Genomic DNA, 109,011 nt, shown 5'->3' with positions numbered 1-109,011 from the left:
CATCGACCTGCAATTCGGCGCCGTCGAGCGGCACACCGGCCGGCACCGGAAAGTAGTACTCGCGGCTCGCCCGCGGCGCATCGAGCACGGCGACGTCACGCACGCCGAGATCGCGCAGTGCGACGGTTCGCGTCGTCACGCTGTTGCCTGCACTGGTCAGCGCCTCGGCAAAACCATCGGCGGATGCGGCGGCGGCTGGAACCGGCGCGAAGCCGCCGGTGGCCGCGAGCGCGCAGCCCAGCAACAAACCGGCGATATGCAGGCAGCGGGAAGCCCCGCTACGGCGAATGCGTGCGAAGCGCTCGGCACGCGAAGCAGAGGTTGAATTCACGATCGTCTGTCAGGAAAGAAGCGGCGGGAGCGGACGTGCTGGATGCGGGCGCTACGCCTCGCCGGCAAATTCGAAGGAAGAGGCGTGCCGGCGCGCGGGCGGATCGGCTGCATCGGTGAGCGTTGCGGGGAAGTCCGCGAAGGGTTTGCCTGTCAGCGCCGCTACGATGCGTTGCGATGCCAAGCCGTCGCCATATGGATTGCACGGAATCGGCCCGGGTGCATCGTCGAGCCGTTCGAGGCAGGCTAGCACGGCATCGCAGATACCCTCACGGCTCGTGCCGACGAGCTGCACCGTACCGGCCTCGACCGCCTCGGGGCGCTCCGTGACGTCACGCATCACGAGCACCGGTTTGCCGAGCGCAGGGGCCTCTTCCTGAATGCCACCCGAGTCGGTCAGGATGATCGACGCGCGCTGCATAAGCCTCACGAAGCTCAGATAGTCGAGCGGCTCGATCAAATGAACGTGCGGCACCTCGCCAAGCGTCGCCTGCACCGGTCCGCGCACGTTGGGATTCAAATGCACCGGATAGACGATCTGCACCTTCCCGCTGCGCGCCAGATGGTTGAGCGCCTCGCAGATACGCGCGAAACCGTCGCCGAAGCTCTCGCGGCGATGTCCGGTAACGAGCAGCACCGGCAAAGCGTCGTCGAGCGGCGGCACGCGCGCGTCGAGTTCGGCACGCAGCGCGGCGTCGCCGTCCAGGCGAGCGGCAATGGCCAGCAGCGCATCGATCACCGTGTTGCCGGTCACCACAATCCGGCCATGCAGGTGTTCGGCTTCGAGATTCGACTTCGAACGCGGGGTCGGCGCGAACATCAGGTCGCTCATGACGTCGACCACGCGACGGTTCATTTCTTCTGGCCACGGCTGCATCAGGTTGCCGGTACGCAGCCCAGCTTCGACGTGCCCGACTGGTATGCGGCGATGGAAGGCGGCCAGCGCCGCCACCGAGGCGGTCGTGGTGTCGCCGTGCACGAGCACGCGGTCCGGCCCCGTGGCGGCAAGCACCTCGTCGAGTGACGTCAGGAGCCGCGCACTCAGGCCATTGAGTGTCTGATTGGCCGTCATCACCGCCAGATCGTAATGCGGCTTGATGCCGAAAAGATCAAGCACCTGACCGAGCATCGATCCGTGCTGGCCAGTCACGCAAACAACTGATTCAACTTCCGCCTCGCGTTCGAGTCGCATGACGAGCGGCGCCATCTTGATGGCTTCCGGTCGCGTGCCAAATATCGACAGAATTCTGGACCCCATAGCGTTGTTGTTACCGTCGTTTTTGTTTTGGTGTCACTAAAAATTAATCGAGCCGGATGCTATATCGACTCCCCCGAAGGGAAAGAATTCTAAGCGGCCTTATCCTAAAAAAGCCAGTGTTTATCGAGCCAAACTGCAAATTATTGATAAATTAATATAAGGAAAATTTAAATTCGCAAAACGCAAACGTTTGGCGATTTTCTGTCCATAGGTGAAACCTGGAAATTCGTGAAAATAGCGGCTTATACAGCGCAAATAATTGCCGCCGGGACGTGCCCGGCGAATAGCGCTATCAGCCGGCAAAAAGACGGCAAGTCGTGCCCCTATTGAGCAGGAAAACTTGACGGGAGAAAGATCAGCAAGAGCACGGGTGTCGACAATAACCGGTTTTATCCCGGCGCCGAACCGCCAACGAAAATGAACGCGCTCCAAAACGGAAACGACACGAATATGACCTCAATCCGGTCGTGTATTGGCGGGAGAGATGAAAAGTTTGTGCCGCATGCGGCATAGATTGCGCGAGCGATTTACAACGGTTCCGAACCCCGCACCGGTCACTCGTCGTCACGCCTCGAATCGGCGAGTCCGAGCACATCGAGGTAGGTCGTCAACGAACGCAGCACGGAGTGGGCGACCAGCACGAAAATGCTGTCATAGTTGCCGCTCACGCAGGCTTCGTCCAGGGCATCGTAGTAGGCGAGCCGGTCCTCTTTCCGGATGATCGCCGGCGGATAACCGGCCTTCATCAACTCGAAGTTCAGAAGCAGCCGACCGGTTCGGCCATTGCCATCCACGAACGGATGAATCCTGACGAACCGCGTATGCAGTTTCGCGGCCCGCTCGACCGGATGCATCGCTCCCGCGCCGTCATACCACGCGATCAACTGCTTCATTTCCGCCGGCAGATGCAGAAAATCGGGCGGCGTCGTGCTGGCGCCCGCGATCACCACGTTCTCCTGGCGATAACGGCCTGCCTCCTTGTCGTCGATCGCCTTGAGCACCAGTGCGTGAATATTCCGGATCTGCCACTCCGAGAGCGTTTCGCTTTTCGCGACGATCTCTTCGACATACAGGATCGCGTCGCGATGATTCATCGCCTCGAAGTGCTCGCGCAACGACTTTCCGCCTACGGTAATACCCTCGAGCACGACCTTGGTTTCGCGCAGTGTGAGCGTATTTCCCTCTATCGCATTCGAGTGATAGGTCCACTCGAGCAGAAGCTTTTCGCGCAGCGACGCGAGCGTGTGGGGCGGCAGCGGGCGTGCCGCATCGAGTTGCGTTTTGCTGGCATCGACCGTTTGCAGCAGCGCCTGTAGTTGGAGAGTCATCACGTTTCCGTGTCGCAAGGAATCGGCACATCGAGGGCAAGCACCCGGGCCTGTGGAAGAGTCGCGTTATTTCTCATTCTCGAGTTGGCGCTCGAGCGCCTCGATGGCCCAGCCAGGACAAGGCCGTGCGCTCGGCGTCCCGGGCTTCGCGAGCCAGGTCCGTACCGTGCGCGGCGAACAGGGCCGTTGCGTCTGCCGGGCAATCAAGGCGGCACTCTCGACCTGCGTGACGCCGGCTTGCTGCAACAGTACGAGATATTTTTCCCGATTGGTCATCGACGTACCGGCATAACAGACGGGCGCGTCGTGCATGATAGGCACATGTGCCTATCATAGCATCGGCTCATCCTCCCTCGGAATCGCACGCGGTTGCCCGCATCACTCCCCCGCCCCAGCCTCTCACCCCACCCGCGCGTAATAAAGATTCTGCGGATGCTTCGCCTCCGCGAAGAAAAACCAGCGCTCGGCAACGAGCCCCGCATACTGCACGAGCGAGGCCGCGGCCAGCAGCCCGAACGACACGTCAATCGAATGCAGGCTCGCGCCGAGCGCGATCAACAGCACTGGCGCAACGAACGCAGCCGCGAGAAAAGCCCATTTAACGCCACGCAACGTCCCCGCCGACTTGCCGTGGAAAAACTCGCGCAGATTGAACGCGCCCGCCGTGAAGCCGCGCGTCACCTGCACGAGCTTCGGGTTGCGAATGCCGGTGGCGCTCTGCACGGTCGACTTCGGCCGCAAGCGCGCATTGCGCACGAGCGAGGCCGAACGGCTCGCGCATCCCGCCAGCGTCAGCAGACACGCGCAGATCGCGAGCCCGGCCGTCAACGCAGGCGCGAGCCATGCGCTGAGCGCCGTCGCGAGCGTGAAGCCCGATGCGCAGCCGAGCAACACGAAGTTGACGAGCGTAAGCGGCGTCGCCCATTCCTGCAGAAAGCGCAGGCAGGCATAGATCATCGCGGTGCAGACGAATAGCGCCACGCTCGCGAGCACGCCGAGCCAGCCGAGCGCAAGCGACCACGGCCAACCAAATGCGTGCGCGACGCCATACAGGCACGCGCACGCGAGAAACGCGGGCAGGCACAGGCATTCGCGCGACAGCCACGAGGTGCGCCACATCGCAATCGCACGCCATGCGCGTTCGGGATGGCCGAGATGGAAGAACGACGCGATCAGTCCGAGGCCGCCCAGCACCACGGCCAATGCCGCGCCGGCGACGTAAAACGCGGTCGCGGCGACCGGTTGCGCAACGAGACCCCACCACGCCGCACTCTCCACGCCGACGAGCGCAATCAGCAAGCCCTGCGCCGCGCCGCTCAAAGTCGTCAGGAATACGACGGAAAATGCCGGATTCATCGTGAGGTCTCGCCGTTGTTCATGCTGTTGTTCAGATGCGCTTCGCCATCGACGCGAGATGCAGTTCGCCGCGTCCGAGCTGCGCTTCGAGTTCCGATGCGAGTTCCGCTTCGGGCGAGGCCGGCACGGGCGTCGAACCGTCGGCCGCCGAGCCGGACGATTTGCACGCGCATGCGTCGCCACCGCAACCGGCGGACGTGGTCGGCACGCGCGGCAAATAATGATTCGCGGGACGCGTGCCCCACTCCGGCATCAACTGATAGCCGCCGCGCTCCCTGATCGCTTGCGACACGACGGACTGCGGATCGTGAATGTCGCCGAAGAGCCGCGCCGAAGTCGGGCACGCGAGCACGCAAGCGGGCTGGCGATCGCGCTCGGAGAGCTTGTCATCGTGAATGCGATCGACGCACAGCGTGCACTTGGTCATCTCCTTGCGCCCTTCGTCGAGCTCGCGCGCGCCGTACGGACACGCCCACGCGCAATACTTGCAGCCGATGCAGCGATCGAAATCGACCAGCACGAGACCATCTTCCTTGCGCTTGTAGCTCGCGCCGGTCGGACACACGGGCACGCACGGCGGGTCCTCGCAATGCAGGCAGGACTTCGGAAAATGGATCATCTCCGTGTCGGGGAAACTGCCCGCCTCGAAACTCTGCACGCGGTTGAAGAACGTACCGGACGGGTCCGCGTCGTAGGGGTTGAAGTCCGCGAGACTGCCCGACTCGCCCGACGTGTTCCACTCCTTGCAGCTCGTCACGCATGCCTGGCAACCCACGCACACGTTCAGGTCGATCACCAGCGCCATCTGGGTCATCGCATGCTCCTTGCCGTTGCTTCCGCCATCGTCATCGTTACTTGCGGCGGGCCGCGCCGCGCAGACGCGCCGCGAATTCGCCACGGCCCGCGAAATAGGTCTGCACGATGCGCGACACGACACCACCGCCGCCCACCGAGCCGGGCAATTCAGGCATCGCGGCGAATTGCGGCAACGTATGCCGCGCGTCGGCTTCGGCGGGATAGATCCGCACACGCACGTCGTACCACGCAGCCTGCCCCGTCACCGGATCGGAGTTCGACAGACGCGCGGCCTGCCCATCGCCGCCGGGCAGTTCGTCGGTAATCAGGTGATTGAGCAGGAAGCCGCGCTGCGATTCGTTCGCGCCGGGGCCGAGATTCCACGCGCCGGCCGCCTTGCCGATCGCGTTCCAGGTCCATACGGTTCCCGGCTCGACGGTTTCGCTGAAGCGCGCCATGCAGCGCACGCGGCCCCATTGCGATTCGACGTAGATCCAGCCGCCATCGGCAATGCCTTGTGCCGACGCCGTTTGCGGATTCACATAAAGATAGTTCTCCCCATGAATCTGCCGTAGCCACGCGTTCTGCGAATCCCACGAGTGATACATCGCCATGGGCCGCTGCGTGAGCGCCGTCAGCGGAAACCGCGCGAGATCGGTCGCGGCGCTTTCGAGCGGCGCATACCAGAACGGCAGCGGATCGAAATAGGTTTCGAGGCGCGCACGCAGATGCTCGGGCGGTTGTCGGCCGCTCGTGCGCCCTTGCGCCGCGAGCCTGAATTTCTGCATCACGTCCGAGTAAAGCTGGATCAGGATCGGCTCGCCGAATTTGCGGAAGCCGTTTTTGACCGCCCAGTCGAGATACGGTCCGTTGCAGTTGCGCATGTACTGCAAGGTCTCGGGCAAGCGGTAATGGAACACGCAGTTGTTCTTCGCGTACTGCTCCCATTGGCGCGGATTCGGCTCGCCCACGAGCGCCTTGTCGCCGTCCTTGCCGCGCCAGCCGATCAGAAAGCCGACGCCGGAATCGGGCGACGTGGTGTGATTGACGATGAAGTCGGGATAGTCGCGAAAGCGCCGCGCGCCGTCCGCCGTGGTGAAAGCCGGAAACTTCAGGCGCGCCGCAAGTTCGATCAGCACTTCCTGAAACGGCTTGCACTCGCCGGTCGGCGGCACGACCGGCACACGCACCGAATCGACGGGACCGTCGAACTCGGAGATCGGCCGGTCGAGCATCGACATCGCGTCATGGCGTTCGAGATAGGTCGTGTCGGGCAGGATCAGATCGGCGAACGCGGTCATCTCCGACTGGAACGCATCGCACACGACGAGAAACGGAATCTTGTACTCGCCGTTCGCGTGCCTGTCGACCAGCATCTCGCGCACCTTCATCGTATTCATCGACGAATTCCACGCCATATTGGCCATGAAGATCATCAGCGTATCGATCGGGTACGGATCGCCGCGCCAGGCGTTGGTGATGACGCTATGCATGACGCCATGCACCGCGAGCGGATACTCCCACGAGAACGCCTTGTCGATGCGCACGGGGCCGCCGTGTTCGTCGACGAACAGATCCTCGGGCGCGGCGGGCCAGCCGAGCGGGCCGGTCGCGAGCGGCGTATTCGGCTTGACCGCGTCGGGACTGTTCGGCGGTTTCGCCGACGGCGGCACCGCGCGCGGAAACGGCGACTTGTGACGAAAGCCGCCGGGCCGGTCGATCGTGCCGAGCAGCGACATCAGCACCGCCAGCGCGCGAATCGACTGGAAGCCGTTCGAATGCGCGGCCAGCCCGCGCATCGCATGAAAGGCAACCGGATTGCCACTGACCGTTTCGTGCGTTTCGCCCCAGGCATCGGTCCAGCGGATCGGCAGCGTGATGCGATGCCGGCGGCTCGTTTCGATCATTTCGCCGGCGAGACGGCGGATCGTTGCCGCCGCGATGCCGGTGATTTCTGCGGCCCACTCCGGCGTGCAAGCGGCGACGCGCTCGCGCAGCAACGCGAACGACGGCGTGACCGGTTTGCCGTCCTCGAGCGTATAGCGGCCGTCGAGCGCGGGCGTGACGCCCGGCGTGTGATGCGGCACCGCGCGCTGCGCGGCCGGGTCCCACCAGAGATGGTTCTGCGGAAACAGCGGATTGCCCACGGGCCGCCGCGGATCGCGCACGAAGAGGCCGAAGTTCTCGCTACCCTCGTCGAGATCGATCAGCTCGGCCGCATTCGTGTAGCGGCGCACGAACTCGTGATCCCACGCGTCGGCGGCGATCAGTTCGTGCAGGAACGCCATGAAGAGCGCGCCGTCGGTGCCGGGCTTGATCGGCACCCACTCGTCGGCAATCGCCGCATAGCCGGTGCGGACCGGATTGATCGCGATGAAGCGGCCGCCCGCGCGCTTGAACTTCGAGAGCGCGATCTTGAGCGGATTCGAATGATGATCCTCGGCCGTGCCGATCATGAAGAACAGCTTCGCGCTGTCGAGATCGGGCCCGCCGAACTCCCAGAACGAGCCGCCTATCGTATAGATCATGCCGGCCGCCATGTTCGCCGAGCAGAAGCCGCCATGCGCCGCATAGTTAGGCGTACCGAACTGCTTGGCGAAGAGACCGGTCAGCGCCTGCATCTGATCGCGGCCTGTGAACAATGCGAACTTCTTCGGATCGGTCGCGCGAATCGCGGCGAGGCGCTTTTCGAGCAGGTCGAACGCGACCTCCCACGAGACCGGCTCGAACTGCGCGCTGCCGCGCTCGGCGCCGGTCTTGCGCAGCAACGGCTGCGTAAGGCGCGCGGGCGAGTACTGCTTCATGATGCCCGAGGCGCCCTTCGCACAGATCACGCCCTGGTTGAGCGGATGCTCGGGATTGCCGTCGATGTAGCGCACCTCGCCATCGCGCAGATGCACGCGAATGCCGCAGCGGCACGCACACATGTAGCAGGTGGTGGTCTTGATGTCGAGCCGTTCGTTCTGCGTGCGGGCGCGATGCTCCATGGGCGATCTCCGGCGCGGTTGCGGATGAGCCGAAGCAGCGGGTCATCCGTGCTGCTCATACTACTCAGGCGGCTCATACGATAGCGACCATCGTATGCGCGTCGCCGTCACAAGGGAAATCGCGATTCGCGACGGAAACTATCCGGCTCGCCGATAGTTTCCGTTTGGCTTTCAGCGTTGCCGCCCCGCCGCGCCGTTCGGATTCAGATCGGCGTCAGCACTGGCTCGCCCGCGAAATGCCGCCGCGCGTTGGCGAGAAAGTTGTCGACCGACGCGGTGATCGCTTCCGGCGAGCGGCCGCCGACATGCGGCGTCAGCACCACGTTGCGCAGCCCGAGCAGCGCCTGCGGCGGTTCGGGCTCGCCCTCGTAGACGTCGAGCGCCGCGCCCGCCAGGGTTCCCGCTGCCAGCGCCCGGGCCAGGGCCGCCGTATCGACGACACTGCCGCGCGACACGTTGACCACGAAGCCGCGCGAACCGAGCGCCGCCAGCACGGTCTCGCCGATCAGATGCCGCGTGCCCGCGCCGCCCGGCGTCGCCACGACGAGAAAGTCGCTCCATTGCGCGAGTGCCGCGACGTTGTCGAAATAGCGCAGCGGCGAATCTTCGCGCGGCTTGCGGTTGTGGTAGCCGACCTCCATGTCGAACCCGGCGGCGCGGCGCGCGATCTTCGCGCCGATATGGCCGAGCCCGACGATCCCCAAACGTTTGTTCGACACATTCGGATGCAAGGGCAGATGATCGCGCCATACCCCTTCGCGCGTCGCCCGGTCGAGCTGCGGAATGTCGCGCACGACGGCCAGCAGCAACGCGAACGCGTGATCGGCGACGCAGTGATCGTTGGTGCCCGCGCCGTTGACGAGCACGACGCCGCGCGAGCGCGCGTGATCGACGGCGAGGTTTTCGTAGCCGGCGCCAAGCGCGCTCAGCAGTTCGAGTCGCGGCATGCGGTCGATTTCCGCGGCAGCAAGACCCGTCGTGCCGTTCGTCAGCACCGCGCGGATCGCCGCGCCGTGCGTGGCGAGCGCGGCTTCGCGCTGCGCCGGTTCGGGGGCGTAGACGACGTCGAACGCGGCCTCGACACTCGCGCGGCTCGCGTCGCTCAGAGGGATCAGAACCAGCAGGGATGGCTTCATGACGATAGTGTCCCGACGGGGTGAATGGACAAAGTTCGGACGGGGTTTGGACAGGGTTCAAGCCGAACCCATGATGCCCGAGTGTAGCAAGGTCGCGCGTGCGTGGCCGTCCCTTCGCCGCTTTGGCCGCTTTCGCCCCCCGGCGCCTGCGAAAAAAACGACGTCTCGCCAGTCTTTCGTTTCGGCGCGCGCGAAGCCGTCATAAAATAGCCGCACTTTCGATCCCGAGAACCTCATGCTGGATACCCTCACGAGCGGCTCTGCGCCTGTCAACGACGATTCCGGGATGTTCGAGCTCGCCCCCGTCTCGCTCTGGCTCGAAGACTTCAGCGGCGTGCAGACGCTGTTCGATGCATGGCGCGCCGCGGGCGTGACCGATCTGCGCGCCCATTTCGCGGAAGACCCGCACCGGGTTGCCGAATGCGCGCACCGCATCCGCGTCATCAAGGTCAATCGGCAGACACTCGCGCAGTTCGAGGCCGCCGACTTCGACACGCTCACGCATAACCTCGCGTCGGTGTTCCGCGACGACATGCTGAAGACGCACCTCGAAGAGCTGTGCCAGTTATGGGCCGGGCAATTGCACTTCACGAGCCACACGGTCAACTACACGCTCGGCGGACGGCGGCTCGACGTGCTGCTCAAGGGCGCCGTGCTGCCCGGTCACGAGGAACGCTGGGACCGCGTGCTCGTGTCGACCGAAGACATCACCGAACTCGAAGGCGCGCGGCGCCGCGTCTCGCTGGCCGAGCAGTACGCGCGCGGTCTCTTCGAGCATTCGCCGGTGTCGCTATGGGTCGAGGATTTCAGCGCGGTCAAGCGCCTGATCGACGGCGCGCGCGCGGCGGGCATCAGCGATTTCCGCGTGTTTACCGACGTGCATCCCGAGTTCGTCGAACGCTGCATGGCGGAGATTCACCTGCTCGACGTGAACCAGCACACGCTCGGCATGTTCGCCGCGAAGGACAAGAAGACGCTGCTCGCGCGTCTCGCCGACGTGTTCCGCGACGACATGCGCCCGCATTTCCGCGAGCAGCTGATCGACCTGTGGGACAACAAGCTGTTCCAGCAGCGCGAAGTGCTCAACTACTCGCTCGACGGCAACGAGGTGCACGTGCATCTGCAATTCTCGGTGCTGCCCGGCCACGAGGATAGCTGGGACCTCGTGCTCGTCGCGCTCACGGACATCACCGCGCGCAAGAAGGCCGAGGCCTACCTCGAATTCCTCGGCAAGCACGACGTGCTGACGAAGCTGCGCAACCGCTCGTTCTACGTCGACGAACTGAACCGGCTCGAACGCAAGGGGCCGTGGCCCGTGACGATCATCATGGCCGACCTGAACGGCCTGAAGCGCGTGAACGATCAGCTCGGCCATGCGGCCGGCGACGCGCTGCTGCGGCGCGCCGGCGAAGTGCTCGCGAAGGCGATGGAGCTGCCGTTCCACGCGGCGCGTATCGGCGGCGACGAATTCGCGATCCTGATGCCCGATACCGACGAGCGCGGCGGCGCCGCGATGATCGATTCGATCCATCAGCTCGTCGAGATGAACAACCAGTTCTATCCGGGCGCACCGCTGAGCTTCTCGATGGGCGCGGCGACCTGCCAGCGCGGCGACCGGCTCGAAGCGGGCGTACAGCGCGCCGATCTGCTGATGTACGAGAAAAAGCGCGCGCACTATGAGAACCAGCCGGCAACGGATGCTGGCGAGTAAGGGACGCTACCGGACGCTGCCGGCCGGTCGATCCGATCGCGTGCCGGCACGGCTTCGCAACTCGCCCGCTCAGGCGCCCGGAAACCTCAGCTCGAAGCGCACCACGCCCGGCATCGGGCACACCGCGCGCGCGGTGCCGCCATGCAGATGCATGATCGCCTTGACGATCGCGAGCCCGAGTCCGTTCGATTCGGTGAAGGCGCTGCGCGCCGCGTCGCCGCGATAGAAGCGGTCGAACAGACGGTCCAGTTGCGCGTCCGGAATCGGCGCGCCCTCGTTTTCGACCGTCACGGTCGCGCCCTGCTCGTCCTGCGCGCCGCTCAGGCGCACGACCGTATCGCCCGCGCCGTAACGCACCGCGTTGACGACCAGATTGTTGATCGCACGGCGGCATAGCATCGGGTTCGCCGACACCACGCCGGCCGCATCGACTTCGAAGCGCATGCCGCGTTCGTCGGCAAGACCTTCGAAATAATCTGCGATCCTGAGCAGTTCGCCTTGCAGGTCGACCGGCTGCCGCTCGATCGGCAAGCCCGCATGATCCGCGTGCGCGAGAAAGAGAATGTTCTCGGCGATATGACTGAGGCGATTCAGCTCTTCCAGATTCGATTCGAGCAGTTGCTGATATTCGTCGGCCTCGCGTGGTTGCGCGAGCGCGACCTGGGTCTGACCGATCAGCACGCCAACCGGCGTGCGGATCTCGTGCGCGAGGTCGGCGGAAAACTGCTGCAAGCGTTGATAGCCGTCCGCGAGACGATCGAGCATGGCGTTGAACGCGCGCGTGAGCTGACGCAGTTCGAGCGGCGCGGCCTCGCTGTCGAGACGCACCGCGAGATTCGCCGGGCTGATCTGCGCGGCGCGCGTCGCGATCTCGCGCACCGGCCGCAGCGCGCGGCGCAATACGCAGTAGGCGAGCAGCGTCGCGGCCAGCATGCCGATCAGCGTCGCGAGCACGATGCGGTTGCGGTACGCGGCCAGCATGCGCATTTCGTGGGTCATCGGGTGCCCCGCGATCACTTCGACTTCGGTACCGTCCTCGCGCGCTCTCGCCGTGGCGACCGCCCAATGCACGGGCACGCCGTCGGGCAGCAACGTCTGACGGATATCGGCGACGCCGGGCAGATTGCCCGCCGGACGCGCCGGCAAATCAGGCACCGCGAGATTGCCCGGATTCACGTCGACGAACGGCGCTTCGCCCGGGCGGCGAAACAGCAGCACGTCCTCCTCCGCGCCGAGCATCGTCTCGAACAGCAGCGGCCGCTTCTTCAATTCGCTAACCGAATAAAGATCGTGCACGATGCGGCTGAAATGCTCGACGCGGCCGGTCAGCACGACGTCGGCGCGGCGCTGCAGCGATACTTCGGCTGACTGATAGAAATACGCGCCGAGCGAGCCGATCACGACGCACGCGATCAGCGCGAACAGTATCGTCGTGCGTGCGATCAGCGAGCGTTCGGTCCACAGTTTCATGCGCCGTCGCCGAACGTGTAGCCGATGCTGCGCACCGTGTGAATCAGCTTCTTCTCGAACGGATGATCGATCTTCGCGCGCAACCGCTTGATCGCCACGTCGACCACGTTGGTGTCGCTGTCGAAGTTCATGTCCCACACTTCCGAGGCGATCTGCGAGCGCGACAGTGCCTCGCCCTCGCGCCGCACGAGCAGATGCAGCAGCATGAATTCCTTGTTCGTGAGCGGAATCTCGACGCCCTCGCGCGTGACCCGGCGGCGCAACACGTCGAGCTTCAGGTCGGCCACCTCGAACACGTCGCTCTCGCGAATCACGCCGCGGCGCAGCAGCGTGCGAATGCGCAGCACCAGTTCGGTAAACGAAAACGGCTTGACGAGATAGTCGTCGGCGCCGAGTTCGAGGCCGCGAATCCGGTCGCTAACCTGATCGCGCGCGGTCAGGAAAATCACCGGCAGATCGCGCCGCGCGCGCAACGCGCGCATGATTTCCCATCCGTCGATGCCGGGCAGCATCACATCGAGCACCACGAGTTCGTATGCGTGTTCCAGCGCCATGTGCAGGCCGTCCGTGCCGGTACGCGCGAGGTCGACCGCATAGCCGCTCTCGCGCAAGCCCTTCTTCAGATAATCGCCGGTCTTCGGATCGTCTTCGATGACGAGAATGCTCATGATGCGCGCGGCTCCTGCCCACGGTTCGACATAATGGCCCGCGGCATATCCGATCGGCACGCTCCACACGCTTCGATATGCCCGAATATGCCCGATACGCCGCAATGGCCCTGGCGGCCATTCTACGTGGCCGTCACCCTGCGTTCATGACGTTTTTGTCATCCGCCTGTCACCGCGACGAGCCGGGGCGCGAGCTAGGCTGTGCGCACCATTCCCTGTTTCACCCTTCCTGGAGCAGCCTCATGAAGATCGTTTCCGCGCGAATGCTGCGCGCCCTCACCGCCCCCGCGCTCGCCGCCGCCCTGTTCGCCACGATGCCCGCGGCCCAGGCCCAGACCGCCGCGCCGACCGGCCTGCGCGGCACGATAACGTCGCTGTCGGGCGACGTGCTCAAAGTGCACACGCGCGACGGCAAGGACGTCGACGTGAAGCTGCCCGCCGACACGCCGATTCGCGGCGTCCTGCTCGCCAACGTCAACGACATCAAGCCGGACAGCTATGTCGGCACCGCCGCGATTCCGCAAGCCGACGGCACGCTGAAGGCACTCGAAGTGCACGTGTTCCCGGCCAGCATGCGCGGCTCGGGCGAAGGCCATCGCCCGTGGGATCTCGGCGCGAACAGCACGATGACGAACGGCACGGTCGGCTCGCTCGTGGTCAGCAACGGCCGCACGATCACGGTCAAGTACAAGGACGGCGAAAAGAAGATCGTGATTCCGCAGGACGTGCCCATCGTCAGCCTCGAACCGGGCACCCGCGCGCTGCTCACGTCGGGCACGAAGGTCGTGCTGTTCGCGCATAAGGAAGCGGACGGCTCGATGACCGCGAACTTCATCTCGGCCGGCGAGCATGGCGTAACGCCGCCGATGTAAGGCGCCACCCTTCCCTGTATTTCATTCGAATGGCCGCGCCCGCACCGGGCGCGGCTTGCCGCTTCTCTTCGCTGAGCGCTTTCCGCCGATGTCCGAACCGCAGGCAAAACCGCAAGCCATCCTGATCGTTCACCCGCTCGTCGTACGCGTGACGCACTGGATCAACGCGTTCGCGATGGTCTGCATGCTGATGAGCGGCTGGGCGATCTACAACGCCTCGCCGATCTTTCCGTTCACGTTCCCGGTGTGGGCAACGGTCGGCGGCTGGCTCGGCGGCTCGATCGCCTGGCATTTCGCGGCGATGTGGCTGCTGTGCGCGAACGGCCTGCTGTATCTCGCGTACGGCCTCGCAAGCGGGCATTTGCGGCGCAAGCTGCTGCCGGTTCATCCGCGCGAGGTGGCGCGCGATGCGGCGCTCGCCTTGCGCTTCAGACTGCCGCACGATACCGGCCGATACAACGCGGTGCAGCGCGCGCTCTATCTGCTCGTGCTCATGCTCGGCGTGTTGCTCGTCGCTTCGGGACTGTCGATCTGGAAGCCCGTGCAATTCTCGTGGCTGACCGCGCTGTTCGGCGGCTTCGACTTCGCCCGGCGCGTGCACTTCGTCGCGATGGCCGGCGTGGCCGGCTTCGTCGTCGTGCATCTGGCGCTCGTGCTGCTGGTGCCGCGCACGTTGCCGCCAATGTTCACGGGCCGCGCGCGCCGCGTCTCGCATGCCCCGCGCGAAGCGCAGGAAAGGACTCGCGCATGAACACGCTCAAACGAAACGACGGAACCGATAGCGCCGGGAGTGCCGAAAGTGCCGCTGCCGCGCAGGATACGCGCCGCTCGCGCATCCTTCTCGCCGACCACCAGCCGCAGATCGAGCAGTTGCAGCGGCGTCTGTTCCTGCGCTCGTCGCTGTCGATCGGCGCGCTCGCGATGCTGTCGGGCTGCAACATGCAGGACGGCGATTCCGTCGACAAGGTGCTGTGGGCCATGTCGCGCTGGAACGATCGCGTGCAGGCGTGGCTGTTCAACCGCAACAAACTCGCGCCGACCTATTCGGAACGCGAGATCACCGACCCGTTTCCGTTCAACGCGTTCTATCCCGAGTTCGACGCGCCCGATATCGACGGCTCGACCTACCGGCTCGAAGTGTCGGGGCTCATCGCCGACAAGCGCAGCTGGACGCTCGAACAGCTGCGCGCGCTGCCGCAGGTTTCACAGATCACGCGTCACGTCTGCATCGAAGGATGGAGCGCGATCGGACAATGGCGCGGGGTACCGTTCCGCACGTTCCTCGAACGGATCGGCGCCGATCTGAGCGCGCGCTACGTGGGCTTCAAATGCGCGGACCGCTATTACTCGAGCCTCGACATGGCGACCGCGCTGCATCCGCAAACGCAATTGACGCTCGATTTCCGCAACGAGCCGCTGCCGGCCAAATACGGTTATCCGCTAAAGCTGCGTGTGCCGACCAAGCTCGGCTTCAAGAACCCGAAGCATATCGCGGCCATTTTCGTGACCAACACGAACCCTGGCGGCTACTGGGAAGACCAGGGCTACAACTGGTTCAGCGGCCTGTAGCCGCCTGTCGCCATCAGACCGCGGTGACATAGCGCGGCGCCGGCTTGGGCGGCTGCCGCGGCGGCGAGTCGTACACGGCACGCATGCGTTTGACTTCGTCGCCGGGGCTGAGGCCGAACAGGCGCTTGAACTCGCGGCTGAATTGCGACGCGCTTTCATAGCCAACCCGCACCGCGGCCGCGCCTACATTCAAACCGTCCTGCACCATCAGAAGACGCGCGTGATGCAGGCGCGTGGTCTTCACGTACTGCATCGGCGAGGTAGCCGTCACCGCCTTGAATTGCGCATGAAACACCGCGAGGCTCATGCCCGCTTCGGCCGCGAGCGTATCGACGTCGAGCGAACCGTGATAGTCCGCATGAATGCGCCGCAACGCCTTCGCAATGCGGCCGAAGTGATTCTGATGCGTGAGCGCCGCGCGAATCGCATCGCCCTGCTCGCCGGTCAACACGCGATAACAGATTTCGCGCACGATGGCGGGTGCGAGAATGCGCGCGTCGAGCGGCGCGGCCAACGCTTCCATCAAGCGCTGCACCGCGTTGCTGAGTGCCGGATCGAGCGGTGTGGAATAGATGCCGACCGGCTCGTTCTGCGCGACGCCCTGCGTTTCGTTGAGGGCCATCAGCAACTCGGCGACCATCGTCAGATCGACGCGTACCGAGATGCCGAGAAACGGCTCCTCTACACTCGCCTCGGTCTCGCATTCGAACGGCAGCGGCACCGACAGCACGAGATACTGCTGCGCGTCGTACTGGAACACCTGATCGCCGAGATAACCGCGCTTGCGTCCCTGGCAGACAATCACGATGCTCGGCTCGTACATCACCGGCATGCGCGGCATCGGCTGATTCGCGCGCAGCAGGTTGACGCCTTCGAGACTCGTGCGCGTGAAGCCGACATTGGGTGCGAGAACCTCGAACAGTTCGAGCACGCGCTGCTGCGCGAGGTCTTGCGTGGCTGGGCGGACAACCTGGGCTGACATGACGGTATGGTGACAGGCAAGAGAATAATGCTTGAAATCTAGCATCAAACAGCCTGCCGTGCCGCTACCCAGGAGTTTTAGGCAAACCTTCAAGACGATCAGGTATTCCGCGAGCGGTGTCTGGCTCCTATGATGGGAACCCTGCCGGATCGTCCTTTTCGTTGCGCAAAGCGCGCCCGTCCATTCGTTGCCCTACCTCGCATCGAGTGGAGAATCGGGTCCGCTTCGCGCTTGCCGTCGTTCGCATCACGATCCTGTTTCATGCTGGGGTTCGCCACATCCGCAACGCAGGTTGCGTATCGCTGGCGCGCCGCCTTTTGCGCCATCATCTTTTTGCTGGAGCTACCCATGAGCACGACTTATGCCTATGCAGCAACCGACGCCAGCGCGCCGCTGGTCCCGTTCGACCTCGAACGCCGCGCGCCTCGCGCCCATGACGTGCAGATGGACGTGCTGTTCTGCGGCGTGTGCCATTCCGACCTGCACCAGGCACGCAATGAATGGAAGAACACGATCTACCCGCTGGTGCCGGGCCACGAGATCGTGGGCCGCGTGAGCGCGGTGGGCCCGAACGTGACGAAGCACAAGGTCGGCGATCTCGTCGCGGTGGGCTGCATGGTCGATTCGTGCCGCACCTGCGCGAATTGCGCGGAAGGTCTCGAACAGTATTGCGAGAGCGGTTTTGTCGGCACGTACAACGCCATGGATCGCGTCGACGGCCGGGTGACATACGGCGGCTACTCGACGCAACTCGTCGTCGACGAAGCCTTCACGCTACACGTGCCGGCCAGCCTCGACCCGGCCGGCGTCGCGCCGCTGCTGTGCGCGGGCATCACGACGTATTCGCCGCTACGCACGTGGGGTGCGGGTCCAGGCAAGAAGGTCGGCATTGTCGGCCTCGGCGGTCTCGGCCATATGGGCGTGAAGCTTGCGCATGCGATGGGTGCGCATGTCGTGCTGTTCACGACGTCGCCGTCGAAGATCGAGGATGCGAAACGGCTGGGTGCCGATGAGGTGGTGATTTTGAAGAACCCGGAAGAGATGGAAGCGCATGCGAACAGCTTCGATCTCTTCATCAATACGGTGGCGGCGCAGCACGACCTGAATCCGTTTTTGAGTCTGTTGAAGCGGGATGGCACGCTGACGCTCGTTGGCGTACCGGAGCACGATCATCCGTCGCCACAGGTGTTCAATCTGATTCTCAAGCGGCGGCGCCTGGCCGGGTCGTTGATTGGGGGAGTTGCGGAGACGCAGGAGATGCTGGACTTTTGTGGGCGGTATGGCATTACTTCCGATATTGAAGTTATTCCGATGCAGAAGATCAATGAGGCGTATGAGCGGATGCTGAAGAGTGATGTTAAGTATCGGTTTGTGGTGGATATGGATTCTTTGAGGAAGTAGTGGGTGGTTTTGCCCGCGCAGCGGATGGTTTTTTTGCCTGCGGCGCGGGGGTATGTTTTGTTGTTTTTATTTTTTTTGCCTGCGGTGGTTTTGTCGTTGTTCTGACTTTGTGGGCCTTTCCTTGTGTTCGTGTCGGTCTGTTGGTGTTGCCCCTGTGTGGGGCGGTGCTTCTTTGTCGTTGTTCCTGGGTTTGTTGGCCTTTCCTTGTGTTCGTGTCGGTCTATTGGCGTTGCCCCTGTGCGGGGCGGCACCTACTTTCTTTGCGGCTGCAAAGAAAGTAGGCAAAGAAAGCAGCTTCACACCGCCAGCTCTTAAGCGGGTCCCCTGGCCTGGAGGGGATCGTGGTGCATCTGGAGTCTGTCTCCTCGCGCACTCCGCGTAAGTGACAAGGCAGTCATTCTTCCGGCGGCGCTGCGCGCGCCGAACCCCAGCTCAAAAACCATCGGTTGTTTCGGCGTGTCGCCGAGGCGTAGTCGATGGCCCTCGCTTGCGAACGAACCCGCTGGTTCTCCTGGCAGCCCCGTCCGCGACGCACGCAGTGCGGAGTGGGAACGGATGATGGCTTTGTCACCTGCATTGAATGTGCGAGGGCACCGATTCCAGATGCACCACTGCCCCCTCCAAGCCAGGGGACCCGCTTAAGAACTGGCGGTGTGAAGCTGCTTTCTTTGCCCACTTTCTTTGCAGCCGCAAAGAAAGTAGGTGCCGCCCCGCACAGGGGCAACGCCAATAGACCACCAAGAAATCAAGGAAAGGCCAACAAAGTCAGAACAACGACAAAAAACCGCCGCAGGCAAAACCCTTTACCAGGAGCACACTCCATGATTGACCGAATAACCGCCATGCGCACATTCATCCGAATCGTGGACACCAACAGCTTCACCCGCGCAGCGGAGTCATTAAACATCCCCAGAGCAACAGCAACAACGATCGTCCAGAACCTGGAAGCCCTGCTGGGCACCGCGCTATTGATCCGCACGACACGGCGTCTAAGCGTCACGCCGGAAGGCGCCGCCTACTACGAACGCTGCGCGCAAATCCTCGCCGATATCGACGAGATGGAAGCCAGCATCCGTAATTCGACCGACAATCTGACCGGCCGTCTGCGTATCGAAATGCCGAACTCCGTTGCAACCGCAATCGTGTTGCCCGCTCTCGACGAGTTTCACGCGCTCTACCCGAATCTCGATCTCGCGATCGGCGTGAGCATCCGCACCGTCGATCTGGTATCCGAAGCAATCGATTGCAGCATCCAGCTCGGCGAATTGCCCGATTCGAGCCTCGTCGCGCGGCAACTCGGCACGCTCGAACACGTGACCTGCGCGAGTCCGGCTTATCTCGCCCGCCACGGCACGCCCGTCGATCTCGACGATCTGCATGCGCACGTCGCCGTCAATTGCGTGTCGCCGCATAACGGCCGCGAGTGTGATTTCGATTTCGAAGTGGACGGCGAAGCGCTCACGGTCAAGCTCGATGGCTTCGTCAGAGTCACCGACGAGCAGGCTTACCTGACCTGCGGCCTGCAGGGGCTCGGTCTCATTCAGCCCGCGCGCGTCGCCGCGCAGCCCTACCTCGATGCGGAATTGCTGCGCGAAGTGCTGCCGCAATGGAAACCGGTGCCGATGCCGGTTTCGATCGCGTATGTGAAAAACCGTCGCGTGTCGCCGCGCGTGCGCGCGTTCGTCGATTGGCTCGCCGAGCTGTTCGAGAAGAACGGCCACGTCGAGCAGGATCTGTCGCGCGTACGCCAGTTGCTGCGCGGGCTGCATCCCGCATGAAGCGCGAACCTGCTACGCGGCAATGCGCACGCACGCGGGGATGCGGCTCGTCACGAACTCGCGGTCCGTCAAGTCGAGCGGAATCACTTCTGTCTGATCGGCAAACGCAGCGCCGTTTGCGCCGCTTCAGGATCGAACCACCCGTTGAATCCGGCGGTTGCGGTGATAGGGCCGGGCACGTCGATCGCGCCACCACACCACGGCGGCGCCCATCGGCAACGCTTACTGCGATTCTTCAGCCCACACCGCGTTCTCGCGCGCCATCAACGCAGTCGACGCGGCCGGCCCGAACGTGCCCGCCGTATACGAGCGCGGCCGCTCGCCCGACTTCGCCCAGCCGTCGAGAATCGGCTCGGCCCATGCCCATGCCGCTTCGAGTTCGTCGCGGCGCATGAAGTGCGTGAGACGCCCGCGCACCACGTCGATCAGCAGTCGCTCGTACGCTTCGGCACGACGCTCGGTGAAAGCCTGCTGCAGGTCCAGATTCAGGCTCACCGGCAGCATATGCATGCCGCTGCCCGGTTCCTTCGCGAGCATCTGCAACTGGATCGACTCTTCCGGCTGCAACTGGATCACGAGCCGGTTGCCATAGTTGCGGCCACCGCTCGGAAAAATCGAGAACGGCAGATCGGAAAACTCGATGACGATTTCCGAGAGCTTCTTCTGCATGCGCTTGCCGGTGCGCAGGAAAAACGGCACGTTGGCCCAGCGCCAGTTGTTGATATGCGCGCGCAACGCAACGAAGGTTTCGGCGCGGCTGCCGGCCGGTACGTTGTCTTCCTCGAGGTAGCCCTTGACCGCCTCGCCGTCGACCGCGCCGGCGGTGTACTGGCCGCGCACCGTGTCGCGCGCGATGTCCTCGGGCGTCATCGGGCGCAGCGAGCGCAATACCTTGAGCTTTTCGTCGCGCACCGCATCGGGATCGAGCGACACGGGCGGCTCCATCGCGACGATGCACAGCAGTTGCAGCAGGTGGTTCTGCACCATGTCGCGCAGCGCGCCGGTCTTGTCGTAGAACCCCGCGCGGCTGCCCACGCCGACCGTTTCGGCCACGGTGATCTGCACGCTCTTGATGTACGGCGCCTGCCACAGCGGCCCGAAGATCGGATTGCCGAAGCGCAGCACCATCAGGTTCTGCACGGTTTCCTTGCCGAGGTAGTGGTCGATCCGGTAGATCTGCGCTTCGCTAAAGTGCTTGCCGACCGCGATGTTGATCTCCTGCGCGGAAGCGAGATCGTGGCCGAGCGGCTTTTCGAGCACGACGCGCGAATTGCCGTCGACGAGCGCCGCCGCGGAAAGGTTGTCGCAGATGTGCATGAACAGGTCCGGCGAGGTCGCGAGATAGAACACGCGGCGCACGTCTTCGCGCGAGGCTTCCTTCAGGCGCAGGTAATCGTCGGGCGAATCGACGTCCATGCGCACGTATTCGAAGATCGCGAGAAATTTGTCCCACGCCGCTGCGTCGAACGCCTTCTTCTCGATGAAGGGCTTCGCCTTCTGCTCCATGAATTCGCCGATGTACTGCTCGCGCGACCACGGCTTGCGGCCGATCGTGAGGATGCGGGTATCGGATGGCAGATTGCCGTGCAGATGCGCCATGTAAAGCGCGGGCAGCAGCTTGCGGAACGACAGGTCGCCGGTCCCGCCGAAGATGATCATGTCGAGCGGCAGTTCGGGTGTGGCAGAGGCTTGTTGGGTCGTCATGGCACGGTCGCAGCGTCGTAAGAGAAAAGGCGTCGATCAGAAATCAGCAGCCCGCGGGTCCGGCAGCGGAAATCCGCGGGCGTTTTTTTCCGGCAAACGTCTATGGTGCAACGTTTTGCAATAGTTTGCACGGCAACATCTGCCCCAGGTTGGGGCAAGATGCCAAGCGGGCGCGAAAGCGCCCTGTTTTCAGGGTGTTTTCGACGACAACGCCGCGCGCGCGACCCGGCACGCGGCGAGGTCCCAGGCCGCGCAGCCCACGCTCTTGAACATCACGGGGCCGCCCGGCCGCGGCCCGGCATCGCCGAGCACCGTGGCAAGGCCGGCGACGCGCGCCCAGTCCACGCGCGCCTGGATGAAATCGCCGGCTTCGTGCTTCGCGCCGGCGGGATCGTCAACGAACAGGGCGCTGCCCGCGAGCGTGTTCGCGCCGATCTCGACCATCTCCGGCGTAAACGCGCCCACGCCGATCACGAGCCGTCCGGCACGCGCCGCTTCGTCATAGACCGGCTGGCGGCTCGTGGTCAGCGCGATCACGACGTCGATCGAGGCGGGAATGGAAGCGGAGGCCGCGGCGGCGCCTCGCGCGGGTTGGGCCGGCTGCGTCAGCATCCGCAGTTCGCGCGCCTTGCCGCGCTGCGCGGCGCAGAACGCCACGGCACGCTCGGGCGCGCTGCCCTGCACCCATACGCGCGCCTCGGGGTAAAGCTCGCCGATCGCTTCGAGATGATGGAGCGCCTGCGTGCCAGTGCCGATCAGCAGGAACTCGCGCGGCGCGGCGGGCATGAACGTCGCGACGCCGAGCATCGACATCGCCGCGGTACGGCGGCCCGTCACGGTCGGGCCGTCGAGCACGAACAGCGTCTCGCCGGTATCGGCGTCGAAGGCCATGACCTGGCCATGGATCGTCGGCAGATCGCGCGCGCGGTTGCTCGCGCACACGTTGACGAGCTTGTGGATCGCGAGATCGGGCGCGGTCGCGGGCATCGACAGCATGATGCCGCCCGCGTTGAGCGGCACCACGAGCCGTTCGGGGCTCGCGATGCGCTGCTGCGCATAGTCGAGGCTCGCGTGTTCGAGCGCCTCGACGAGCGCGGCGTATGGCATCAGCCGCGCGGTCGCGGCGGCGTCGAAGATCGGCGTGGGCGGACGGATCATGGGCGGGGCGTTCCAATCCTGGTGAGGGGTGGTGTTCGGTGGGCAGGACCGCGCGGGCCGGATGCGCCGGTGAGGCCTGATGGTGGCTCCGTGGCTTGCGAGCGGGCGGGGCTACCGCACAGGCACAGACATGGGCATGGGCATGGGCATGGGCATGGGCATGGGCATGGGCATGGGCATGGGCATCACCGTAACCGAGCGCGGCGAAAATGACCAGCCGCGCGGATCATGCCCGCGTTCGTGCTTGCGCGCCCAGGTGCCGCCCCGCTTTACCGGTCACCTGGCGCGTCGCCAGCCTCGTATCGCCAGCCCCGCATTGCCAACCGCTTACTACCACGCGCCCTTGTCGCCGCCCTGCCACACTGCCGTCCTGCCGTTGCCGAACACCGCACGCCGCCGCTACCGTGCGCCGAACGTCAGCGTCATCCCGCGTCCGGCATAGAACCGCGCCATCGTCGCGAACGGCAGATACACGTCGGCCTGATGCGGCGCGACGCCCGATGGATTGTGAAACCACGCGCCCTCGCGATCGCGGCCGTGCAGCAGGATCAGATGACCGCCCTGCCGCTGGTTCGGCCGTTCGGGATAGCGGATTTCGGGGCTCACCGAAACGATCGCGAGCGTGTCGGCCGCGAGGCGCGCGGCGATCTCTTCGAGCGACACCTGCGGCAGCACGTCGACCTCGATGCCGAACGCAGCGCCCGCCCACTCGGCAAACGGCCGGTAGATCAGGCCGTCGACGCCGCCGTCGTCGCGCAGCCGGTACACGCCATGCCGCAGCGCTGCGTCGAGCAACGCCGCGCGCGGCGGATGGCCGATGCGCCAGTAGTCGAGTGCCGATTCGAGGCAGGTGAGTCCGCAGAGCCGTTTGGCCCAGAAGCGGTAGCGCTCGGGATCGGCGAAACCACTGCGGCGCCAATGCGGGTCGTCGCACGGATCGCATTGCCGCTCGACGATGTCGCGCACCCATGCGGGGCTGCCCCATTGCGTGTAGTACGGAACGCCGGTATGGCGCAGTGCGGGTTCGGTCATCGGTCGTAGCGGTGATTCGCGATTATTCACGGTCATTCACAGGCGTATCGGCGGGTCTCGTGGAAAACGAAAAGCTTTACAGCATGCTGCGCGGCCGCTGCATCGTGCCGTCGAAGAAACGCCCCAGACGGAACGCGGACAGATCGAGCGACGGGCGGCCGCCATCGTTGAGTTCCGCGAGCAGCTTGCCGACGATCGGCCCCATCGCGAAACCGTGGCCGCAAAAGCCGGTGGCGATCGTAAGGCCCGGCACCTGCGACGGCGCGTCGATCACCGGAATGCCGTCGGGCAGCACGTCGATCAGACCGGCCCACGCTTCGACCACCTGCGCGTCCTTGAGCGCCGGAAACAGCGCGCGCAGTTTGGCAAGCGCGCGCGGCGCGTGGCCCGCGTTCGGCTGCGGCTGCGGATCGCGCGGATACAGCACGCGCGCTTCGTCGGGCGCGCCGCCCGGCAGACGCTCGCGCAAGTCGCGCAGACACGCGCCGTTCAGGTGGAAGCTGAACTTCTCGCGCTGCTTCCACAGCTCGGGCAGGAACCACTTGAGCGCGCGGAAATGGCCGAGCGTCATGTCGACATCGACCTGCATGTCGTCGGCGAGATTGATCGCGCCGTTCGCGCGCTGGCGGATGCCGAGGCCGTGCCCCCAGAACGTCGACGCGGTGATGGCCGGCAGCGGATTGGTGCGCATGCAGGTGCCGCGCACTGCCTGCTGCGGCAATTCGAGGCCGAGCGTGCCGAGCAGTTTCCAGCTGCTCGCGCCGGCCGCGCAGACGAAGCGCGAGGTGCGCAGCATCCCGCGCTCGGTGACGACGCCGGCGATCGCGCCGCCCGCGCGCTCGACGCCCAGCACGCCGCAGCCTTCGAAAAACAGCGCGCCGGCTTCGGCCGCGCGTGCCGCGAACGCCGCCGCAGCTCGGCGCGGTTCGGCCTGGCCGTCGCTCGGCGTGTAGAGGCCGCCGAGCGCCGGACCTTGCATGCCGCTCACGACCGTATCGATCTGGCGGCGCTCGAGCGTGCGCGTGTCGAGCCCGTGCTGGCGCGCGACGTCCATCCATTGCTGGAACGCCACCCAGTCTTCTTCATCGGTCGCGACGTAGAGGCAGCCGCCCTAGCGCCATTCCAGATCGAAATTCAGCTCGCGCTCGAGTTCTTTCCACAACGGGATGCTCGCCATCATCAGCGGCACCTCGGCGGCTTCGCGGCCCTGCTGGCGCACGAAACCCCATGCGCGCGACGACTGCTGCCCGGCAATGCGCGACTTGTCGAGCACCACGACCGAGAGGCCGCGGCGCGCGAGGTAGTAGGCGGCCGCGCAGCCCATGATGCCGGCCCCGGCGATCACGACGTCGGCATGGGTGGGAAACGCTTGATCGGCGCGGGTGAAGTGCGAATGCAGCGGGTAAGTCGTGGTCATTGAATCGCGGTTATCGGGTCGGGGGGCATGGCGTGATGTTCATCGAGCCGCAACCAGCGGGCGAACGGTCCTGAACGTGGACGTCATCTTCGCAGGCACGCGAGTTGTCCGCAATGCGCGGACCGGCGATCCGGGCGGGAAGCCCGCCAGGACTGGCGCTCAGCGAATTTCCCGGGCATTCGCACATTATTCGCCACACGCATATTTGACAAATATTCGTTTGGCGAATATATTGCAAATATTCGTCTCGCAGATATTTTGCCATGCTTCATCTCATCGCTCAGGCAGACCAGATGGCCCAACTGCTCGCCGCCAGCCGGCGGCAGGCCGGCCTCACGCAAACCGAGGCGGCCGCGCGCATCGGCGTCAGCCAGAGCCGCGTTTCGTCGCTCGAAACCGACGCGAGCGCGCTTACGCTCGCCCAGTTGCTCGCGCTGTGCGGCGCCTACGGCCTGCAGTTGCAGATGCTCGACAAAAACCAGCCGGTTGCCGAACCGGCGCCGATCATCGAGTGGTGAGATGGGGCGCGCGACTCACGCACGGGCATTGTCGGTCTGGGCCAACGGTGAGCGCGTCGGCATCTGGCGCCTGCCCTCGCGCGGCCCGATGGAATTCTCCTACGATCTCCCGTGGATCGCCTCGGCCGCGGGCCGGCCGCTGTCGCTATCGCTGCCGTTCACGCCCGGCAACTGGCCGCACAAAGGGCCGCGCGTGCTCAACTACTTCGACAACCTGCTGCCCGATAGCGACGTCATCAGAAAACGCATCGCGCAACGCTACCAGACCGAAACGCTCGACGCATTCGATCTGCTGCGGGCGATCGGCCGCGACTGCGTCGGCGCGGTCCAACTGCTCGGCGAAGACGACAGGCCCGACGGCGTCGGCCGCATCGAGGGCACCCCGCTCACGGACGACGAGATCGAGGCGCTGCTCGCGCAAACGGTCGGCGGTCCGGCACTCGGCGCACCCGACGAAACCGACGACTTCCGCATCTCGCTCGCGGGCGCCCAGGAGAAAACCGCATTGCTCTGGCACGACGGCAAATGGCAGCGGCCGCACGGCGCCACGCCCACCACGCATATTTTCAAGCTGCCGCTCGGGCTCGTCGGCAACCGGCTCGCCGATCTCAGCACGTCGGTCGAAAACGAATGGTTGTGTCTGCAGATTCTGCGCGAGTACGGCCTGCCGGCCGCGAACGCCGAGGTGCTGAGATTCGGCAAGCAGCGCGTGCTCGCCGTCGAGCGCTTCGACCGGCAGATGCATTCGAGCGGCCAATGGCTGCTGCGTCTGCCGCAGGAAGACTTCTGCCAGGTGTACGGCGTGCCGTCGCATCGCAAGTACGAAAACGAAGGCGGCCCGGGCCTGCGCGATCTTGCGCGGATTCTCCAGCAATCGGTCGACGCGCGGCAGGACCTCGAAACGCTGCTCGCCAGCCAGATCCTGTTCTGGATGCTCGCGGCGCCGGACGGCCACGCGAAGAATTTCAGCATCCGCCTGCTCGCGGGCGGCTACTTCCGGCTCACGCCGCTCTACGACGTGATGTCGATCTGGCCGGTGGAGGGCAACGGCCCGAACCAGTGGTCGTGGTACAAGGCACGGCTCGCGATGGGCCTGTGGTCGCGCAGCAAGCACGATGCGTTTCGCGACGTGCAGCGGCGCCACTTCAACGCGATGGCGCTGAAGTGCTCCTACGGCGCCGACGCCGAGCCGCTGATCGCGCGCCTCATCGAACAGACGCCCGCGGTGATCGAGCGGGTCGCGGCACGGCTGCCCGAGCGGTTTCCGGGCAAGGTCGCGGAGCGGATTTTCAAAGGCCTGAAAAGCTCGGCGGCGAGGCTCGAAAAGATGCCGGCAAGCTAGGCTCGCACGGAACTCATGCGCGGCATACCCTACAGATACGTCATCGTTTCATCGGTAAAATTCGTTTTGATGCGAAATACATCAAAAATGGCGGGCATGCCCGTTGCGTCCTTCGCAGGGCCGGCGTCGGCTGATGGCCCGACAAAATCATAAATTGTGATTTTTTTACGGTACATTTGCTGTCCCCCGCGCCGGCGCGGTATGTGTATTGACTGCGCGCGGCTGCGCAGTGTCTCTCGCACCGCGCTTTTCCTGTACCTTTTCTGTACCTTTTAAGACGGCGGATTCTTACGCAGTATGGCCAACGAAACAAACTCACCCGACTCCATCGCGGTTGCCGAGCGCGTGCGCGAGTTGATGAGCCGGCATGGAATCGGCAAACGCCAGCAAACCACGGAACTATGCCGCATCCTCGATCTGAGTTTTTCCCAGGGACACCGCAAGCTGCGCGGCAATAGCCCCTGGACCCTCTCGCAGATCAAGAAAGTCGCCGAAGTGTTCGACGAACCGGCGGCGCAGCTGTTCGGCGCGCAATCGCTCGATCCGGGCGTGGTCGGCGCGGTCGCCCAGGAAGCGGTGTTCTGCATCGGCTCGACCGAGCTTGCCTGCACCGCCTGGGTCGGCGCCGCGCTCGAAGCGGGCAGCCGCCCCGAGTTCGTCGCGTATGCGCGGCTCGGCCAATGGCGCGTCGCGCGCCATGACGGCACGCTGTACCAGAGCGCCTACGAAGTCCACAAGATCGAGATCTATCCGCGCCGCGCCGAGACCGACAAGCCGACCATCGCCGTCGTCGACGACGATCAGGCGAGCGCCGACAACCTGCGCGACTACCTCGAACGCAGCGGTTTCGCGGCGGTGGCGATCTACGGACTCGCGGCCTTCACCGAGCAGTTGCAGACCCAGGTGTTCGACGGCGTGATCATCGACTGGCTGTTCGGCGCGCAGACGTCGGCCGCCGCGATCGGCGCGGTGCGCGGCTCGGAGAATCCGGACGCGCCGATCTTCGTGCTGACGGGCGAGCTGCTCACCGGCAAGGCGAGCGAGTCGGAGATCAGCCAGGTGATCCGCAACTACGACGTCGCGTGTTACGAGAAGCCCGCGCGCATGGCGATTCTCGTCGCGGATCTGTCGAAGCGCCTGAACCGGCCGTGACGCGGCGGCGCTGAAGCGCCGCGCGCCTCACAGCGCATGCCGCGCCGCTAACGCCCGCTGCAGCGCATTGCGCAAATCACCGTAATGTACCGGCTTTAATAACGCCTCGAAGAATTCCGGCGAGCCGCCTTCTCCTTCCCGCACGACCTCCGGCGCATAGGCGCTGACCACGATTACCGGCACGCCCGCCGACGGCCCGCCGCGCGTCGCGAACTCCGCGAGAAACGTATAGCCGTCGCGCTCCGGCATATGCAGATCGAGCAGCACCACGTCGCAGCGGTGCGTGTCGAGCCACGCGAGCGCGTCGTCGGCATTGCCGAGCGCATGCGCGTCATAGCCCATGTGCGCGACCATTTCGCTGAACGACTCGCGGATCAGCCGGTTGTCGTCGACGATCAGCACGCACGGCCGCGCGCCGCCCGGCTCGGCCTGCGCCGCGACACCGGTCGGCTCGACCGTCGAGACCGGCACGACCGGAATCGTCACCGTGAAGGTCGTGCCTTCGCCGAGCGTGCTCGCGACGTCGACCGTGCCGCCGAACAGCTTCACGAGCCCCTGCACGATCGTGAGTCCCATCCCCGCGCCTTCGTAGCGGCGCGTGCGCGAGGCGTCGAGTTGCGTGAACTCCTGGAAGATCAGCGGAATCTGCGCGTTCGGCACGCCCGGCCCCGTATCGCTGACGACGAAGCTCAGCAGCGCCGGCCGCTGCAGCAACCGTACGCGCACGGTGCCGGTTTCGGTATAGCGGATCGCATTCGTGACGAGGTTGCTGACGATCTGGCGGATGCGGTGCGGGTCCGACTCGACGAGCCCGCTCACGCCGCTCGCCTCGCTGTCGAGCTTGAGCCCGCGCGCTTCGGCCGACATCGTGTGTTCGTCGACGATCGACGCGAGCAGCTCGCGCGGCTCGAAATGCTCGTGCCGCAATTCGAGCTTGCCGGCACCGAGGCGTGCGTAGTCGGTCAGGTCCTTCATCTGCGCTTCGAGATGGCGCGCCGCGGTTTCGAGCCGCTGGATCACCTTGCGGTCGGCCTCCGAGTGATAGTTGAAGCCGAGCAGTTCGACCGACGACACGATCGCATGCAAGGGCGTGCGCAACTCATGGCTGATCATGCCGAGAAACGCGTCCTTCGCGAGACTCGCCTCGCGCGCCGCGCGGCTTGCCTGATGCTCGGCGTCGAGCGCCGCGCGCTGCTGATGCATGAGCCGCGCGCGGCGCCGGCCGTTCAGCACGAGCAGCAGCGTCGCCGCCGCCGACAGCAACAGCAGCAACAGCCCGCCCGCGAACAGCATGCGGCGCTTGTCGATGAAATCGCGGTTCATCGCCTCGCGGTCGGCGACGTCGGCGAAACGGCGCGAGAGCGCGAGATCGTTGACCTCGTTCCAGTGCTGGCGCAGTTTGGAGACGATCTGCGCGGCGCCGCCGCGGTCTCGCGGCAGCGCGTCGACCTCGGGCTGGATATCGTCGAGCACCTGTTCGAGCGCCCCGATCTCGTCGAGCTGACGCTGCAGCAGCGCGAGCTGCGCGGCGAGCCGGTGCGTCGAGCCGTCGATTACGCGCAGCTTCGATTGCAGCAGCTGGAAACGCAGTTGCAGCCGCTGATAGTCGTCGTCGACACCGGACTGATACAGCAGCAGTTGGCTCTCGAAGCGCCCGTACGCGATCTGCAACTGCGCGGCGTCCCAATAGAAACCGTCATAGGTGCCGGTCAGTTGCTCGGTCACGCGCGGGTTCAGCAGATTCGCATAGAGCAGATAGCCGATCGCGCCGGCCGGTGCCGCCAGCGCGGTAAGCCAGATCAGCACGTGGAACACGCGGCGCCACGGACTGCGCACTATTTGACGATGAGGGCCTTGATCTGCCATACGAATTTCGAGTCGCCGAGCGCGCCCGTCAGTTCATCGGGAAACTCGTCGCGCGGGTAGATGAGGAACAGCGGCCCGAAGTCGCTGATTTTCAGGCGCTGGCCGTTCATGCTGTACGCGACGATCACGCCGTAGCGCTCGGCGTCCGAGACCGGCACGGTGTAGGTGTAGTCGTCGAAGGTGCGGAATTCGATCTCGCGGCCGGTTGCGTCGACCGTCTTCAGAACGTCGGCGAGCAGCGGACCCGTGAAGGTCGAGCGCGGCGTCCAGGTGGTCCCGGTCGTGATCGAATGAACGGGCAGCGCAAGCAGCTGGGCTTCGCTGAAATGATAGACGCGATGCGCCGCGTCGTTCGTGTTGCTGATCTTGCCCCACACGTCGAGCGTGAGCGGCGGCGCCTGCGCTGGCTCCTGCGCTTGCGCGCAGCAGGCGGTCAGCGCGAAGGCGAGCGCCATCATCCAGCGCACCGGTCCGAGCGCGCCGCTTGCGCTGATTGCGCCGCGCAGTGTTGCAATGACTTTGGCCATCGACTTTCTTATCCGTTTTTCGTTGATCCGCGGGATCGGCCCGCGGCGCGACTCCGCCGGGATGGCGCGCGACGCTTTCCCCACTCCCCTTGCTCCCTTGCCCCGCCCTCGTGGGTCGCCGCCCCTGCGTCAACAGGGTGGAGACGGCGCTCGCGCTACCCGCCGCGACCGCCGCGATCTCATGCGATACGTCGTGCCGCGCCGCCGAACGCGTGTCACCCCCGACACGCTATCTTTGACCCGCATGCATAATATCGCCAAAATCCAGTGTCGCAAAAACGGGGACCGCCGCGCCACGCCGGCGAGCTTCCCGTGCCTGCCGAGACACTCGCCCGCCACGCGCCACGCGGCGCTTCGACAGCCATGAACAAGCCGGTCCTGCCCCTCACCTACGAACAGCTCGATCACTGGATCGAATCGCTGCAACCCGCCTTGCTCGCCGAGCGCTTCACGATGGCGCTCGGCATTCTACGCGGCGGCGCGCCGCTCGCGCTGATGGTGTCGCACGCGGTCGGCACGCCGGTCGCGTTCCTGCGCTACGACCGCGGCGCGCGCGAGGTCGCGTGGGATTCGACGCTGCCGGTTCCGCCTCGCGGCTCGAAGGTGCTGCTGTGCGAGGACATCGCCGGGCGCGGCTTCACGCTCGTCGATTGCATCGCGTTCCTGCAGGCGGAAGGGCTCGAAGTGAAGACGCTGACCGGCGCCGTCGACGATCTGAGCCGCACGCAGCCCGACTACGCGATCGACGCGCGCGGCTATTTCGCACTGTTTCCGTGGGAGCGCCAGGCGTACACCGAGCGTTATCGCGACGACTGGGCGCGCGTCGAGGCCGGCGCCGCGTCCGCCATGGCCGACGACCACGAGTACGCGGCCTACGCGATCGACCTCGACGGCATCCTGCTGCCCGACGTGCCGCTCGCGCGCTACGACGAAGACCTCGCCGCCGCGCTCGCCGAACGCGACGCGCTGCCGCCGTTCGAGGTGCTGCCCGGCATCGATCTGCGGCGCGTTCGCGCGATCATCACCGGCCGCCCGGAGATGGATCGCGCGCGCACCGAGGCATGGCTCGCGCGGCACGGCTTCGCGCATCTGCAACTGGTGATGCGCGCGCCCGGCCGGCACGACGAGAGCCCCGCCGGCGCGGCCGCGCACAAGGCGGGCGCGGCGCTGCGCGCGGGCGTCACGCATTTTGTCGAAAGCGATCCGGTGCAGGCGCTGCTGATCGCGCAGCAGGCGCCGCTTTTGCGCGTGATCTGGTGGGATGCGCTGACGCGCACGGGGATGCTGGTCGGCGCGCGGGCGTGGAGCTGAGCGGGCTGCGCTGAATTTCGCCGAGTTTCGCTGAATCTCGCGAACCGTCGCGCTACGTCTCCTTCCCCTCGCGCGGCTGCAAATGCCGCGTGGCCCGCTGCGACGCTACGACGATCAGCTTCATGGTCGCACGCGTCGCGCCGACGAACAGCTTGCGCGCGCTGCGCTCGTCGAATGCGTCGAAGTCGATCTCGGTGAAAATCACACACGGCGCGGCCTGGCCCTTGAAGCGATAAATCGACTCGAACAGCACATCCCCTTCGCGATACTCGGGGTTGCCGAACAGATCGTATTTGCCGGTGAAACTGCGCAGCCGATGCGGCCCGAGCTGATCGAGAGCGCTCATCGCCGAACCCTCGCGGCCGCGAAACGACAGCACGGCGATGTCCTGCTTGCGAAAACCGAGCGACAACGCCTGCGTGATCGCGCGCTTGGTCGCGTCAATGACGCCGTCGGCGCCCTGCGCCTCGTCGTAGACCGACAGCGAAACCTCGGAGCCGTCGAACGGACTGCCCGAGGCGAGCGTCGCGGCGAGCGGCACCGACGCGCCGAGCACCTCGCGCAGATAGTCCAGAATGTCGCGCGGGCTCCGGTAGTTGGTGGTTTCCTTCAACGTGGTCCAGCCCGGCAGCGTGACCGGCTCGCGCATATAGAGGTTCTGCAGCGGGTCTTCGAGCCACCACCACGCGCCGCCCGGGCGCAGCAGCCGCTCGAGGGCGGCCACCCACGGCTGCTGGAAGTCCTGCCCTTCGTCGACGATCAACACGTCGAATTGCCAGCGCGGTTCGATCGGCGTATCGGCGAACACCGCTTCCAGCCGATCGAACACCTGAGCCGACTGGAAATCGGGCGTGCGGCCCGCATCGCGCGCGACCCAGTCGCACAACTGGTGATAGTTCGCGACCTTCGCCTCGGGCGGCGCGACCCGTACGATGTGATCGGCGAGCGGCCGATTGAAGCACACATAGAGCGGACGCTGGCCGCGCGCGACCGCATCCTTCATCACCTGCACGGCGAGCTGGGTCTTGCCCGAGCCCGCCGTGCCGATCACGCGCAGCCGGAACGGCGCGAATTCGAGCCGCCGCGCCCACGTCGCGAGCCCGCCCGCGAGACGCGTGACGAGCGTGCCTGCCTGCCCGACGAGCGCGCTCGTGTCGGGCGTGAGCGCGAGTTCGTCGGCGAGAAAGTGGTGGATTTTCGAGGCGCAGGCAAGGCGCGGCTCGTCGGCCGGCAGCGCTTCGCGAATCACGGCCGCGAGCCGGTCGCGCCGGTTCGCGTCGACGATGCGCGCCGGGTTCACGCCGGCAATCGCCGCATCCTTGACGATGTGATCGGGACAGTACAGCAGCTCCTCGATGAAATACGTGCCGGCGCCGAACGCCGCGGTGAAGCGCCGATGCAGCCCCTCGATCGTATGCGCGAGCGCGATCGCGACATTGCGCTCGGTCTGCAGATAGACCTTGACGAGCCCTTTCGGCGTTTCGCGCAGAAAACCCGTTTTCTGTTCGACGATCATCACGCGCCCCGCCGGGCTCACGATCACGAAATCGGCCTCGCCGAACACCGAGAAGTTCTGGTTCAGGCGCGTCCAGTGCACGCCGTGGTAGACCGTGTAGTCGGCCGGCAGCGCCTTTTCGAGCAGCGCCAGCGTTTCGCGTTCGCGCGCGGCCGCGCCGGTCGCTTCGAGGCTCTTCCAGTCGTCGGGAACAATACGGGCCATGCAGTGCCTCAATGGGAGAAGCGTGTGGATGAAGTGCGTGGTTCAGATGCGCAGATGCGTGCGCCAGGACGCGCGATCCGGTGTGCGGCCATTGTACGCAACGCCGTCGCACGCAGCAGAGCCACGCCCGCACTCGCGCGCGCATCGTGTATCGTTACCGGCGAACGCCGCGCGCGAGGTGCGGCTTACCCACCGTAAAAGAAAAGGATTCGCCGGATGATTACGATCTGGGGACGCACCAATTCGGTCAACGTCCAGAAAGTCTTGTGGTGCTGCGACGAACTCGTGCTGCCGTTCGAGCGCATCGACGCCGGCCTGCAATTCGGCCGCAACAACGAACCCGACTATCTCGCGATGAATCCGACCGGCAAGATTCCGACGCTGGTCGACGACGATTTCGTGCTGTGGGAATCCAACTCGATCCTGCGCTATCTCGCGATGCAATACGGCGAATCGAGCCTGCTGTATCCGGCCGAGCCGAAGCTGCGCGCGAGCGTCGATCGCTGGCTCGACTGGTCGCTGTCGACGCTGCAACCCGCCGAGCGCCCGGTGTTCTGGACGCTCGTGCGCACGTCGGCGGAGCAGCGCGACATGGCCCGGCTCGCCACCGATGCCGCCGCCGTCGGCCAGTTGTGGCGCCTGCTCGACACGCATCTGCAAGGACGCTTCTTTCTCGAAGGCGAGAAGTTCACGCTGGCCGACATCGTGATCGGCGCGTATGCGAAGCGCTGGTTCGGGCTCGACGGCATCGAACGGCCGCCGCTGCCGAATCTCGAGCGTTGGTATTCGCGCATCGCCACACGCTCGGGCTTCAGGAAATACGTCGACTTTCCGCTAACTTGAAGTGGCGTTCGGAGCTGGCGCTCGGTCACGGCCGGGCACGGCATCGCGTGGAGACCTCTATAATCGACGCATGAAGATCGCCAAGCCCGTCGCCAAGCCCGCCGCAACCGGCCCTCAGGCCACTCCCGCCCATTCCGCCGATGCTCACGGCCATCATGCGCATCATGAGGCCGCGCACACGCATGGCGCCTCGCAGGAAGCCGCCCTCGCGCTCGCCGAGGAATATTGCCGCGAGCGCGGCGAAAAGCTCACGCCGATCCGGCGTAAGGTGCTCGAACTGCTGCTGAATTCGGGGCGCGCGACCAAGGCGTATTCGCTGCTCGACGAAATGCGCCAGATCCATCCCGGCTCGGCGCCGCCGACCGTCTACCGCGCGCTCGACTTCCTGCTCTCGGCCGGCCTCGTGCATCGGATCGAATCGATCAACGCCTTCACCGTGTGCCACGACCTGACGCAGTGCCAGCACGGCATTCTCGTGGTCTGCCAGCAATGCGGCAGTGTCACCGAGTTGCACCAGCCGAAGCTGCGCCAGTCGCTCGTCGCGCAGATCGAAGACGCGGGCTACCGCCTCGCGAGCGATGAAATCGAGTTGAAGGGATTGTGTTCCGCCTGCCAGGCGCAACAGGCGGAAGGTGCCGCAACGCGGGTGGCCGCGGCGAAGTAATCATCGCGGCTCAAGCATGCGCCGGCACCAGGTCAGGCGCGGCTGGCGCACCCGGTGCGCAGGTTGCGCCAATCGCGCGGCAGCGCCTTGCCGCGCACTCCGGCCGGGATTCGCCGCGACGCTCAACCGGCCGCGCGTGCGTCGATCGCGTCGTGCAGCAGCGTCACCAGATCGTCGGGCAAGGCGGGTTTGGTCATGAAATGCTGAAAGCCTTCGCCGATGCTGCGCAGACGGTAGGCGTCGTCGGTATGGCCGGTGAGGGCCACGGCCACCGCCGGCGAATGACCGCCGCAAATCTCGTGGTCGCGCAGCCGCTGGATCAGATAGAAGCCGTCCATCGTCGGCAGATCGAGATCGCAGACGACCGCATCGGGCAACAGGCGCATTGCCGCTTCCACGCCCTCTTCCGCATCCGCCACGGCGCAAACCTTCGCGCCCTCCGCCTCGAGTAACAAGGTCAGCGACTCCCGGCTGTCCGGGTCGTCCTCTACCAGCACGATCGTGGCGTGATCGAGCCTCATTGCTCCGTTCATCTTCTGTTGTTGCTCTGGAAAAGCGGTTAGGCCGTCCGAACCGGCCAATGTTTCACTCTGCTGCTTGCCGCCGATCTGCGCGGCTACGGTGTTGCTGTCCATGGTTCCGACTCGATTTCGCACGCCGAGTTGCAGACAGGTTCGCGATTGTAAAACATCGCGCTCATCACCTTCCCGAGTACAACGCGTGCGCACGGTAACGCGCCAAAATTGCACGCTGATGAAAAAACGGCCGCCGGTATTCACCGCGCTTCGCCTGCCCGTCTTCCCCAGTATTGCCACGGCTCGCCGATTGCCGGCAACCGATTTACCGGCGCGGCTCGTGCCCAACCCCGCTCGCATGGGCCGTGCCACTCGGCATTGTCTCGTTTCTTTTCTGCCCGTCGAATTGCTTGCGCGGCTGCGACGCCCTCGTTTGTTGCACGTGGGTTACACGCGGGTTACGCGCGGCGGTCGCGTTCATCCCGCCTCGGTCTCCATGAATAGCACGTCACGTGCCTTGCCGCAGTGCTTCGCGGCGCGCGAAACGCGCTCGCACGAGAAGCCGTCGGTACGCAGCCGATAAGACCGGCAGCGGCGCTGTCATCATGGGCGCGCTAGTGTGCGCTTGCCGCGCCTGGCGCATTTTGCAGAAGCTTAGGCTTGAACGGCCGACCTTGCGCAAGCCGCGGCCTGGCAGGGCCGGCTCGAAGCCTTGCTCATCGAATGGGTTTGCGGCACTGCGGCGCGGCTCGGGATTGATCCGCCGAACGAAGCGCCGAACGAAGCGCCGAATGAAGGGACAAAGGAAGCGACAAAAGCGACGTTCGAGGACGGGAAAAAGAAACACGGAATTGGACGGGCGTCTGAAGGGCGTTCGCGAGAGTCGTCTTGAGCGAGCCTCACTTGAACTTCACTTGCCCTTCTTCGCGCCGATGCCGTGCATCAGCAACGCGACCGCATGGCGCGCGATCTCCTCGCCGCCGATGTTGCGCCGCATCGGATCGTTGCCCCACAGCTTCGAGGTCGCGAGCGGCAGGATCGTCATGCCCAGCAACGTGACGAACACGAGCGCGGGTTCGAGCGCCGCGTTCAGACGCCCCTCTTTCTGCCAGCGCGCGATGGCCGATAGCGAAGCCTTCTGATTCGCATTGCCGAAGCGCTCGTGCATGCGCTGGCGCAGCAGCCCGCCGTCGCTGATGACTTCGCGCACCCATAACGACGCAAACCACGGATAGTCGTCCGCGACCTGCACGAGCCGCCGCGCGAGCTGCGTGATCGCCGCGACCGGATCGTCGGGATTCTCCTGGAACGGCACGCCGAAGCTCGCGCGTAACGGTGCGAAACATTCATCGATCAGCACGTCGAGCAACTGATCGCGTGTCTTGAAGTAGTAATGCACCATCGCGGGCGTGAAGCCGGCTTCGCGCGCGATCTCGCCGAGCGAAGTCTCTACGATGCCCTGCTTCGCGAATAGCCGGAGCGCCGCATCGAGCAAACGGGCGCGTTGCTCGGGACCGCGTGCGGCGCCGGTCGGCCGGCCCGGACGGCGGGCAGCGGGCGATGCGGCGCTCGTGTCGGTTGCTGTATCAGTTGCCGCATCGGTTGCAGTATCCGCGTGTGCCGTAGCTTGTGCTGCCTTGACGGTGCCGCGCTTCGACGAACCGCGCTCGGCATTACGCTCCTGAGCGCTACCCCGCGCACGCGGCGACGATGCAACGTTCACCGTGGGGTTATCAACTGCGGAGCCATCTGACGAGATCCTTGCCATTGCATTCAATTTGACGTGAGAGACAATGTCGAATATATTAATCTCTCAATTAATTAATTTCAATGCGTCTCCGCCATGGAACAACCCGCCACGACCCAGCCGGTCGAATCCGCGCCGCCGGATTCGCGGTCTGCTTCGGCCGCCGACCATCCGCCGATCCGGTTGCTGTTTCCGGCGCTGCTGCTGGTCATGCTGCTCGCCGCGCTCGATCAAACGATCGTCTCGACCGCACTGCCGACCATCGTCGGCGAACTCGGCGGGCTCAACAACCTGTCGTGGGTCGTGACCGCCTACCTGCTCACCTCGACGATCGTCGTACCGCTGTATGGCAAATTCGGCGACCTGTTCGGCCGCAAGATCGTGCTGCAAACCGCGATCGTCGTGTTCCTCGTCGGCTCTGCGCTGTGCGGCATCGCGCAGAACATGGGCCAGCTGATCGTGTTGCGCGCGCTGCAAGGGCTCGGCGGCGGCGGCCTGCTCGTCGTGACGATGGCCGCGATCGCCGACGTGATTCCGCCCGCCGAACGCGGCCGCTATCAAGGCGTGTTCGGCGGCGTGTTCGGTCTTGCCACGGTCATCGGCCCGCTGCTCGGCGGCTTTCTCGTCGAACACCTGACGTGGCGCTGGATTTTCTATATCAACCTGCCGCTCGGCATCGTTTCGCTCGTCGTGATCGGCGCGGTTTTCCGGCCGCACGTTCGTCACGTGAAGCATACGATCGACTATATGGGCGCCGCGTTTCTCGCCGGCGCGCTAACCTGCATCATCCTGTTCACGAGCCAGGGCGGCACGATCCTGCCGTGGTCGTCGCCGCAACTGTGGTTCACGCTCGGCATGGGGCTCGTGTCGATCTGGGGTTTCATCCACGAAGAACGCAGCGCGGTCGAACCGATCATGCCGCTCGAACTGTTCAGAGACCGCACGTTCGTGCTGAGCAGTCTCATCAGCTTCATCATCGGCGTGTCGCTGTTCGGCTCGGTAACGTTCATCCCGCTCTACCTGCAAGTGGTGAAAGGCTCCACGCCATCTGAGGCCGGCATGCAGATGCTACCGATGATGGGCGGGCTCTTCATCATGTCGATGGTGACCGGCCGTGTCATCAGCAAGATCGGCAAGTACCGCATGTTCCCGATCATGGGTACGTGTCTCGTATCGATCGCGATGCTGCTACTCGCGCGCCTGCAGATCGATACGCCGATCCATGTGATGTATCTGTACATGGGCCTGCTCGGCTTCGGTCTCGGCATGGTGATGCAGGTGCTGGTTCTCGCCGTGCAGAACACCGTCGAGTTCCGGCATATGGGCGTCTCGACGTCGGGCGTGACGCTGTTCCGCTCGATCGGCGGCTCGATCGGCGTCGCCAGTTTCGGCGCGGTGTTTTCGAACGGCCTCGCCGCGCGCCTCGAAAAGCTGATTCCCGCCGATACCGAACTGCCGCACGCCCTGGGACCTGCCGCGATTCAACAGTTGCCCGAAGCATTGCGCAACGATTATCTGCATGCGTTTTCCGGTGCGCTGCACACAGTGTATCTGTCGGCCGCGTGCGTCGTGGTGCTCGCTTTCGCGCTCGCGTGGCTGCTGAAGGATCATCCGCTGCGCAAGCAATAATCCCGACGTGCCTGCATCCTGATGCAAGCACTTAACGATGACGCTCTCGCGAGGCCGTACGCAAAACGCGTCGGCCTCGCTTCATTTCATTGCCCGTTTCATTGCCCATCCCGCTCTTCTCTACTCGCGCAATGCGTTCACTCGCAAACGACGTGCAAAAAGCCATACGTCCATTCGTTCTCAACGCATGAGCACTGTTTCGTCCTGCTTCCGAATGTGTGCTAGCGCACACAGGTCGGGTATGAAAGCAGATTGACGTTCCCGGCGAAACGCCACATATTGGAAATAGCGGCAACGTAGGCGCGGCCTACGTCTGCGAGACTCTCCGGCGCATGTGGATCGTGATTCCGCGGACCAGCTTCCAGCCTCAACACGATCCGGAGCATGCCTTTACGGCATCGTTTTCCACAGGTGGGTCCACGGCATGTCCATACAGACCGCAACCGGCCATAGCTTTCCGATGCCCTGCAGACGCTGCGGCGGCGCGCTGTACCGGCAGGTTGCGCGCTGCCCGTATTGCGGCGCCGCGCATCCCTTCGATGCGGATGCGGCCCCCGCCCTGCATCCTCACACACGCACCGAAATACCGGGCAGTCGCGCGAGCACGATGCATAAGCCCTTACAGAGTTTCGAAACCGGGCTGAACGCATCGGACCCGCAGGACGAGAGAAGCCTCGTCGCCCATCCGGCGCGCCATGACGAAGTCTGGCCCCGCAAGCCGGCCATGCGCACGGCGCTCGTCTCGCCCGATACGCCGGATCCGCTGCTCGAAGAAGAACCTGTGTATGTGCCGCGTAATACAACGCGGACGATCCGACGCGTGCTGTATGTGCTCGGCGCGCTTATCGCCATTGCCCTGGCGTATGTCGGCTATACCCTCTTTAGCGATGGCGCCGACAACGAGGATGAAAGTGCCGATGCAATTAATCAGGATGCCAGAATGACGACCGGCACGATCGCGCCACTAGCGTCGGCGCCTTCCGTCACGCAATCGCTGACCGCGAATTCACCGGCCGCGGTCAGGCCCACGACGCCAGTCGTTCCGGTTACGCCTGTCGCACCTGTCGCGCCACCGGTTCTCGCCGCGCCCGCGAAACCGCCGATGCAGTTCCGCGACGCGACGCGGGCACTCGATGCTGCGCGTCTCGCGTTGCGCGGCAATGATCTGTCCAAGGCACAAGCCGCGCTCGCCGCCGCGCAAACGTTACAACCGGGCAACGCCGACGCGAAAGATCTGGCCGCGCAGCTACGTCCCCTCACCGAGCGCCGCGACAGCGCGTTGCAGGCCGCGCAGGCTTGCGTCGCGCAACAGTCGTGGCCGTGCGCGCGTCAGCACGCGAACGAGGCTCTGGCGATCGACAGTGGCAACGACATGGCGAAGAACATTCTCGAACGTGTGATTCGCGAGACCGGCTGGGCGCCGCTCAATCCGCACGCGTCGGCCACCGGCGCGGCACAAGGCAAGCCGATCGCGCAAACGCAACTGCAAACGCCGCCGCCTCGACGCGATTAACAGGAGAGCGACAGCCGATCGGCAACAACGCGCACACTCGCACGCACGCTCGAAAGGCAGGAAATCGTCTCGCCGCCTTCCGGCATGCAATTTTTTATCTGGATACCGAATAAATTGCCATGCTCCATACCAACGCACACCTTATCGTGCTTTCTCTGAGCGGAAACAGACGGACCCAGGCATCGCGGCACCTCGAACATGACATCACAGCCGGATTACTGGCGCTTCGCGCGCGCCGACGCGGGAAGCTCGATAAACCTGACCGATAGGTAGAGACCATGCTGAAGAGACTTCTCGCGGGATGGCTGGGGCTGGCGGCGCTGGTCGTGGGTTCGCTGGCAAGCGCGGAACCGGCTCACTACAAGATCGTCACGGGGCCCGAGCGCGGCACGTATATCCAGTTCGGCAACGATCTGGCGAAATGGGTGGCGCAACCGGTCGGCATCGATCTGGAAGTGGTCGCCTCGAAAGGCTCGGCCGAAAACGTGCAGCGCATGCGCTTCGAGCCCGGCGTAAAGCTCGCGCTCGTGCAGTCCGACGTGTACCAGGCATTCGTCGACATGGCGAACTCGGGCAACCCCGAAGCGGGCACGACGATCCGGCCATTGCGGCTCATCATGCCGCTCTACGACGAGGAGATCAACGTCGTCGTGCGCGCGGATTCGCCGCTGAAAACGCTGGCCGACATCAAGGACAAAACCATCAGCGTCGGCCTGCTCGGCAGCGGCACCGCGCAGTCGGCAACGACGCTTTATCGCCTGATGTTCGGCCAGCCGATTCCCGAGCAGAACATCCAGCACCTGAGCAACGAGGATGCGCTCGCCGCATTGATCGTGAAGAAGATCGACGTCGCGATCATCGTGGTCGGGCAGCCCGCCAAGCTCTTCAACGACATGAGTCCCGACCTGCTGCAACAGTTGCGCCTGCTGCGCGCCGACCCCAATGCGCCGGAAACGAACCGCGCGAAGCAGACCTACTTCCCGACCACGATCCGTCAGAGCAGCTATCCGGGCTGGCTCAAGGAAGACGTGCCCGGCCTGACCGTGAAGGCGTTTCTCGTGACCTACGACTACGGTCTGCGCGATACCGTCAGCAATCTGAATCATTTCGCCGACTCGCTGTGCGCGAACTTCGACAATCTGCAGGAGCACGGCCATCCGAAATGGAAGCAGGTGAAGCTCGAACTGCCGACGCTCGTGCGCGGATGGAAGTACTACGGTCCCGTCGAAAAACATCTGCGCGCCTGCATCGCGAACCGCGGCGCGACGATAAACGCGGCGGCGGCTCAAACCACTCAGCCCCCCCAGGCCGCGCAGAAACCGCGCACGCCCTGCACGGACCAGGAGCGCCTGCTTCTGCTGTGCAAATAGCGCTTGCCGGTAGGGCAAAAACGCGAGCGTTCAAACGCGCTCGCGCTGCGTCGCACCCGCCACGGCACTCGCTTCCATCGCCCGCTGCAATGCCTCGTAAACCTTCGGGCGATTGCATTGCGATACGTTAAAGCGCAGAAAGCCCGCGGCCGCCCGCGATGCGCTGAACACGTTGCCCGGCGCGAACACCACGCCGGCCGGCAACGCATGACGCGCGATCTCGGCGCCATCGAGCCCATCGGGTAGACGCGCCCACACGAACAACCCCGCGCGCGGCCGCGTCCAGATATCGAGGCCCGCATAGCCGAGACGCCGGATCGTCTCGCCCATCGCATCGGCAAGCTTCGCGCGCATCGCTTCGAGATGGCGCCGATAGGTGCCGTCCACGAGCATGCGATGCACGACGCCCGCCGCGAGCTGGCCGTTGCCGAACGACGTCGCGAGCTTCAGATCGATCAGCGGCTCGATCCATTCGGCGCGCGCGGCGATATAGCCGCAGCGCACCGCCGCCGACAGCGTCTTCGACAGGCTGCCGATCGACACCACGCGCGCGAGCCCGTCGAACGCGGCAAGACGCGGCGCGGCTTCGTCCTCGAAGTCGGCGAAGATGTCGTCCTCGACGATCAGCAAATCGTGCTCGCCCGCGAGCTTGAGCAGCCGATGCGCGACGGCCGGCGCGAGCGTCGCGCCGGTCGGATTGTGAATCGCCGAGTTGGTCACGTAGAGGCGCGGACGATGCTCGATCAGCGCGCGCTCGAATGCCGCGAGATCCGGTCCTTGCGGCGTGTACGGCACGCTCTCGATCCGCACGCGGTGCGCGCGCAGCAAGGCCTGGAAATTGAAGTAGCACGGATCGTCGATCAGCACCGTATCGCCCGGTTCGAGCAGGAAGCGGCACACGAGGTCGAGCGCATGCGTGGCGCCGTCGGTCAGCATGATCTGCTCGGGCGGCGCATCGACGCCATGCTGCGCGAGCCGCCATGCAAGCTGCTGACGCAGCGCCGGCCAGCCGGCCGGACTCGCGTAGTCGGCAAGCGATGCCTGCGGGTCGCGCGCGACCGCGCGCAGCGCGCGGCGCACGCCGTCTTCGGGCAGCCACGACGCCGGCATCCAGCCGCAGCCCGGTTTCAGCACTTTCGAGTCCGTTTCCAGCGACTGCCGCGTGAGCCACAGCGGATCGACCTCGCGATCGAGGCGCGGCCCGAGATCGGCGAGCGCGAACGGCGGCGCATGGCCCGACACGAAGAAACCGGAGCCGCGCCGCGCGACGATCACCCCTTCGGCGACCAGACGATCGTAGGCTTCCACCACCGTCGACTTCGACACGCCGAGCGTGCCGGTCATCGCGCGGATCGACGGCACGCGCGAGCCCGGCATCAGCGAACGGCTCGCGATGCGCTCGCGCAGGCTGTTCATCACGCGCTCGACCCGGGTGCCCGAAGGCGCCCCGCTATTCCCGTTTTCCGTCATCTGTACTGCTCCATGTTCAATACAGTTTGTGCAAAGTGTACTGATCTGTAGCTTACCGTTTCCGGCACCGGAGCGCATCATGGTGCTTCCTCGACAGGCGGGATGACTTCAATGGACAAGACAACCAACGGCTGGCTCAGCGGTCTCGCGGGCGTGCTGATTTTCAGCGGCTCGCTGCCGGCCACGCGTCTTGCCGTGCAAGGGCTCGACCCAGTGTTTCTGACCGTCGCGCGCGCGACGATCGCGGGTCTCCTCGGCCTGCTGCTGTTGCTCGCGTTTCGCGAGACGCGGCCCGTGCGGCGCGACGTGCTGCCGCTCGTCGTGGTCGCGCTCGGCGTCGTGGTCGGTTTTCCGCTCCTGACGGCACTCGCGCTGCGTCACGTGAGCGCCGCGCATGCGGTCGTGTTTATCGGCCTGCTGCCGCTCGCGACCGCGATCTTCGGCGTGCTGCGCGGCGGCGAGCGGCCGCAACCCGCGTTCTGGCTGTTTTCGGCGCTCGGCAGCGGCGCGGTCGTCGCGTTCGCGTTGCGGCACGGCATCGATGCCTCGCCGCTCGGCGACGCGCTGATGCTCGCTGCCATCGTCGTCTGCGGGCTCGGCTATGCGGAAGGCGCGCGCCTCTCGCGCCATCTCGGCGGCTGGCAGGTGATCTCGTGGGCGCTCGTGCTGTCGCTGCCGCTGATGCTGCCGCTCGCGTGGTGGACGCGGCCCGCCTCGTTCGCGGGCATCGGCGCGGCGGCACTGTGGGGCCTCGCCTACGTGTCGCTCTTCAGCATGCTGATCGGCTTCGTGTTCTGGTATCGAGGGCTCGCGCTCGGCGGCATCGCAGCGGTCGGACAGTTGCAGCTGTTGCAGCCGTTCTTCGGCCTGCTGCTCGCGGGACTGCTGCTGCACGAACAGGTGCCGCCGTCGATGATTCTCGTCACCGTCGTCGTGGTCGCCTGCGTGGCCTTCGCGCGGCGTTTCTCGCGCGCGGCGCCGGCGCGGCGCGCCGCCTGACACCCGGGCCGGCCAAAACCGCCGGCCTTTTTCGGGATCGAATCGCGCGGCCCGCGGGTCGATATGTCATCATGCCGACGATAGCTCAACCCCCGCGCCGCGACCGCCGATGCCGACCGCCTTTGCCCAAACCGTCGAAGCCCGTTTTGCCGAACTTACGCCGACTTCGAAACGCGTCGCCAGCTACATGCTCGCGAACCTCGACCGGCTCGGCCTCGAAACCGCTGACCAGATCGCGCAGCAAGCCGGCACGAGCGGCATCTCCGTCGGCCGCTTTCTGCGCAGCATCGGCTACCGCAATCTCGACGATCTCAAGCGCGAACTGCGCGGCACCACACAGCAACGTCCGTGGCTCATCACCGACCGGCTCGATGCGTTCCGCCGCGGCACGCACGAAGCCGCTCACGCGCAAGGCGGCACGCCCGCCGCCGGCGATGCCGGCGCTTCGTCTGCGCGCGACGCGACGCTCGCGCAATCGCTCGAACTCGAAATCGGCGCGATCCAGCATGTGTACGAACTCGCGCGCTCGCCGGTGTTCGCGCGCGTCGCCGAACGCATCGCGCATGCCGAGGCCATTTACATTCTCGGCATCCAGTCGACGCGCGGCATCGGCAATGCGTTCTACAGCTACCTCGAATACATCCGCCCGCGCGTGTTCTATTCCGACGGCATGTCGGGCTCCTACGTCGATTCGCTGAACTCGGAATTCAACGCACCGTATCTGATCGTCACCGATACGCGCGCGTACTCGGCCATCGCGCGTCGCTATTGCGAAGCCGCCTCGCGCCGCGGCCTGCCCTTCGCGCTCGTCACCGACATTTACTGCCCGTGGGCGCGCGATTTCGAGGGCGATCTTCTGCAGGTGAAGACCGACGTCGGCCAGTTCTGGGATTCGCTCGCACCGCTCACGTGCCTGTTCAATCTGCTGATCTCGGCCGTGGTGGAGCGGCTCGGGCCGGCCATCGACGAGCGCGTCGCGCGCAACCGCGAATTGCAGAGCGAATTCGATCAGTTCGATCTTTGAGGCTTCGGCACTCGTACGCTCCCACACATAGCGGGGATTTTTGACCCGCTTCAAATCCGCGCGCGCGGCAGGCATAGTCGAAATCTTTGCCGGCAACACGCCAGGAACGCTCATGAGCCCGACCCGATCCACGTCCCCGCCCACCCCTGCCAACCCGGGCTCACCCGGCACGCCACGGATTCGCGACGCCACCGAGGCCGATCTCCCCGCGATCCAGACCATCTACGCGCACCACGTGCTGACCGGCGTCGCTTCGTTCGAGGAAACGCCGCCGTCGGTCGACGAACTGCGCATGCGGCTCGCGTCGGTGCGCGGTCACGGCCTGCCGTACATGGCCGCGGAACTCGACGGCGAGGTGGCCGGCTATTGCTACGCGACGCTGTATCGCCCGCGCGCCGCCTATCGCAACACGATCGAGGACTCGATCTACGTGAGCGACGCCTATCGCGGACGCGGCCTCGGACGCGTGCTGCTGCAGGCGCTGATAGAACGCTGCGAAAGCGGGCCGTGGCGCCAGATGATCGCCGTAATCGCCGATGGCGGCAGCGGCGGCTCCCTGTCTTTACACAGCCAGCTCGGCTTCGAGTTGACCGGCACGCTGAAGGCGGTCGGCTACAAACACGGCCGCTGGCTCGATACGACGCTGATGCAGCGCACGCTCGGCCGCGGCGCTTCGAGCGCCCCCGACGACGCGATCAGCGGCTGATGCGAGCCTCCGGGGCGAACCCATGAGGCGAGCCGCGCTACCTGGCCCGCGCGCTGGTGGCGCGCGGCGCTGCCGCGTTAAAATCCGGGCATGCCGAACACGCCGCCTTCCGCCCCGCCCGCGCCCGCCGGTTCCAGCCATCCGGCAAGCGCGTCGCCGCGCAACGAATACACCGTCGACGAACTCGCGCGCGTCAGCGACACGACCGTGCGCAACGTGCGCGCCTATCAGGATCGCGGTCTGCTCGCGCCGCCGGAAAAGCGCGGCCGCGTCGGCGTGTACGACGACACGCACGTCTCGCGTCTGAAGCTCATCAACCATCTGCTCGCGCGCGGCTACACGCTTGCGAACATCCAGGACCTCATCAAGGCCGTCGACGAGGGTCACGACCTGCGCTCGATCCTCGGGCTCGAAACCGCCATTGGCGGACGCTGGTCGCGCGAGCGGCCGAAAAAATATTCGCTGATCGAGCTGGTGCAGATGTTCGGCGACAAAGCCTCGCCGAGCGCGCTCGCGAAAGCGGTCGAGCTCGGGCTGCTCGAACGCAATGGCCTGTCTTTCGTCTCTGCCAATCCGACCGCGCTCGCCGCGGGCGCGACGATGGCGAAGGAAGGCATCCCGCTCACCGACCTGCTCGACGCGGTGAGCATCGCGCGGCCGCATTTCAACGCGGTCGCGAAAGCGCTGGTCGATCTGGTCGTGCGTCAGCTCGACCGCTATGAAGCCGATGCGCTGCCGCCGCCCGCCGACGTACCCGCGCTCGTCGACGCGATCTGGCGCTTGCGGCCGCTGGCGAGCGTGCTCGTCGAAAGCGAAATGAACCGCGCGCTCGAAGAAGCTTCCGGCGATTATCTCGGCGACCGCGTCGCCGCAATCATGGAAAAGAAGCTCGGCCACTCCGCGGACGGCGAAACGGCAAAACGCGCGGCGCAGAAAAAAAGTAAGACGAAGAAGTAAGCCGGGCACCCACACCGCTTTGCGAAACGGCCTCGCCGGCTTCCAGCATTGGCGAGGCGCAACTCAGTCCCGCCGCAACCGCAATCCAGGCCCGGCACCGGCCAACGCCACCCCACACCGTCACGCGCCTCGCCGCCTACGCCGGGCGCATCTCGCACCGCGCCCCCACCCTAGAGCCCGCCGTCTAACCGGCATCTTGCATCCTTCGTTCTCAGCCTCTATTGTTACATCAATCAATGTAACAGTTAATAGCGTAAAAAGGAGACGGATCGGATGAACGCCCGCACGATGTCCCACGACGACGCGCCGCCCGAACCGCGCGCGCCTCTCGATACAGCGCTGGTCCACACGGACATCGCGATCATCGGCTCCGGCTTCGCGGGCCTCGGCATGGCGATCCGCCTGCGCCAGGCCGGCATCACCGATTTCGTCATCGCCGAGAAGGCCGGCTCGGTCGGCGGCACCTGGCGCGACAACCACTACCCCGGCTGCGCGTGCGACGTCCAATCGCACGTCTATTCGTTTTCGTTCGCGCCGAATCCGCGCTGGAGCCGCATGTTCGCGCGCCAGCCCGAAATTCGCGCGTACCTCGAAGACTGCACGCGGCGCTTCGGCGTCGAGCGTCATCTGCGCTTCGGCCATGAACTCGCGAGCGCGATCTACGACGAAACGCGCCACCGCTGGCAGCTGACTTTCGCAAACGGCCAGCAATGGTCGGCGCGCGTGCTGATCTCGGGCATGGGCGGCCTGTCGCGCGCGGCGCTGCCCGATATTCCCGGCATCGAAAACTTCAAGGGCAAGGCGTTTCATTCGCAGCACTGGGATCACGACTATGCGCTCGAAGGCAAACGCGTCGCCGTGATCGGCACCGGCGCGAGCGCGATCCAGTTCGTGCCGCAAATCCAGCCGCGCGTCGCGCATCTCGATCTGTTCCAGCGCACGCCGCCGTGGATCATGCCGAAGGCCGACCGGCCGGTGAAGCCGCTCGAACAGTGGCTGTTCAAACGTCTGCCGTTCACGCAGAAGATCATGCGCTCGGCGCTGTACTGCATGCTCGAATCGCGCGCGGTCGGCTTCGCGATTCATCCTTCGCTGATGAAGACCGCGCAGAAAGTCGCGGAGCGTCATCTGCGCCGCCAGGTACCCGATGCGCAACTGCGCGCGACGCTCACGCCGAACTACACGATGGGCTGCAAGCGCATCCTGATCTCGAACGACTATTTCCCGGCTGTAGCGCAAGCGAACGTCTCGGTGAAGACCACCGGCATCGCGCACATCGAGGAAGACGCGGTCGTCACGACCGATGGCGTGCGTCATCCGGCCGACTGCCTGATCTTCGGCACCGGCTTCCAGGTCGCCGATCCGTTTCCACCCGGTGTCGTACGCGGTCGCGGCGGCATCGATATCGTCGAGACGTGGCGCGACGGCGCGCATGCGTACCTCGGTACGACCTTGCCTGGCTATCCGAATTTTTTCATGATCGTCGGCCCGAACACCGGTCTCGGCCACAACTCGATGGTGTTCATGATCGAGTCGCAGGTCGAATACGTCCTGCAGGCGCTGCGGACGATGAAGACCGAACAGGCCGCCGCGATCGAAGTGCGTCCGCAGGTCGAGCGCGACTACAACGAGCGCATCCAGCGCAAGCTCGATCACGCGATCTGGTCGACGGGCGGCTGCGAGAGCTGGTATCTCGATCCGAAGACGGGCAAGAACACCACGTTGTGGCCGGGCTTCGCATACAAGTTCCGCCAGGCCACCAGCACGTTCCGCATGAACGATTACTTCGCGCTTGCGCCCGCGCCGCAGGCGGGCGTACAGGCGGGCATGCAGGCGATCAGGCAGTCGACTCATCCCGCGAGCGCCACAGCGCAGATGCAGCAACCCGCGCCTGCGCACGGCAACGCCGCGGTGACGTCGGCGGAAGCGACCTGAACGGATAACGACGGCAGCGCAGCAATCAGGGAGGACAGGAGCCAATGAAGCACTTCACCGATAAAGTGGCCGCGATCACCGGCGCGGGCTCGGGCATGGGCCGCTCGCTCGCGATCCGGCTCGCGCGCGAGGGTTGTCATCTCGCGCTCGCCGACCGCAATCCGGCCAGCCTCGCCGATACCGCGCAGCTTGCGCAGGCCGCCGCGCCGCACGTGGTCGGCGCGCCGCTGCGGATCACGACGCGTGTGCTCGACGTCGCCGATCGCGCGGCGATGTTCGAGTGGGCCGCCGCCACCGCGCTCGAACACGAGCGCGTCAATCTCGTGTTCAACAACGCCGGCGTCGCGTTGTCGAGCACGATCGACGGCATGGAGTACGCCGATCTCGAATGGATCGTCGGCATCAACTTCTGGGGCGTCGTGCATGGCACGAAAGCGTTCCTGCCGTATCTGAAGAGTTCGGGCGAGGGGCATATCGTCAATACGTCGAGCGTGTTCGGGCTCTTTTCGCAGCCCGGCATGAGCGGCTACAACGCGACCAAGTTCGCGGTGCGCGGCTTCACCGAGTCGTTGCGTCAGGAGCTCGACCTCATGAAATGCGGCGTCTCGGCGACCTGCGTGCATCCGGGCGGCATTCGAACCAACATCGCGCAAGCGAGCCGGATTGCGCAGAACATGGTCGGCTTCATGGTCGAGAACGAACAGCAAGGTAAGGACGACTTCGAGAAATTTTTCATCACGAGCGCCGACGATGCCGCGCGCGTGATTCTCGACGGCGTGCGCAAAAACAGACGGCGCGTGCTGATCGGCCGCGACGCGCGCGCGGCCGACTGGCTCGCGCGCACGCTGCCCGCCGCCTATCAGGCGCTCGTCGTGATGCAGACGCGCCGGCTCAAGCGCGTCGCCGAAAAACGCGCGCGCCGCGCCGCGCAGCTCGACGGCAAGCGCGCGTGAGGTCCGCGATGTCATACGCTCAACGATACCGAGTTAGTCACGCCGCGCTCAATCGGCAAGACCGGGCACGTCATCGTGCCGGCGATCACAAGGGAGACAGGCCATGATGCCAGTTCGCCGCGACCTGCGTTTCAATCTGCCGCCGGAACGCGCGTGCGATTGGCACGCGCAAGGCTCGCACGTCACGCACTTTTTCAATGCGCTTTCGCTGCTGTTTCCGGCCGGCGAGCGCTTCTTCATGGATTCCGTGCGCAACTATCGCGACCGGATCGACGACCCCGAGCTGAAGAAGCAGGTGCTCGGCTTCATCGGCCAGGAAGCGATGCATACGCGCGAGCACATCGAGTACAACGACCTGCTGCAACAGGCGGGACTGCCCGCGCACAAGCTCGACAAGCGGCTGTGGTGGCTGCTCAATCTATTCCGCAAGGTACTGCCCGATTCGTATCAGCTCGCGATCACGGTCTGCCTCGAACACTACACGGCGATGCTGGCCGGTCTGCTGCTCGAAGACTCGACGCGCATCGCCGGCTCGGTCGAAGGCTATACGCAGATGTGGACCTGGCACGCGCTCGAGGAAACCGAGCACAAGTCCGTTTCGTACGACGTCTGGAATACGGTGCTCAAACCCGGCCTCGGGCGCTACCTGCTGCGCACCGGCACGATGCTCGCCACCACGCTGACGTTCTGGCTCATCGTGTTCGACTACAACGTGCGGCTCATCGTCGCCGATCGCAAGCGCGGCGGACACCTGCGCGGCATGTGGCGTCTCACGAAGTACCTGTACGGTCCGCGCCATGGCGTGTTTGCACGCATCGCCGGCGAATGGCTGAGCTTTTTCCGGCCCGGCTTCCATCCGTGGGATCACGACAACCGCTCGCAACTCGCGCGGATCGACGGGCTCGTCGCCGCCGTCGAAGCGACCAACGCGCACTCGCCGGTCAGGCGTAATGCGCCGCGCCGCGGCGTGCGGGCGGCCGCGTGATACGCGAGACGCTGTCGGTCGATGCCGGCGACGTGCAGCTCGCGGTCTACGTCAGCGGACCGCGCGACGCCACGCCGATCGTGCTCGTGCACGGCTATCCCGATTCGGCCGCGGTGTGGGAACCGGTGCGCGCGCAACTCGAGGCGCGCTATCGGGTGATCGCCTACGACGTGCGCGGCGCGGGCGCGTCCGGCGCACCGGCCACGCGCGCCGCGTACCGGCTCGAACGTCTTGCCGCCGATCTCGCCGCGGTCGCCGATGCAACCTGCGGCGCGCAGCCGTTTCATCTCGTCGGTCACGACTGGGGCTCGATTCAAAGCTGGGAAGCTGTCACCGATCCGGCGTTCAAGGGCCGTATTGCATCGTATACATCGATCTCGGGACCGTGCCTCGATCACGCATCGCTCGATTTGCGCGGCGGTGGCGCGGAGCGTACGGCACGCGCAACGCACGCAACGGCAGAGCGCAAAACGCGGCGCCCGTTCGGCAGCGGCGTGCGGCAAGCGCTGAAATCCTGGTACATCTTCTTCTTTCATCTGCCGTGGCTGCCGGAACTCGTGTGGCGCATGGGCGGCGCATACGCGTGGCCGCTATGGCTGCGTGCGACCGAGCACGTACGCACGGCTCGCGATCCCGCGCAGAAGCGCAACGCGATCAACGGCCTCAATCTTTATCGCGCGAATTTCATCGACACACTGCTGCGGCCGCGCGCACGTCACGCGCATGCGCCGGTACAGTTCATCGTGCCGCTGCGCGACCGCTATGTCGGACCGGCGTTATCGCTGGGACTCGAAGGATGGCTCGGCGCCTACGAACGCACCGAGATCGACGCGAGCCACTGGGTCGTGCTGCGCGATCCCGCATTGATCGCGGCGCATGTCGCGCGGTTCGTCGACGCACGGCCAATACAGGCGGCGGATGAAAACGCCGCAAGCATAATCGCAACGACAGCCGCAACGGCAGCCGCAACGACAAGCACAACGACAGCCGGCACAACGCTCAACGCGCGCGCGGCAAGCGCGTAAACAACGTCGGATAGTCGATCACGAGGCCATCGCGATCGACCCGCATATCCGCGGTGAAGTCGCGGAATAGGCCTTCATAGCGATACTCGCGATCCGGCTCGATGCACGTATACGCCTGCTCGGCGCGCGTAACCTGCAACTCCGGCGTCGAGACATACGCGACCTCGATCGGCCGGCGCTCGCCTTTGGCCAGTTTGAGCCGGCGAATCGGCAGCGTGTTCGTCAACGGCGTCGCGGCAATATCGATGTCGATGCAGCCTTCGAGCGCGCCCAACGTCAGACCGTGTCCGTCGTGCCAGCGCCCCGCGCCGTCGCCGTGCAATTCCAGTTCGCCGCCGCCGACGATCTTCAGCCACGCATGGCGCGTGCGCCACTGCGTATCGCAGCGCACCCTGTAATGCAGCCCATACGTCTTGCCGTAGCGCTGCCCGACGACGACACTCTCGACCGCGAAGCCGTCGTCGCGCGCATCGAACATCAGATGTTCGATGCCGTCGCCCTCTTCCGAGGCCCACCGTAGTTCACGCATCGCCTGTCTCCTCGCGAAACGGCGCGGCGCGCGCCGGTTGTTTATCGTAGCGCGAAAGCGGATCCGGGCACGACGTGGAAAGCCTCGCGCACAAATAGCCACTATCAACGCACAGCGATGCCTCATGCGGGGTCGCCGGACTATGCTCGCGGTTTGCCGTGATTCCTCAACCACGCCCGTCCCCGATGCATACCGTCGCGCCATCTCCTTCGTTCGGCGCCCCGCTGCGCACGCTGCTGCGCAGCTTCGGGCAGATCGTGCTGCAAGCGAATGCGTTCACCGGCGCCTGCCTGATCGCCGCGTGGCTGCTGGCGGACCCGCGCCTCGCATGCGCGGCGCTGCTAGGTGCAAGCGCGGCCAACGTGAGCGCCGTGCTCGCCGGCCATCCCGCACCCGACACGAGCGCCGGCCTGCATGGCTTCAATGGCGCACTCGCGGGGCTCGCCGCTTTCAGTTTCATCGCCGATCCGGCAACTGCGGCGGCGGTTGCGATTCTTGCCGCGACCGGCACCGCGTGGCTTTCGCAACCGTGGTCGCGATGGCTGCGCGCGCGGGGGCTCGGCTGCTTGTCGAGCCCGTGCCTGATCGTCACATGGCTATGGCTGCCGTTTATCGCGGACGGCACGCGGCACGCGAGCCCGCCGCCCGTTCATCCCCTCGATGCACTGCGTTTCTGCACCGGCGTGCTCGCCGGTTTCGCGCAAACCGGTTTTGCGTCGGGTGCATTGGCGGGTGTGTGCGTGCTGCTCGGCATCGCCGCCGCTTCACGCCGGCACGCGCTGTATGCGCTCGTCGGCGCGGGCTTCGCGAGCGCCGCACCTCTGCTGCCCGGCACCGACGCCGCTTCATTCGAGGCCGGCCTGTCGGGCTTCAACGGCATACTCACCGCACTCGCGCTGTGCGATGCCGGCTTCGCGCCGATGCTCGGCGGCGTCGCGATGTCGGTGCTGCTGCAAGCGGCGGCCGCGCATGCCGGCTGGCCGGTCATGACGGCGCCGTTCGTGCTCGCGACGTGGAGCGTTCAGTGGCTCAAGCGCGGTCTCGCCCGCACATCGCCGTGAGAGCCGTTATCGGCGCAGGGGCAAGAACACGCGCCGCGCCCGCCCCGCGCATTGCCGCGCATCGCCACAAGCCGGCATTGTGCGGTAGCATCGCAAGCCGGTTCGCGCCTGCCGCGGCCGCGCATTTCAGCCACCCTCCCGCGAGGGATCGGAGTCAGCCATGTCGTTCACCCACTCCCCCGCCGGCCGCATCGCCGAATCCGGCCCGCTCTCGCTGGCGGAACAGCAGACCCGCGTCGATCTTGCCGCCGCCTACCGGCTTGCCGCCCTCAACGGCTGGGACGATCTGATCTACACGCATATTTCCGCGAGCGTGCCCGGCGAGCCTGGCCACTTCCTGATCAATCCGTTCGGGCTCGCATTCGATGAGGTGTCCGCGTCGAATCTCGTGAAGATCGATATCGCGGGCAATATCGTCGGCGCAAGCGAGCATCCGGTGAATGCGACCGGCTTCGCGCTGCATGCTGCCGTACACGCGGCGCGCGCCGAGGCGTTCTGCGTCATGCATCTGCACAACACCGCGGGCGTCGCGGTATCGGCGCAACCGGCCGGCCTGCTGCCGGCGTCGCAACACGCGCTGCGTTTTTACGGGCAGCTCGCTTACCACGACTACGAAGGGCTCGCGTTCACGCCCGCCGAAGGCGAGCGTCTCGTCGCGCATCTCGCCGACAAACCCGCGATGCTGCTGCGCAATCACGGCACGCTGACGCTCGGCCGTACGGTCGCCGAAGCCTATGTGCTGATGGCGACGCTCATCAAGGCCTGCGAGATCCAGCTGCGGGCGCAAACAGGCGGCGCGCCGCTGGTGGTGCCGAACGAGGCGATCGCCGCGCGCACGGCGGAGCAGCTCTACGACGGCGGCGCGATCGAAGGCGCACTCGAATGGCCCGCGCTGCTGCGCAAGCTCGACCGGCTCGATCGCGGCTATCGCGACTAGCGGCGCGGCCGGATGCACGAGCGGATGCGCACCACCTGCTTCACTCCCTGCTTCATTTCACTCTCGACCACCTTTCCCAACGGAGTCATGCCATGCCCACGTTTCATATCGAACTCTTCGAAGGCCGCACGCTGGAACAGAAACGCCAGTTCGTCGAAGCGATCACCCAGGCGACCTGCGAATCGCTCGGCGTCGAGCCGAACTCGGTCGACATCATCCTCACCGACGTGAAGCGCGAAAACTGGGCAACGGGGGGACGTTTGTGGTCGGAAACCGAGGCCTGAGCAGCCTGGAAGCGATGACGTCACGCCGAAGGCGCGACGTCGCCGAATTGAAGCGCGAAAGCGAAGCCAGCCAGGACCAGCTAGACCCGCGCGCGCACCAACAGGAAAAATCCGGGAAAAAAACCGGCCGCGCAAAAAAAACTGCGCGCCAAAGGCGCGCAGCAACATGGTCTGGTAAGGCGTTAAAAAACACGCTTATCGTGGCGGCAAAACAACATCGCCGCCACGTTTTCAGTAACCACTTAGAAACGGTGAACCATGCCGACGCCAACAGCAACCTGGCTGCGCGACGATGCCGGAGCACCGTTCTGAGCGTCGCCGATGCTTGCGGTTGCGTCGATGATCGTCTTGCCGTTGCCTGCCAGCGTCTGGCCGTTAGCACGCTGATAAGCTTCCAGCGCGTACAGACCCGTACGCTTCGACAGCGTGTAGTACTGCGACAGGTTGAACTGGTTGTAGCTGGCCGTGTTCGAGATGCCGTTCGACGACGTTGCACGGGTGTAGCTATAGCCAGCGCCCAGGTCCAGCACCGAGATCGGCTTCCAGTGCAGCACTGCGCCACCGGTGTTCCAGATCTGCGTGCCGTGGAACAGCGACGCCTGACCCGCAGCGTATTGAACGTTCGAGTAAGCGAACGACACGTCCCACTGCGAGTTGAATGCGTAGCCGCCCGTCACTGCAACGCGCTGCTGCTTCGCTGCCGACTGGAAGCCATTGTTGATCGCCGACACGGCCGTTTGCGCGCCGTTGTTCGACATCGTGGAGTTCCACGCCGGGTTCGCGACGGTTGCCGCGTTGTCGATGCGCTGGATACCGGCTGCGATACCGAACGGGCCATGCAGGTACTGTGCCGCCACGCTCCAGGTCTGACCTGCGGCGAAGCTGCCCGGATTGCCGCCCAGCGAGTACGAACCGCTGACCGTCAGGCCCGAGAAGTTCGGCGACGTGTAGACGAGCGAGTTGTTCGCGCGGTACAGCGTATCCAGAGAGTCGATATCACCCGGGTGCGCGCCGTATGCGCCCGTCAGCCAGTTGGTCGGGCTGTACGTCGACAGCAGCGTGTAGTACGACGTGTACTGGCGACCAGCCGTCAGCGTACCGAACTGAGCGTTCGTCATACCGACCCATGCCTGGCGGCTGAACATCAGGCCCGACGTGCTTTCTGCGCCGGTTGCGCTGTTAAAGCCTTCTTCCAACTGGAAAATGGCCTTGGTGCCGCCGCCCAGATCTTCCGAACCCTTCAGGCCGAAACGGCTGCCGGCCCAGATGCCGTTGATCATCTTGACTTGCGAACGGCCACCCGGCGACGGCTTCGCGCCGGAACTCAGCGTCGTGGAACTGTTCTGCCAGCCCAACCCCGTATCGACGATACCGTACAACGTTACGCTGCTTTGAGCATGCGCACCCAGGGCGACCAACCCCAAGGCCGAAGTGACGAGTGCCTTCTTCATTTTTACTCCTCTGTTAGAAACTTTCTTGTGCGGCCTGGGCCAAGCGCCGCTGAGTGTGGAAAAGCGGATTGTTTTGATCAGAACACCGGGTGGCCATTGATCAGACTTGGCAACCAGGTCGAGAACCAGGGAACGTAGGTAACGATATTGATGGCCGAGAAGATAGCGAGGTAATACGGCCACGCCACCTTAGTAGTTTCACCAATCGACACATTGCCAATCGCGCATCCGATGAACTGCACCGAGCCGATCGGCGGATGCACGAGACCCAATGCGCAGTTCAACAGGATCATGATGCCGAACTGCACCGGACCCACGCCGTTGTGCATCGCCATCGGCAGGAACAGCGGCGTCGTGATCAGGATGTGCGCCGCCATGTCGACGAAGGTCCCGAGGAACACCTGGATCACGTTGATGTACAGCAGCATCAGCCACGGCAGCGAAGTCGCGCCGTCGAGCATGCGCTCGATCGCATCCGGAATCTCCAGATAGGCCATCTGGAAGCGCAGCATGTTCGACACGCCGATCAGCAACAGCACCACGCCCGTCGTCTTCGCGGCCTTGCCGAGCGCGTGAGCGAGCTTGCTGAGCGTCATCGAGCGGTACACGACGATGGTCAGCACGAGCGAGTACCCGACGGCAATCGCGGCGGCTTCCGTCGCGGTGGCGATACCGCGCGCCACGCAGAACAGGATGATCGCGATCACCATCAGACCCGGCACCGCGCCGATGAAGGTGCGCAGCACCGCCATCCAGCCCGGGAAGCGCTGCAGTTCGGTCGAGCCGTCGGGGCGGCGCGGATAGCCGTACTTGACGGCCTGCCAGTACGCGGCGATCAGCACGAGGCCCATCACCCACAGCACCGGCAACAGCCCCGAGAACAGCAGATCGCCGATCGACACGCCGCTCATGCGCTGCCCGTGCAGCACGCCGCTCACGCCTTGCGCCGCGAACGCGTAGATGATCATGTTGGTCGAGGTCGGCATCAACGCGCCGGCCAGCGACGAGTGCGTCGTCACGTTGACCGCGTAAGCCGCGCTATAACCTTCGCGCTTCATCATCGGAATGACCACGCCGCCCATCGCGGAGGTGTCCGCGGTCGGCGAACCCGACACGCCGCCGAACAGCGTGCAGGCGACCACGTTGGCCATGCCGAGACCGCCGCGGAAATGACCGACGGTGGCTTGCGCGAAGCGCAGGATGCGGTCGGCGATACCACCGTGCAGCATCAGCTCGCCCGAGAAGATGAAGAACGGCACGGCGAGGAACGAGAACGCGTTCATCCCCGAGATCATGCCCTGCATCGCGGTCGCCGCCGGCAGACCTTCATACAGGTACGTCAGCACGCACGACAGCCCCAGTGCAAACGAAACCGGAACCCCGAGAAAGAGGAAAACGAGAAAACTAACGGTAAGAAGGGTAAGTTCCATGATTGTTCTACTTTTGCTTCCTGGCGAAGAGCTCGAGCAGGTGCTCGGCCGAGAACATCGCGATACAGACGCTCGCGACAACCGGAATGCAGTAACGCAGCCCTTCTGGCAAGCCGATAATCGGAATGCGGTCTTGCATCGTGGTTTCCGCCATTTCCAGACAACCGAAAAAAACAGCCACGGCGAAAGCGATCAGGCAAAGATGCTGGATGCCCGTCACGATCGCCTGGCCTTTCGGCGGCAAGCGCCGCACGAACGAGTCGAGCCCGATGTGGCCGCCGTCGCGCACCTTGAGCGCGGCGCCGAACATCGCGATCACGATGACGAGCAGCAGCGCGATCGGCTCGACGAAATCCGGCGCGTCGGCAAAGACGTAGCGCATTACCACGCCATAAATCACGAGCAGACACAGCGAGGCGAGCGCGAGCGACGCCACTGCCTGCAGCACGTGGAAAAGAAAATCATTTGGGCGTTTTAGAAAACTCATTGACCCTGTCCTTCTTACGACCGATCTGTCTTGAAAATGCAGCAGACGTCTGCGGCCGCAACCGCCGTGCACGGCACGCGCCAGACACAGCGCGGCGCAAAGCCCGCGGGCTCTCCCGCGGGACGCTTCACGCCGCCCTGCCATAAACGTTGCCGATACGGGTTGCGTCCGGGACGCGAGACTTACTTGATGGCCTGGATTTCGTCGACGATCTGCTTCATTTGCGGGGTCTTCTCGTACTTCGCCCACACCGGCTGCATCGCCTTCACGAACGCCGCGCGGTCGATCTGCGAAGCCGGGATGATCGTCGCGCCGCCTTGCGTGACCGTCTTCTGTGCGTCGGCTTCACGCGCGGTCCACAGCTTCACGTAGTAAGGCACCGAGTCGACCGCCGCCTTCTTGATGATCTGCTGTTCCTGCGGGCTCAGCGTGTCCCACACCTTCTTCGAGAACACCACCACTTCCGGCGTCATCGAGTGCTCGGTCTCCGAGAAGACGTTCGCCACTTCGTAGTGCTTGGTTTCTTCGTACGACGGCAGGTTGTTTTCCGCGCCGTCGACGAGGCCGGTCTTCAGGCCCGTATAGACTTCGGCGAACGGCATCGGGGTCGGCGTGCCGCCCATTGCCTTGATTTCGTCGACCATCAGGTCCGACGGCTGCACGCGCACCTTCACGCCCTTCATGTCGGCCGGCGACTTGATCGGCTTCTTCGCGTACATCGAGCGTGCGCCGCTTTCATAGAACGTCAGTGCGATCATGCCCTTCGCCGCGAACGCGTCGAGAATCTTCTGGCCTTCCGGGCCGTACATCACCTTGCGGAAATGGTCGATGTCGCGGAACAGGAACGGCAGCGACGGAATCATCGATTCCGGCACGATTTCGTTGAACGCCGCGCCGTTGATACGCGCCATGTCGAGCGCGCCGATGCGGAGCTGGTCGACCGTGTCGTTTTCGGAACCGAGTGCGCTGTTGCCGAAGACCTTGATCGAGTCCTTGCCGTTGGTCGCCTTGCTGATCTCGTCGCCCATATACTTCACGGCCATGTTGGTCGGGAAGGTGTCGCCGTGCACGTCCGCCGAGCGGAACACGCGCGCTTCAGCCGACATCGTGCTGAACGCCAGCGCCGCGGCGGCGACGATCATCGGAACACGGGAAGAGGCAAACTTCTTGTTCATCGTGACATTCCTTAAAAATTGACCATCCCATCGAATGCGGATGTGACATGGTTTTAATGCGTCTCCGGCTATGCGCTCGCCCCTCGCAGATGCGGGCGCCTGCCGTACTGGCTGTGCAACGATCCCCGGCACAGGTGGCCCAGCACTCCATTGACAACTCGACTTCCTTGCTTCCATCGCGTCGGCACGCTTTCGAACTTGCGCGAACCAGGCTGCTGCTCACCCGAAAGCCGCCGTGTTGAGTACGACAGCCCGACTTTCGCAGAAAGCCATTTGTTTGGGCTTATATGTTGTACGACGACATACGAAGTCTATAAAAGCGTTTTTGACTTGTACAGACGGTATTTACCCGCACAAATAAGCGATGCGGTAGCAATGACCGGTGCGGCACGGCACCAAGGCCGTGCCAGATGGCACGGCGCAGAGGCAGGATCGGCGGGGGTCTCGCGAAGCGCTGGTTTTTTTATGGACGAAGCACGGAGAGCTTCGTGGTCTCCACGCCACACGTTGTACGATGAGTGACAAATAAAAGGCAGGACAAACAACTCTTCAAATAAAAAGCGCCGGGAGAAGCACTTCGTCCCGGCGCTTTCTGCGTGCAAGCCTGATTACAGCCGGCCCGCGAATTCCGGCTCGGGCAGCCCGCTCACGCCGGGCCGCACCGCGAACACATGGCCGTCGTGCTCGGTCGCGCCGGTGCCGGGGCGAATCGACGTGACGAACAGCGTGTCGAGCTCGCGGCCGCCGAACGCGCACATGGCCGGCTTCACGGCCGGCACCGCGATCTGCCGGTCGAGCTTGCCTTGCGGCGTGAAACGCAGCAGCAGGCCGGCGTCGTTGGCGCAGATCCAGTAGCAGCCGTCGGCGTCCACCGCCGCGCCGTCGGGACGGCCTGCATGGTGGTTCAGATCGGCGAACACGCGCCGGTTGCGCGGCTCGCCCGTCTCGACGTCGTAGTCGAACGCCCAGATCAGCCGGCGCAGCGGATGCGAATCCGACAGATACATCGTCGTGCCGTCCGGCGACCATGCGAGGCCGTTCTGCGTAATCAGCGCGTCGACGACCGGCGCGGACAGCACGCCGTTCGCGTCGAAGCGGTACAGCGCGCCGTCCGGAATCGCCGCGGCCATGTCCATGACCATCGTGCCGGACCAGAAGCGCCCTTGCCGGTCGCAGCGGCCGTCGTTGAAACGCATGCCGGCGCGCGGAAATACCGGCGCCGCGAGCTTGCGGAGCGTCGCCGTCAGCGGCTCGCCGCCCGGCGTGGCCGATACCGCCGGCGCATCGCCCAGCGTCACCGCGAACAGCCCCGTCTCGCAGCCGGCGAGCACCGTGCCGTCACGGTCGAACGCGATACAGGCGGCCTGCTCCGGCATCAGCCATTCGCTGCGCTCGCCGGTCTCGACGCGCGCCCGCACGATCTTCTTCGCCGGAATGTCGACCCAGTAGAGCGCCTGCTCCGCCGCGCGCCAGACCGGGCTTTCGCCCGTCGCCGCGGGCAGCGGCCCGGCGGCTTCGAGCCGCTCCACCTTCGGATTGGCCGTCGCGCTCATTATTGCGCCTCGCCCTTCGGCTCCATCGGTCCGGCCAGCACGAACGGACCGCCCTGGAACTGCTGGGTCGGATCGTCGAAGCGCGTGTCGGGCGCGCCGGCCGGGAACAGGTGCTCGAACTGCTGCGAGCTGTCCTGCGGACGGAAGCCGAGGAACGCGGCCTTGGTGTTGTCCACCCACGAGATGCGGTTGTTCGACACGCCATAGGCGATCGCATGGCCGACGCGGTTCGTGAACAGCGAGCAGCGCACGAGTTCGATGAAGTCGCGGTAGCTCAGGTAGGTGACGAGCATGCGCGCGTTCTTCGGCTGCTCGAACGACGAGCCGATGCGCAGGCAGACGGTTTCGAGGCCGAAGCGGTCGAAGTAGTAGCGCGACAGCGCTTCGCCGAAGCACTTGGTCACGCCGTACATGCCGTCCGGACGCAGCGGCGCGTCGAGGTCGACGACCGAGGTCACCGGATGGAAGCCCACCGCATGGTTCGAGCTGGCGTAGATGACGCGCTTCACGCCGTGCTTCTGCGCGGCCGAGTAGAGGTTGTACAGGCCGCGGATGTTCGCTTCGATCAGGTCCTCGAACGGCGCTTCGACGGAAATGCCGCCGAGATGCACGACTGCGTCCACGCCGTCGAGCAGCGCGTGAACCGCGGCTTTGTCGGCGAGGTCGACGACGGCGGCTTCCTCGTGGGCGGCGACTTCGCCGAGCGGCGCGATGTCGGACACGCGCACGATGTCGGCCCATTCGGCGAGCGCGGGACGCAGCTGCTTGCCGAGATTGCCCGCGGCGCCGGTGAGGAGCAGACGGCGGAAGGGTTTCTTTGCCGCGGAGCGGTCAACGTTCGAATCGGTCATGTCTTTTTGTTGGTGTGAGTGCGATCAGATCAGCCCGTGGGATGCGAGCGAATCGGTTGAACTGGAGACAGGGGAAGGCCGGCGCAACCGGCGCCCCCCGACGAAGCCAGCGGGTAAGCGGATTATCAGGTCACCGGCGCCGGGTTGAACAGCGTCAACGCATTGTGCAGCCCGAGCTTCTCCGCGCAGGTCTCCTTGCGCCCGCTCGCGACTTCGAGCATCAGACGGAACAGTTCCCAGCCCACCTCTTCGATGGTCGAGGCGCCGGTGGCGATCGTGCCGGCGTTGATGTCCATCAGGTCATGCCAGCGGCGCGCGAGGTCCGAGCGCGTCGCGACCTTGATGACCGGCACTTCGGCGAGGCTGTACGGCGTGCCGCGGCCGGTCGTGAAGACGTGCAGCGTGATGCCCGAGGCGACCTGCAGCGTGCCGCAGATGAAGTCGCTGGCCGGCGTCGCCGCGTAGATCAGGCCCTTCTGGCGCACCTTCTCGCCCGGCGACAGCACGCCGGAGATGGCCGAATTGCCCGACTTGATGATCGAGCCCATCGCCTTTTCGACGATGTTCGACAGGCCGCCCTTCTTGTTGCCGGGCGTGGTGTTCGCGCTGCGGTCGGCGCCGCCGCGCTTCAGGTAATCGTCGTACCACTGCATTTCGCGGATGATCGCCGCGGCGACGTCCGCGTTGGCCGCGCGCGCGGTCAGCTGATCGACGCCGTCGCGCACCTCGGTGACTTCGGAGAACATCACGGTCGCGCCGGCGCGCACCAGCAGGTCGGTCGCGAAGCCGACGGCCGGGTTCGCGGTCAGGCCCGAGAACGCGTCGCTGCCGCCGCACTGCACGCCGATCACGAGATCGGAGGCCGGGCAGGTTTCGCGGCGGCGGTTGTTCAGGCGCTTCAGGTGGCCCTCGGCCATCCGCATGATCGACTCGATCATCGACTGGAAGCCGACGTGCGACTCGTCCTGCAGCACCACGACGTCGCCGTTCTGGTCGAGCGCGACGTCGCCGACGTCGGCCACGTCATCCACCACCGCGGCCGCCGCGATCGGAATCGTGCCCGGCGGCATCAGGCGCTCGGGCTGCAGCTTTTCGCAGCCGAGGCTCACCATCATCACTTCGCCGCCGAAGTTCGGGTTCAGCGCGATATTGCGCACGGTGCGGATCGGCACCATCGCGTCGGGCGCGTCGATCGCGACGCCGCAGCCGTAGGTGTGGCCGAGGCTCACCACGTCGTCGACGTTCGGGTATTTCGGCAGCAGCTCGGCCTTGATGCGCGTGACCGCGTGCTGCACCACGTCGGCCACGCACTGCACGGTGGTCGTGATCGCGAGGATGTTGCGCGTGCCGACCGAGCCGTCCGCGTTGCGGTAGCCCTCGAACGTGTAGCCGTCGAGCGGCGGCATGTCCGGCGCTTTGGTCGTGGCGATCGGCAGGTCTTCGAGCCCCGGCGGGCTCGGCATACGGATCACGTGCTCGTTGATCCAGCTGCCCTTCGGCAGCGGCTTCAGCGCATAGCCGATCACCACGTTGTAGCGGACCACCTCGTCTCCCTCGGCCAGATCGGCCAGCGCGACCTTGTGGCCCTGCGGCACGCGCTCGAGCAGCTTGAGGCCATCGGGGAATACCGCACCCTCGCCCAGGCCGCCGTCGTTGACGACGATCGCGACGTTGTCGTTGGGGTGAACGCGTATGTAGAGCGGAGTTTGTTCCATTGCATCGATCCTTTAGGCGTTATTCAGGCGCCGTCCAGGCGCCGTCGGCCTGCTGCGCCAGCCATTCATACGTCATCCTACAACATGAAACTTTGCCTGAATGTTCCGTATTTACCCTATGGCGTGCATTATGCCGTGAAAACCCCGTTGAGTTACCGGATTTGTTGTTGTACGATGACGTATAAGAAATCGACGTTCCAATGAATTTCTACAAGCACGGGTCCGGGTCCGCTGACCGACCCGACTACCGATCGACTCATCCCGACGCCTGGATACTCAAATGACGACACCGCAGGAACTCAAGCAGATCGTTTCGGAAGGCCTTCTCTCCTTCCCGGTCACCGACTTCGACGAACAGGGCGAATTCCGCGCCGACACTTACGCCGAGCGCCTCGAATGGCTCGCGCCGTACGGCGCGTCGGCGCTGTTCGTGGCCGGCGGCACCGGTGAATTCTTCTCGCTGACGCACGACGACTACTCGAAGGTCGTGCGCACCGCCACCGAAGTCTGCAAGGGCAAGGTGCCGATCCTCGCCGGTGCGGGCGGCCCGACCCGCGTGGCGATCGCCTACGCGCAGGAAGCCGAGCGCCACGGCGCGCACGGCATCCTGCTGATGCCGCACTACCTGACCGAAGCGAGCCAGGAAGGCATCGCGGCGCACGCCGAGGAAGTCTGCAAGGCCGTGCCGAACATGGGCGTGATCATCTACAACCGCGCGAATTCGAAGCTCAACGCCGACATGCTCGAGCGCCTCGCCGACAGCTGCCCGAACCTGATCGGCTTCAAGGACGGCGTGGGCGAGATCGAAAACATGGTGACGATCCGCCGCCGCCTCGGCGAGCGCTTCTCGTACCTCGGCGGCCTGCCGACCGCTGAAGTCTACGCTGCCGCCTACAAGGCGCTCGGCGTGCCGGTCTACTCGTCGGCCGTGTTCAACTTCATCCCGAAGACGGCAATGGAGTTCTACCGCGCGATCGCCGCCGACGACCACGCCACGGTCGGCAAGCTGATCGACGAATTCTTCCTGCCGTACCTGAAGATCCGCAACCGCCGCGCCGGCTACGCAGTCAGCATCGTCAAGGCGGGCGCGAAGCTGGTCGGCCACAGTGCGGGTCCGGTGCGCGCACCGCTGACCGATCTGACGCCGGAAGAAATGGAACAGCTCGACGCGCTGATCAAGAAGCTCGGACCGCAGTAAGGCACCGGCCTCACGGCTTGCGCAACGTTCGCGGCCGTACGACAGGGAGCGCTCGCCGCGCTCCCGTCACGAGCGCCCGGCACGGCAACGTCGCCGGGCGCTTCTGTTTCTGGCTACCGGTAAGCCAGCGCACCCGAAGGCCGCCCGCAGGCCGGAAACAATTCAGGAGACGACCATGAACACGAGCCGCGCGGCCAGTCCCGCCAACCCCGCCAGCACCGCGGCGCGCACGAAAGTCCGCTACGCGATCCTGCTGCTGATCTTTCTGATCACCACGCTCAATTACGCCGACCGCGCGACGCTGTCCATCACCGGCTCCGCGATGCGCGCCGCGTTCAGCCTCGACGCGATCCGCATGGGCTACATCTTCTCCGCGTTCAGCTGGGCCTATGTGCTGTCGCAACTGCCGGCCGGCTGGCTGCTCGACCGCTTCGGCGCGCGCCGCGTGTACGCGGCGAGCATTTTTTCGTGGTCGCTGTTCACGCTGCTGCAAAGCTCGATCGGCCTGCTCGGCAGCGCCGGCGCGGCAGTTTCCGCGCTGTTCGTGCTGCGCTTCGTGATGGGTGCGGCGGAATCGCCGGCGTTTCCGGCCAACGCCAAGGTCGTCGCAAGCTGGTTTCCGACCAACGAGCGCGGCACCGCCTCGGCCATTTTTAACGCTGCGCAATACTTTGCCGCGGTCGTGTTCACGCCGCTGATGGCCTGGCTCACCCACGTGTTCGGCTGGCAGGCGGTCTACGTCGTGATGGGCGTGATCGGGCTGCTGCTCGCGCTGACGTGGCTGAAGTTCATGAAGAATCCCGCCGACCATCCGCGCGTGTCGCGTGCCGAGCTCGAATACATCGAGCAAGGCGGCGGCCTCGTCAACGGCGCACGCAAGGCAAGCCCCGCAGACGTCGCGCCGTCCGGCGGCCTCGCGCTCGTGCGCCAGCTGCTCGGCAACCGCATGCTGCTCGGCGTCTACCTCGCGCAGTACTGCATCAACGTGCTGACCTACTTCTTCCTGACCTGGTTTCCGATCTACCTCGTGCAGGCGCGCGGCATGACGATCCTGCACGCGGGGCTCGTCGCCTCGCTGCCGGCAATCTGCGGCTTTTCGGGCGGCGTGCTCGGCGGCGTCATCTCGGACGGGCTGATCCGGCGCGGCTGTTCGCTCACGGTCGCACGCAAGGTGCCGATCGTCGGCGGCATGCTGCTGTCGACCTGCATCATCGGCTGCAACTACGTCTCGACCGACTGGATCGTGGTCGCGCTGATGTCGCTCGCGTTCTTCGGCAAGGGCATCGGCGCGCTCGGCTGGGCCGTGGTCGCCGATACGTCGCCGAAGGAAGCGCTCGGCCTGTCGGGCGCGATCTTCAACATGTTCGGCAACGTCGCGGGCATCGTCACGCCGATCGTGATCGGCTACCTCGTCGCGCGCACGGGCTCGTTCAACGGCGCGCTGGTGTTCGTCGGCGCGAACGCGCTGCTGACGGTGTTCAGCTACCTCGTGATCGTGAAGGACATCCGGCGCGTCGAGCTGCACACGGCGGCCTGAACGGCACGCAAAAGCCGGCACCGCGCGCGGCGGTCGTCTCGCGGCTGGGGTTTTCGGGCCTCGGCGCAACGGCCGCCGCCGCGTTTACAGCAGTTATCGTACTTCCGCCCGCCCGGCGGGCGGCGCCCTGCCCCGTATCCGGGCGCGGCGTGCGCCGATCGATCGGCAGACGTCGCCGATATCGACGACAACTTCGCCGAAACCGATCCGGCGCTTATATAATCAGTCGTCAGACGACGGTATAATTAAATTGCAACTTTCCGATCAGGGGGCGTTTTCGATGGCTACACCACTGGCATCCGCGGCACCGCCACGACGCGCTCGCAATCTTGCCGAGTTCGTCGTCAATTATGTTACCGAGCAGATTGCGACCAACGCACTGAAGCCCGGCGACAAACTCCCGACCGAATCGCAGCTGATGAGCACGCTCAGCGTGAGCCGCACCGTGATTCGCGAGGCCATTTCACGCCTGCAGGCGGGCAAGATCATCGAGACGCGCCACGGCATCGGCAGCTTCGTGCTCGAGCCGCCGCGCGAAAAGCTCGGCATCGACATGGTGCCCGCCACGACGCTGCGCGACGTGCTCTCCATTCTCGAACTGCGCATCAGCCTCGAAACCGAATGCGCGGGTCTCGCGGCGCAACGCGCCAATCCGGACGACCTCGCGCGCATGCGCGCCGCGCTCGACGCGATCGAAGCGACGCGTCACAACGGGCTCGACAGCGTCGACGCCGATCTGCAATTCCATATCTCGGTGGCGCGCGCGACGGGCAACCGCTATTTCGTCGACATCCTTTCGCAGATGGGCAGCGCGCTGATTCCGCGCAACCGGCTCGACTCGGCCGGCATTGCGCGCGCCGATCCGGATTCGTACCTGTCGCTCGTCAATCTCGAACACGAGAGCATTCTCGAAGCGATCTCGCGGCACGACGCGGAAGGGGCGCGCGCGGCGATGCGCATGCATCTGTCGAATAGCCGCGAGCGGCTGCGTCGCGCGAACGAAGTGAGCGACGCGAATAGCTGACGTTGCGGGTTCTGACGCCGTAGGCGAAAAAAATGGCCGGGATTTTCCCGGCCATTTTTTTCGTCCTGCTTTTGCGTTCCGCCTGCTTTTGCGTTCCGCCTGCTTTTGCGTTCCGCCTGCTTTTGCGTTCCGCCTGCTTTTGCGTTCCGCCTGCTTTTGCGTTCCGCCTGCTTTTGCGTTCCGCCTGCTTTTGCGTTCCGCCTGCTGCCGCGCTGTTTGCTGCCGCGACTCGCCCGGTTCTCGCCCGATTCTTTCCTCACTCTCGCCCCATTCGGCGCCCTGCCCAGGCGGAGTCCGCCCAGGCAGGCACATCAGAGGCCAGTCAGATCAGCAACTCGGGCCAACCTCACGCACTCAACCGCGCGTGAGCTCGCCATCGCGACGGCGCCACAGCTCCAGCGGATTGCCGTCGGCCAGCGTTTGCGGCAACAGTTCGGCCGGGAAGTCCTGGTAGCACACCGGGCGCAGGAAGCGGTCGATAGACGTCGTACCTACCGACGTCGCGCGGCTGTCCGAAGTTGCCGGGAACGGGCCGCCGTGCACCATCGCGTGACACACTTCGACACCGGTCGGGAAACCGTTGACCAGAATCCGGCCGGCCTTGCGTTCGAGGATCGGCACAAGCTTCTTTGCCGCCGCCACGTCGGCGCTGTCCATTTGCAGCGTCGCGGTCAGCTGACCCGCGAAGTGCTCAGCCACCTGCAGCAGTTCCTGCTCGTCCTTGCAGCGGATGATCGTCGACACCGGGCCGAACACTTCGTCTTCGAGCGCCGGGTTCGACAGGAACGTCTGCGCGTCGGTCACGAACAGCGCCGCACAAGCCTGGGTCGGGCCGGTTGCCGCGACGCCGCGCGCCACGACTTCGACACCCCGGGTTGCAGCCAGCTTGCTTTCGCCGTCTTCGTACGCGGCGTGGATGCCCGAGGTCAGCATGGTCTGCGCCGGCTTGGCGGCGAGCGCTTCCGACGCGGTGGCGACGAAGCTTTTCAGCGCGTCGCTGTCGATCGCGATTGCGAGGCCCGGGTTCGTGCAGAACTGGCCCGCGCCGAGCACGAGCGAGTCGACGAAACCGCGCGCGATGCTGTCGCCGCGTGCGGCCAGCGCGCTCGGCATCAGGAACACCGGGTTGATGCTGCTCATTTCGGCATAGACCGGGATCGGCTCGGGGCGCGCCGCCGCGACGCGCATCAGCGAGGTGCCGCCCGCGCGCGAACCGGTGAAGCCGACCGCCTTGATGGCCGGATGCGCGACCAGCGCCTCGCCGACCGAGTTACCCGCGCCGACGATCATCGAGAACACGCCTTCCGGCAGGTCCATTTCCTGCGCGACGCGCTGGATCACGCGGCCGACCAGCTCCGACGTGCCGAGGTGCGCGCGGTGCGCCTTGACGACGACCGGGCAGCCGGCGGCCAGTGCCGCGGCGGTGTCGCCGCCGGCCACCGAGAATGCGAGCGGGAAGTTGCTCGCGCCGAACACGGCGACCGGGCCGAGCGCGATCTTCTGCATGCGCAGATCCGAGCGCGGCAGCGGCTTGCGCTCCGGCAGCGGCGAGTCGAGCGTGGCGGTGAGCCACTGGCCCGCGCGCACGGTCTGCGCGAACAGCTTGAGCTGGCCCGTGGTGCGACCGCGTTCGCCTTCGAGACGCGCCTTCGGCAGGCCCGATTCAGCCATCGCGCGCTCGATCAGCTCGTCGCCGAGCGCGGTGATGCCATCGGCGATACGCTCGAGAAACTCGGCGCGCACCGTCAGCGGCAATTGACGGTAGGCGTCGAACGCCGCGCGCGCGAGTTCGCACGCGGCGTCGACGTTCGCCACGGTGCCGCTGCCGAACACCGGCTCGGCAATCTCGGAACCCGTGGCGGGATTGAATGCGCGCAGCGCTTTTTCGCTGCCGCGCACGGCTTGGCGACCGATCAGCATTTCACCGGTAATAGGCATTTGGGTTTTCCTTAAATGACGACTAAAGATATAGGTCATCCTACAACATTGCAGGGGCTACACGCAACCCGAATCGCCTGTTGGACGGGGTATTCGGGTTTACGTGGCCGTTACAAGAACAGATAGCGGTGCTAATCTTCCCAAAGATGTACGACGACTTATAACTTCGCGTTTCGCCGTCGTGGCCGTGTTTTCCGGTGCGCTTCCCGGCGCGCCGCCCGCATCGTCGCCGCTTTTTCCCGATCCATCGCAGTTCGAGGAGATACCGCATGTCCGCCGTCACGCCTTATCAGTCCCTGCCCAACCGCTTCCGACACGCGGTGCGCGGCGGAGAAACCCAGATCGGCTGCTGGGCGTCGCTCGCCAGCCCGATCGCCACCGAACTGCTGGGCACGGTCGGCTTCGACTGGATGCTGCTGGATGCCGAGCACGCCCCCAACGACGTGCTCACGCTGATTCCGCAGCTGATGGCGCTCAAGGACAGCGGCAGCGCGCCGGTCGTGCGGCCGCCGGCCAACGACAGCGTCGTCATCAAGCGCTTTCTCGACAGCGGCTTCTCGAACTTCCTCGTGCCGTTCGTCGACAGCGCCGACGACGCCGCGCGCGCCGTCGCCTCGACGCGCTACCCGCCGCAGGGCATCCGCGGCGTGTCGGTCGGCCACCGCGGCAACCGCTACGGCACGGTCGCCGATTATTTCGCCATCGCCAACGAGAACGTCTGCGTGATCCCGCAGATCGAAAGCCGCAAGTCGGTCGAGGCGATCGACCGCATTCTCGCCGTGGACGGCATCGACGCGGTCTTCGTCGGCCCGTCCGATCTCGCGGCCTCGTACGGCCATCTCGGCAACGCGAACCACCCCGACGTGCAGCAGGCCATCGCGCACGTATTCGAGCGCGCGCAGGCAGCCGGCAAATCGAGCGGCATCCTCGCGCCCGTGCAGGCGGATGCGGAACGCTATCTGTCGATGGGCACGCGCATCATCGCGGTCTGCGCGGACCTCGGGCTGCTCAAGGGCGCCGCGCAGTCGGTTCAGAAGCACTTCATGCAGAAACCGGCGGGGCAGGCTTGAGCGCCGCCGCCACGACATCTCCGGAGCATTCCATGAAAAAAGCAGGCTTTATCGGACTCGGCATCATGGGCAAGCCCATGGCCGCCAACCTTCTGAAGAACGGCGTGCCGCTCGCCGCGTTCACGCGCAGCGGCGTGCCCGGCGAGCTGACCCAGGCCGGCGCCGTCGCGTGCGACAGCCCGGCCGCGGTGGCCGCGCAGGCCGACGTGATCTTCGTGATGGTGCCGGACACGCCCGACGTCGAACGCGTGCTGTTCGGCGAACAGGGGCTCGCGAGCGGCCTGCGCGCGGGCCAGATCGTGGTCGACATGAGCTCGATCTCGCCGATGGCGACGCGCGATTTCGCGGCACGCGTGCGCGAGCGCGGCGCCGACTACCTCGACGCGCCGGTCTCGGGCGGCGAAGTGGGCGCGAAGGCCGGTTCGCTAACGATCATGGTCGGCGGCGAGCAGAGCACGTTCGACACCGTCAAGCCGCTCTTCGACATGATGGGCAAGAACGTCACGCTGATCGGCGCGGTCGGCGCGGGCCAGGTGTGCAAGGTCGCGAACCAGGTGATCGTCGCGGCGACCATCGAGGCCGTGGGCGAGGCGCTGCTGCTCGCGTCGAAGGCCGGCGTCGATCCGGCGCGCGTGCGCGAGGCGCTGATGGGCGGCTTCGCGTCGTCGCGTATTCTCGAAGTGCATGGCGAGCGCATGACGAAGCGCACCTTCGATCCGGGCTTCCGCATCGAGCTGCACCAGAAGGACCTGAACCTCGCGCTATCGACCGCGCAGGCGCTCGGCGTGTCGCTGCCGAACACGGCGACCTGCCAGGCGCTCTTCAACGCATGCGTTGCGCACGGCGGCAAGGCGTGGGACCACTCGGCGATGGTGCGTGCGCTCGAAGTGCTCGCGAATCACGAGATCGGGCAGACGCCGGCGTAATTTCGGACGGTGTGGTTTCGTCCGGTGTGATTTCGTTTTATGCGCGGTTGGGTGCGCGGTTGGCTGTTATGCCGCTGCGTTCGCTCCTGGTTGCAGATGGGGGTGGCGCGGCGGCTTTTGTTCGTTTGCGGCAGCGCCGTTTTGGGCTGAATCAGGCCCGCTTTGCCCAGTAATGCCGCCAGAGCCTGATAATGATGATATCCGCGAAGATCGTAACGATTAATTCAATAATCACCATAACCGGGACATAGAGGTCCTCAGGGTCACGAATACCAAACCGCTCAGAAACGGAGAACCAGAAATCCAACTGGCTCTCAGTCATCGGCAATGGGTAGGTGTGAACATAGCGGACAGAGAGAAGAAATAATCCGATAAACAACACCACCTTAAAAAATCTACGGACAAGTGGCACCATTCGCTATTACCTCGATGGTTCCATATGCGCGAATCCCTGAATTACGAGCAGGGATGATGAACGTGTGCAGGAGTGCGCGCCTCAAAGGTTCGTTATAGATAATAAATTTTCCATGCAATGCCACTCCCTGCCCTCCTCGACCGGCAATTAATTGTTGAATTATTCATCTGAAATTTAGACGCTGATGATGCCATATATTTCCAGGAGCAGGGCATCCCAATAAAATCGGAATATTATTGAGATTATCGGCACTTCGAAATTATAAAAATAAGAAAAATTTTAAATCTTAAAATCCAAAAACCTGCAATTAAAGACACAAGCATGTCTATCTGCAATGAGGGAGTTTTTTGAGCTCAGGCAGACCGAAAAATCGAACGCCCCTACCTCGACACGGATGACCTCTGTTGAATGGCTATCAAAAAAAACATAAGTGGACCTCTGGTTTTCTATCAGTGTCCAAATCAAGTGCTCGTCTGCCAGAGGCCGCCGACGGGTGTCCAGTATGGAGTATTCCTCCGTTTAATCCTCTTCAATAAAATCGCCCCTCAGACAAAACCCTACAATCCCATTTTCCATGGACTATGGCTCTATACAGCATGCCCACCGTCATCAACTCTCTTTTCAGCGACAGAGGTTTTCGCAGGATAAATTTCTTAACGAAATAAAAAATAAATCCCTCCCCCTCCATGAAAAAATACCGACTGAATTCATAGTCTCCCCGATCCACTCTGAAAGTCAGGAAATATTTCTCCATGAATTCATTGGCATCATCTCCGCACTGGCCCAATGAATATACGACGCTCATGTCCTCGGTGATTAGCTTATCAGGCGGAAAACAGGCTTCTTCTACGATGAAATTTCTTAAATCTAGCCATGAGCGCTCACTCATCAAAACACCCTGTCTTCGGATCTGACGATCTGATTATATTTGATAATCGCATGATCCATAATTTCGTACACATCCTTTGCCATCATAATCCAACCCACACCAGGCAAGGTCCTTCCAACAAAGGTGCCCAGTTTGTGTGTTAAGACTCATCTGAACGTCTTCATACTTTCCAGGGTAAATGTTGGCAGTATCTTTTTCTTTAATTGGTATCTAAAAATCGATCTTGACATGACCGATGCCACGGATGTTCCTTGTGTAGCGCCTGCTGGCTTCGCTCTTGTCGGTAACACATTAAGTCCAGAAAGCATCAGTATCAGATATTCAATATCATCAATACCCAGGCGCTCACCGACTTCTTGCATGACAATAAAAATGAATAGCTCGGCAGGAGACAAATCCCGGTGTCCATCGTAATAGTACGCGCTGCTCATATCATATTGTTAGCAAGGCTGCCTCAGCATAAGGAAGGTCGCGATAATAGCCATCTCTGCCGTATCGATCAATCTTTTTAGCTATCCCAATAAAATATTCCCGCCAAATTATTTATCTCGAAATTTTTTGTAGTGAAGGTCAAATTCCTTCCACTCCTTTACGTCGCTTGGCAACCCGGGTCGATAAGCTCTCTCATTAAAGACAATTCACTGAAAAATCAGTTATTTATAATTTATATTTTAAAAATTTTAGACTGACTTTCCAACGGCCCCTTCTCTCACTCATCTCTTCTCAAAATTGCCACCGTAACAAACCAACGGCATCACAAGATGTCTCACTCCCGGCAGCCAACCTCTTCATCCCGAAAAAAAACGGCGCCCACCGGGCGCCGCCTATCGGCAATCAAACTCTTCCGAGCCGACTGCCATTCACTCTATTCCACCGTCACCGCGGCAACCGACCATGGCGCAAGCGCCACTCGAACCGCCAATCAATCCTTGCGCGAATAATCGATGCCGACAAACGCGCCGCCCTGGAAGCGCTGACCAAACGCGTCGAGCGGATTCGGGCGCGACAGGACGTCCGCGGCGTAATCTTCGGAATTCTGCTTCGGCCGGTAGCCGAGGCGCTCGGCGCCGCTGTTGTCCCACCAGCTGCGCGTGTTCGCCGACACGCCCCAGACCGTCAGGAAGCCGATGTCTTCCACTTCGATGCAGCGGTCGAGGAAGTGCATGAGGTCTTCATGGCCGAACCACGTGCTGAGCTGACGTGGCTCGGTCGGCCGCTCGAGGCAGCTGCCGATGCGCACGCACACGCTCTCGATGCCGTGCTTGTCCCAGTACATGCGCGCGAGCGCTTCGCCCCACACCTTCGACAAGCCATAGAAGCCGTCCGGGCGCACTTCGCAGTCGAGGCTCAGATGTTCGGTGACCGGGTACATGCCGATCGCGTGGTTCGAGCTCGCGAACACGATGCGCTTCACGCCGTTGCGGCGCGCACCTTCGTAGACTTCGACAAGGCCGCGCAGATTGTTCTCGATGATCTCGGGCAGCGGACGCTCGACGCTCGTGCCGGCGAAGTGGATCAGCACGTCCACGCCGTTGAGCAGCCGGTCGACGACCGCCGGATCGCGCAGGTCGCCGTTCATGACGTCTTCGCCTTCGACGAGCGGCGTCAGCACTTTCGAGCCCGCCGCCGAACGCAACGGAGTACCACGCGCGACGAACGCGGCACGAACGACGGAGCCGAGCTGGCCGCCGGCGCCACTCAGGGCAATCTTCTTCATAGGGGTTCCTTTACTGCGCCGCGCGCGAGATCGAACTGGAAAACAGAGGAAGCGAGTGAAGGACGCACTACGTCGCACCCTACACTCAAGTTGTACGATAACAGACTATCAACGATGGCCGGGTTGATTTCAACCAGGCATTTACCCTTATTTTAACGATCTCAGGCTCGCCAATCCCTTTTAAAACAAAGAGATACCAGTCTTATATTTATAAGACATCATATAACTAAGTGAGTATTTCCCTACTCCATGACGGGCGTTTCCGGCCCGTCGATAAAGTCGGCAAACCGCGAGGATGATCGTAAGGACAGCCAACATGACCCGCCCTCCATCCTCCCCGCGCCGTCATGCCTGCCGTCACACCATTACGCGTTCACGAGCCGATGAATTCGAGCAGATCGGCGTTGACCTTGTCCGCCTCGGTCGTGCACATGCCGTGCTGGCCGCCCGGATAGACCTTCAGCGTCGCGTCCTTGACGATCTTGGCGGTCTGCCGCCCGGCGGCGTCGATCGGCACGATCTGGTCGTCGTCGCCATGCAGCACGAGCGTCGGCACGTCGATCTTCTTCAGGTCCCCGGTATAGTCGACTTCGGAGAACTGCCTGATGCACTCGTACAGCCCCTTGATCGAGCCGGCCATGCCCTGACGCCAGAACGAATCGATCACGCCCTGCGACACCTTCGCGCCCGCGCGGTTGTAGCCGTAGAACGGCACCGCCAGGTCCTTGAAGAACTGTGAGCGATCGTCTTCGACGCCCTTGCGAATGCCGTCGAATACGTCGATCGGCAGGCCGAGCGGATTGTCGGCTGTCTTCAACATCAGCGGCGGCACCGCGCCGATCAGCACGGCCCTGGCGACACGCGCCGTGCCATGCCGGCCGATGTAGTGCGCGACTTCGCCGCCGCCCGTCGAATGGCCGACCAGCGTCGCGTCCCGCAGGTCGAGATGCTCGATCAGCGCCGCGAGATCGTCGGCGTAGGTGTCCATCTCGTTGCCGTCCCACGGCTGCTCCGAGCGGCCATGGCCGCGGCGGTCATGCGCGATCACGCGAAAGCCCTTGTTGCCGAGAAACAGCATCTGCGCATCCCACGCATCGGCGGTGAGCGGCCAGCCATGCGAAAACACGACCGGGCGCCCCTTGCCCCAATCCTTGTAGAAAATCGCGGTACCGTCTTTCGTCTTGATCGTGCTCATCGACTGACTCCTCAGGTTGAAGTCTGCCGTCGTCGGCAGGTGGGGATGAAACGGCTTCGGCAACGTGCATCGTAGAAGTAAAAGAATCCTCCCGCCAGCTCGCCGGCCCGCGATGTCGGGCCGGACGGATCGATCCTCGGTTGAAAACGGACCACAACCGAACCCGGGCCTTGCCCAAACGTTGCCCAATCACCCTGCTGCAGCGCGGTCGATTGCCGCAGCGCGCGTCGAGGCGCGCAAAACAGCGCACGTGCATCGATCAGTAAAACTTGATACCCATCAATAGCTTGCGCGCCCCATCGGCGTATCGCGCATAAAACAAGGCGGTTTTTTGACGCACGCCGCAGCGCAGCACGATTTGCTTCGATCACCTACGCTTGCGTCATCTGCCCAGCGCAGTGCGCACCGACAACAGTCGACGCGCGTAGTCCGCTCGCGCGGCCATCACGCACCTCACGCTCATGAACTCCGCAATCTCGGCATTCGATCTCGCCCGCATTCAATTTGCGTTCACCGTTTCATTCCACATCGTTTTTCCGGCGCTCAGTATCGGTCTCGCCAGTTTCATCGCCGTGCTCGAATGGCGCTGGCTGCAAACCGGTAAGGCGTACTACCAAGATCTTTGCCTGTTCTGGTCGAAGATCTTTGCAGTGGCCTTCGGCATGGGCGTCGTCTCCGGCGTCGTCATGAGCTATCAGTTCGGCACCAACTGGTCGGGATTTTCGAGTTTCGCGGGGCCCGTCACCGGTCCGCTGCTGATGTACGAAGTGATGACCGCGTTCTTTCTCGAAGCGGGCTTCCTCGGCATCATGCTGTTCGGCTGGCAGCGCGTGAGCCCGCGCGCGCACTTCGGCGCAACGCTGATGGTCGCGCTAGGCACACTGATCTCGACCTTCTGGATTCTCGCCTCGAATAGCTGGATGCAAACGCCGCAAGGCTTCGAGGTCGTCAACGGCCAGGTCGTGCCGCTCGACTGGTTCAAGATCATCTTCAATCCGTCGTTCCCGTACCGGCTCGCGCATATGGCGCTCGCCGCGTTCATCGTCGCGGGGCTCGTGGTCGCGGCGGTCGGTGCATGGCATCTGCTGCGCGGCCGGCGCGATCCGGCCGTGAAGAAGATGTTTTCGATGGCGCTGTGGTTGCTGCTGATCCTCACGCCGATCCAGGCATTCGTCGGCGATCAGCACGGTCTGAACACGCGCCAGTATCAGCCGGCCAAGATCGCCGCGATCGAAGGTCTGTGGGACACCGAAAAAGGCGGCACCGCGCTGAACCTGTTCGGTATCCCCGACATGAAGGCGGAAACCACGCGCTATGCGGTCGCAATCCCGCATCTTGGCAGCCTGATCCTCACGCATAGTTGGGATGGCGAAATTCGCGGCCTCAAGTCATTCCCGCCGCAGGACCGGCCGAACTCGACCGTGGTGTTCTGGAGCTTCCGCGTCATGGCCGGGCTCGGCGTGCTGATGATCGCGATGTCGCTCGCGGCCTGGGTGCTGCGTCGCCGCGGGCGCCTGTTCGACGCGAAGTGGTTCCAGCGCCTGTGCGTCGCGATGGGGCCGAGCGGCTTCGTCTCCTTGCTGGCCGGCTGGGTCACGACCGAAGCGGGCCGCCAGCCGTGGGTCGTGTACGGCGTGATGCGCACTTCGCAGGCAGTCTCGCCGCTGACCACGCAGCAGGTCGGCCTCTCGCTGATGACCTTCGTGGTGGTCTACTTCCTCGTGTTCGGCACCGGCATCTACTACATGCTGAAGCTGATGCGCTCGGGTCCGGCGCGGCCCGGCAGCGGCTCGCACGACGCGCCCGACAGCCTCGCCCGGCCGACGCCCGCCCAAACCGCACGCCGTCCGCTGTCCGCCGCCGATCAGATGATCGACGCTGTCTAACCTTAGCTTCGAGAGCAAGAAAATGGACGTCACCGTCGTATGGGCCGCGATCATCGCATTGGGCCTTTTCATGTATGTCGTGCTGGACGGCTTCGATCTCGGCATCGGCATCGTCTTCCCGTTCTTCCCCGACGAAAAGGAACGCGACCTGATGATGAACACGGTCGCGCCGGTCTGGGACGGCAACGAAACCTGGCTCGTGCTCGGCGGCGCCGCGCTGTTCGCGGTGTTTCCGGTCGTCTATTCGACCGTGCTGTCGGCACTGTATCTGCCGCTCGTCTTCATGCTCGTGTGCCTGATCTTTCGCGGCGTATCGTTCGAGATCCGCGCGAAGGCTCGCCGCACGAAGCACCTGTGGGACCTCGCCTTCATCGGCGGCTCGGCCGGCGCGACATTCTTCCAGGGCATCGTGCTCGGCGCGTTCCTGCAAGGCATCCCCGTGATCAACGGCGCCTATGCCGGCGACGCGTTCGGCTGGCTCACACCGTTCAGCCTGCTGACGGGCCTCGGGCTCGTCGCGACCTATGCGCTGCTCGGCTGCTGCTGGCTCGTCGCGAAGACCGAGGGCGATCTGCAGCGCCGGCTGCATCGCGTGGTATGGCCGCTCACGCTCGTGCTGCTCGGCTTCATCGCGCTCGTGAGCCTCTGGACGCCACTGATGGACGCCGGCATCGCGCAGCGCTGGTTCCACGACGGCATCTTCCACCGTCTGCTGCCGGTGCCGTTCCTCGTCGCAATCTGCACGTTCTTCATGCATCGCGCGGTGCGCGCGCGCCATCACAACACGCCGTTCGTGCTCGCGCTGACGCTCGTGCTGCTCGGCTACCTCGGGCTACTCGTGAGCCTGTGGCCGTATGCGATTCCGTCGAGCCTGACGCTATGGCAAGCGGCCGCGCCGCGCACGAGTCAGACGTTCACGCTGGCCGGCGCGGCGGTGATTCTGCCGGTCATCGTCGCGTACACGACGATGGGTTACTGGATCTTCCGAGGCAAGGTGCGCCATGACGACCCCCATCACTATCACTGACCCCGCCGGCACCCGCGCCGCCGCGCCACGCGCACGCAGACTGCCGGGCTGGCTCTGGTTCATCGCCCTATGGTGCGGCGGCGTGGCCGGGGCGATGTCGCTCGGTTTCGCCTTCAAGCTTCTGATGAATGCGACGTTATTCGCAGTCGGATAGCCGCCTGCGAACGCGCGTCGATCCGGCCTGCATAACCTGCCGGGGCACGCGCGAAAGCGCTTAAAAAAAGGCCTGCGCGGCTCGTCTACCTAGCAAGCCGGAACCTATGCGCGAGAGCCCTGCCTTACACATCAGGTAGCGCATCGAACGATGCCGGCGAGGGAGAGGAACGAGGCGGACAACGGTAAGCGACGCAGAAGCGCGGCCCGGGTATCGGGACGAAAGCACGCCGCGCAAGCCTGATGCACGAGCGCGGAATACCGGCCATGATGCGTTTCACGAGAACAGAAGCACACTATCCTGCAACGGCGGTAGCCCTCAACGGACAGGCCCGACTCGCGGAGACATCATGAAGTTTCTTGTGGCCGACGACCATGAACTGATCCGGCAAGGCGTCAAAGGCATGCTGCGCGGCTTCGATCCCGAAGCCCAGTTCGACGAAGCCGATAGCTGGGAAACACTCGCCAGCGCCGCGCGTCCCGATGCCAATCACGATCTTGCGATCGTCGATCTGCATATGCCGGGCATGAGCGGCGCAAGCTCGCTCGAAGCGCTGCTCAAGGCGAACCCGGCGCTGCCGCTCGTGGTGCTGTCGGCGGAAGAATCGCCCGACGAAATGCGTGCGGTGCTCGCGGCCGGCGCGCTCGGCTTCGTGCCGAAGCGGCAGCCCGCCAGCGTGATGCTGAAGGCGATCGAGCTGGTGCTCTCCGGCGGCGCCTATGTGCCGATGGAAGCGCTGAGCCTGCTCGGCGCGCGCGATACGCCAGCGGCCGATGCCTGCGCCGGCGCGGCTTCGGGCACGGCTTCCGGCACGGGAGCTGAAACGGCCGCCGCGCTCGCCGGCATTGCCAGCCATGGCGGCGCTTCGCAATCCGCTGCACAATCCGCCGCTCAGGCGCCGATCCCGAGCCCCGCCGCGCGGATGCCGGCGCTCCAGCCGCATCAGCAGCATCTGCTGGAAAACCTCTCGCCGCGTCAGCAGGACATCATGCGGCTCGTGCATCGCGGCTGGACCAACAAGATGATCGCGCGCGATCTCGGCGTCGCCGAAGGCACCGTCAAGGTGCATCTGTCGGTGATCTTCCGCGCGCTCGGCGTGCATAACCGCGCGACGGCGATTGCGGTAATCAACGGCTGGCTCGAGGCGGGGAAGAGTTTGTAGCGACGGGGTTCGCGGCGACGGCGCTCACCGTGGCCGCGCCGGTTGCTGTCTCGTTCTGTACACCGCTGCTTGCACCACCCTTGCCGCCCTCGCCACCGTCTATGCCCGCCCCCGCACCGTCACGCAACATGGGTGCCGCCGCCGGCCGTCCCTTGTCCAGTTCCGCCTGCTGCCACAGCATTTCGAGCGTGCGCCGCAGGCGCGCCGGCGTCACCGGCTTGTGCAGCACCGGTATGCCCTGCAACACGAGCGCCGAGAGTTCCGTCGACGCCATATCGCCGGTAATCAGCAAGGTCGCGACATTGCCATGACCCGCGCGCGCGAGCGCGCCGCGCACTGCCGCCAACGCCTGCGCGCCGGTGCGGTGATTCGCGAGCTGGTAATCGCAGAGCACCGCATCGGGCACGAAGCCGTCCGCGAGCGCGGCCAGCGCCTCGGCTTCATCGCGCGCGCCGAACGCGCTGCACCCCCAACGCCGTAGCAGGCTTTCGATTCCTTCGAGAATCGACGGGTCGTCGTCGATGCACAGCACGCGCCGCTCCTGCGCCGCCGGCCCGCCCGTCACCGAATCGTTGAGACTCCCGACGATGCCGGCCGCGTCGCCCGCCTGCACCGCAAAGCGGAACACGGAGCCGCGCCCCGGCGCCGAGCGCAACTGCAGTTCGCCGCCGAGCAGATCGACGAGCCGCTTGACGGTCGGCAGCCCGAGGCCGTGCCCCTGACGCGCGTCGCGCTGCGGATTCGCGACCTGATAGAACTCCTCGAAAATATGCGCGTGCTCCTCGGGCGCAATGCCGATGCCCGAATCGCGCACCTCGATAAAACCGCCCGTCTGCCGTCCCGCGCGCCGCAAGCCAAGCCAGATCGCGCCCTCTTCGGTGTAACGCACCGAGTTCGACAGCAGGTTGCTCAGCACGCGTTCGAGCAGTACGGGGTCGTCGTAGACGACCATCGCGGTCGGCGCGATGCGCAGCGCGAGCCCCTTCGCCGCGGCCTGCGGACGATACTGGCTGCCGACCCGCTCGAACAGTTCGGCAAGCCTGAAATGCAGGCGGATCACCTGGGTCACGCCACTTTCGAGCCGCGCGAGATCGAGCACCTGGTTGAACAGCTGGTTCAGCGCCTCGACGTTGTAGACGATGTGCCCGGCCGTCTTCGCGTGCTGCACCGGCGTCGCGGCCGGATCGTTCAGCGATGCCGCGAGCAGTCCGATCGCATGCAGCGGCTGCCGCAAATCGTGGCTCGCGGCCGCGAAAAAGCGCGTCTTCGCGAGGCTAGCTTCTTCGGCCACGCGTTTTTGCGTCGCCAGCGATTCCGCGAGGTACTGCTGATCGACGCGCGCCTGCACGACCTGGCGAAACAGCTTGCGGTAGCTCATCGCATAGACGTTGATCGCGCAGAAGAAAAACGCGAGGACGATCGCGAGAATCGTGCGGTCGAACGTATGCGAGCCGAAATGCAGCACGATCGACGGCAGTAGCAGGAACGGGATCGAGGTCGAAAAGTTCAGGAGGTCGAAACCATTCGACATGAAGACGCCGGCGGCGAGCGTCACGAGCATCACGGTATGCAGCAAGGGCAGATCGGCCTGCGAACTCTGGAACGCGAACCACACCGCGAAGCCGGGGCCGCTGTAGAGCAACACGCCGCGCAACGCATGCAGACGAATCCACTCGCGCGGCGCAACGAGTTGCGGATAGCGCCGGTTGCAGATCCATAGCGCGAGGCCCGCGCAATTGGCTAGCGCATAGAAGCCGAAACACGCGATAAAAAGCGCTGGCGACGGTATCTGCGGCCAGTAGATCGCAATGAGCACGGCCATCGAAAACCAGTGAGAAAAGAAGGCGATCGGATCTTGCGCATAGAGCACGCGCACGAGGTCTTCGTCGATGGCACGCTGGATCGGGTCGGCCCGCATCGCGCGGTCTCCTTTGTCGAACGGCGCGGCCCCGACATGGCCCAGGCGCCGATTATCCCCACCATGCGCCCGCTTCGCGAGCGCGACATTTCCCCGAACGTACGTCTACTCTTCAGACGAAAAGAAAGGAATCCGTCAGAAGGTTTACCCGGCAGTTTACCCATCAGCTAACACTTAATCCATATAGGCGCGAGCGTTGCCGCGAACCATACTGCATTCACGTTTCAGCGCGGCATTTCAGGCTTCATCCAACGCTTCGCGGCCCACCGCCGAAGCTCACCGCGCTCCTTGTCCCCACGCTGACGGAGGTTTCCATGGGCGCAGTCCCAAGCTACGAGTTCGCCCGCCAACTCGACGACGCGATCCTGCCCGACCTGTGGCGCAGACGCACCCGGCTGTCCGCGGACGAAATGGTGTCGATCGTCGAACTGGTCCGGCGCGCGTTGCGAACCTATCACCCGCTCGAATTGCAGGCGCTCGGCGAAGACAAGGAAGAACTGGTCGCTCAGTTCATCTACGCAAAGGTGCTGCGCCTCGCGCCCGGCCACACCGAAACGAGCGCCTGCGCGGACAGCGCGCCGTCGAACAGCTACGCGGTATGCGCCTATTTCCGCCGCTATCTGATCGACTGCCTGCGCAGCGCCGGCCATCAACGCAACGTCTCGATGGAAAACGAGGGCATCGAGCAGGAAATCGATCTGCATGCCCAGGCACTCGAAGATCCGGTGCAAAGCGTGCTGCTGCAATACGGTCTCGACGAGCAGTGCGTGAGGTTCGCGGCACGCGAATTTATCGAAGGGCTCGACGAGCCCGAACGGATCGTGCTGGCGGGCAGCCTCGGCTGGTGCTCGGAAAGCAAGGGCGGGCTCGCGGCGGTGGCGGCTCGGCATCGGGTCCCCTCTTATCACTATCGCGCCGTCAAACTCGGCGTCACGATGAAAAAGACGGCCGGTGCCGAGGAATTTTCCAACACGAAGATCGGCCGCTGGCTCACCGACGTGCTCGGCATCGCCATCGACATCGAAAATCGCGAAGCTATCCTGCTCGCGCTGAACCTGCTCGCCGCGGAATCGAGCGACAGCGAAATGAATGAAGTGGCCGCCTAACGGACGACATAACAGGCCACATAAAAAGCGATGGACCCGCGCATGAGCGCACGGCCGGCCAAACCACAAGAAAACCGCCCACTCATGCCGCCCGACACGTCGCACGCTACGGTTGCGCGCCTTGCACGGCGCGCTTTTTTTGTACGCCCATTCCACCTACGATAAAAAATCTGCTGCCGCGCGCCGTCTTTATTCCGAAGCACAGCTTCCGTTCCCCGCATCCGACTCCAGACGAGGTGGTCCTGATGAACCGCTTATCGAGCGCGCCGACGGCGCTGCAACGGCATTACGAAGTGGTCGTGGTCGGTTCCGGCTATGGCGGCGCGATCGCCGCGAGCCGCATGGCGCGCGCGGGCCGCAGCGTCTGCGTGCTCGAGCGCGGCCGCGAATTCATGGCCGGCGAATACCCGCGCACGCCCGTGCAGGGCGGCGAGCAGCTCCAGTACAACACGGCCGAGGCACAGCTCGGCTCGCCGCTCGCGCTGCTCGAAGTACACGTGAACGAGGACGTCAATGCGGTGGTCGGCTGCGGGCTCGGCGGCACCTCGCTGATCAATGCGAACGTCGCGCTCGAAGCCGATCCGCGTCTCTGGGACGACCCGCGCTGGCCGGCCGCGCTGCGCGCCGACAGCGACGGACGCGACGCAGGTTATGCGCTCGCGCGGAAGATGCTGTCGCCGTCGCCGGTGCCTGCCGATTTTGGGCCGCTGCCGAAGCTCGACGCGCTCGAAAAATCGGCGCAGGCGCTCGGCATGGCGAACCGCTTCAGCCGCCCGCCGATCACGGTCACGTTCACGAAGGGCCCGAATGCGGCCGGCGTCGAACAGCAGCGCTGCGTCGGCTGCGGCGATTGCAACTCGGGCTGCAACTACGACGCGAAGAATTCGACGCACATGAACTATCTGCCCGATGCGGTCGCGCACCGCGCACAGATTTTCACGGGCGCGGCCGTGCATTCGGTGCTGCGCGATCCGGACACGCAGCAATGGAAGGTCAACTTCCAGCTCGTCGAACTCGGCCGCGAGAGCTACGGCGCGCCCGATCTGTTCGTGCTGGCCGACGTCGTCATCGTGGCGGCGGGAACGATCGGTTCGAGCGCGCTGCTGCTGCGTTCGCGCAAGGAAGGCCTGAGCACCTCGGACATGCTCGGCCGGCGCTTCACCGGCAACGGCGACGTGCTGGCCTTCGCGTACAACACCCGCGACACGATCAATGGCGTCGGCTGGGGCGAGCATGCGCCGGGCGAAATTCCCGTGGTCGGGCCGACCATCACCGGGCTCATCGACGTTCGCCAGAACGGGCCGGATGCGAAGGACGGCTACGTGATCGAGGAAGGTTCGCTGGCCGGGCCGGTCGGCGAAGCGCTGGTCGGTATGCTCGGCTCGGTCGCGCCGCTCGAAGGCGTGGACCCGGGCGGACCACCGACGCTGCGCGAGCGGCTCGCCTACGACGCGCGCGCCATCGAGAGCCTGATACGCGGCCCGTATCACGGCGCGCTGAACCACACGCAAAGCTATCTCGTGATGGCGCATGACGACGAGGATGGCCGCATCACGATCGACGAGCGGGGACGCGCGCGCATCGAGTGGAAAAACGCTGGACGCCAGCCGCTCTTCAAGGCGATCGAGAACGTGCTGATCCAGGCCACCGCGCCGCTCGGCGGCAAATATCTGCGCAATCCGATTTCGACAAAGATTCTCGGCAGGCGCACGGTCACCGTGCATCCGCTCGGCGGCTGCGGAATGGGCGAGGACGCGGAACGTGGCGTAGTCGATCATATGGGCCGCGTATTCAGCGGCACGGCTGGCAATGCAGTACACGACGGCCTCTATGTAATGGACGGCGCGGTGATGCCGATGTCGCTCGGCGTGAATCCGCTGCTGACCATCTCCGCGCTCGCCGAGCGCAATTGCGCGCTGCTCGCGAAGACGCACGGCTGGTCGATCGATTACGCGAAAGCGGGCGAGGCCGCCGCGCCGCCCGCGCAAAAAATCGGCCTGCGCTTCACCGAGACGATGGTCGGCACCTACACGCCGAAGGTGGCCGGCGAGGCGGCGACGAGCCCGATCGAATTCACGCTCACGGTCGAGTCCGACGATCTCGCCGATATGCTTGGCAATCCACAGCATCTCGCGCACACCGCTGGCACGCTGACCTGCCCCGCCCTGTCCGCGCAACCGCTGACGATAACGGACGGCACGTTCAACCTGTTCGTCGTCGACGCATCGGATGTCGACGAACGCAACATGACGTATCGCATGACGCTCAACGCGGCCGAGGGCAACACCTACTATCTGAGCGGCAGGAAGATCATCACGCGCACTTCGCCGATCAATCTCTGGGAGCAGACCAATACGCTTTACGCGGACATCCGCGCGACGGCCGACGACACCGCGCCGCCGCTCGGCACCGCGAGGTTAATCATCACGCCGGAAAACTTCCTCAAGCAGCAGCGCACGCTCGAAGTCACGCACGCGCCCGATCTGAAAACGCGCCTCGAATGGACGCTGAAGTTCGGCCGGTTCTTCGCGGGCGTGCTGTTCACCGAATACGGCGGCGTGGCCGCGCCGTTGCAGTTCTACGATCCGGCGCTGCCGCCGCGCGCGAAGCGCACGCTGCGCGCGCCGGCGCCGCAAATCAGCTGGTTCGATACGCCCGACGGCACGAGGCTCAGGCTCACGCGCTACGTCGATCCGGCCGCGGGCAAAGCCGGCAAACCGGTCCTGCTGATTCACGGCTCGGGCGTGTCGAGCCGCATCTTCTCGACCGATCTGACGCCGACCAATCTCGTCGAGTATCTGTGCGCCTCGGGCTTCGACGTCTGGCTCGTCGATCTGCGCGTGAGCATCGAACTGCCGAGCGTGCTCGTGCCGACCAATGTCGACAAGGTCGCGCGCGAGGACATTCCCGCCGCGGTCGCGAAGATTCTCGCGCTGACCGGCGCACCGAACCTGCAGGTGCTCGGTCATTGCATGGGCGGGCTCGCGCTGAGCATGTCGCTGATGCATGGGCTCGAAGGCGTACGCTCGGCGGTAATTTCGCAGGTGTCCGCGCATCCGGTGCCCGGCACGCTGCAACGGATCAAGGCCGGGCTTCATATTCCCGACCTCATGCAGCATCTGCGGATACGCGATCTGACCGCCTATACGCAGCAGGATTCGTGGCCCGCGAACCTGCTCGACGAAGCACTGCGGCTCTATCCGCTCGATCACGACGAGGGCTGCGGCAATCCGGTCTGCCATCGCGCGACGTTCCTGTATGGACTGCTCTACGAACACCAGAAGCTCAACGAAACGCTGCATGCGAACCTGCAGGAGCTGTTCGGCATTCACGACGTCGCCGTATTCATGCATCTGGCGGCGATGGTGCGGGCCGGCAAGCTCGTCGATGCGCATGGCGACGACGTGTACTTCACCGGCGCGAACGGCATGAAAGGGCTCGCGGGTATGCGCCTGCCGATCGGCTTCATTCACGGCGAGAAGAACGAGACCTATCTGCCGAAGAGCACTGAACTCACCTACGACATGCTGCGCGGCGCGTTCCCCGAGCAGCCGTATGAACGGCATCTGATTCCGGACTATGGGCATATCGACTGCATCTTCGGCAAGAACGCGGCGGTCGATGTTTATCCGGTGATCGTGCAGTATCTCAACGCGCATTGACGGCACGCATTGGCGTGCCGTCATCGGCGCCGTGCATCGGGCGATGCGCGGCGCGGCGCGCGTTTCAATTCGCCGCTGTTGCGTCGCTTCGCTTGGTCGTGCCGCTGTGTCGTGCCGCTGTGTCGTGCCGCTGTGTCGTGCCGCTGCGTTATGCCACCGTGTTGCCCCGCCTCGTCGATGCGTAACGCGTCATCCGCATGACATGGGTTCTCCTCGCGCCATCATTCCGGTATGGTTCATGTTGCGCGACGCGCGGCCCTCCCCGCTTTTTCCGCGCCACGCTTTCGTTGCGCCTTCATTCCACGCACACTCATCCACCCGTACTCTCACTCATCGCGATGAAAAAATTCTTTCTGGCCTTGTTCACCGCCGGCTTGCTCGGCAACACCGTCGCCGCGACGAACGTGCAGGCGGCCGAACTGCGCGTCATGACCTCGGGCGGCTTCACCGCCGCTTACAAGGAACTCGGGCCGACGTTCGCGGCCTCGAGCGGCAACACGCTCGACACGATCCTCGGACCGTCGATGGGTCAATCGCCCGAAGCGATTCCGAACCGGCTCGCGCGCGGCGAATCCGCCGACGTCGTCATCATGGTCGGCTATGCACTCGACGATCTGATCAAGCAGGGCAAGGTCATTCCCGGCTCGCGCGTGGAACTCGCGGATTCGCGCATCGGCATGGTCGTGCGCGACGGCGCGCCGAAGCCCGACATCAGCACGATCGAAGGGCTGAAAAACACGCTGCTGCACGCGAAATCGATCGCCTACTCGGACAGCGCGAGCGGCGTCTATATTCAACGCGAGATGTTCAAGCGGCTCGGTATCGAAGATCAGGTGAGCGCAAAAGCGAAGATGGTGCCGAAGATTCCGGTTGCCTCGGTCGTCGCGAACGGCGACTACGAAGTCGGCTTCCAGCAGGTCAGCGAATTGCTGCCGGTCAAGGGCGCGACCTTCGTCGGCAAGATTCCCGAATCGGTGCAATCGGTCACGCGCTATGCAGCAGGTATTCCGGTGGATGCGCCGCATCCGCGCGAAGCGAAAGCGCTGCTCGACTATCTCGCGTCGCCCGCGGCGCAGGAGACGGTCCGCTCGACCGGGCTCGATTCGGTCTCCGCGCCCTGAGTCGAATGGCTGAATGCGCAGCGAAGCGCGGCTGAAACAACGCCGTGCTATACGGTCCCGGCCAGATGAAAACGCGAGGCCGGATGCCATAGCCGCACCGAGGTCGCGACGTTCTCGCCGACCCACGTGCGCCGCCATAGCAGCAGACACGGCTCGCCGATATCCATCATCAGATGCCGCCGCACATGGGCATCGGGCTTTTGCGCGTAGATGCGAAACTCGGCGCGCTGCACCGGCGCGACCCGCACCATGTAGTGATTGGGCGTTTCGACCGAGAAATCCTGTTGCAGGTATTCGGGGAACACCTTCGGATTGACGTAGCGGTCCTCGTACTGGATCGGCACGCCTTCCTCGCTGTGCACGATGCACGAGTGATACGCGGGGCCGTTTGCGAGACCGAGCGCGTCGAGCGCTTCGGCGTCGTCGCCCGGTTCGAGCGTCAGCACGCGCGCCGTATGGCGATGACCGCGCGCGGCGATTTCATCGGCGATATTGCGGATTTCCAGCACCGTCGATTCATAACGCTGCGCCGCGACGAACGTGCCCGAGCCTTGCACACGCGTAAGCACGCGCTCAGCGGTCAGTTCGCGCAGCGCGCGCGACACCGTCATGCGCGCGACGCCGAATTCCTTGACCAGTTCCGTTTCGGACGGAATCAGCCCGCCCGGTTTCCAGACACCCTCGCCGATGCGATCGAGCACATAGCGCTTGATCTGCTCATAAGCAGGCACCGCCTTGACCGGCGCATCGCGGCCGCGGCCGACGCGGTTCCGCTCCCGCTCGTGGTCCTGCCCGTGGTGCGGGTCGTCCGGTACGGCGGACACGCCGCGCGCCTGTGTTGTTGTTTTCACTGCAAGCCTCATGGGTCGTGCGCCGGCAATACACGTCGTACACCGTGGCCGGTTCTCCGGCGGCCGGGCCCAATCTTACCCGGTTCGGCGGCGAGGCCGGACACTCGACGCTGCGCGCCTACCAGATGAACGGCACGAAGCGGAACCGCACGCGCTTCATATAGGCCGCGTAACCGTCGAGCTGTTCGGCAAGCAGACGCTCCTCGCGCACCGCGCGCCAACCGAAGCCGAACGCCGCCACCGGCAACGCCGCGAGCCCCCACCACGAGCCGAGCAACAGCGGCGTGCCGACGAAGAACAGCAGCGCGTCCGCATACATCGGATGACGCACGTACGCATAAGGCCCCGTGTCGGCAACCTTATGACCGCGGCTCGCCTGAATCTTCACGACCGGCGCCGCATAGCTATTGGCGCGAAACACGAAGCGACACAGGAAGATGCAGAGGAACACGCATAGCGCGCCGAAGCTCACGAGCCAGAGCGGCAGCGGCGCGGACCAGCGAAAGCGCACCGCATCGAAGCCCATCAGGATCAGCCAGCCGAGCCACGCGGGCGCGACCGCGGCCATGAACAGACGATCCCAGCGGCTCTGCTGCGTCTGCACGAATGGCGCGAGCCGCTCGGCCAGCAACGCGGGATCGTGACGCGCGAGCCACACGCCGAGCCATAGGCTCAACACGGCCAGTTCGATCAGATACCACCATGCGGCCGGCCACGCGAGCGTGCCCGCCGCGCCGAACAGCAGCACGCCCATGCTCGCGAGCCACGCGAGCGATTGCAGGATCAGACGCGCGATCATGGCGATATCTCCCTTGGATCGGCTCCTTATGCAGGCGTCTTGGGCCGTCGCCGTCAGGCGGCCTCGCCGCGCGTGCGCACGCGCTCGAACACCGCGCCGATGTCGAGGTCTTCGAGATTCAGCCCGAAGCGCTCGCGCAGACAATCGGCAAGCTCGCCGGCACTGGCCAGTTGCCGCTCGGTGACGAGCCGCCCTTGTGCATCGCGTTCGTTCAACTGATCGTTAAAGAGCGTGACGCGCAGCCCCGGCAACACGCGGCACACGATCAGGTTGTGCGCGAAGATGGAATCCGGCGAGGTCGACGTGTACCAGTTCGACGTTTCGTAATCGATCCATTCGACCGGATGCAGATCGAAACGATAGACGCGCACCCAGCTTTCGTCGGGCTCCTGCATTTCGAGCGTCAGCATGTCGCGGCCGGCGTCGGCGAGACGGAACGTGCCGAGCGGCGTCGGTTGCGCGATGCCCGCGCTCAGACGCAGCGGCTCGGTCAGCGTCACGCTGCCGAAGCCGACGTCGGCGATCCATGTGTCGTTGCCGAGGTCGATGCGCAGCACCATGTGCGTGCGCGGCGGAATCGTATCGGATGCGCGCCCCCACAGCACGCGCCCGAGCATCGGCGTGATCCTGAAGCCGAGTTGCATCAGCACGTTGGCGAACAGCGAGTTCTGCTCGAAGCAGTAGCCGCCGCGCCTGCTGGCGACGAGCTTGTGCTCGATCGCTTCGAGGTCCAGCCTGACGGGGCGGCCCGTCAGCGTGTTGAGGTTTTCGAACGGAATCGCTGCCGGGTGCAGCCCGTGAAGCACCTGCAGAACTTCCAGCGTGGCCGCGCGCGGGCCCGTGTAGCCGATGCGCGCGAAGTAGCGTTCGAGATTGATGGCGTGGGGCATCGGCGTGGTTCCGGTAGAGAGGGGCGAGTTCGGCACGCGCGGGCCGCGCCTGTCTGCACGTTGCGATGCATGCTCATAGGCACACAGCACACAGCACACAACACGCGGCCCGCCTCATGAAACGATCATAGCGGCTTTTTGCGTCTCTCCGGCATGGCACGGCCGAGCGGAAAGCAACGATGTCCGCGCCGCGCCCGCTACCCGCTTCCTCCCGCCGCGGCTACATGCCCTTCAACGCCGCCGTCGCGACCGACGGCACGCTGATGCCATGGCTCGACGCGAACTGCACGGCCGCACTGAGCGTCGACGTCAACGACTTCAACTGCCCCGGCGCCGATTGCGCGATATACGACGCGCTTTGCGCGGTCTGCGGATTGAGCCCCGACTGCAGCAACGAGGACGGACTCATCTGGCCGACGCTGCCGAGCCCCGACTGCAAGCTCGAATACTGGCTCACGCCCTTGCCGAGCGACGACAGCCCATCGGTAAACGCCTGCTTGTCGACCGGCGCCGCCGACGCGCCGCCGCTCGCCTGACTCGCGAACGCACCGGTGAGCTTCTGCGACAACGACTGCTGCGTGCTGCCCATCTGCGTCAACTGGCTGACCGACGGCGTGCCGCCGCTCAGCAGCCCCGCGGCCTGCTGCGCCTGGCCGGCCGCGCTCGTCATGCCCATCGCCGAGGCGAGGCTCGATTGACCGCTCAGCACCTGCTGGTTCGCGCCCACATAGCCTTGCAGCAATTGCGACACGCCGCTCGACGAAGTACTGCCGGCATTACCGCCCAGTGCATTGCCCACCGCGGCGCCGAGCCCACCGCCGGCCGAACCGCCGGTCGAACTGTCGCCGCCGCCGAGGCCGAACTGCTTCAGGCTCATCTGCGCATGCGCCGCGCCGCCCGCGAGCAGCACACCGCTCGTCAGCAATGAAACCAGAAGAATGCGTCGATTCATTTCCCTCTCCTTACGTTGGCTGTCAAATTACCCGTGCGCTTCGACATCGCGCGCTCGCGCACGTTTCGTATGACCACATAAATACGATTAAATTACATATTAATTCCTCATTCATTACGCCGTCATGCCTTTTGGGCGCAGTCCGTAAAGAGCGGCATTACACCGCAGTAATATTGATGAGAATCGTTCTCATTTATATTGACTCCTGAAATCCGAGTACGTACGATCACGCCATCTACTGCGCCGGCATCCCGGGACATCGCGCGAATTCGCACGCGGGGCAGTCGCAACGTTGATTCGATCAGTAGAAACAACATCAATAAGGATCTCGATGAAGTTTGCCCAACTCAACGGACGCCGCGCCTACGCGCGTCCTCCTTGCGACTCCTCGACACGTCCCGCTGCAACCCATCGTACGCGCCTGCCTTCGATGCGGCACGTCGCGCTCTGCACGGCCTTCGCATGGGCCTCGCTGAACGCCGGCACGGCGATGGCCGAAACCAGTCCCGACGCCACCCCGGAAGCGCCCGAAGCCGACCTGAAAATCCAGGCGGCCCAGACCGACCAGTGGACCGGCGTCTGGAACCGTCAGCAGATGCTCGGCGACATCGGCGGCCTGCGTCCGTGGCTCGGCAAATACGGCGTGACCCTCACCGTGACCGAAACCAGCGAAGTGCTCGCGAACCTGCGCGGCGGTCTCGCGCGCGGCGCCGACTACGACGGCCTCACGACCGCCACCCTGCAGATGGACACCTCGAAGGCGTTCGGCCTGCCCGGCGGCCTCTTCAACGTGAGCGCGCTGCAGATCCACGGCGCGAACCTCAGCGCCAACAAGCTCGGCACGCTCAATACGGCGAGCGGCATCGAGGCCGACGACGCGACGCGTCTGTGGGAACTCTGGTATCAGCAGTCGTTTCTCGACAAGCGCGTCGACGTGAAGATCGGCCAGCAAAGTCTGGACCAGGAATTCATCGTGAGTTCGTACGCGGCGCTGTTCCTCAACACGATGTTCGGCTGGCCCGCGCTGCCCTCGTACGACCTGCCCTCGGGCGGCCCCGCGTATCCGCTCTCGGCGCTCGGCGTGCGCGTGCGCGGCCAGATCACGCCGTCGTTGACCGCGCTGGCCGGCGTGTACTCGGGCGACCCGCTCGGCAACGACCCCAGCAACATGAGCGGCACGAACTTCAACCTGCATAACGGCGCGTTGTGGATCGGCGAATTGCAGTACGCGATCAACCAGCCGTCCGACGGTCAGATGGTCGGCGCGGGCGGCGGCGGCCTGCCCGGCACCTACAAGATCGGCGTCTGGTACAACACGAACAGTTTCGCGGATCAGCGTTACGACAACCTCGGCCTGTCGCTCGCGAACCCGGCGTCCACCGGCGTGGCCGCGAACCATCACGGCAATTACAGCATCTACGCGGTCGCCGACCAGATGGTGTGGCGTCCGGACCCCGACGAGCCGCGCAGCCTCGGCGTGTTCGCGCGCGTGATGGGCGCCCCCGGCGACCGCAACCTCGTGAGCCTCGCGGCGAACCTCGGCATCGTGCTGAAAGCGCCGTTCAAGGGCCGCGACAACGACAGCGCCGGTCTCGCGCTGACCTACATCAAGATCGGCAATCACGTCAACGGACTCGATCAGGATACCCTGGCATTCAACGGCGGCCCGTACGGTGTGCGCACGAGCGAAACCGCGCTCGAAGCGACCTACCAGTACCAGGTCAATCCGTGGTGGCAACTGCAGGCCGACGCGCAGTACACGTTCAACGCGGGCGCCGGCCAGAACCCGAACGATCCGACGCAGCCGCTGCGCAATACGTTCGTCGTCGGCGTACGGACCCTCATCAATTTCTGATGCCGCTCGTGCCCTCTCTCCACGCAGGCATTCAGACACGCCTGCACTCACACGCAATCGGACCCGCACTTTCCATGCTTTCGCTCCTCACCGCTACCCACGCTTTGTGCTCATGCACGGAGGCCCAATCGTGAACCATCCCACGCGCCAGTTTTCGCCGCGCGCCGCGCGGGCCCGGCTCGCCGCAACCGCTGCTGCAACCACCATGGCAGCCGCTGCTGCTCTCGTGACGACCAGCGCCGCCCATGCCGAGCCGCAAGGTTTCCTCGAAACCATCAAGCACCACACGACGCTCATCAACACCGTGCCCGATAACGGCGACCAGAATCCGTACGCGGTCGTGGTCGCGCCCGTCAGCGCCGGCACCGTGAAGAAGGGCGACGTGCTGGTCGGCAACTTCAACAACTCGACGAACCTGCAAGGCACCGGCAGCACGATCGTCGACTATCACCCGGACACCCAACAGATGACGGTGTTCGCGACCGTGCCGCGCGACCTCAAGGAATGCCCGGGCGGCATCGGCCTCTCGACCGCGATGACGATGCTGAAGTCGGGCTACGTGATCGTCGGCAGCACGCCGAGCAACGACGGCACCACCGGCACCAAGGGCGCGGGCTGCCTGATCGTGATCGATCCGCAAGGCAAGATCGCCTCGACGATCTCGAGCCCGAACATCAACGACCCGTGGGGCAACATGGCCGTGGTCGATAACGGCACGAGCGCGACGCTGTTCGTCAGCAACGCGGGCTTCGGCGTCGGCGGCGCGGACGGCGAACCGCCCGTGTTCAAGCAGGCCACCGTGCTGCGCCTCGACCTCGACGTGCCGCAGGACAAGCCGCCCGTCGTGAAGAAGGAAACCGTGATCGGCAGCGGCTTCGGCGCGCAGGCCGACAAGGGCGTGTTCCTCGTCGGCCCGACCGGGCTGTCGCTGTCGGCCGATCAGAAGCTGCTGTACGTGTCCGATGCGATCGGCAACCGCATCACCGAGATCGACGATCCGCTCACGCGCGACACGAGCGCGGGCGTCGGCCGCCAGCTGACCGCCGACGGCCTGCTGCATCGTCCGCTCGCGATGACCACCGCGCCCAACGGCCATCTGCTCGTGACCAACGCGCTGAACGGCCAGGTCGTCGAAATCGATCCGGCGAGCGGCAAACAGCTCTACGCGCGCTGGATCGACACCGACAAGGCGCAATCGCCGCCGGGCAACGGCGACCTGTTCGGCATCGCGATGACGCCGGAAGGCGACGGCTTCTACTACGTCGAAGACGACGTGAATACGCTGGTGCTCGCGAAGTAAGCCACGCGCGTCGGCCCCCTTGAAAACGAAGTGACCATGACAAACGATCAACCCCCAAAGCCGCAACGTCCGCAACGTCCGTCGCGGCGCGGCTTTCTGAAGGCGGGCGGTGCGGCGGTCGCGGCCGGCGCGTCGCTCGGCGCCGGCCTCGCAAGCTCGCAGGCCGCGTTCGCCAAAGCGCCCGCGCCTAGCACCGCGAACGCGCAGAGCACCGATCCGCAGCTCGCGGTCGAGCCGTTCTACGGCGCGCATCAAGGCGGCATCACCACGCCGCAGCAGAGCCACACCTATGTCGCCGCACTCGATCTGACCACCGGCAAGCGCGACGACGTGATCGCCTTGCTGCGCGCGTGGACCGAAGCGGCCGCGCGCCTCACGCAGGGCAATACGGCCGCCGCGCTGCCCACGGGCGACGCCGGCGACAACCAGGCCGCGCCCGATTCCGGCGACGTGCTCGGCCTCGGCCCGAACGGCCTCACGATCACGTTCGGCTTTGGCCCCGGCCTCTTCACGAAGGACGGCCAGGACCGTTACGGGCTCGCCTCGCGCCGCCCCGCCGCGCTCGTCGATCTGCCGCGCTTCAACGGCGATCAGCTAGTCAAGGAGAAGACCGGCGGCGACCTGTTCATCCAGGCCTGCGCGAACGACGCGCAAGTCGCGTTTCACGCGGTGCGCCAGCTGTCGCGCCACGCCTACGGCGTCGCGACGATGCGCTGGGGCCAGGCCGGTTTCCTGTCGGGTCCGCGCGGACAGACGCCGCGCAACCTGATGGGCTTCAAGGACGGCACCAACAACCCGTCGACCGCGAAGCCGGAACTGATGAACCAGTTCGTGTGGGCCCGCGCCACCGACGACGCGCCGTGGATGGAAGGCGGCACCTACACGGTCGTGCGGCGCATCCGCATCACGCTCGAACACTGGGACAACACCGAGCTCGGCTTCCAGGAGCAGGTGTTCGGCCGCCACAAATACAGCGGCGCGCCGATCGGCAGCAAGCACGAGTTCGACCCGGTGGACCTGAAGGCCGAGGACAAGGACGGCAATCCGGTGATTCCGGAGAACTCGCACGTGCGTCTGTCGAATCAGGCGAGCAACAACGGCGCGCAGATTCTGCGCCGCTCGTATTCGTACAACGAAGGCACGAACTTCTATATCGAGCGCTGGCCGCCATGGCGCCAGGAAACCGAGTACGACGCGGGGCTGATTTTCATCGCGCACCAGAGCGACCCGCGTAGCGGCTTCATCCCGATCAACGAACGGCTCGCGAAGTTCGACATGATGAACCAGTTCACGACCCACGTCGGCAGCGCGATCTTCGTCGTGCCGCCGGGGGCGAAGCCGGGTTCGTATGTCGGCGCGGGGCTGTTCGAGACGTGATGCGCGCACGGACTCCCGCGCAATATCCATCAGACATCCGAAGCAAACGAAGCACGCCGGTCGCCTGGCGACCGGCCCACTCAACATAATCAGAACGGAATTCCGCAACATGGCTCATTCCTGGTTTGCCACCCGCCTGCGCGCGCTCGGCAGCGTGGCCGCGCTCTCGCTCACCGCTTTCGCGACGCTGCCGTCGGCGGCACACGCGGCATCGATCACGCTCTATAACGCGCAGCACGAGCAGGTCGTCAATCTGCTCGCCAAGGACTTCGAGAAGCAGTCCGGCATCTCGGTGAAAATCCGCAACGGCGAAGGCCCGGCGCTCGCCGCGCAGATCGTCGCGGAAGGCACGGCCTCGCCCGCCGACGTGTACTTCACCGAGAACTCGCCGGAGCTGATGCTGCTCGAGGAAAAGGGCCTGCTCGCCAAAACCGACGCAACGACGCTCGCGACCGTGCCCGCGCGCTTCAATTCGCCAAGCGGCGCATGGGTTGCCGTGACCGCGCGCGAAAGCGTGCTCGCCTACAACACGGCGAAGCTGCAACCGGCGCAACTGCCGCAGTCGGTGCTCGATCTCGCGAAGCCGGAATGGAAAGGCAAGGTCGGCATCGCGCCGAGCGACGCCGACTTCCTGCCGCTCGTGAGCGCCGTGCTCGCGCTGAAGGGCGAAGAGCAGACGCTTGCCTGGCTCAAGGGCCTGAAAACCAACTCGCAGATTTTCGACGACGACGAAGGCGTGGTCGCCGCGGTCAATCGCGGCGCGGTCGCGACCGGCCTCATCAACAACTACTACTGGTCGCGTCTGCATGCGGAGATCGGCGACGCGAAAACGCGCAGCGCGATCTATCACTTCGGCCACGGCGATGTCGGCGCGCTCGTCAACGTATCGGGTGCGGGCGTGCTGAAGTCGGCGCACAACGCGGACGGCGCGCAGAAGTTTCTCGCCTATCTGGTCGGCGAGCGCGCGCAGCAGTTGATGGCCAATAGCCACGTGATGTTCGAGTATCCGCTGCACGCGGGCGTTGCGCCGGACCCGGCGCTCAAGCCGTTCGCGGAACTGACGCCGCCCGCGCTGACGATCCAGCAACTCGGCGACGATAGCCAGGCCGGCAAGCTGCTGCGTCAGGCGGGCCTGCTGTAAATGAGCGAAGCACTGTCAGCCGGTCCGCCGGCTGTCTCCCCGCCTCCGGCGCGCATGCGTTCGCGCGCGCCGCGCGGTCTGTTCGCGGCGGCGGCACTCAGCGCTTTGCTGGTGCTGCTGCCGATTGCGTTTACGTTCTGGCGTGCCGCGAGCTTCGGCATCGGCGAAGCGCTCGATCTGATCTGGCGGCCGCTCGTCGGCGAACTGCTCGTCAACACGTTGCTGATTGCCGTTGCGACCACGCTCGTCTGCGCGGTGCTCGGCACCGCGGCCGCGTGGTTCGTCGAACGCACGTATCTGCCGGGACGCCGCGCGTGGGCCGTGCTGTGCGCCGCGCCGCTCGCGATGCCAGCCTTCATTTCGAGCTATGCCTGGGTGTCGCTGAGCGAGAACCTGCAGGACTTCAACGGCGCGCTCCTCGTGCTGACCTGCGCGTATTTTCCGCTCGTCTATCTGCCGGTTGCTGCCGCGCTGCGCGGCATGGACCCGGCGCTCGAAGAAAGCGCGCGCTCGCTCGGCTGCAACCGCTGGACCAGCTTCATGCGCGTCGTGTTGCCGCAACTGCGCCCCGCGCTGCTCGGCGGCATGCTGCTCGTCGCGCTTGGGGTGCTCTCCGAATTCGGCGCGTTTACGCTGCTGCGCTTTCGTACCTTCACGACGCAGATCTACGCCGAATTCCGCACCGGTTTCGACGGCGGCGGCGCCTCGCTGCTCGCGTGTCTGCTCATCGTCATCTGTCTCGCCGTGCTCGCGTTCGAGTTTCGCGTGCGCGGCGCGGCGCGCTACGAGCGCGTCGATCGCGGCACGCGCCGCGCGGTGCTGCGCTATGAACTCGGCGCATGGCGCTGGATCGTCGTCGTGGGCTTCGCGCTGCTCACGCTCGCGACGCTCGGCGTGCCGCTCGGCATGATCGGCTTCTGGCTCACGCAGCCGGGCGCGGCTGCCGTCACGCCCGCCGACGTATCGCCGGAACTGCTGTGGAACGCGACGCTGTCGTCGCTCGGCTTCGGCCTCGCCGCCGCCGCGCTAACCACGCTGCTCGTGGTGCCGCTCGCGTTTCTGCTGGTGCGCTATCCGACGCGTTGCGCGACGCTGTTCGAGCGCAGCGTGTTTCTCGCGCAAGGCGTGCCGGGACTCGTGATCGCGCTCGCGATCGTCTCGCTCGCGGTGCATGCGCTGCAGCCGCTCTATCAGAGCGCGACGCTGCTGGTCGTCGCGTATGCGATCCTGTTCATGCCGGTCGCGCTCGTCAGCGTGCGCGCCGCGTTCATGCAGGCGCAGCCGCGTCTCGAGGAAACCGCGCGCGCACTCGGCCTGAACTGGCCGCAAACGCTCCTGCGCGTGATCCTGCCGCTCGCCGGTCCGGGCCTCGGTGCGTCGGCGGCGATGGTGTTCATCTCGGTCGTCACCGAACTGAACGCGACGCTGCTGCTCTCGCCGCTCGATACGCAAACGCTCGCGACCCAGGTCTGGGCCGACACCTCGACGATGGCATTCGCCGCGGCCGCGCCGTACGCGGCGCTGCTCACGGGCATTTCGCTGCTCGCCTCGGGACTGCTGTTCGCGCTGTTCGGCCGCTCGGCCCTGCTCGGCGAGCGCGCTTGAACCATTTGAGCCATCGCCGGCCTTTATCTTCGGACTCCATCGGATTTTCATGAGCGAACTTCGTATCCGCGGACTGCGCAAATCGTTCGACGGCCACGCGGTGCTGCACGGCATCGATCTGTCGGTCGAGCGCGGCACCCTGCTCGCGCTGCTCGGTCCGTCGGGCAGCGGCAAGACGACGCTGCTGCGTCTGCTGTGCGGCTTCGAGCGCACGGACGGCGGCAGCGTCGAGATCGACGGACGGCGCGTGGCCGGCGACGGTCTGCACGTGCCGTCGGAACAGCGCCGCATCGGCTACGTGCCTCAGGAAGGCGCGCTGTTTCCGCATCTATCGGTCGCGGACAACATCGTGTTCGGCCTGCCGCGCACGCAGCGCCGCGCGCGCCATCGCGTCGCCGAATTGCTCGAACTCGTGGGTCTGCCGGCGCATTTCGGCGAGCGCGCGCCGCAGCAATTGTCGGGCGGTCAGCAGCAGCGCGTCGCGCTGGCCCGTGCGCTCGCGCCGGCACCGACGCTGGTGATGCTCGACGAGCCGTTCTCGTCGCTCGATGCGGCGCTGCGCGTCGAGACGCGCCAGGCGGTCGCGAGCGCGCTCGCCGCAGCGGGAGCGACGGCGGTGCTGGTTACGCACGATCAGTCCGAGGCGCTGTCGCTCGGGCATGAAGTTGCGGTGCTATGGAACGGCCGGCTGATCCAGACCGCGACGCCCGAGGCGCTGTACCGGCGGCCCGTGACGCGCGAGCTTGCGTCGTTCGTCGGCGAGGCGGTGTTGTTGCCGGGCGTGGCGCAGCAGGACCGCGCGAGTTGCGAGCTTGGCGATCTCACGCTGGCCGCGCCGCTCGCGTCCAGCGGCCATGGCGCGGTCGACGTGATGCTGCGGCCCGAGCAGATCCGCCTGCTGCGTGCCGGCGAAGCCGCGCGTGACGGTGCCGCGCATGATGCGCTCGTCACCGAGGTGATCTTTCAAGGGCAGGACGCGAGCGTCGCGCTGCAATTGCAGTCCGCCACGCGGACGATGGTGCGCGCACGCGTGCCCGGTTATCTGTGTCCGCAGCCGGGGGAACGGGTACGGCTAACGGTCGAGGGCGAGGTGACGGCTTATCCGCGTGATTAGGTAAGGCTGCGTATAAAGCGCCACCTGCAAGAGCTACCTTAAGGGCTACCTATAAGGCACGGCGTAAAAGGTCCGCGCGGAACCGCGCCCTAGCGCAACGACAGATCCTGCACCATCTGCTGCGCCAGATAATCGCAGGTCGGCCGGTCCGATTTCGCGCTACGCGCGACCACGATTTCGAGCGGTGCGATCTTCGGCAGCCCTTGCGCCTCGCCGAGCATCGCGAGCCGCGGCGGCACGCTGCAACGCGTCAGCGCGATCACCGACAAACCCGCGTCGACGGTCGCGACGAGTCCCATCAGGCTCGCGCTGCTGAACGCCGCGCGATAGCGGATACGCGCGCCGTCGAGCGCGGCCAGCGTGTGCTGACGCGCGACGCAGCCCGGCTCGTAGAGTCCCACCGGCAACGGCGACGCCTTCAGCACCGCCGTATCGGCCGACGCGCCCACCCACACCATCGGTTCGCTGCGCACGAATTCGCCGCGCAGCTTGCGGTCGCGCGTGACGAATGCGAGGTCGATCTTGTTGTCGGCGAGCATCGGCGCAAGCGCGGTACTTTGCGCGCAGACGATCTCGATCTCGACGCGCGGGTACAGCGTCGCGAAACGCCGCAACACCGGCGAGAGCAAGGACGACACGTAATCGTCCGGCGCGCCGAGCACGACGCGCCCGGTCACCTCGGGCCGCACGATCGCCGCCCACGCCTCTTCCTGCAACGCGAGCGCGCGCCGCGCGTATTCGAGCAGCGTATTGCCGGGCCGCGTCAGCGACAGGTTGCGCGTGTTGCGCGCGAACAGCGTCGTGCCGAGCATCGCTTCGAGCCGCTTGATCTGCATGCTGACGGCCGCCTGCGAGCGATGCACGCTCGCCGCCGCCTTCGTGAAGCTGCCCGCTTCCACGACCGCGACGAAGCTGCGCAACAGATCGACGTCGAATTCAGGGTTCACGATTTATCAATCCAGCTTATGGGATTGCTCAATTTAATTCGTTTGCGATGAGGCCGCAAGCGGCGCAATACTCGGGCTCATCACCCTGATTCACGACCCTATGGAGCCGCTTCGCATGTCCCTCAGCCAACGTCAACAAGGCGCGCTCACGCTCGCGAGCGGCGGATTGCTGATGGGCACGCTCGGCGTGTTCGTCGAGGAAGCGCGGCTCGATGCGCTCACGCTCGTGTTCTTTCGCTGCCTGTTCGGCTTTCTGTCGCTGGCCGCGTATTGCGCATGGCAGGGCTTTTTCACGCGCGCGCAATTCACGCGGCGTACGGTCGCGCTTGCGCTGATTTCAGGCGTACTGATGGTCACGCAGTGGGTCGGTTTCTTCGATGCGATTCATCGCACGAGCATCGCGGTCGCGACAGTCGTGTTTCATGTGCAGCCGTTCTGGGTCGTGCTGATCGGCGCGGCGCTTTTCAACGAGCGGCTCGGCGCGGACCGGCTCGGCTGGATCGCCACCGCGTTCGTCGGACTCGTGCTCGCCTCGGGCGTCGCGGCCAGCGGCAACCTGCAAGGCCACACGAGCTATCTGATCGGTCTCGGCGAGGCGCTGTTCGGTTCGCTGCTGTACGCGAGCGTCACGCTGATCGCGAAGAGCCTTGGTGAGTTGCGCCCGCATCTGCTGACGCTCGCGCAGTGCGCGGTCGGCGTGGTGTGCCTGCCGCTTATTGCACCGCTCATCGCGCCATTGACGCTCGCGCATATCGGCCCGTTGCAATGGTTCTGGCTGATCGGCATGGGCGTGCTGCATACGGGGCTGTCGTACGTGCTGATCTACGGCGCGCTGCCGAAACTGAGCACGCCTGTGATCGCGGTGCTGCTGTTCGTGTATCCGCTCACCGCGATCGTCGTCGATGCGCTCGTGTATCACCGCGCGCTGTCGCTGCCGCAACTCGCGGGCATGGTGCTGATCGTCGCGGCGAGTCTCGGTGTCAATCTCGGCTGGCCGCTGCTGTCGCTCTTGCATTCGGGCGGGCGGCGGCCTCACGCGGAGTGAGGCGCGCCAGCCTCGCCGTCGCCAGCCACCGCGCTCGTGCCGCCCCGCCGCCGCATCGGCTTCGCATGCCGCTCGATCAGGCGCGGCAACAGGCAGAACGCGCACAGCAGCGCGCCGATGACGATCCGCGTCCACCACGAACTGAGCGTGCCGTGCGTGCGTGTGGTACGTGCCATTCATGCCGCGGTCCGGCTGCCCCGCTTCAAATGCGGATGGGATCATGGACCTCGCTCGCCTGGCAAGGCGTGGGTCGGCAGGCTCAGGGGCTCGCCGACGAAAAGAGACCGCCCGCTGCCGAAGCAGCCCGGGCGGTCAGGTAGCACCACTGGAGAAACCGGTTCGCTCTGTCCGTACTGCGCGCCTCCCGTGCGCCGGCCGTGGCATCGTCCGGCGCCGGTCGGTGAGCGGGGAACGCCGTCGCGCTCCCGCCCATGTCGCGTCAGTATTTACGCTTCGGCAGCGTCTCCGCGGCCACGCTCATCGGGAACACGGTCTCTTCCGTGACGATGCGCTTGGGCAACTGCTTGCCGGCCACGATGTCCTTCACGGCCGTCATCAGCTGCGGCCCGAGCAGCGGGCTGCATTCGACGTCGACGTTCATCTTGCCCCCGGCCATCGCCTGGAAGCCGCCCTTGGTTGCGTCGAACGACACGACGGCGATGTCCTTGCCCGGATGCATGCCGGCTTCTTCCATCGCCTGGATCGCGCCGAGCGCCATGTCGTCGTTATGCGCATAGACGACGTTGATCTTGTTGCCGTAGGTCTTGGCGAACGCTTCCATCACCTGCTTACCGCCGGCGAGCGTGAAGTCGCCGCTTTGCGACGCGATGATCTTGAACTTCGGATCGTTCTTGATGACTTCCATCAGACCCGCATGGCGATCGTTGGCCGGCGCCGAGCCGACCGTGCCCTGCAGTTCGGCGATATTGATCGGCCCCTTGTCGTTCTTGTAGTGCTCCTCGAGCCAGCGGCCGCCGCGCCGTCCTTCTTCGAGGAAGTCCGAACCGATCATCGTCACGTAGAGCGACGGGTCTTTCACGTCGACGTTGCGGTCGGTCAGGATCACCGGAATGTTCGCGGCCTTCGCTTCGCGCAGCACCGGTTCCCAGCCCGATTCGACGACCGGCGAGAACGCGATCACGTCGACTTTCTGCGCAATATACGAGCGGATCGCCTTGATCTGGTTTTCCTGTTTCTGCTGTGCGTCGGAGAATTTGAGCTTGATGCCGGCATCCGCCGCCGCCGATTTCACCGATTCGGTATTGGCCGTACGCCATGCGCTTTCCGCGCCGACCTGTGCGAAACCGAGCGTAATCTGCTTGCCTTCGGCATGAGCGCCGGACGTCGCCAACGTCAGCGCACCGAGACTCGCGGAAAGTGCAAGCGCGCCCAGAGCGCGACACGCGGCACGTCGTCTATTCGCCATGACTGTCTCCTGATTGTTGTGTAGACGACCCAGCGACCTGTCCAGCCCTCGCGGCCCTCACGGTGCGCGGATCGTGATGTAGCGTACTGTGCGACGCGTTAACCGTCCAATCATATGATTCGCGTCGTCGATATCAATTTTGGTATAGCGCGCGGGTCGGTATATTGAGTCGGCGCACGGTCATTCGCGGAATTACCGTGGCGCGACTCCCGGCACGATCCAGCGAAACGTCAGATTGATGCGCTCGCCGCTCACGCCCGGCTCCTTCGGCACCCGGTGGCGCCACTCGGCCTGCGTGTCGCCCTTCATCACGAGCAGGCTGCCGCCCTTCAGCGAGAACGACTGCATGCGGCCGCTGCGGTTGTGCCGCAGATCGAACGTGCGCGCGACGCCGAGACTGACCGACGCGATCACCGGCCGGCTGCCGAGTTCGCGCTCGCGGTCGGCGTGCCAGCCCATGCTGTCGGTGCCGCTGCGGTAGCGGTTCAGCAGCACGCTGTTAAAGCGCACGCCGCTCGTCGACTCGGCGGCGGCCTTCAGTTCGGCGACCGCGGGCGTCCACGCTTGCGGCACGTTGCGGATGCCCGAGTAGACGTACACGGCATCCGGCTCGCCCTGCCACGCGGTCAGACGCGGCAACGCGACACGGCCGGCCGCCGTGCCCATCATGTCCTGGCGCCACTCCACCTCGCCGATCAGCCGCGCGAACCGTTGCGCGGCATCGGCCGGCGCGAGCCAGTCGGGATACCAGTCGACGTCGGGCGTCGGCAGGTCGTCGAAAAGATCCGTCATCGATAGGTTGGCTTCGAGTTGAATGCGGGCGGGTGCATGAAAACCCCGGCTATTATGGCGGCAAGCATGACGACAACGCGTGCCCGCCGACGCCCGCGCCTTGCTCTGTCATTCGACGCGGTATGCCGCGCCCTTCCCCGGCTCGTTTTCCTTCGCACGGAGCAGGCTCATGATTCTTTCCGACCAGGCGCTCGATCAGCTCTTTCGCGAAGCGCGCACGCACAACGGCTGGCAAAACAAACCGATCGACGATGCCGTGCTGCACCAACTCATCGAACTCGTGCTGCTCGGCCCGACCTCGGCCAATTCGAGCCCGGGCCGCTTCGTGTTCGTGAAGACGCCCGAAGGCAAGGAAAAGCTGCGCCCGGCGTTATCGGCGGGCAATCTCGAGAAGACGATGGCCGCGCCGGTCACGGTGATCGTCGGCACGGATATGGCGTTTTACGAGTATCTGCCGAAACTCTTTCCACATGCGGATGCGCGCAGCTGGTTCGTCGGCAACGAGCGCGCGATTGCCGGTACCGCGTTTCGCAACTCGACGCTGCAAGGCGGCTATCTGATTCTCGCGGCCCGCGCGCTCGGCCTCGATACGGGTCCGATGTCGGGCTTCGATGCGGCCAAAGTCGACGCGGTGTTCTTCGCGGGCACGACCGTGAAGGCGAACTTCCTGATCAATCTCGGTTACGGGGATGCGTCGAAGCTGTTCCCGCGCAGCCCGCGTTTTTCATTCGACGAAGCGGCGCGGATTGTTTGAGGCGCGAGGCGCGTTGAAGCATTTGTTGTGAGCGTGTGCGCTGTGAGCACGTGTGTTGTGGCGCGCTGCGGTATGTCGCTGTTGCATGGCCGTTTGTCGCTGTGAGCGGACGACGTGTCTCGCGCATGGTGCGGCGCGCAAAGCGACGACACAGCGGACGGCGGGGCGAGTAGCGCTTCGTGCACCGTTGATTGGCCTCGCTCAGGTCATCATCGCGATATAAAACACCACCGTGCCGATCAGCGCGCCGACGAAGCAGAAGCCTTCGTCGGCTTCGTCGCCGCTCGAGCGCAGCCATGCGCCGACCGCACCGAACAACCCCGCGATACCGAGCGCGACGCTCACCATCACCACATAGAACAGCGCGTCCTTGCCCAGCTGCGAGAAGTCGATGTCGCGCACGCCGAGGTAGAGTGCGATTGCCATCAGCGAGATGCCGACCAGCGGCAGCATCACGTGACTGCCCTCGTGCCCGACGCGATGTACATGATGAGGATGCGCGTCGTGCGCGTGGTGTACGTGGTGGAACAGATGGCCCGATTTGAGCAGCTTCATGGTGCGTCCCCCCCGACCGATCTCTTTCCCGGCGACAGAACCAGCCGTGCCCCCCTCGCGCGACCCACGCGGCAAGCTCTGCCGTGACCTTGCAATGCCGCTGCCGTGACCGGAGACAGGCTGGTTTGTTTCAAGAATAGTCCACGCGCGAATACAATTCAAAGCCCATTTAATTAACTTGCCTGGACATTAAAATGCGGCGCGGGTGGGCATACGAATGGCCGGTCGTCGGGTATTTAGCGAGCCCGTGTCTGTAGATGTGCCGTGGAGATAGATGCCCTGAACATATCGCGAGGCGGTGCCGGGCATATGTGCCGCGTGCCGCAAGGGCACGTGCTTCGCTCATGATCGGCCGAGGATCCGCCCATGATTTGCACGACTTTCGCGGCGTCGGCAAAGGCTCGGACATGCCGGTAGAATGATTCGCCGCGTTCGCGAATCCCGTGCGTGCGTCGCCCGTCAACCGATTGCCGCTGCGCCTTCGCCCCTTCCCGCCTCGATCTTCTCTATGCGTCTTTCATCGTTTTTAGTTCGCCTGATCCTGATTGGCATCCTGATGCATCTCTACGTCGGCGTGCGCCTGATTCCCGCTCTGCCGATCGACACCGCCGGCCGCTGGCTGTGCGTGCTGTGGCTCGTCGCTTTGGTCTTCCTGATTCCGCTCGGCATGATGGCGCGCCGCATCAAGCGCCAACCGCTCGGCGACCGGCTCGCGTGGATCGGCTTGCCCGCAATGGGCTTCTTCTCGTCGCTGCTCGTGCTGACGTTTGCGCGCGACCTCGTGCTCGCTTCGCTGCTTGCGGTCGATGCGATCTGGCCGAACACATTGGCGCTCGCGCATTGGCGCGCCGGCTCGGCGGCGGCCGTGCCGGTACTTGCGTTGATCTCGACGCTGATCGGCTTCTTCAACGCGCGCCGTCGCGCGCGCGTGGTAACGATCGACGTGCCGATCAACGATCTGCCGCCCGCGCTCGAGGGCTTCACGATCGTGCAGATCAGCGACATCCACGTCGGCCCGACGATCAAGGTGCGTTACGTCGACGCCATCGTCGATGCGGTGAACCGCTTGAAACCCGATCTGATTGCCGTGACCGGCGACATAGTCGACGGCAGCGTGCCGCGACTGAGCCGACATACGCAGCCGTTGTCGCGGCTCACTGCACGGCATGGCGCGTTTCTCGTCACGGGCAATCACGAGTACTACTCCGGTGCGAACTCGTGGATCGACGAATTCCGTCGCCTCGGCCTGAACGTGCTGCTCAACGAACACGTCGTGGTCGATCACGAAGGCGCACGCGCCGTGATTGCCGGCGTCACCGATTACTCGGCGGGCCATCATGATCCCGCGCATCGCAGCGACCCGGTTGCGGCGCTCGCCGGCGCGCCTCGCGACGTGCCGCTCAAGGTATTGCTCGCACACCAGCCGCGTTCCGCCGAAGCCGCCGCGGCGGCCGGCTTCACGCTGCAGCTATCGGGCCACACGCACGGAGGCCAATTCTTCCCGTGGAATTTCTTCGTGCGATTCCAGCAGCCGTTTACGGCGGGCCTCGCGCGCCTGAACGGACTGTGGGTCTACACGAGCCGCGGCACCGGCTATTGGGGACCGCCGAAGCGGCTTGGCGCGCCTTCTGAAATCACACGTTTGCGGCTCGTGCCGGGTGGGCCGGGTTGAGTTCCGGGTAAGGCTCGTCGAATCGTGCCGCATCGGAGCGCATGAGCATATGCCAGCGGATGAAATAGCAAGCTCAAAAAAGAAAAACGTAATGCACGGGGTGAGCGTTATTCTCGAATACCCGGACGGTATTGTTCAATGAACAGCGTCAATATTCGGAGTCGCAACTAATATCGCCGCCTCTTCACAACGCCACCGCCAATACCTGGTTGAAAGCCGTTGCGCAGAACCTGTACCGTGCGTTCGAGGCTTGACCAGGCGTTGTGCAACCGCCTAAAATTCGCCCACTTCAATTAACCGGAACCACGATCTTGGACAGTAGCAGTAGTACTTGCCGAGCTTCGCTTCGCCCGATCGCCTGATCGGCAGGATTTCCGCGTCAGTCTTTCTGTCGCCGTCCTGCTTCCTGGCTCGACGGCGCACGTCGCTTTTTTTCGCTCACTTTTTGTGTTGCCCGTGCAGCGCGCTTGCGTTCGCGTGCTTTGCCATGCATGACTACGGTCGTCCTTCAAACCGGCGACGGTAGACGACGCGCGGCTGTCACGCGTAGGCTTCACACTGCGCCAACCGCGCGGCAACCACACGCCAACCTTTCTGAACGATGACACTCGATTTCTTCCTGCGGCTTCTCACCGCGTTCGCCTGCGGTGTCGCCATCGGCCTCGAACGGCAGATACGGCAGCGCAATGCCGGGCTGCGTACGATCACACTGGTCGCGAGCGGTGCGTGCCTGTTCGTGACGCTCGGCGTGCTGACCGGCAACGGCGTGAGCGGCATTACGCAGATCGCCGCCTATGTGGTGTCCGGCGTCGGCTTCCTCGGCGGCGGCGTCATCATGCGCGACAAGGGCTCCATTCAGGGGATCAACACGGCAGCCACGCTGTGGTGCTCAGCGGCGGTCGGTGTGTTGAGCGGCGCGGGACATTACGGGCCGGCGCTCGCGGGCACCGTGATCGTGCTGCTGACCAACACCCTGCTGCGCGAAGTCAGCCGCATGATCAACTCGACGCCGGTTTCAAACGCCGATCTCGTGCGCGAGTACATGCTGACGATCGTCTGCCTCGAAGCCGACGAGATCCACATTCGCACCGCGATCTCCAACTCGATGTACTCGGCGCCGCTGTCGTTCCAGAGCTTGATGAGCGAAGATGTCGAGAACGAATCGGGGCGCATCCGCGTAACGGCGACGCTCAAGATGCATCCGAAGGATCAATCGAAGCTCGAACAGATGGCAAGCCGCCTCAGCATGGAAAAGAGCGTCTCCAGCGTCAGCTGGACGGCCCGGGAAGTGGAGCCGACCCCCGAGTGAACCGCAGCGCGTCGATCCCCTTTATTGGCGCACATCGTCTACACTTAACTTGCTGAAGATTCAGACAATGTTAATTCAGTGTCCTGAACATGGACTGCCCCATAACCTTCGACTAAGCTCTATCACCGTGATTTTTTCACACTCAACCATGGAGTCTCGAATATGGAACACGGCGTCATTGCATGGCTCATCATCGGCGCGATCGCAGGCTGGCTCGCGGGTGTACTCGTCAGAGGCGGCGGCTTCGGTCTGATTGTCGACATCATCGTCGGGATTGTCGGCGCGTTCATCGGCGGATGGCTCGCCGGCGTACTGCATATCTCGCTCGGCGGCGGCTGGATCGGCTCGATCATTACCGCCGTGATCGGTGCGGTCATTCTGCTGTTTATCATCCGGCTCATCCGACGAGGCTCTTGAGCCAGGCATCTGATGTCCTGAAGCGCCAGCTGGTTTTTCCCGCTGGCGCTTTTTCTTTTCAGAGCCAACGGGCAGGCGAATCGCTTCGGGATGGGGGCCGGCTTGCTGTATGCGAAGGACAAGCCGGTTGCGATAACTTGCGAATTCGCTGAATACCTGCATTGGCCAATAGCGTGACTGATGTGCTGGTAGCGAACGCAACCTTACCAGTAGCCAGTAGCCAGTAGCCAGTAGCCAGTAGCCAGTAGCCAGTAGCCAGTAGCCAGTAGCCAGTAGCCAGTAGCCAGTAGATCGACTATCGAGTCCTGTAGGACTTCAGAACAAATTTCCTAGCAGGCATCGAAAGGTGCATAGACAAAATCAGTCAACAACCAATACGAATGAAGTACAGATAGTTCGGGATGCGTTGCAGGTCGTGACGTTTACGCGGTCCGCGTGTACTGCGTGCTGCATGCCTCACGCGAGCCATGTGGCCGAGCGTACTGAAACGAGTGCGTGCTCGAGTGCTGGCCTGCCGAGTCGTTCGAAGAGTTGCGCCAGATCGTCACAAGCGTGCTCGCTAACGTTGCACCAGCAAGGTTGAAGGACATTGCATAAGCAGAGCGTTCTACTTCGCTGCACACATATATCACAAAGCGATGTATTTCGAGCAAAACGCATATTCAATGTAAATATCACGTCAAAGCATGCTCCACGTGTCTCCACGCCTCCTCTGTACAGGCTTATGATGTACCAACCGAGACCTTACGCATCACGAGTGTCCAATCCAGCATACGCCGGTTTTTCCGCTTCACGGCCGGGGGATTGTGGAGAACGCGGGCGGCATGACGCCCGGGTCCGTTCGAACGCTGCGGCTTCGGGATCCGGCGGCGTATCCCTGACGCCGTAAACGGCCGGACCCCGGCACTCAGGTCGAGAAGCCGGGGTCCGTGTTACAGCATGAGGAGCCTGACGATTACCTACTTTCACACGGGCAATCCGCACTATCATCGGCGTGGAGTCGTTTCACGGTCCTGTTCGGGATGGGAAGGGGTGGGACCGACTCGCTATGGTCATCAGGCATGACGGG

At 64.7% G+C, this 109,011-nt stretch carries 92 protein-coding genes, 1 rRNA gene and 4 pseudogenes; 50 read left to right on the top strand and 47 right to left on the bottom strand.

What is annotated here, in order from left to right; translation table 11 throughout:
* The 8 genes and pseudogenes from F3J20_RS16835 to F3J20_RS16800 form a co-directional block, all read right to left on the bottom strand.
* Positions 1-331: pseudogene (locus tag F3J20_RS16835) on the bottom strand (hypothetical protein); the annotation flags it as partial.
* Positions 332-382: 51 nt separating this feature from the next.
* Entirely contained in the window at positions 383-1,588 is a 1,206-nt protein-coding gene (gene wecB, locus F3J20_RS16830) for a UDP-N-acetylglucosamine 2-epimerase (non-hydrolyzing) (RefSeq protein WP_167283952.1), read from the bottom strand.
* A gap of 554 nt (positions 1,589-2,142) precedes the next feature.
* The gene (locus F3J20_RS16825; protein ID WP_345889895.1) at positions 2,143-2,895 is read right to left on the bottom strand and encodes a Fic family protein; all 753 of its coding nucleotides are present in this window, start codon (positions 2,893-2,895) and stop codon (positions 2,143-2,145) included.
* An 87-nt stretch (positions 2,896-2,982) separates the two neighbouring features.
* The gene (locus F3J20_RS16820; protein WP_205299318.1) at positions 2,983-3,228 is read right to left on the bottom strand and encodes a hypothetical protein; all 246 of its coding nucleotides are present in this window, start codon (positions 3,226-3,228) and stop codon (positions 2,983-2,985) included.
* Positions 3,229-3,315: 87 nt separating this feature from the next.
* Positions 3,316-4,272, bottom strand: coding sequence for a DmsC/YnfH family molybdoenzyme membrane anchor subunit (locus tag F3J20_RS16815; protein WP_167283950.1), 957 nt, complete (start codon positions 4,270-4,272; stop codon positions 3,316-3,318).
* A gap of 31 nt (positions 4,273-4,303) precedes the next feature.
* Positions 4,304-5,086, bottom strand: a complete 783-nt coding sequence (locus F3J20_RS16810; protein ID WP_167283949.1) for a 4Fe-4S dicluster domain-containing protein — start codon at positions 5,084-5,086, stop codon at positions 4,304-4,306.
* 37 nt (positions 5,087-5,123) lie between these two features.
* A complete protein-coding gene (locus tag F3J20_RS16805; RefSeq protein ID WP_167283948.1) occupies positions 5,124-8,054 on the bottom strand; it encodes a molybdopterin-dependent oxidoreductase in 2,931 nt (976 codons plus the stop codon).
* A 203-nt stretch (positions 8,055-8,257) separates the two neighbouring features.
* A complete protein-coding gene (locus tag F3J20_RS16800) occupies positions 8,258-9,190 on the bottom strand; it encodes a 2-hydroxyacid dehydrogenase (RefSeq protein ID WP_167283947.1) in 933 nt (310 codons plus the stop codon).
* A gap of 235 nt (positions 9,191-9,425) precedes the next feature.
* On the opposite strand from F3J20_RS16800, the gene F3J20_RS16795 reads away from it, so the two are divergent.
* Positions 9,426-10,901, top strand: a complete 1,476-nt coding sequence (locus F3J20_RS16795; RefSeq protein WP_167283946.1) for a sensor domain-containing diguanylate cyclase — start codon at positions 9,426-9,428, stop codon at positions 10,899-10,901.
* A 69-nt stretch (positions 10,902-10,970) separates the two neighbouring features.
* On the opposite strand, the gene F3J20_RS16790 is transcribed toward F3J20_RS16795, so the two are convergent.
* Together F3J20_RS16790 and F3J20_RS16785 are read right to left on the bottom strand one after the other, a co-directional pair.
* Positions 10,971-12,371, bottom strand: coding sequence for a heavy metal sensor histidine kinase (locus F3J20_RS16790; protein WP_167283945.1), 1,401 nt, complete (start codon positions 12,369-12,371; stop codon positions 10,971-10,973).
* Positions 12,368-13,039: a heavy metal response regulator transcription factor gene (locus F3J20_RS16785; protein WP_167050423.1), complete on the bottom strand. Its 672-nt coding sequence runs from the start codon at positions 13,037-13,039 to the stop codon at positions 12,368-12,370. The genes F3J20_RS16790 and F3J20_RS16785 overlap by 4 nt, the downstream gene beginning before the upstream one ends.
* 242 nt (positions 13,040-13,281) lie before the next feature.
* Here F3J20_RS16785 and F3J20_RS16780 point away from each other — a divergent pair, with 242 nt between their 5' ends.
* The 3 genes from F3J20_RS16780 (at position 13,282) to F3J20_RS16770 (ending at position 15,480) form a co-directional block, all read left to right on the top strand.
* Entirely contained in the window at positions 13,282-13,911 is a 630-nt protein-coding gene (locus tag F3J20_RS16780; protein ID WP_167283944.1) for a hypothetical protein, read from the top strand.
* 88 nt (positions 13,912-13,999) lie between these two features.
* Complete coding sequence (locus F3J20_RS16775) at positions 14,000-14,662, top strand: cytochrome b/b6 domain-containing protein (protein WP_167050427.1); 663 nt, start codon at positions 14,000-14,002, stop codon at positions 14,660-14,662.
* Complete coding sequence (locus F3J20_RS16770; RefSeq protein WP_205299317.1) at positions 14,659-15,480, top strand: molybdopterin-dependent oxidoreductase; 822 nt, start codon at positions 14,659-14,661, stop codon at positions 15,478-15,480. The genes F3J20_RS16775 and F3J20_RS16770 overlap by 4 nt, the downstream gene beginning before the upstream one ends.
* Positions 15,481-15,493: 13 nt before the next feature.
* On the opposite strand, the gene F3J20_RS16765 is transcribed toward F3J20_RS16770, so the two are convergent.
* Entirely contained in the window at positions 15,494-16,462 is a 969-nt protein-coding gene (locus F3J20_RS16765) for an AraC family transcriptional regulator (RefSeq protein ID WP_167283943.1), read from the bottom strand.
* A gap of 348 nt (positions 16,463-16,810) precedes the next feature.
* Here F3J20_RS16765 and F3J20_RS16760 point away from each other — a divergent pair, with 348 nt between their 5' ends.
* Together F3J20_RS16760 and F3J20_RS16755 are read left to right on the top strand one after the other, a co-directional pair.
* Complete coding sequence (locus F3J20_RS16760; RefSeq protein ID WP_167283954.1) at positions 16,811-17,863, top strand: NAD(P)-dependent alcohol dehydrogenase; 1,053 nt, start codon at positions 16,811-16,813, stop codon at positions 17,861-17,863.
* Between the two features lie 821 nt (positions 17,864-18,684).
* Positions 18,685-19,641 carry a LysR family transcriptional regulator gene (locus tag F3J20_RS16755; RefSeq protein WP_167283942.1) on the top strand — a complete coding sequence of 319 codons (957 nt, stop codon included), beginning with the start codon at positions 18,685-18,687 and terminating at the stop codon, positions 19,639-19,641.
* Between the two features lie 222 nt (positions 19,642-19,863).
* Here the strand turns inward: F3J20_RS16755 and zwf are convergent, their stop codons facing one another.
* Both zwf and lhpI read right to left on the bottom strand, forming a co-directional pair.
* A complete protein-coding gene (zwf, locus tag F3J20_RS16750) occupies positions 19,864-21,345 on the bottom strand; it encodes a glucose-6-phosphate dehydrogenase (protein ID WP_167283941.1) in 1,482 nt (493 codons plus the stop codon).
* A 189-nt stretch (positions 21,346-21,534) separates the two neighbouring features.
* Positions 21,535-22,503: a bifunctional Delta(1)-pyrroline-2-carboxylate/Delta(1)-piperideine-2-carboxylate reductase gene (gene lhpI, locus F3J20_RS16745; protein WP_167283940.1), complete on the bottom strand. Its 969-nt coding sequence runs from the start codon at positions 22,501-22,503 to the stop codon at positions 21,535-21,537.
* Between the two features lie 130 nt (positions 22,504-22,633).
* Between lhpI and F3J20_RS16740 the strand changes: the two genes are divergently transcribed.
* A complete protein-coding gene (locus F3J20_RS16740; protein WP_167283895.1) occupies positions 22,634-22,945 on the top strand; it encodes a hypothetical protein in 312 nt (103 codons plus the stop codon).
* On the opposite strand, the gene F3J20_RS16735 is transcribed toward F3J20_RS16740, so the two are convergent.
* Both F3J20_RS16735 and F3J20_RS16730 read right to left on the bottom strand, forming a co-directional pair.
* Positions 22,903-23,535, bottom strand: a complete 633-nt coding sequence (locus F3J20_RS16735; protein WP_167283939.1) for a C39 family peptidase — start codon at positions 23,533-23,535, stop codon at positions 22,903-22,905. The two genes, F3J20_RS16740 and F3J20_RS16735, sit on opposite strands and share 43 nt — an antisense overlap.
* A 76-nt stretch (positions 23,536-23,611) precedes the next feature.
* Positions 23,612-24,952: pseudogene (locus F3J20_RS16730) on the bottom strand (FAD-binding oxidoreductase).
* A 263-nt stretch (positions 24,953-25,215) separates the two neighbouring features.
* Between F3J20_RS16730 and F3J20_RS16725 the strand changes: the two are divergent.
* Complete coding sequence (locus F3J20_RS16725) at positions 25,216-25,470, top strand: helix-turn-helix transcriptional regulator (protein ID WP_167049847.1); 255 nt, start codon at positions 25,216-25,218, stop codon at positions 25,468-25,470.
* Between the two features lies 1 nt (position 25,471).
* Complete coding sequence (locus F3J20_RS16720) at positions 25,472-26,812, top strand: type II toxin-antitoxin system HipA family toxin (protein WP_167049845.1); 1,341 nt, start codon at positions 25,472-25,474, stop codon at positions 26,810-26,812.
* 29 nt (positions 26,813-26,841) lie between these two features.
* Here F3J20_RS16720 and F3J20_RS16715 read toward each other — a convergent pair whose 3' ends face one another.
* The gene (locus F3J20_RS16715) at positions 26,842-27,054 is read right to left on the bottom strand and encodes a hypothetical protein (protein ID WP_167283938.1); all 213 of its coding nucleotides are present in this window, start codon (positions 27,052-27,054) and stop codon (positions 26,842-26,844) included.
* Between the two features lie 55 nt (positions 27,055-27,109).
* Here F3J20_RS16715 and F3J20_RS16710 point away from each other — a divergent pair, with 55 nt between their 5' ends.
* Positions 27,110-27,964: a helix-turn-helix domain-containing protein gene (locus tag F3J20_RS16710; RefSeq protein WP_167283937.1), complete on the top strand. Its 855-nt coding sequence runs from the start codon at positions 27,110-27,112 to the stop codon at positions 27,962-27,964.
* 27 nt (positions 27,965-27,991) lie between these two features.
* Here the strand turns inward: F3J20_RS16710 and F3J20_RS16705 are convergent, their stop codons facing one another.
* Positions 27,992-29,830, bottom strand: coding sequence for an ATP-binding protein (locus tag F3J20_RS16705; RefSeq protein WP_167283936.1), 1,839 nt, complete (start codon positions 29,828-29,830; stop codon positions 27,992-27,994).
* Positions 29,800-30,357 carry a molybdopterin-dependent oxidoreductase gene (locus F3J20_RS16700; RefSeq protein WP_167283935.1) on the bottom strand — a complete coding sequence of 186 codons (558 nt, stop codon included), beginning with the start codon at positions 30,355-30,357 and terminating at the stop codon, positions 29,800-29,802. Before F3J20_RS16700 ends, F3J20_RS16705 begins: the two co-directional genes overlap by 31 nt.
* Positions 30,358-30,720: 363 nt before the next feature.
* On the opposite strand from F3J20_RS16700, the gene F3J20_RS16695 reads away from it, so the two are divergent.
* The gene (locus F3J20_RS16695; protein ID WP_167049837.1) at positions 30,721-31,668 is read left to right on the top strand and encodes a phosphoribosyltransferase; all 948 of its coding nucleotides are present in this window, start codon (positions 30,721-30,723) and stop codon (positions 31,666-31,668) included.
* Positions 31,669-31,720: 52 nt separating this feature from the next.
* On the opposite strand, the gene F3J20_RS16690 is transcribed toward F3J20_RS16695, so the two are convergent.
* Positions 31,721-33,388, bottom strand: coding sequence for an ATP-binding domain-containing protein (locus tag F3J20_RS16690; protein ID WP_167283934.1), 1,668 nt, complete (start codon positions 33,386-33,388; stop codon positions 31,721-31,723).
* A gap of 216 nt (positions 33,389-33,604) precedes the next feature.
* Between F3J20_RS16690 and F3J20_RS16685 the strand changes: the two genes are divergently transcribed.
* Entirely contained in the window at positions 33,605-34,231 is a 627-nt protein-coding gene (locus F3J20_RS16685) for a glutathione S-transferase (RefSeq protein ID WP_167283933.1), read from the top strand.
* Positions 34,232-34,301: 70 nt separating this feature from the next.
* Complete coding sequence (locus tag F3J20_RS16680) at positions 34,302-34,895, top strand: Fur family transcriptional regulator (protein WP_167049831.1); 594 nt, start codon at positions 34,302-34,304, stop codon at positions 34,893-34,895.
* Between the two features lie 122 nt (positions 34,896-35,017).
* Here F3J20_RS16680 and F3J20_RS16675 read toward each other — a convergent pair whose 3' ends face one another.
* Positions 35,018-35,530, bottom strand: coding sequence for a response regulator (locus tag F3J20_RS16675; protein WP_167049829.1), 513 nt, complete (start codon positions 35,528-35,530; stop codon positions 35,018-35,020).
* Positions 35,531-36,320: 790 nt separating this feature from the next.
* Positions 36,321-37,178, bottom strand: a complete 858-nt coding sequence (locus F3J20_RS16670; RefSeq protein ID WP_205193380.1) for a TetR/AcrR family transcriptional regulator — start codon at positions 37,176-37,178, stop codon at positions 36,321-36,323.
* A 75-nt stretch (positions 37,179-37,253) separates the two neighbouring features.
* Between F3J20_RS16670 and F3J20_RS16665 the strand changes: the two genes are divergently transcribed.
* The 3 genes from F3J20_RS16665 to F3J20_RS16655 all read left to right on the top strand — a co-directional run bounded on the left by F3J20_RS16665 (position 37,254) and on the right by F3J20_RS16655 (position 41,669).
* The gene (locus F3J20_RS16665) at positions 37,254-38,786 is read left to right on the top strand and encodes an MDR family MFS transporter (protein WP_167049825.1); all 1,533 of its coding nucleotides are present in this window, start codon (positions 37,254-37,256) and stop codon (positions 38,784-38,786) included.
* Between the two features lie 607 nt (positions 38,787-39,393).
* On the top strand, positions 39,394-40,299 hold the full coding sequence (locus F3J20_RS16660; protein ID WP_205299316.1) for a hypothetical protein: 906 nt from the start codon (positions 39,394-39,396) through the stop codon (positions 40,297-40,299).
* A gap of 278 nt (positions 40,300-40,577) precedes the next feature.
* Entirely contained in the window at positions 40,578-41,669 is a 1,092-nt protein-coding gene (locus F3J20_RS16655) for a TAXI family TRAP transporter solute-binding subunit (RefSeq protein ID WP_167283932.1), read from the top strand.
* A gap of 30 nt (positions 41,670-41,699) precedes the next feature.
* Here F3J20_RS16655 and F3J20_RS16650 read toward each other — a convergent pair whose 3' ends face one another.
* Positions 41,700-43,139 carry a PLP-dependent aminotransferase family protein gene (locus F3J20_RS16650; RefSeq protein WP_167283931.1) on the bottom strand — a complete coding sequence of 480 codons (1,440 nt, stop codon included), beginning with the start codon at positions 43,137-43,139 and terminating at the stop codon, positions 41,700-41,702.
* A 111-nt stretch (positions 43,140-43,250) separates the two neighbouring features.
* Between F3J20_RS16650 and F3J20_RS16645 the strand changes: the two genes are divergently transcribed.
* The 8 genes from F3J20_RS16645 to F3J20_RS16610 all read left to right on the top strand — a co-directional run bounded on the left by F3J20_RS16645 (position 43,251) and on the right by F3J20_RS16610 (position 51,723).
* Complete coding sequence (locus F3J20_RS16645) at positions 43,251-44,138, top strand: DMT family transporter (protein WP_167283930.1); 888 nt, start codon at positions 43,251-43,253, stop codon at positions 44,136-44,138.
* A gap of 109 nt (positions 44,139-44,247) precedes the next feature.
* On the top strand, positions 44,248-45,162 hold the full coding sequence (locus F3J20_RS16640; RefSeq protein ID WP_167049815.1) for a MurR/RpiR family transcriptional regulator: 915 nt from the start codon (positions 44,248-44,250) through the stop codon (positions 45,160-45,162).
* A gap of 112 nt (positions 45,163-45,274) precedes the next feature.
* Positions 45,275-45,868 carry a GNAT family N-acetyltransferase gene (locus F3J20_RS16635; protein WP_167283929.1) on the top strand — a complete coding sequence of 198 codons (594 nt, stop codon included), beginning with the start codon at positions 45,275-45,277 and terminating at the stop codon, positions 45,866-45,868.
* A 90-nt stretch (positions 45,869-45,958) separates the two neighbouring features.
* Positions 45,959-46,825 (top strand): MerR family transcriptional regulator, encoded by an 867-nt coding sequence (locus F3J20_RS16630; RefSeq protein WP_167049811.1) that lies wholly within the window; start codon positions 45,959-45,961, stop codon positions 46,823-46,825.
* A 273-nt stretch (positions 46,826-47,098) separates the two neighbouring features.
* Entirely contained in the window at positions 47,099-48,760 is a 1,662-nt protein-coding gene (locus F3J20_RS16625; protein ID WP_167283928.1) for an NAD(P)/FAD-dependent oxidoreductase, read from the top strand.
* A gap of 44 nt (positions 48,761-48,804) precedes the next feature.
* On the top strand, positions 48,805-49,713 hold the full coding sequence (locus tag F3J20_RS16620; protein WP_167049807.1) for an SDR family oxidoreductase: 909 nt from the start codon (positions 48,805-48,807) through the stop codon (positions 49,711-49,713).
* Positions 49,714-49,816: 103 nt separating this feature from the next.
* A complete protein-coding gene (locus F3J20_RS16615) occupies positions 49,817-50,698 on the top strand; it encodes a metal-dependent hydrolase (RefSeq protein WP_167283927.1) in 882 nt (293 codons plus the stop codon).
* Positions 50,695-51,723: an alpha/beta fold hydrolase gene (locus tag F3J20_RS16610; protein WP_167283926.1), complete on the top strand. Its 1,029-nt coding sequence runs from the start codon at positions 50,695-50,697 to the stop codon at positions 51,721-51,723. Before F3J20_RS16615 ends, F3J20_RS16610 begins: the two co-directional genes overlap by 4 nt.
* Here the strand turns inward: F3J20_RS16610 and F3J20_RS16605 are convergent.
* Entirely contained in the window at positions 51,698-52,252 is a 555-nt protein-coding gene (locus F3J20_RS16605) for a putative glycolipid-binding domain-containing protein (RefSeq protein WP_167049801.1), read from the bottom strand. The genes F3J20_RS16610 and F3J20_RS16605 overlap by 26 nt on opposite strands.
* Positions 52,253-52,437: 185 nt before the next feature.
* Between F3J20_RS16605 and F3J20_RS16600 the strand changes: the two genes are divergently transcribed.
* The 3 genes from F3J20_RS16600 to F3J20_RS16590 all read left to right on the top strand — a co-directional run bounded on the left by F3J20_RS16600 (position 52,438) and on the right by F3J20_RS16590 (position 54,534).
* Positions 52,438-53,313: an urea transporter gene (locus F3J20_RS16600; protein WP_167283925.1), complete on the top strand. Its 876-nt coding sequence runs from the start codon at positions 52,438-52,440 to the stop codon at positions 53,311-53,313.
* A gap of 160 nt (positions 53,314-53,473) precedes the next feature.
* Complete coding sequence (locus tag F3J20_RS16595; protein WP_167283924.1) at positions 53,474-54,250, top strand: class II aldolase/adducin family protein; 777 nt, start codon at positions 53,474-53,476, stop codon at positions 54,248-54,250.
* Between the two features lie 92 nt (positions 54,251-54,342).
* Positions 54,343-54,534, top strand: a complete 192-nt coding sequence (locus F3J20_RS16590) for a 4-oxalocrotonate tautomerase (RefSeq protein ID WP_167283923.1) — start codon at positions 54,343-54,345, stop codon at positions 54,532-54,534.
* Positions 54,535-54,776: 242 nt separating this feature from the next.
* On the opposite strand, the gene F3J20_RS16585 is transcribed toward F3J20_RS16590, so the two are convergent.
* The 7 genes from F3J20_RS16585 to garD all read right to left on the bottom strand — a co-directional run bounded on the left by F3J20_RS16585 (position 54,777) and on the right by garD (position 63,196).
* A complete protein-coding gene (locus tag F3J20_RS16585) occupies positions 54,777-55,985 on the bottom strand; it encodes a porin (RefSeq protein WP_167049793.1) in 1,209 nt (402 codons plus the stop codon).
* Positions 55,986-56,062: 77 nt separating this feature from the next.
* Positions 56,063-57,415, bottom strand: coding sequence for a TRAP transporter large permease (locus F3J20_RS16580; RefSeq protein ID WP_167049791.1), 1,353 nt, complete (start codon positions 57,413-57,415; stop codon positions 56,063-56,065).
* 7 nt (positions 57,416-57,422) lie between these two features.
* Positions 57,423-58,046, bottom strand: coding sequence for a TRAP transporter small permease (locus F3J20_RS16575; RefSeq protein WP_240162818.1), 624 nt, complete (start codon positions 58,044-58,046; stop codon positions 57,423-57,425).
* Positions 58,047-58,084: 38 nt separating this feature from the next.
* On the bottom strand, positions 58,085-59,077 hold the full coding sequence (locus tag F3J20_RS16570) for a TRAP transporter substrate-binding protein (protein WP_167049789.1): 993 nt from the start codon (positions 59,075-59,077) through the stop codon (positions 58,085-58,087).
* Positions 59,078-59,685: 608 nt separating this feature from the next.
* Positions 59,686-60,630, bottom strand: a complete 945-nt coding sequence (locus F3J20_RS16565; RefSeq protein WP_167283922.1) for an SMP-30/gluconolactonase/LRE family protein — start codon at positions 60,628-60,630, stop codon at positions 59,686-59,688.
* Positions 60,630-61,481: an NAD(P)-dependent oxidoreductase gene (locus tag F3J20_RS16560; RefSeq protein WP_167283921.1), complete on the bottom strand. Its 852-nt coding sequence runs from the start codon at positions 61,479-61,481 to the stop codon at positions 60,630-60,632. Before F3J20_RS16560 ends, F3J20_RS16565 begins: the two co-directional genes overlap by 1 nt.
* 125 nt (positions 61,482-61,606) lie before the next feature.
* The gene (gene garD / locus F3J20_RS16555) at positions 61,607-63,196 is read right to left on the bottom strand and encodes a galactarate dehydratase (RefSeq protein WP_167283920.1); all 1,590 of its coding nucleotides are present in this window, start codon (positions 63,194-63,196) and stop codon (positions 61,607-61,609) included.
* A gap of 280 nt (positions 63,197-63,476) precedes the next feature.
* Here garD and kdgD point away from each other — a divergent pair, with 280 nt between their 5' ends.
* The 3 genes from kdgD to F3J20_RS16540 all read left to right on the top strand — a co-directional run bounded on the left by kdgD (position 63,477) and on the right by F3J20_RS16540 (position 66,955).
* Complete coding sequence (gene kdgD, locus F3J20_RS16550) at positions 63,477-64,394, top strand: 5-dehydro-4-deoxyglucarate dehydratase (protein ID WP_167049781.1); 918 nt, start codon at positions 63,477-63,479, stop codon at positions 64,392-64,394.
* Positions 64,395-64,569: 175 nt separating this feature from the next.
* On the top strand, positions 64,570-65,931 hold the full coding sequence (locus F3J20_RS16545; RefSeq protein ID WP_167049779.1) for an MFS transporter: 1,362 nt from the start codon (positions 64,570-64,572) through the stop codon (positions 65,929-65,931).
* Positions 65,932-66,211: 280 nt separating this feature from the next.
* The gene (locus F3J20_RS16540; protein ID WP_167049777.1) at positions 66,212-66,955 is read left to right on the top strand and encodes a FadR/GntR family transcriptional regulator; all 744 of its coding nucleotides are present in this window, start codon (positions 66,212-66,214) and stop codon (positions 66,953-66,955) included.
* Between the two features lie 354 nt (positions 66,956-67,309).
* Here the strand turns inward: F3J20_RS16540 and F3J20_RS16535 are convergent, their stop codons facing one another.
* Positions 67,310-68,893 carry an aldehyde dehydrogenase (NADP(+)) gene (locus F3J20_RS16535; RefSeq protein WP_167049775.1) on the bottom strand — a complete coding sequence of 528 codons (1,584 nt, stop codon included), beginning with the start codon at positions 68,891-68,893 and terminating at the stop codon, positions 67,310-67,312.
* Between the two features lie 269 nt (positions 68,894-69,162).
* Here F3J20_RS16535 and garL point away from each other — a divergent pair, with 269 nt between their 5' ends.
* Together garL and F3J20_RS16525 are read left to right on the top strand one after the other, a co-directional pair.
* Positions 69,163-69,963 (top strand): 2-dehydro-3-deoxyglucarate aldolase, encoded by an 801-nt coding sequence (gene garL, locus F3J20_RS16530; protein ID WP_167283919.1) that lies wholly within the window; start codon positions 69,163-69,165, stop codon positions 69,961-69,963.
* Positions 69,960-70,889: a 2-hydroxy-3-oxopropionate reductase gene (locus tag F3J20_RS16525; protein ID WP_275691465.1), complete on the top strand. Its 930-nt coding sequence runs from the start codon at positions 69,960-69,962 to the stop codon at positions 70,887-70,889. Before garL ends, F3J20_RS16525 begins: the two co-directional genes overlap by 4 nt.
* A 151-nt stretch (positions 70,890-71,040) precedes the next feature.
* Here F3J20_RS16525 and F3J20_RS16520 read toward each other — a convergent pair whose 3' ends face one another.
* From F3J20_RS16520 to F3J20_RS16500, 5 genes and pseudogenes are all read right to left on the bottom strand, one after another.
* Positions 71,041-71,304: a hypothetical protein gene (locus F3J20_RS16520; protein WP_167283917.1), complete on the bottom strand. Its 264-nt coding sequence runs from the start codon at positions 71,302-71,304 to the stop codon at positions 71,041-71,043.
* A 529-nt stretch (positions 71,305-71,833) separates the two neighbouring features.
* On the bottom strand, positions 71,834-72,193 hold the full coding sequence (locus F3J20_RS16515; protein WP_167283916.1) for a DUF1493 family protein: 360 nt from the start codon (positions 72,191-72,193) through the stop codon (positions 71,834-71,836).
* Positions 72,193-72,624: pseudogene (locus tag F3J20_RS16510) on the bottom strand (STM2901 family protein). The gene F3J20_RS16515 and the pseudogene F3J20_RS16510 overlap by 1 nt, the downstream one beginning before the upstream one ends.
* A gap of 491 nt (positions 72,625-73,115) precedes the next feature.
* The gene (locus tag F3J20_RS16505; RefSeq protein WP_167050167.1) at positions 73,116-73,910 is read right to left on the bottom strand and encodes an NAD(P)-dependent oxidoreductase; all 795 of its coding nucleotides are present in this window, start codon (positions 73,908-73,910) and stop codon (positions 73,116-73,118) included.
* Between the two features lie 373 nt (positions 73,911-74,283).
* Entirely contained in the window at positions 74,284-75,105 is an 822-nt protein-coding gene (locus F3J20_RS16500) for an alpha/beta hydrolase (protein ID WP_167050169.1), read from the bottom strand.
* Between the two features lie 461 nt (positions 75,106-75,566).
* Here F3J20_RS16500 and F3J20_RS16495 point away from each other — a divergent pair, with 461 nt between their 5' ends.
* The 4 genes from F3J20_RS16495 to F3J20_RS16480 all read left to right on the top strand — a co-directional run bounded on the left by F3J20_RS16495 (position 75,567) and on the right by F3J20_RS16480 (position 79,334).
* Positions 75,567-76,991 (top strand): cytochrome ubiquinol oxidase subunit I, encoded by a 1,425-nt coding sequence (locus tag F3J20_RS16495; RefSeq protein ID WP_167283915.1) that lies wholly within the window; start codon positions 75,567-75,569, stop codon positions 76,989-76,991.
* 22 nt (positions 76,992-77,013) lie between these two features.
* Positions 77,014-78,018 carry a cytochrome d ubiquinol oxidase subunit II gene (gene cydB, locus F3J20_RS16490; protein ID WP_167283914.1) on the top strand — a complete coding sequence of 335 codons (1,005 nt, stop codon included), beginning with the start codon at positions 77,014-77,016 and terminating at the stop codon, positions 78,016-78,018.
* Complete coding sequence (locus F3J20_RS16485) at positions 77,993-78,172, top strand: hypothetical protein (RefSeq protein WP_167050177.1); 180 nt, start codon at positions 77,993-77,995, stop codon at positions 78,170-78,172. The genes cydB and F3J20_RS16485 overlap by 26 nt, the downstream gene beginning before the upstream one ends.
* Positions 78,173-78,521: 349 nt before the next feature.
* Complete coding sequence (locus tag F3J20_RS16480; RefSeq protein WP_167283913.1) at positions 78,522-79,334, top strand: response regulator transcription factor; 813 nt, start codon at positions 78,522-78,524, stop codon at positions 79,332-79,334.
* Here F3J20_RS16480 and F3J20_RS16475 read toward each other — a convergent pair.
* Positions 79,300-81,252: a hybrid sensor histidine kinase/response regulator gene (locus F3J20_RS16475; RefSeq protein ID WP_167283912.1), complete on the bottom strand. Its 1,953-nt coding sequence runs from the start codon at positions 81,250-81,252 to the stop codon at positions 79,300-79,302. The genes F3J20_RS16480 and F3J20_RS16475 overlap by 35 nt on opposite strands.
* A gap of 314 nt (positions 81,253-81,566) precedes the next feature.
* Here F3J20_RS16475 and F3J20_RS16470 point away from each other — a divergent pair, with 314 nt between their 5' ends.
* The 3 genes from F3J20_RS16470 to F3J20_RS16460 all read left to right on the top strand — a co-directional run bounded on the left by F3J20_RS16470 (position 81,567) and on the right by F3J20_RS16460 (position 87,141).
* The gene (locus F3J20_RS16470; protein WP_167283911.1) at positions 81,567-82,358 is read left to right on the top strand and encodes a hypothetical protein; all 792 of its coding nucleotides are present in this window, start codon (positions 81,567-81,569) and stop codon (positions 82,356-82,358) included.
* Between the two features lie 245 nt (positions 82,359-82,603).
* A complete protein-coding gene (locus F3J20_RS16465; protein WP_167283910.1) occupies positions 82,604-86,020 on the top strand; it encodes an alpha/beta fold hydrolase in 3,417 nt (1,138 codons plus the stop codon).
* A gap of 338 nt (positions 86,021-86,358) precedes the next feature.
* Entirely contained in the window at positions 86,359-87,141 is a 783-nt protein-coding gene (locus F3J20_RS16460; RefSeq protein ID WP_167283909.1) for a substrate-binding domain-containing protein, read from the top strand.
* A 47-nt stretch (positions 87,142-87,188) separates the two neighbouring features.
* Here the strand turns inward: F3J20_RS16460 and hutC are convergent, their stop codons facing one another.
* From hutC to F3J20_RS16440, 4 genes are all read right to left on the bottom strand, one after another.
* Complete coding sequence (gene hutC / locus F3J20_RS16455; RefSeq protein ID WP_205989171.1) at positions 87,189-87,872, bottom strand: histidine utilization repressor; 684 nt, start codon at positions 87,870-87,872, stop codon at positions 87,189-87,191.
* 238 nt (positions 87,873-88,110) lie between these two features.
* Complete coding sequence (locus F3J20_RS16450) at positions 88,111-88,791, bottom strand: isoprenylcysteine carboxylmethyltransferase family protein (RefSeq protein ID WP_167283908.1); 681 nt, start codon at positions 88,789-88,791, stop codon at positions 88,111-88,113.
* 53 nt (positions 88,792-88,844) lie between these two features.
* The gene (locus F3J20_RS16445) at positions 88,845-89,681 is read right to left on the bottom strand and encodes an arylamine N-acetyltransferase (RefSeq protein ID WP_167283907.1); all 837 of its coding nucleotides are present in this window, start codon (positions 89,679-89,681) and stop codon (positions 88,845-88,847) included.
* Between the two features lie 220 nt (positions 89,682-89,901).
* Positions 89,902-90,633, bottom strand: coding sequence for a hypothetical protein (locus tag F3J20_RS16440; RefSeq protein WP_167283906.1), 732 nt, complete (start codon positions 90,631-90,633; stop codon positions 89,902-89,904).
* 331 nt (positions 90,634-90,964) lie between these two features.
* Here F3J20_RS16440 and F3J20_RS16435 point away from each other — a divergent pair, with 331 nt between their 5' ends.
* The 6 genes from F3J20_RS16435 (at position 90,965) to F3J20_RS16410 (ending at position 99,025) form a co-directional block, all read left to right on the top strand.
* Positions 90,965-92,488, top strand: coding sequence for a carbohydrate porin (locus F3J20_RS16435; RefSeq protein ID WP_167050194.1), 1,524 nt, complete (start codon positions 90,965-90,967; stop codon positions 92,486-92,488).
* 205 nt (positions 92,489-92,693) lie between these two features.
* A complete protein-coding gene (locus F3J20_RS16430; RefSeq protein WP_240159380.1) occupies positions 92,694-93,788 on the top strand; it encodes a hypothetical protein in 1,095 nt (364 codons plus the stop codon).
* Positions 93,789-93,824: 36 nt separating this feature from the next.
* Positions 93,825-95,165 (top strand): iron uptake transporter deferrochelatase/peroxidase subunit, encoded by a 1,341-nt coding sequence (gene efeB / locus F3J20_RS16425; RefSeq protein ID WP_167283904.1) that lies wholly within the window; start codon positions 93,825-93,827, stop codon positions 95,163-95,165.
* Between the two features lie 109 nt (positions 95,166-95,274).
* Positions 95,275-96,306, top strand: coding sequence for an iron ABC transporter substrate-binding protein (locus F3J20_RS16420; protein WP_167283903.1), 1,032 nt, complete (start codon positions 95,275-95,277; stop codon positions 96,304-96,306).
* Positions 96,307-97,911, top strand: coding sequence for an iron ABC transporter permease (locus F3J20_RS16415; protein ID WP_167283902.1), 1,605 nt, complete (start codon positions 96,307-96,309; stop codon positions 97,909-97,911). It begins immediately after the preceding gene.
* Between the two features lie 49 nt (positions 97,912-97,960).
* Complete coding sequence (locus F3J20_RS16410) at positions 97,961-99,025, top strand: ABC transporter ATP-binding protein (RefSeq protein ID WP_167283901.1); 1,065 nt, start codon at positions 97,961-97,963, stop codon at positions 99,023-99,025.
* A gap of 89 nt (positions 99,026-99,114) precedes the next feature.
* On the opposite strand, the gene F3J20_RS16405 is transcribed toward F3J20_RS16410, so the two are convergent.
* Entirely contained in the window at positions 99,115-99,972 is an 858-nt protein-coding gene (locus tag F3J20_RS16405; RefSeq protein ID WP_167050206.1) for a LysR family transcriptional regulator, read from the bottom strand.
* A gap of 115 nt (positions 99,973-100,087) precedes the next feature.
* On the opposite strand from F3J20_RS16405, the gene F3J20_RS16400 reads away from it, so the two are divergent.
* Positions 100,088-101,017: a DMT family transporter gene (locus F3J20_RS16400; RefSeq protein ID WP_167283900.1), complete on the top strand. Its 930-nt coding sequence runs from the start codon at positions 100,088-100,090 to the stop codon at positions 101,015-101,017.
* Between the two features lie 35 nt (positions 101,018-101,052).
* Here the strand turns inward: F3J20_RS16400 and F3J20_RS16395 are convergent.
* From F3J20_RS16395 to F3J20_RS16385, 3 genes and pseudogenes are all read right to left on the bottom strand, one after another.
* A pseudogene (locus tag F3J20_RS16395) lies at positions 101,053-101,169 on the bottom strand (sugar ABC transporter permease YjfF); the annotation flags it as partial.
* A 287-nt stretch (positions 101,170-101,456) separates the two neighbouring features.
* Complete coding sequence (locus F3J20_RS16390; protein ID WP_240159379.1) at positions 101,457-102,443, bottom strand: ABC transporter substrate-binding protein; 987 nt, start codon at positions 102,441-102,443, stop codon at positions 101,457-101,459.
* A gap of 192 nt (positions 102,444-102,635) precedes the next feature.
* The gene (locus F3J20_RS16385; protein WP_167283899.1) at positions 102,636-103,235 is read right to left on the bottom strand and encodes an alpha-ketoglutarate-dependent dioxygenase AlkB; all 600 of its coding nucleotides are present in this window, start codon (positions 103,233-103,235) and stop codon (positions 102,636-102,638) included.
* A gap of 169 nt (positions 103,236-103,404) precedes the next feature.
* Here F3J20_RS16385 and F3J20_RS16380 point away from each other — a divergent pair, with 169 nt between their 5' ends.
* A complete protein-coding gene (locus tag F3J20_RS16380; RefSeq protein ID WP_167283898.1) occupies positions 103,405-103,989 on the top strand; it encodes a malonic semialdehyde reductase in 585 nt (194 codons plus the stop codon).
* Positions 103,990-104,190: 201 nt separating this feature from the next.
* Here F3J20_RS16380 and F3J20_RS16375 read toward each other — a convergent pair whose 3' ends face one another.
* On the bottom strand, positions 104,191-104,544 hold the full coding sequence (locus F3J20_RS16375) for a hypothetical protein (protein WP_167283897.1): 354 nt from the start codon (positions 104,542-104,544) through the stop codon (positions 104,191-104,193).
* A gap of 508 nt (positions 104,545-105,052) precedes the next feature.
* On the opposite strand from F3J20_RS16375, the gene F3J20_RS16370 reads away from it, so the two are divergent.
* The 3 genes from F3J20_RS16370 to F3J20_RS16360 all read left to right on the top strand — a co-directional run bounded on the left by F3J20_RS16370 (position 105,053) and on the right by F3J20_RS16360 (position 107,942).
* Positions 105,053-106,216, top strand: coding sequence for a metallophosphoesterase (locus F3J20_RS16370; RefSeq protein WP_167283896.1), 1,164 nt, complete (start codon positions 105,053-105,055; stop codon positions 106,214-106,216).
* Between the two features lie 601 nt (positions 106,217-106,817).
* Complete coding sequence (locus F3J20_RS16365) at positions 106,818-107,525, top strand: MgtC/SapB family protein (RefSeq protein ID WP_167050218.1); 708 nt, start codon at positions 106,818-106,820, stop codon at positions 107,523-107,525.
* Positions 107,526-107,687: 162 nt separating this feature from the next.
* Entirely contained in the window at positions 107,688-107,942 is a 255-nt protein-coding gene (locus tag F3J20_RS16360) for a GlsB/YeaQ/YmgE family stress response membrane protein (protein ID WP_167050220.1), read from the top strand.
* A gap of 946 nt (positions 107,943-108,888) precedes the next feature.
* Here F3J20_RS16360 and rrf read toward each other — a convergent pair.
* Positions 108,889-109,002: ribosomal RNA gene (gene rrf / locus F3J20_RS16355) — 5S ribosomal RNA — on the bottom strand.
* Between the last annotated feature and the right edge of the window lie 9 nt (positions 109,003-109,011).

It is taken from the genome of Paraburkholderia sp. Cy-641 (assembly GCF_011752945.1).
In the GTDB taxonomy this organism is placed as follows: Bacteria; Pseudomonadota; Gammaproteobacteria; order Burkholderiales; family Burkholderiaceae; genus Paraburkholderia.
The sequence above is the reverse complement of the archived record's forward strand: the minus strand, read 5'-3'. Positions and strand labels throughout refer to the sequence as shown.

Coding starts and splice junctions, on each gene's coding strand:
- wecB (WP_167283952.1), bottom strand. CDS start 1,588: ATGGGGTCCAGAATTCTGTCGATATTTGGCACGCGACCGGAAGCCATC.
- F3J20_RS16820 (WP_205299318.1), bottom strand. CDS start 3,228: ATGCACGACGCGCCCGTCTGTTATGCCGGTACGTCGATGACCAATCGG.
- F3J20_RS16815 (WP_167283950.1), bottom strand. CDS start 4,272: ATGAATCCGGCATTTTCCGTCGTATTCCTGACGACTTTGAGCGGCGCG.
- F3J20_RS16810 (WP_167283949.1), bottom strand. CDS start 5,086: ATGACCCAGATGGCGCTGGTGATCGACCTGAACGTGTGCGTGGGTTGC.
- F3J20_RS16805 (WP_167283948.1), bottom strand. CDS start 8,054: ATGGAGCATCGCGCCCGCACGCAGAACGAACGGCTCGACATCAAGACC.
- F3J20_RS16800 (WP_167283947.1), bottom strand. CDS start 9,190: ATGAAGCCATCCCTGCTGGTTCTGATCCCTCTGAGCGACGCGAGCCGC.
- F3J20_RS16795 (WP_167283946.1), top strand. CDS start 9,426: ATGCTGGATACCCTCACGAGCGGCTCTGCGCCTGTCAACGACGATTCC.
- F3J20_RS16790 (WP_167283945.1), bottom strand. CDS start 12,371: ATGAAACTGTGGACCGAACGCTCGCTGATCGCACGCACGACGATACTG.
- F3J20_RS16785 (WP_167050423.1), bottom strand. CDS start 13,039: ATGAGCATTCTCGTCATCGAAGACGATCCGAAGACCGGCGATTATCTG.
- F3J20_RS16780 (WP_167283944.1), top strand. CDS start 13,282: ATGAAGATCGTTTCCGCGCGAATGCTGCGCGCCCTCACCGCCCCCGCG.
- F3J20_RS16775 (WP_167050427.1), top strand. CDS start 14,000: ATGTCCGAACCGCAGGCAAAACCGCAAGCCATCCTGATCGTTCACCCG.
- F3J20_RS16770 (WP_205299317.1), top strand. CDS start 14,659: ATGAACACGCTCAAACGAAACGACGGAACCGATAGCGCCGGGAGTGCC.
- F3J20_RS16765 (WP_167283943.1), bottom strand. CDS start 16,462: ATGTCAGCCCAGGTTGTCCGCCCAGCCACGCAAGACCTCGCGCAGCAG.
- F3J20_RS16760 (WP_167283954.1), top strand. CDS start 16,811: ATGAGCACGACTTATGCCTATGCAGCAACCGACGCCAGCGCGCCGCTG.
- F3J20_RS16755 (WP_167283942.1), top strand. CDS start 18,685: ATGATTGACCGAATAACCGCCATGCGCACATTCATCCGAATCGTGGAC.
- zwf (WP_167283941.1), bottom strand. CDS start 21,345: ATGACGACCCAACAAGCCTCTGCCACACCCGAACTGCCGCTCGACATG.
- lhpI (WP_167283940.1), bottom strand. CDS start 22,503: ATGATCCGTCCGCCCACGCCGATCTTCGACGCCGCCGCGACCGCGCGG.
- F3J20_RS16740 (WP_167283895.1), top strand. CDS start 22,634: ATGGGCATGGGCATGGGCATGGGCATGGGCATGGGCATGGGCATGGGC.
- F3J20_RS16735 (WP_167283939.1), bottom strand. CDS start 23,535: ATGACCGAACCCGCACTGCGCCATACCGGCGTTCCGTACTACACGCAA.
- F3J20_RS16725 (WP_167049847.1), top strand. CDS start 25,216: ATGCTTCATCTCATCGCTCAGGCAGACCAGATGGCCCAACTGCTCGCC.
- F3J20_RS16720 (WP_167049845.1), top strand. CDS start 25,472: ATGGGGCGCGCGACTCACGCACGGGCATTGTCGGTCTGGGCCAACGGT.
- F3J20_RS16710 (WP_167283937.1), top strand. CDS start 27,110: ATGGCCAACGAAACAAACTCACCCGACTCCATCGCGGTTGCCGAGCGC.
- F3J20_RS16705 (WP_167283936.1), bottom strand. CDS start 29,830: ATGGCAGATCAAGGCCCTCATCGTCAAATAGTGCGCAGTCCGTGGCGC.
- F3J20_RS16700 (WP_167283935.1), bottom strand. CDS start 30,357: ATGGCCAAAGTCATTGCAACACTGCGCGGCGCAATCAGCGCAAGCGGC.
- F3J20_RS16695 (WP_167049837.1), top strand. CDS start 30,721: ATGAACAAGCCGGTCCTGCCCCTCACCTACGAACAGCTCGATCACTGG.
- F3J20_RS16690 (WP_167283934.1), bottom strand. CDS start 33,388: ATGGCCCGTATTGTTCCCGACGACTGGAAGAGCCTCGAAGCGACCGGC.
- F3J20_RS16685 (WP_167283933.1), top strand. CDS start 33,605: ATGATTACGATCTGGGGACGCACCAATTCGGTCAACGTCCAGAAAGTC.
- F3J20_RS16680 (WP_167049831.1), top strand. CDS start 34,302: ATGAAGATCGCCAAGCCCGTCGCCAAGCCCGCCGCAACCGGCCCTCAG.
- F3J20_RS16675 (WP_167049829.1), bottom strand. CDS start 35,530: ATGGACAGCAACACCGTAGCCGCGCAGATCGGCGGCAAGCAGCAGAGT.
- F3J20_RS16670 (WP_205193380.1), bottom strand. CDS start 37,178: ATGGCAAGGATCTCGTCAGATGGCTCCGCAGTTGATAACCCCACGGTG.
- F3J20_RS16665 (WP_167049825.1), top strand. CDS start 37,254: ATGGAACAACCCGCCACGACCCAGCCGGTCGAATCCGCGCCGCCGGAT.
- F3J20_RS16660 (WP_205299316.1), top strand. CDS start 39,394: ATGCATAAGCCCTTACAGAGTTTCGAAACCGGGCTGAACGCATCGGAC.
- F3J20_RS16655 (WP_167283932.1), top strand. CDS start 40,578: ATGCTGAAGAGACTTCTCGCGGGATGGCTGGGGCTGGCGGCGCTGGTC.
- F3J20_RS16650 (WP_167283931.1), bottom strand. CDS start 43,139: ATGACGGAAAACGGGAATAGCGGGGCGCCTTCGGGCACCCGGGTCGAG.
- F3J20_RS16645 (WP_167283930.1), top strand. CDS start 43,251: ATGGACAAGACAACCAACGGCTGGCTCAGCGGTCTCGCGGGCGTGCTG.
- F3J20_RS16640 (WP_167049815.1), top strand. CDS start 44,248: ATGCCGACCGCCTTTGCCCAAACCGTCGAAGCCCGTTTTGCCGAACTT.
- F3J20_RS16635 (WP_167283929.1), top strand. CDS start 45,275: ATGAGCCCGACCCGATCCACGTCCCCGCCCACCCCTGCCAACCCGGGC.
- F3J20_RS16630 (WP_167049811.1), top strand. CDS start 45,959: ATGCCGAACACGCCGCCTTCCGCCCCGCCCGCGCCCGCCGGTTCCAGC.
- F3J20_RS16625 (WP_167283928.1), top strand. CDS start 47,099: ATGAACGCCCGCACGATGTCCCACGACGACGCGCCGCCCGAACCGCGC.
- F3J20_RS16620 (WP_167049807.1), top strand. CDS start 48,805: ATGAAGCACTTCACCGATAAAGTGGCCGCGATCACCGGCGCGGGCTCG.
- F3J20_RS16615 (WP_167283927.1), top strand. CDS start 49,817: ATGATGCCAGTTCGCCGCGACCTGCGTTTCAATCTGCCGCCGGAACGC.
- F3J20_RS16605 (WP_167049801.1), bottom strand. CDS start 52,252: ATGCGTGAACTACGGTGGGCCTCGGAAGAGGGCGACGGCATCGAACAT.
- F3J20_RS16600 (WP_167283925.1), top strand. CDS start 52,438: ATGCATACCGTCGCGCCATCTCCTTCGTTCGGCGCCCCGCTGCGCACG.
- F3J20_RS16595 (WP_167283924.1), top strand. CDS start 53,474: ATGTCGTTCACCCACTCCCCCGCCGGCCGCATCGCCGAATCCGGCCCG.
- F3J20_RS16590 (WP_167283923.1), top strand. CDS start 54,343: ATGCCCACGTTTCATATCGAACTCTTCGAAGGCCGCACGCTGGAACAG.
- F3J20_RS16585 (WP_167049793.1), bottom strand. CDS start 55,985: ATGAAGAAGGCACTCGTCACTTCGGCCTTGGGGTTGGTCGCCCTGGGT.
- F3J20_RS16580 (WP_167049791.1), bottom strand. CDS start 57,415: ATGGAACTTACCCTTCTTACCGTTAGTTTTCTCGTTTTCCTCTTTCTC.
- F3J20_RS16575 (WP_240162818.1), bottom strand. CDS start 58,046: ATGGCAGGGCGGCGTGAAGCGTCCCGCGGGAGAGCCCGCGGGCTTTGC.
- F3J20_RS16570 (WP_167049789.1), bottom strand. CDS start 59,077: ATGAACAAGAAGTTTGCCTCTTCCCGTGTTCCGATGATCGTCGCCGCC.
- F3J20_RS16565 (WP_167283922.1), bottom strand. CDS start 60,630: ATGAGCGCGACGGCCAATCCGAAGGTGGAGCGGCTCGAAGCCGCCGGG.
- F3J20_RS16560 (WP_167283921.1), bottom strand. CDS start 61,481: ATGACCGATTCGAACGTTGACCGCTCCGCGGCAAAGAAACCCTTCCGC.
- garD (WP_167283920.1), bottom strand. CDS start 63,196: ATGGAACAAACTCCGCTCTACATACGCGTTCACCCCAACGACAACGTC.
- kdgD (WP_167049781.1), top strand. CDS start 63,477: ATGACGACACCGCAGGAACTCAAGCAGATCGTTTCGGAAGGCCTTCTC.
- F3J20_RS16545 (WP_167049779.1), top strand. CDS start 64,570: ATGAACACGAGCCGCGCGGCCAGTCCCGCCAACCCCGCCAGCACCGCG.
- F3J20_RS16540 (WP_167049777.1), top strand. CDS start 66,212: ATGGCTACACCACTGGCATCCGCGGCACCGCCACGACGCGCTCGCAAT.
- F3J20_RS16535 (WP_167049775.1), bottom strand. CDS start 68,893: ATGCCTATTACCGGTGAAATGCTGATCGGTCGCCAAGCCGTGCGCGGC.
- garL (WP_167283919.1), top strand. CDS start 69,163: ATGTCCGCCGTCACGCCTTATCAGTCCCTGCCCAACCGCTTCCGACAC.
- F3J20_RS16520 (WP_167283917.1), bottom strand. CDS start 71,304: ATGGTGCCACTTGTCCGTAGATTTTTTAAGGTGGTGTTGTTTATCGGA.
- F3J20_RS16515 (WP_167283916.1), bottom strand. CDS start 72,193: ATGAGTGAGCGCTCATGGCTAGATTTAAGAAATTTCATCGTAGAAGAA.
- F3J20_RS16505 (WP_167050167.1), bottom strand. CDS start 73,910: ATGAAGAAGATTGCCCTGAGTGGCGCCGGCGGCCAGCTCGGCTCCGTC.
- F3J20_RS16500 (WP_167050169.1), bottom strand. CDS start 75,105: ATGAGCACGATCAAGACGAAAGACGGTACCGCGATTTTCTACAAGGAT.
- F3J20_RS16495 (WP_167283915.1), top strand. CDS start 75,567: ATGAACTCCGCAATCTCGGCATTCGATCTCGCCCGCATTCAATTTGCG.
- cydB (WP_167283914.1), top strand. CDS start 77,014: ATGGACGTCACCGTCGTATGGGCCGCGATCATCGCATTGGGCCTTTTC.
- F3J20_RS16485 (WP_167050177.1), top strand. CDS start 77,993: ATGACGACCCCCATCACTATCACTGACCCCGCCGGCACCCGCGCCGCC.
- F3J20_RS16480 (WP_167283913.1), top strand. CDS start 78,522: ATGAAGTTTCTTGTGGCCGACGACCATGAACTGATCCGGCAAGGCGTC.
- F3J20_RS16475 (WP_167283912.1), bottom strand. CDS start 81,252: ATGCGGGCCGACCCGATCCAGCGTGCCATCGACGAAGACCTCGTGCGC.
- F3J20_RS16470 (WP_167283911.1), top strand. CDS start 81,567: ATGGGCGCAGTCCCAAGCTACGAGTTCGCCCGCCAACTCGACGACGCG.
- F3J20_RS16465 (WP_167283910.1), top strand. CDS start 82,604: ATGAACCGCTTATCGAGCGCGCCGACGGCGCTGCAACGGCATTACGAA.
- F3J20_RS16460 (WP_167283909.1), top strand. CDS start 86,359: ATGAAAAAATTCTTTCTGGCCTTGTTCACCGCCGGCTTGCTCGGCAAC.
- F3J20_RS16450 (WP_167283908.1), bottom strand. CDS start 88,791: ATGATCGCGCGTCTGATCCTGCAATCGCTCGCGTGGCTCGCGAGCATG.
- F3J20_RS16445 (WP_167283907.1), bottom strand. CDS start 89,681: ATGCCCCACGCCATCAATCTCGAACGCTACTTCGCGCGCATCGGCTAC.
- F3J20_RS16440 (WP_167283906.1), bottom strand. CDS start 90,633: ATGAATCGACGCATTCTTCTGGTTTCATTGCTGACGAGCGGTGTGCTG.
- F3J20_RS16435 (WP_167050194.1), top strand. CDS start 90,965: ATGAAGTTTGCCCAACTCAACGGACGCCGCGCCTACGCGCGTCCTCCT.
- F3J20_RS16430 (WP_240159380.1), top strand. CDS start 92,694: ATGGCAGCCGCTGCTGCTCTCGTGACGACCAGCGCCGCCCATGCCGAG.
- efeB (WP_167283904.1), top strand. CDS start 93,825: ATGACAAACGATCAACCCCCAAAGCCGCAACGTCCGCAACGTCCGTCG.
- F3J20_RS16420 (WP_167283903.1), top strand. CDS start 95,275: ATGGCTCATTCCTGGTTTGCCACCCGCCTGCGCGCGCTCGGCAGCGTG.
- F3J20_RS16415 (WP_167283902.1), top strand. CDS start 96,307: ATGAGCGAAGCACTGTCAGCCGGTCCGCCGGCTGTCTCCCCGCCTCCG.
- F3J20_RS16410 (WP_167283901.1), top strand. CDS start 97,961: ATGAGCGAACTTCGTATCCGCGGACTGCGCAAATCGTTCGACGGCCAC.
- F3J20_RS16400 (WP_167283900.1), top strand. CDS start 100,088: ATGTCCCTCAGCCAACGTCAACAAGGCGCGCTCACGCTCGCGAGCGGC.
- F3J20_RS16390 (WP_240159379.1), bottom strand. CDS start 102,443: ATGGCGAATAGACGACGTGCCGCGTGTCGCGCTCTGGGCGCGCTTGCA.
- F3J20_RS16385 (WP_167283899.1), bottom strand. CDS start 103,235: ATGACGGATCTTTTCGACGACCTGCCGACGCCCGACGTCGACTGGTAT.
- F3J20_RS16380 (WP_167283898.1), top strand. CDS start 103,405: ATGATTCTTTCCGACCAGGCGCTCGATCAGCTCTTTCGCGAAGCGCGC.
- F3J20_RS16375 (WP_167283897.1), bottom strand. CDS start 104,544: ATGAAGCTGCTCAAATCGGGCCATCTGTTCCACCACGTACACCACGCG.
- F3J20_RS16370 (WP_167283896.1), top strand. CDS start 105,053: ATGCGTCTTTCATCGTTTTTAGTTCGCCTGATCCTGATTGGCATCCTG.
- F3J20_RS16365 (WP_167050218.1), top strand. CDS start 106,818: ATGACACTCGATTTCTTCCTGCGGCTTCTCACCGCGTTCGCCTGCGGT.
- F3J20_RS16360 (WP_167050220.1), top strand. CDS start 107,688: ATGGAACACGGCGTCATTGCATGGCTCATCATCGGCGCGATCGCAGGC.